Source organism: Microlunatus sp. M237, from assembly GCF_056896895.1.
The window spans coordinates 856,702-970,672 of record NZ_JBXHBL010000003.1; the positions used below are offsets into that span (position 1 = coordinate 856,702).

The 113,971-nt window shown below is 69.9% G+C and carries 102 protein-coding genes, 2 tRNA genes and 1 pseudogene (2 of these 105 running past the window's edge); 29 read left to right on the top strand and 76 right to left on the bottom strand.

What is annotated here, in order from left to right; genetic code table 11:
* The 5 genes from AC1XX3_RS15020 to miaA all read right to left on the bottom strand — a co-directional run.
* Positions 1–397, bottom strand: partial view of an ATP-dependent DNA helicase gene (locus tag AC1XX3_RS15020; RefSeq protein ID WP_483322118.1) — the 5' portion only. The gene continues 1,559 nt to the left of window position 1, outside the view; the window shows 397 of its 1,956 coding nt (coding positions 1–397); it begins with the start codon at positions 395–397; its stop codon lies off the left edge, out of view.
* Between the two features lie 243 nt (positions 398–640).
* A complete protein-coding gene (hflX, locus tag AC1XX3_RS15025) occupies positions 641–2,149 on the bottom strand; it encodes a GTPase HflX (protein ID WP_483321942.1) in 1,509 nt (502 codons plus the stop codon).
* A 58-nt stretch (positions 2,150–2,207) separates the two neighbouring features.
* Positions 2,208–2,975 carry an SDR family oxidoreductase gene (locus AC1XX3_RS15030; protein ID WP_483321943.1) on the bottom strand — a complete coding sequence of 256 codons (768 nt, stop codon included), beginning with the start codon at positions 2,973–2,975 and terminating at the stop codon, positions 2,208–2,210.
* Entirely contained in the window at positions 2,975–3,847 is an 873-nt protein-coding gene (gene dapF, locus AC1XX3_RS15035) for a diaminopimelate epimerase (protein ID WP_483321944.1), read from the bottom strand. Before dapF ends, AC1XX3_RS15030 begins: the two co-directional genes overlap by 1 nt.
* 170 nt (positions 3,848–4,017) lie before the next feature.
* Positions 4,018–4,929: a tRNA (adenosine(37)-N6)-dimethylallyltransferase MiaA gene (miaA, locus tag AC1XX3_RS15040; protein WP_483322119.1), complete on the bottom strand. Its 912-nt coding sequence runs from the start codon at positions 4,927–4,929 to the stop codon at positions 4,018–4,020.
* Positions 4,930–5,087: 158 nt separating this feature from the next.
* On the opposite strand from miaA, the gene AC1XX3_RS15045 reads away from it, so the two are divergent.
* Positions 5,088–5,348 carry an antitoxin gene (locus AC1XX3_RS15045; protein ID WP_483321945.1) on the top strand — a complete coding sequence of 87 codons (261 nt, stop codon included), beginning with the start codon at positions 5,088–5,090 and terminating at the stop codon, positions 5,346–5,348.
* Between the two features lie 90 nt (positions 5,349–5,438).
* Here AC1XX3_RS15045 and AC1XX3_RS15050 read toward each other — a convergent pair whose 3' ends face one another.
* On the bottom strand, positions 5,439–5,963 hold the full coding sequence (locus tag AC1XX3_RS15050; RefSeq protein ID WP_483321946.1) for a ferritin: 525 nt from the start codon (positions 5,961–5,963) through the stop codon (positions 5,439–5,441).
* A gap of 154 nt (positions 5,964–6,117) precedes the next feature.
* Here AC1XX3_RS15050 and AC1XX3_RS15055 point away from each other — a divergent pair, with 154 nt between their 5' ends.
* A complete protein-coding gene (locus AC1XX3_RS15055; protein ID WP_483321947.1) occupies positions 6,118–6,288 on the top strand; it encodes a hypothetical protein in 171 nt (56 codons plus the stop codon).
* 27 nt (positions 6,289–6,315) lie between these two features.
* On the opposite strand, the gene miaB is transcribed toward AC1XX3_RS15055, so the two are convergent.
* Positions 6,316–7,812 (bottom strand): tRNA (N6-isopentenyl adenosine(37)-C2)-methylthiotransferase MiaB, encoded by a 1,497-nt coding sequence (gene miaB / locus AC1XX3_RS15060; RefSeq protein WP_483321948.1) that lies wholly within the window; start codon positions 7,810–7,812, stop codon positions 6,316–6,318.
* Between the two features lie 71 nt (positions 7,813–7,883).
* Between miaB and AC1XX3_RS15065 the strand changes: the two genes are divergently transcribed.
* The 5 genes from AC1XX3_RS15065 (at position 7,884) to AC1XX3_RS15085 (ending at position 12,405) form a co-directional block, all read left to right on the top strand.
* Complete coding sequence (locus AC1XX3_RS15065) at positions 7,884–8,786, top strand: aldose 1-epimerase family protein (protein WP_483321949.1); 903 nt, start codon at positions 7,884–7,886, stop codon at positions 8,784–8,786.
* Positions 8,787–8,925: 139 nt separating this feature from the next.
* The gene (locus AC1XX3_RS15070; RefSeq protein ID WP_483321950.1) at positions 8,926–9,777 is read left to right on the top strand and encodes an amino acid ABC transporter ATP-binding protein; all 852 of its coding nucleotides are present in this window, start codon (positions 8,926–8,928) and stop codon (positions 9,775–9,777) included.
* 117 nt (positions 9,778–9,894) lie between these two features.
* Entirely contained in the window at positions 9,895–10,731 is an 837-nt protein-coding gene (locus tag AC1XX3_RS15075; protein WP_483321951.1) for a glutamate ABC transporter substrate-binding protein, read from the top strand.
* Positions 10,732–10,795: 64 nt separating this feature from the next.
* Positions 10,796–11,485: an amino acid ABC transporter permease gene (locus AC1XX3_RS15080; RefSeq protein WP_483321952.1), complete on the top strand. Its 690-nt coding sequence runs from the start codon at positions 10,796–10,798 to the stop codon at positions 11,483–11,485.
* Positions 11,482–12,405 (top strand): amino acid ABC transporter permease, encoded by a 924-nt coding sequence (locus AC1XX3_RS15085; RefSeq protein WP_483321953.1) that lies wholly within the window; start codon positions 11,482–11,484, stop codon positions 12,403–12,405. Before AC1XX3_RS15080 ends, AC1XX3_RS15085 begins: the two co-directional genes overlap by 4 nt.
* Before the next feature lie 59 nt (positions 12,406–12,464).
* Here AC1XX3_RS15085 and AC1XX3_RS15090 read toward each other — a convergent pair whose 3' ends face one another.
* The 5 genes from AC1XX3_RS15090 to AC1XX3_RS15110 form a co-directional block, all read right to left on the bottom strand.
* Entirely contained in the window at positions 12,465–13,661 is a 1,197-nt protein-coding gene (locus AC1XX3_RS15090; protein WP_483321954.1) for a cysteine desulfurase-like protein, read from the bottom strand.
* Positions 13,662–13,790: 129 nt separating this feature from the next.
* On the bottom strand, positions 13,791–15,440 hold the full coding sequence (gene rny, locus AC1XX3_RS15095) for a ribonuclease Y (RefSeq protein ID WP_483321955.1): 1,650 nt from the start codon (positions 15,438–15,440) through the stop codon (positions 13,791–13,793).
* Between the two features lie 282 nt (positions 15,441–15,722).
* The gene (locus tag AC1XX3_RS15100) at positions 15,723–16,511 is read right to left on the bottom strand and encodes a regulatory protein RecX (protein ID WP_483321956.1); all 789 of its coding nucleotides are present in this window, start codon (positions 16,509–16,511) and stop codon (positions 15,723–15,725) included.
* Between the two features lie 62 nt (positions 16,512–16,573).
* Complete coding sequence (recA, locus tag AC1XX3_RS15105) at positions 16,574–17,620, bottom strand: recombinase RecA (protein WP_483321957.1); 1,047 nt, start codon at positions 17,618–17,620, stop codon at positions 16,574–16,576.
* A gap of 236 nt (positions 17,621–17,856) precedes the next feature.
* Positions 17,857–18,051: a DUF3046 domain-containing protein gene (locus tag AC1XX3_RS15110; protein WP_483321958.1), complete on the bottom strand. Its 195-nt coding sequence runs from the start codon at positions 18,049–18,051 to the stop codon at positions 17,857–17,859.
* Between the two features lie 235 nt (positions 18,052–18,286).
* Here AC1XX3_RS15110 and AC1XX3_RS15115 point away from each other — a divergent pair, with 235 nt between their 5' ends.
* Positions 18,287–22,891 (top strand): ATP-dependent helicase, encoded by a 4,605-nt coding sequence (locus tag AC1XX3_RS15115; protein ID WP_483321959.1) that lies wholly within the window; start codon positions 18,287–18,289, stop codon positions 22,889–22,891.
* 91 nt (positions 22,892–22,982) lie between these two features.
* Here AC1XX3_RS15115 and AC1XX3_RS15120 read toward each other — a convergent pair whose 3' ends face one another.
* From AC1XX3_RS15120 to AC1XX3_RS15150, 7 genes are all read right to left on the bottom strand, one after another.
* Positions 22,983–23,273 (bottom strand): helix-turn-helix domain-containing protein, encoded by a 291-nt coding sequence (locus AC1XX3_RS15120; RefSeq protein ID WP_483322120.1) that lies wholly within the window; start codon positions 23,271–23,273, stop codon positions 22,983–22,985.
* A 91-nt stretch (positions 23,274–23,364) separates the two neighbouring features.
* Positions 23,365–23,895: a CinA family protein gene (locus AC1XX3_RS15125; RefSeq protein ID WP_483321960.1), complete on the bottom strand. Its 531-nt coding sequence runs from the start codon at positions 23,893–23,895 to the stop codon at positions 23,365–23,367.
* Positions 23,892–24,494 carry a CDP-diacylglycerol--glycerol-3-phosphate 3-phosphatidyltransferase gene (gene pgsA / locus AC1XX3_RS15130; RefSeq protein ID WP_483321961.1) on the bottom strand — a complete coding sequence of 201 codons (603 nt, stop codon included), beginning with the start codon at positions 24,492–24,494 and terminating at the stop codon, positions 23,892–23,894. The genes AC1XX3_RS15125 and pgsA overlap by 4 nt, the downstream gene beginning before the upstream one ends.
* The gene (gene rimO, locus AC1XX3_RS15135; RefSeq protein WP_483321962.1) at positions 24,487–25,989 is read right to left on the bottom strand and encodes a 30S ribosomal protein S12 methylthiotransferase RimO; all 1,503 of its coding nucleotides are present in this window, start codon (positions 25,987–25,989) and stop codon (positions 24,487–24,489) included. Before rimO ends, pgsA begins: the two co-directional genes overlap by 8 nt.
* 72 nt (positions 25,990–26,061) lie before the next feature.
* Positions 26,062–28,758, bottom strand: coding sequence for a DNA translocase FtsK (locus AC1XX3_RS15140; RefSeq protein WP_483321963.1), 2,697 nt, complete (start codon positions 28,756–28,758; stop codon positions 26,062–26,064).
* A 105-nt stretch (positions 28,759–28,863) separates the two neighbouring features.
* Positions 28,864–29,715, bottom strand: coding sequence for a bifunctional hydroxymethylpyrimidine kinase/phosphomethylpyrimidine kinase (gene thiD, locus AC1XX3_RS15145; protein WP_483321964.1), 852 nt, complete (start codon positions 29,713–29,715; stop codon positions 28,864–28,866).
* Positions 29,712–30,686 (bottom strand): thiamine-phosphate kinase, encoded by a 975-nt coding sequence (locus AC1XX3_RS15150; RefSeq protein WP_483321965.1) that lies wholly within the window; start codon positions 30,684–30,686, stop codon positions 29,712–29,714. The genes thiD and AC1XX3_RS15150 overlap by 4 nt, the downstream gene beginning before the upstream one ends.
* A gap of 163 nt (positions 30,687–30,849) precedes the next feature.
* On the opposite strand from AC1XX3_RS15150, the gene AC1XX3_RS15155 reads away from it, so the two are divergent.
* A complete protein-coding gene (locus AC1XX3_RS15155) occupies positions 30,850–31,086 on the top strand; it encodes an Lrp/AsnC ligand binding domain-containing protein (RefSeq protein WP_483321966.1) in 237 nt (78 codons plus the stop codon).
* A 44-nt stretch (positions 31,087–31,130) separates the two neighbouring features.
* The gene (locus tag AC1XX3_RS15160; protein WP_483321967.1) at positions 31,131–31,544 is read left to right on the top strand and encodes a DUF3515 domain-containing protein; all 414 of its coding nucleotides are present in this window, start codon (positions 31,131–31,133) and stop codon (positions 31,542–31,544) included.
* A gap of 13 nt (positions 31,545–31,557) precedes the next feature.
* Here AC1XX3_RS15160 and AC1XX3_RS15165 read toward each other — a convergent pair whose 3' ends face one another.
* A complete protein-coding gene (locus tag AC1XX3_RS15165; protein ID WP_483321968.1) occupies positions 31,558–32,676 on the bottom strand; it encodes a D-alanine--D-alanine ligase family protein in 1,119 nt (372 codons plus the stop codon).
* 165 nt (positions 32,677–32,841) lie between these two features.
* Between AC1XX3_RS15165 and AC1XX3_RS15170 the strand changes: the two genes are divergently transcribed.
* The gene (locus AC1XX3_RS15170) at positions 32,842–34,032 is read left to right on the top strand and encodes a trans-sulfuration enzyme family protein (protein ID WP_483321969.1); all 1,191 of its coding nucleotides are present in this window, start codon (positions 32,842–32,844) and stop codon (positions 34,030–34,032) included.
* A 3-nt stretch (positions 34,033–34,035) separates the two neighbouring features.
* On the opposite strand, the gene AC1XX3_RS15175 is transcribed toward AC1XX3_RS15170, so the two are convergent.
* Both AC1XX3_RS15175 and AC1XX3_RS15180 read right to left on the bottom strand, forming a co-directional pair.
* A complete protein-coding gene (locus tag AC1XX3_RS15175) occupies positions 34,036–35,031 on the bottom strand; it encodes an NAD(P)H-dependent glycerol-3-phosphate dehydrogenase (protein WP_483321970.1) in 996 nt (331 codons plus the stop codon).
* Positions 35,028–35,789 carry a lysophospholipid acyltransferase family protein gene (locus AC1XX3_RS15180; RefSeq protein WP_483321971.1) on the bottom strand — a complete coding sequence of 254 codons (762 nt, stop codon included), beginning with the start codon at positions 35,787–35,789 and terminating at the stop codon, positions 35,028–35,030. Before AC1XX3_RS15180 ends, AC1XX3_RS15175 begins: the two co-directional genes overlap by 4 nt.
* Positions 35,790–35,881: 92 nt before the next feature.
* Between AC1XX3_RS15180 and cofC the strand changes: the two genes are divergently transcribed.
* Positions 35,882–36,730: a 2-phospho-L-lactate guanylyltransferase gene (gene cofC / locus AC1XX3_RS15185; RefSeq protein WP_483321972.1), complete on the top strand. Its 849-nt coding sequence runs from the start codon at positions 35,882–35,884 to the stop codon at positions 36,728–36,730.
* 685 nt (positions 36,731–37,415) lie between these two features.
* Here the strand turns inward: cofC and AC1XX3_RS15190 are convergent.
* The 3 genes and pseudogenes from AC1XX3_RS15190 to leuC form a co-directional block, all read right to left on the bottom strand.
* Positions 37,416–37,667 (bottom strand): annotated as a pseudogene (locus tag AC1XX3_RS15190) (HU family DNA-binding protein); the annotation flags it as partial.
* Positions 37,668–37,821: 154 nt separating this feature from the next.
* Positions 37,822–38,433 (bottom strand): 3-isopropylmalate dehydratase small subunit, encoded by a 612-nt coding sequence (gene leuD / locus AC1XX3_RS15195; protein WP_483321973.1) that lies wholly within the window; start codon positions 38,431–38,433, stop codon positions 37,822–37,824.
* 15 nt (positions 38,434–38,448) lie between these two features.
* The gene (gene leuC, locus AC1XX3_RS15200) at positions 38,449–39,846 is read right to left on the bottom strand and encodes a 3-isopropylmalate dehydratase large subunit (RefSeq protein ID WP_483321974.1); all 1,398 of its coding nucleotides are present in this window, start codon (positions 39,844–39,846) and stop codon (positions 38,449–38,451) included.
* A gap of 120 nt (positions 39,847–39,966) precedes the next feature.
* On the opposite strand from leuC, the gene AC1XX3_RS15205 reads away from it, so the two are divergent.
* Both AC1XX3_RS15205 and AC1XX3_RS15210 read left to right on the top strand, forming a co-directional pair.
* Positions 39,967–40,689: an IclR family transcriptional regulator gene (locus AC1XX3_RS15205; RefSeq protein ID WP_483321975.1), complete on the top strand. Its 723-nt coding sequence runs from the start codon at positions 39,967–39,969 to the stop codon at positions 40,687–40,689.
* Between the two features lie 282 nt (positions 40,690–40,971).
* Positions 40,972–42,600 (top strand): DHA2 family efflux MFS transporter permease subunit, encoded by a 1,629-nt coding sequence (locus AC1XX3_RS15210; protein ID WP_483321976.1) that lies wholly within the window; start codon positions 40,972–40,974, stop codon positions 42,598–42,600.
* 70 nt (positions 42,601–42,670) lie between these two features.
* Here the strand turns inward: AC1XX3_RS15210 and AC1XX3_RS15215 are convergent, their stop codons facing one another.
* Positions 42,671–43,030 (bottom strand): hypothetical protein, encoded by a 360-nt coding sequence (locus tag AC1XX3_RS15215; RefSeq protein ID WP_483321977.1) that lies wholly within the window; start codon positions 43,028–43,030, stop codon positions 42,671–42,673.
* Between the two features lie 216 nt (positions 43,031–43,246).
* On the opposite strand from AC1XX3_RS15215, the gene AC1XX3_RS15220 reads away from it, so the two are divergent.
* Genes AC1XX3_RS15220 through kdpC form a run of 4 tightly spaced genes read left to right on the top strand, consistent with a single transcriptional unit; the run spans position 43,247 to position 47,644 of the window.
* Positions 43,247–43,336 (top strand): potassium-transporting ATPase subunit F, encoded by a 90-nt coding sequence (locus tag AC1XX3_RS15220; RefSeq protein ID WP_483321978.1) that lies wholly within the window; start codon positions 43,247–43,249, stop codon positions 43,334–43,336.
* Positions 43,336–45,006 (top strand): potassium-transporting ATPase subunit KdpA, encoded by a 1,671-nt coding sequence (kdpA, locus tag AC1XX3_RS15225; RefSeq protein WP_483321979.1) that lies wholly within the window; start codon positions 43,336–43,338, stop codon positions 45,004–45,006. The genes AC1XX3_RS15220 and kdpA overlap by 1 nt, the downstream gene beginning before the upstream one ends.
* Entirely contained in the window at positions 45,003–47,072 is a 2,070-nt protein-coding gene (gene kdpB, locus AC1XX3_RS15230) for a potassium-transporting ATPase subunit KdpB (RefSeq protein WP_483321980.1), read from the top strand. Before kdpA ends, kdpB begins: the two co-directional genes overlap by 4 nt.
* Positions 47,073–47,077: 5 nt before the next feature.
* Positions 47,078–47,644, top strand: a complete 567-nt coding sequence (kdpC, locus tag AC1XX3_RS15235; protein WP_483321981.1) for a potassium-transporting ATPase subunit KdpC — start codon at positions 47,078–47,080, stop codon at positions 47,642–47,644.
* Positions 47,645–47,870: 226 nt separating this feature from the next.
* Here the strand turns inward: kdpC and AC1XX3_RS15240 are convergent, their stop codons facing one another.
* Entirely contained in the window at positions 47,871–48,890 is a 1,020-nt protein-coding gene (locus tag AC1XX3_RS15240) for an SDR family NAD(P)-dependent oxidoreductase (RefSeq protein ID WP_483321982.1), read from the bottom strand.
* Between the two features lie 347 nt (positions 48,891–49,237).
* Here AC1XX3_RS15240 and AC1XX3_RS15245 point away from each other — a divergent pair, with 347 nt between their 5' ends.
* Together AC1XX3_RS15245 and AC1XX3_RS15250 are read left to right on the top strand one after the other, a co-directional pair.
* Entirely contained in the window at positions 49,238–49,987 is a 750-nt protein-coding gene (locus AC1XX3_RS15245) for a DUF4118 domain-containing protein (protein WP_483321983.1), read from the top strand.
* Positions 49,988–50,056: 69 nt separating this feature from the next.
* Positions 50,057–52,063, top strand: a complete 2,007-nt coding sequence (locus tag AC1XX3_RS15250; protein WP_483321984.1) for a potassium transporter Kup — start codon at positions 50,057–50,059, stop codon at positions 52,061–52,063.
* Between the two features lie 211 nt (positions 52,064–52,274).
* Here AC1XX3_RS15250 and AC1XX3_RS15255 read toward each other — a convergent pair.
* The 5 genes from AC1XX3_RS15255 to AC1XX3_RS15275 all read right to left on the bottom strand — a co-directional run bounded on the left by AC1XX3_RS15255 (position 52,275) and on the right by AC1XX3_RS15275 (position 56,104).
* A tRNA-Glu gene (locus tag AC1XX3_RS15255) sits at positions 52,275–52,347 on the bottom strand.
* A gap of 79 nt (positions 52,348–52,426) precedes the next feature.
* Positions 52,427–52,498 (bottom strand) — tRNA-Gln (locus tag AC1XX3_RS15260).
* Between the two features lie 130 nt (positions 52,499–52,628).
* Entirely contained in the window at positions 52,629–53,630 is a 1,002-nt protein-coding gene (locus tag AC1XX3_RS15265) for a CPBP family intramembrane glutamic endopeptidase (protein WP_483321985.1), read from the bottom strand.
* Positions 53,631–53,771: 141 nt separating this feature from the next.
* Positions 53,772–55,277, bottom strand: coding sequence for a glutamate--tRNA ligase (gene gltX, locus AC1XX3_RS15270; protein WP_483321986.1), 1,506 nt, complete (start codon positions 55,275–55,277; stop codon positions 53,772–53,774).
* Positions 55,274–56,104, bottom strand: coding sequence for a fumarylacetoacetate hydrolase family protein (locus tag AC1XX3_RS15275; protein ID WP_483321987.1), 831 nt, complete (start codon positions 56,102–56,104; stop codon positions 55,274–55,276). The genes gltX and AC1XX3_RS15275 overlap by 4 nt, the downstream gene beginning before the upstream one ends.
* 79 nt (positions 56,105–56,183) lie before the next feature.
* On the opposite strand from AC1XX3_RS15275, the gene AC1XX3_RS15280 reads away from it, so the two are divergent.
* Complete coding sequence (locus tag AC1XX3_RS15280; protein ID WP_483321988.1) at positions 56,184–57,542, top strand: thymidine phosphorylase; 1,359 nt, start codon at positions 56,184–56,186, stop codon at positions 57,540–57,542.
* 7 nt (positions 57,543–57,549) lie between these two features.
* On the opposite strand, the gene cimA is transcribed toward AC1XX3_RS15280, so the two are convergent.
* Together cimA and AC1XX3_RS15290 are read right to left on the bottom strand one after the other, a co-directional pair.
* Positions 57,550–59,187, bottom strand: a complete 1,638-nt coding sequence (gene cimA / locus AC1XX3_RS15285; RefSeq protein ID WP_483321989.1) for a citramalate synthase — start codon at positions 59,185–59,187, stop codon at positions 57,550–57,552.
* 255 nt (positions 59,188–59,442) lie between these two features.
* Positions 59,443–60,528 carry a branched-chain amino acid aminotransferase gene (locus AC1XX3_RS15290; RefSeq protein ID WP_483321990.1) on the bottom strand — a complete coding sequence of 362 codons (1,086 nt, stop codon included), beginning with the start codon at positions 60,526–60,528 and terminating at the stop codon, positions 59,443–59,445.
* Positions 60,529–60,600: 72 nt separating this feature from the next.
* Between AC1XX3_RS15290 and AC1XX3_RS15295 the strand changes: the two genes are divergently transcribed.
* A complete protein-coding gene (locus AC1XX3_RS15295) occupies positions 60,601–61,713 on the top strand; it encodes a 3-isopropylmalate dehydrogenase (RefSeq protein ID WP_483321991.1) in 1,113 nt (370 codons plus the stop codon).
* 13 nt (positions 61,714–61,726) lie between these two features.
* On the opposite strand, the gene AC1XX3_RS15300 is transcribed toward AC1XX3_RS15295, so the two are convergent.
* On the bottom strand, positions 61,727–61,909 hold the full coding sequence (locus AC1XX3_RS15300) for a hypothetical protein (RefSeq protein ID WP_483321992.1): 183 nt from the start codon (positions 61,907–61,909) through the stop codon (positions 61,727–61,729).
* A 131-nt stretch (positions 61,910–62,040) separates the two neighbouring features.
* Here AC1XX3_RS15300 and AC1XX3_RS15305 point away from each other — a divergent pair, with 131 nt between their 5' ends.
* Positions 62,041–62,604: an O-methyltransferase gene (locus tag AC1XX3_RS15305; RefSeq protein ID WP_483321993.1), complete on the top strand. Its 564-nt coding sequence runs from the start codon at positions 62,041–62,043 to the stop codon at positions 62,602–62,604.
* Positions 62,605–62,695: 91 nt separating this feature from the next.
* The gene (locus AC1XX3_RS15310; RefSeq protein WP_483321994.1) at positions 62,696–63,229 is read left to right on the top strand and encodes a hypothetical protein; all 534 of its coding nucleotides are present in this window, start codon (positions 62,696–62,698) and stop codon (positions 63,227–63,229) included.
* 104 nt (positions 63,230–63,333) lie between these two features.
* Here the strand turns inward: AC1XX3_RS15310 and ilvC are convergent, their stop codons facing one another.
* The 3 genes from ilvC to AC1XX3_RS15325 form a co-directional block, all read right to left on the bottom strand.
* The gene (gene ilvC, locus AC1XX3_RS15315) at positions 63,334–64,353 is read right to left on the bottom strand and encodes a ketol-acid reductoisomerase (protein WP_483322121.1); all 1,020 of its coding nucleotides are present in this window, start codon (positions 64,351–64,353) and stop codon (positions 63,334–63,336) included.
* Between the two features lie 80 nt (positions 64,354–64,433).
* A complete protein-coding gene (gene ilvN, locus AC1XX3_RS15320) occupies positions 64,434–64,964 on the bottom strand; it encodes an acetolactate synthase small subunit (protein WP_483321995.1) in 531 nt (176 codons plus the stop codon).
* Positions 64,961–66,718 (bottom strand): acetolactate synthase large subunit, encoded by a 1,758-nt coding sequence (locus AC1XX3_RS15325; protein ID WP_483321996.1) that lies wholly within the window; start codon positions 66,716–66,718, stop codon positions 64,961–64,963. The genes ilvN and AC1XX3_RS15325 overlap by 4 nt, the downstream gene beginning before the upstream one ends.
* A gap of 1,508 nt (positions 66,719–68,226) precedes the next feature.
* Between AC1XX3_RS15325 and AC1XX3_RS15330 the strand changes: the two genes are divergently transcribed.
* On the top strand, positions 68,227–68,556 hold the full coding sequence (locus tag AC1XX3_RS15330) for a hypothetical protein (protein ID WP_483321997.1): 330 nt from the start codon (positions 68,227–68,229) through the stop codon (positions 68,554–68,556).
* Between the two features lie 363 nt (positions 68,557–68,919).
* Here the strand turns inward: AC1XX3_RS15330 and AC1XX3_RS15335 are convergent, their stop codons facing one another.
* From AC1XX3_RS15335 to hisF, 8 genes are all read right to left on the bottom strand, one after another.
* Positions 68,920–70,188 (bottom strand): adenylosuccinate synthetase, encoded by a 1,269-nt coding sequence (locus tag AC1XX3_RS15335; RefSeq protein ID WP_483321998.1) that lies wholly within the window; start codon positions 70,186–70,188, stop codon positions 68,920–68,922.
* On the bottom strand, positions 70,185–71,156 hold the full coding sequence (locus AC1XX3_RS15340; protein WP_483321999.1) for a hypothetical protein: 972 nt from the start codon (positions 71,154–71,156) through the stop codon (positions 70,185–70,187). Before AC1XX3_RS15340 ends, AC1XX3_RS15335 begins: the two co-directional genes overlap by 4 nt.
* A 69-nt stretch (positions 71,157–71,225) precedes the next feature.
* Positions 71,226–72,278, bottom strand: a complete 1,053-nt coding sequence (locus AC1XX3_RS15345) for a hypothetical protein (RefSeq protein ID WP_483322000.1) — start codon at positions 72,276–72,278, stop codon at positions 71,226–71,228.
* 459 nt (positions 72,279–72,737) lie between these two features.
* On the bottom strand, positions 72,738–74,492 hold the full coding sequence (gene ilvD / locus AC1XX3_RS15350; protein WP_483322001.1) for a dihydroxy-acid dehydratase: 1,755 nt from the start codon (positions 74,490–74,492) through the stop codon (positions 72,738–72,740).
* Positions 74,493–74,502: 10 nt separating this feature from the next.
* Positions 74,503–75,741, bottom strand: a complete 1,239-nt coding sequence (locus tag AC1XX3_RS15355; RefSeq protein ID WP_483322002.1) for a glycosyltransferase 87 family protein — start codon at positions 75,739–75,741, stop codon at positions 74,503–74,505.
* On the bottom strand, positions 75,738–76,190 hold the full coding sequence (locus AC1XX3_RS15360; protein WP_483322003.1) for an HIT family protein: 453 nt from the start codon (positions 76,188–76,190) through the stop codon (positions 75,738–75,740). The genes AC1XX3_RS15355 and AC1XX3_RS15360 overlap by 4 nt, the downstream gene beginning before the upstream one ends.
* A complete protein-coding gene (locus tag AC1XX3_RS15365) occupies positions 76,187–77,128 on the bottom strand; it encodes a 2-hydroxyacid dehydrogenase (RefSeq protein ID WP_483322004.1) in 942 nt (313 codons plus the stop codon). Before AC1XX3_RS15365 ends, AC1XX3_RS15360 begins: the two co-directional genes overlap by 4 nt.
* A 108-nt stretch (positions 77,129–77,236) precedes the next feature.
* Positions 77,237–78,064 carry an imidazole glycerol phosphate synthase subunit HisF gene (hisF, locus tag AC1XX3_RS15370; protein ID WP_483322005.1) on the bottom strand — a complete coding sequence of 276 codons (828 nt, stop codon included), beginning with the start codon at positions 78,062–78,064 and terminating at the stop codon, positions 77,237–77,239.
* A gap of 44 nt (positions 78,065–78,108) precedes the next feature.
* Here hisF and AC1XX3_RS15375 point away from each other — a divergent pair, with 44 nt between their 5' ends.
* A complete protein-coding gene (locus AC1XX3_RS15375) occupies positions 78,109–79,611 on the top strand; it encodes a TldD/PmbA family protein (RefSeq protein ID WP_483322006.1) in 1,503 nt (500 codons plus the stop codon).
* Complete coding sequence (locus tag AC1XX3_RS15380; RefSeq protein WP_483322007.1) at positions 79,608–81,038, top strand: metallopeptidase TldD-related protein; 1,431 nt, start codon at positions 79,608–79,610, stop codon at positions 81,036–81,038. Before AC1XX3_RS15375 ends, AC1XX3_RS15380 begins: the two co-directional genes overlap by 4 nt.
* Positions 81,039–81,072: 34 nt before the next feature.
* On the opposite strand, the gene AC1XX3_RS15385 is transcribed toward AC1XX3_RS15380, so the two are convergent.
* The 7 genes from AC1XX3_RS15385 to AC1XX3_RS15415 form a co-directional block, all read right to left on the bottom strand.
* Complete coding sequence (locus AC1XX3_RS15385) at positions 81,073–83,976, bottom strand: DEAD/DEAH box helicase (protein WP_483322122.1); 2,904 nt, start codon at positions 83,974–83,976, stop codon at positions 81,073–81,075.
* 139 nt (positions 83,977–84,115) lie between these two features.
* Positions 84,116–85,003, bottom strand: coding sequence for a diacylglycerol/lipid kinase family protein (locus tag AC1XX3_RS15390; protein ID WP_483322008.1), 888 nt, complete (start codon positions 85,001–85,003; stop codon positions 84,116–84,118).
* Positions 85,004–85,033: 30 nt separating this feature from the next.
* On the bottom strand, positions 85,034–86,002 hold the full coding sequence (gene tatC, locus AC1XX3_RS15395) for a twin-arginine translocase subunit TatC (protein ID WP_483322009.1): 969 nt from the start codon (positions 86,000–86,002) through the stop codon (positions 85,034–85,036).
* Between the two features lie 16 nt (positions 86,003–86,018).
* Positions 86,019–86,336 (bottom strand): twin-arginine translocase TatA/TatE family subunit, encoded by a 318-nt coding sequence (tatA, locus tag AC1XX3_RS15400; protein ID WP_483322010.1) that lies wholly within the window; start codon positions 86,334–86,336, stop codon positions 86,019–86,021.
* A gap of 55 nt (positions 86,337–86,391) precedes the next feature.
* Positions 86,392–86,619, bottom strand: coding sequence for a hypothetical protein (locus tag AC1XX3_RS15405; RefSeq protein WP_483322011.1), 228 nt, complete (start codon positions 86,617–86,619; stop codon positions 86,392–86,394).
* Positions 86,620–86,624: 5 nt separating this feature from the next.
* Positions 86,625–87,695, bottom strand: coding sequence for a helix-turn-helix transcriptional regulator (locus tag AC1XX3_RS15410; RefSeq protein ID WP_483322012.1), 1,071 nt, complete (start codon positions 87,693–87,695; stop codon positions 86,625–86,627).
* Positions 87,692–88,678 carry a helix-turn-helix transcriptional regulator gene (locus AC1XX3_RS15415; protein ID WP_483322013.1) on the bottom strand — a complete coding sequence of 329 codons (987 nt, stop codon included), beginning with the start codon at positions 88,676–88,678 and terminating at the stop codon, positions 87,692–87,694. Before AC1XX3_RS15415 ends, AC1XX3_RS15410 begins: the two co-directional genes overlap by 4 nt.
* 91 nt (positions 88,679–88,769) lie before the next feature.
* On the opposite strand from AC1XX3_RS15415, the gene gluQRS reads away from it, so the two are divergent.
* Positions 88,770–89,678, top strand: coding sequence for a tRNA glutamyl-Q(34) synthetase GluQRS (gene gluQRS, locus AC1XX3_RS15420; protein WP_483322014.1), 909 nt, complete (start codon positions 88,770–88,772; stop codon positions 89,676–89,678).
* 9 nt (positions 89,679–89,687) lie between these two features.
* Positions 89,688–90,818 (top strand): DUF3866 family protein, encoded by a 1,131-nt coding sequence (locus tag AC1XX3_RS15425; protein WP_483322015.1) that lies wholly within the window; start codon positions 89,688–89,690, stop codon positions 90,816–90,818.
* A gap of 55 nt (positions 90,819–90,873) precedes the next feature.
* Here AC1XX3_RS15425 and AC1XX3_RS15430 read toward each other — a convergent pair whose 3' ends face one another.
* The 23 genes from AC1XX3_RS15430 to AC1XX3_RS15540 form a co-directional block, all read right to left on the bottom strand.
* Positions 90,874–91,887, bottom strand: coding sequence for an FKBP-type peptidyl-prolyl cis-trans isomerase (locus tag AC1XX3_RS15430; protein WP_483322016.1), 1,014 nt, complete (start codon positions 91,885–91,887; stop codon positions 90,874–90,876).
* Between the two features lie 48 nt (positions 91,888–91,935).
* Entirely contained in the window at positions 91,936–93,312 is a 1,377-nt protein-coding gene (pafA, locus tag AC1XX3_RS15435) for a Pup--protein ligase (protein ID WP_483322017.1), read from the bottom strand.
* Positions 93,313–93,355: 43 nt separating this feature from the next.
* Positions 93,356–94,108: a pseudouridine synthase gene (locus tag AC1XX3_RS15440; protein ID WP_483322018.1), complete on the bottom strand. Its 753-nt coding sequence runs from the start codon at positions 94,106–94,108 to the stop codon at positions 93,356–93,358.
* Entirely contained in the window at positions 94,105–94,911 is an 807-nt protein-coding gene (scpB, locus tag AC1XX3_RS15445) for an SMC-Scp complex subunit ScpB (RefSeq protein WP_483322019.1), read from the bottom strand. Before scpB ends, AC1XX3_RS15440 begins: the two co-directional genes overlap by 4 nt.
* Positions 94,904–95,833: a segregation and condensation protein A gene (locus tag AC1XX3_RS15450; protein WP_483322123.1), complete on the bottom strand. Its 930-nt coding sequence runs from the start codon at positions 95,831–95,833 to the stop codon at positions 94,904–94,906. The genes scpB and AC1XX3_RS15450 overlap by 8 nt, the downstream gene beginning before the upstream one ends.
* A gap of 38 nt (positions 95,834–95,871) precedes the next feature.
* Positions 95,872–96,294: a hypothetical protein gene (locus AC1XX3_RS15455; protein WP_483322020.1), complete on the bottom strand. Its 423-nt coding sequence runs from the start codon at positions 96,292–96,294 to the stop codon at positions 95,872–95,874.
* Positions 96,279–97,163, bottom strand: coding sequence for a ParA family protein (locus tag AC1XX3_RS15460; RefSeq protein ID WP_483322124.1), 885 nt, complete (start codon positions 97,161–97,163; stop codon positions 96,279–96,281). Before AC1XX3_RS15460 ends, AC1XX3_RS15455 begins: the two co-directional genes overlap by 16 nt.
* 176 nt (positions 97,164–97,339) lie before the next feature.
* The gene (locus AC1XX3_RS15465) at positions 97,340–98,308 is read right to left on the bottom strand and encodes a tyrosine recombinase (protein ID WP_483322125.1); all 969 of its coding nucleotides are present in this window, start codon (positions 98,306–98,308) and stop codon (positions 97,340–97,342) included.
* Entirely contained in the window at positions 98,305–99,420 is a 1,116-nt protein-coding gene (gene ald, locus AC1XX3_RS15470) for an alanine dehydrogenase (protein WP_483322021.1), read from the bottom strand. The genes AC1XX3_RS15465 and ald overlap by 4 nt, the downstream gene beginning before the upstream one ends.
* 96 nt (positions 99,421–99,516) lie before the next feature.
* Positions 99,517–100,185 carry an NUDIX domain-containing protein gene (locus AC1XX3_RS15475; protein WP_483322022.1) on the bottom strand — a complete coding sequence of 223 codons (669 nt, stop codon included), beginning with the start codon at positions 100,183–100,185 and terminating at the stop codon, positions 99,517–99,519.
* Entirely contained in the window at positions 100,182–101,852 is a 1,671-nt protein-coding gene (locus AC1XX3_RS15480; RefSeq protein WP_483322023.1) for a CTP synthase, read from the bottom strand. Before AC1XX3_RS15480 ends, AC1XX3_RS15475 begins: the two co-directional genes overlap by 4 nt.
* Positions 101,853–101,886: 34 nt before the next feature.
* On the bottom strand, positions 101,887–102,999 hold the full coding sequence (locus AC1XX3_RS15485; RefSeq protein WP_483322024.1) for a glycosyltransferase family 4 protein: 1,113 nt from the start codon (positions 102,997–102,999) through the stop codon (positions 101,887–101,889).
* The gene (murJ, locus tag AC1XX3_RS15490) at positions 102,996–104,624 is read right to left on the bottom strand and encodes a murein biosynthesis integral membrane protein MurJ (protein WP_483322025.1); all 1,629 of its coding nucleotides are present in this window, start codon (positions 104,622–104,624) and stop codon (positions 102,996–102,998) included. The genes AC1XX3_RS15485 and murJ overlap by 4 nt, the downstream gene beginning before the upstream one ends.
* Complete coding sequence (locus tag AC1XX3_RS15495; protein WP_483322026.1) at positions 104,621–105,508, bottom strand: hypothetical protein; 888 nt, start codon at positions 105,506–105,508, stop codon at positions 104,621–104,623. The genes murJ and AC1XX3_RS15495 overlap by 4 nt, the downstream gene beginning before the upstream one ends.
* On the bottom strand, positions 105,509–106,435 hold the full coding sequence (locus tag AC1XX3_RS15500; RefSeq protein ID WP_483322027.1) for a copper transporter: 927 nt from the start codon (positions 106,433–106,435) through the stop codon (positions 105,509–105,511).
* Positions 106,432–107,610 carry a putative cytokinetic ring protein SteA gene (gene steA / locus AC1XX3_RS15505; protein WP_483322028.1) on the bottom strand — a complete coding sequence of 393 codons (1,179 nt, stop codon included), beginning with the start codon at positions 107,608–107,610 and terminating at the stop codon, positions 106,432–106,434. The genes AC1XX3_RS15500 and steA overlap by 4 nt, the downstream gene beginning before the upstream one ends.
* Positions 107,611–107,736: 126 nt before the next feature.
* The gene (gene recN / locus AC1XX3_RS15510; RefSeq protein ID WP_483322029.1) at positions 107,737–109,491 is read right to left on the bottom strand and encodes a DNA repair protein RecN; all 1,755 of its coding nucleotides are present in this window, start codon (positions 109,489–109,491) and stop codon (positions 107,737–107,739) included.
* The gene (locus AC1XX3_RS15515) at positions 109,488–110,447 is read right to left on the bottom strand and encodes an NAD kinase (RefSeq protein ID WP_483322030.1); all 960 of its coding nucleotides are present in this window, start codon (positions 110,445–110,447) and stop codon (positions 109,488–109,490) included. Before AC1XX3_RS15515 ends, recN begins: the two co-directional genes overlap by 4 nt.
* Positions 110,448–110,539: 92 nt before the next feature.
* The gene (locus AC1XX3_RS15520) at positions 110,540–111,319 is read right to left on the bottom strand and encodes a TlyA family RNA methyltransferase (protein ID WP_483322031.1); all 780 of its coding nucleotides are present in this window, start codon (positions 111,317–111,319) and stop codon (positions 110,540–110,542) included.
* Positions 111,320–111,378: 59 nt separating this feature from the next.
* A complete protein-coding gene (locus AC1XX3_RS15525) occupies positions 111,379–111,555 on the bottom strand; it encodes a hypothetical protein (RefSeq protein ID WP_483322032.1) in 177 nt (58 codons plus the stop codon).
* Positions 111,548–112,090 carry a phasin family protein gene (locus tag AC1XX3_RS15530; RefSeq protein WP_483322033.1) on the bottom strand — a complete coding sequence of 181 codons (543 nt, stop codon included), beginning with the start codon at positions 112,088–112,090 and terminating at the stop codon, positions 111,548–111,550. The genes AC1XX3_RS15525 and AC1XX3_RS15530 overlap by 8 nt, the downstream gene beginning before the upstream one ends.
* Positions 112,091–112,137: 47 nt before the next feature.
* Positions 112,138–113,169, bottom strand: coding sequence for an HAD-IIA family hydrolase (locus AC1XX3_RS15535; RefSeq protein ID WP_483322034.1), 1,032 nt, complete (start codon positions 113,167–113,169; stop codon positions 112,138–112,140).
* On the bottom strand, positions 113,166–113,971 hold the final stretch of the coding sequence (locus tag AC1XX3_RS15540; RefSeq protein WP_483322035.1) for a hypothetical protein. Its footprint extends 1,675 nt past the window's final position; only the last 806 of its 2,481 coding nucleotides appear in the window; the start codon falls outside the window, past its right edge — the gene reads right to left on this strand; the stop codon is at positions 113,166–113,168. Before AC1XX3_RS15540 ends, AC1XX3_RS15535 begins: the two co-directional genes overlap by 4 nt.

The following is a 113,971-nucleotide window of genomic DNA, read 5'->3' on the forward strand; positions in this document are numbered from 1 at the left end:
CGAGCACCTCGGCCCCGATGCTCGACTCGGCACTGGTCGGCGCGACCCGGATCGTGTCGGCGAGGTCGCTGGCCGAGATCAGCGTGGCCTGGTCCTCGGCAACGCCGTCGCGGACCCGCAGCAGGCAGGCGTAGTTCGTCCGCCCTTTCAGCACAGCGTGGCTGGGTCGCTTGCCGGTGACCTTCTGGACGGCGTCCAGGGCGGCCGGGATGTCATTGTTGGCCAGCTGGGACTGCAGCGCCAAGGTGGCGGTCGCGATCACGATCCGCTCCGCCGGCTTCCTGGTCAGCCGGACCAGCGCAGGTGCCAGATAACCCAGGGACTTGCCGGTGCCCGTGCCGGCCTGCACGAGCAGATGCTGTCCCGAGTCCAGCGAGCTCGCGATCGCCTCGGCCATCGCGATCTGGCCCGGGCGCTCGCTGCCACCGATCTCGGCGACCGCGGCCGCGAGCACGTCGGCCGGCTTGGCGCGGCTCTTCGCCGTCTGCGTGGACGAGTGAGGCGTCGCGTCGGGGGCAGACTCCTGCGCGTCAGCCACGATTGCTCGCACGGCGCTGACCACCCGTTCGATTGCCACCGCAGAACCCTAACCGGCGCCGCCGACACTTTCCGCCGGCGCGCGGCCCGAGGACCCGCCGGATCACTCCTCGGCGGCGGACAGCTCGTACTGGGCCAACTCGCCGGCCAGGTCCGGATGGACACGTGCGACGACGACCGTTCCGTCTCCGGTGTGCTCGGTGGTGATGAGCTCGCCGGCGTGATGGATGCGGTCGATCAGGTCACCGCGCTCGTACGGGACCAGGGCCCGGATCTCCACCTCCGGCCGAGGCAGCCGACCCTCCACCTGGGCCCGCAGCGCCTCGATACCCTCCCCCGTCCTGGCCGATACGACCTGGGCGTCGGGATACTGCGTCCGTAGCGTCTGCAGCATGGCTGGGTCGGCGGCGTCGGACTTGTTGATCACGATCAGCTCGGGCAGCTTGCCCGCGCCGATGTCGGCCAGCACACCACGGACAGCGGTGATCTGGCCGGTGGGATCGGCATCGGAACCGTCCACCACATGCACCAGCAGGTCCGCCTGGGCGGACTCCTCCAAGGTCGAGGCGAACGCCTCCACCAGGTCATGCGGCAGGTGCCGGACGAACCCGACCGTGTCGGTCAGGGTGAAGACGCGGCCGTCGGTCGTCTGCGACCGACGGGTGGTCGGGTCGAGGGTGGCGAACAACGCATCCTCCACCAGCACGCCGGCGCCGGTGAGCCGGTTGAGCAGCGAGGACTTGCCCGCGTTGGTGTAGCCCACAATGGCCACTGACGGGATCTGGTGGCGGCGCCGCTCGGCCCGCTTGTTCTCGCGCGTCCCGTCCATCTCCCGCAACGAGGCACGGAGCTTGGCGATCCGGCTGTTGATCCGGCGACGATCGGTCTCGAGCTTGGTCTCGCCCGGTCCACGGCCACCGATGCCGGCACCGCCGGCCGCCCGACCGCCGGCCTGGCGGGACAGGTTGCCACCCCAGCCGCGCAGGCGCTGCTTCAGGTATTGCAGCTGCGCCAGCTCGACCTGGGCCTTGCCCTCGGCGCTCTTGGCGTGCTGGGCGAAGATGTCGAGGATCAGGGCGGTCCGGTCGATCACCTTGACCTTGATCCGGTCCTCGAGGTTGCGCAGCTGTGCGGGTGCCAGCTCGCCGTCACAGATGACGGTGTCCGCGCCAGTCGCCACCACCACCTCGCGCAGCTCGTCGACCTTTCCCCGACCGATGTACGTGGCAGGGTCGGGCCGCTGGCGTCGCTGGATGAGACCCTCCAGCACCTGTGAGCCCGCCGTCTCCGCCAGCAGCTTGAGCTCCACCATGGCGTTCTCGGCGTCGACCTCGGTGCCGGTGGTCCATACGCTGACCAGGACGACCCGCTCCAGCAGCAGCTGGCGGTACTCGACCTCGGTGATGTCCTGCAGCTCGGTCGACATCCCTGCGACACGTCGCAGGGAGATGCGGTCGAGCAGGTCCTGCTGGTCGCCGTCGTAGCCGTCGTCGGCGACCCGGGGATCCGCGCTGAGATGGTCAGGAGTCTCGACGTCCTCCACAATCAGCTCGTCGTCGAGGGGGGAGGCGGCATCGCGCTCGTTGTGAATCTCGCGTTGGGGCAAAGTCATCGTGGACCAATATTCCCATGCCCGGCCAAACCTCGCGAGACCTTTCCCAACCTTCGCCTCAGAACACCGAGTAGCCGCCGTCCATCACCATCACCTCGCCGGTCATGAACGCCGACGCCGAGGAGGCGAGGAACACCACGCTGGGACCGAGCTCTTCGGGCAGCCCGAACCGCTGCATCGGCGCGTCCTGCACCCAGTAGCGCTGGAACTCGGGTCGATCCACCGGCGTCATGTCGGTCTTGATGTAGCCCGGGGCCAAGGCATTGACGCGGACACCGTGCGGCGCCCACTCGGCGGCCAGCGACCGGGTCAGGTGGTGCACCGCGGCCTTGGACGCGTTGTACGCCGGCTGCCACTGCGGCCGGTTCACGATGTTGCCCGACATCGACCCGATGTTGACGATGGACCCGCTGCCCTGGGCCACCATCTGGCGGCCGAAGGCCTGGGCGCAGTTCCACACCCCGTTGACATTGACGTCCATCACCGCGCGCCACTCGGCGGGCGTCACCTCCAGGGCCGGCTTGTGGATGCAGGCACCCGCGTTGTTGACCAGTACGTCGACCCGCCCCTGTTCGGCCACCACTTGGGCCACGGCGGCGTCCACCTCAGCCGGCACCGTCACATCGGCCGTCACCACCGAGGTCCGTACGCCCAGCGTGGCGAGCTCCTCGGCGGCAATCTGGCCGGCGCTGCGATCGCGGACCAGCAGCACCACGTCGCTGCCCGCCTCGGCCAGCGCCGATGTCAGCGCCCGCCCGATACCGCGGTTGGCCCCGGTCACCACCGACACCCGGCCGGTCAGCGAGAACGCATCGAGCACACCCATCAGAACTCCTCCGGCAACTGGACATGACCATGGGCGACCACGACCGCGGGCCCGGTCAGGAAAACCTCGGTGGGATCGGACAGGTCCACCTCGACGCTGCCGCCGGGTACATCAACGCGCCAGACGTCGCCGTCCACGAGGTGGCTGTCCCCCGTGTCGGTGTCCCCGGTGTCCCCGTGCCGGGCGGCATGGGCGGCAGCGGCTGCTGCCGCAACGGTGCCGGTGCCGCAGGAACACGTCTCGCCGACCCCCCGCTCGTGCACCCGCATGGCGATGTGCCGCGGTCCGAGCACCCGGACGAACTCCAGGTTGACCCCGTCGGGGAACCGCCCGGCCGGGGACCAGGTCGGTGGCCGGTGCAGGTCCAGCGTCGTCAGGTCGTCGACCAGACTGACCGCATGCGGGTTGCCGACGTCCGCCGGCAGGGCGGTGAGCACCGCGCCGTCCGCGGTCGTCACCGTGATCGCGCTGGCGTCCACCGTCACCGGGCCCATCGCCACCCGGATCCGACCGTCGAGGAGCACGGTGGCTTCACGCAACCCTGCGCGGGTAGCGATCTGGACGACCGGGCCGGTGGCCAAACCTTCCTCCAGCAGATACCGGACGAACACCCGGACCCCGTTGCCGCACATCTGGGCGATCGAGCCGTCGGCGTTGCGGTAGTCCATGAACCACAGCTCGGGGTCGCCGTCCCACTCCGGGATGTGACGCGCCTTCACCACGCGCAGCAGACCGTCACCGCCGATCCCGGCGTGCCGATCACAGAGGAAGCGGACCTCAGCCTCCTCCAGCCGCAGCATCGACTCGCGGTCCAGGACCAGAACGAAGTCGTTGCGGGTCCCGTGACCCTTGGCGAATGACCAGCGACGCATGACCCCAGTCTCCCATGGTCGCCGCTGCGATCCGTTCGCCATGGTCGCCGCTGCGATCCGTTCGCCATGGTCGCCGCTGCGATCGGTTGCCATGGTCGGCGCAGCCAGCCTCGTGCGCCACAGCGTCGCCGCTGCCGCCTTCACGTCACCGCGTCGGCCGCTGCCGCGGTCTACGTCGCGCTCGTCCGGGTCAGGACGTACGCCTGCTCGACCAGATCGGGGGCCAACGCCGGCAGCCACCGGATCCGCGGGTCGCGCCGGAACCAGGAATCCTGCCGTCGGGCGAACTTGCGGGTGCCGATCACCGTCTGCTCGCGCGCCTGCTCCTCGGTGATCTCCCCGTCCAGGAACTGCAACACCTGCCGATAGCCGAGCCCGCGTGACGCGGTGACGCCCTCCCGCAGCCCTGCACCCACCAGGGCACGTACCTCCTCGACCAGGCCCTGCTGCCACATCCCGGCCACGCGCTGCTCGATCCGGGCGTCCAGCCGGGGACGGTCCAGGTCCAGCCCGAGCTGCACCACGTCGGGCAGCAGATAGGTGTGAGCGGGCAGGACAGCGGTGTACGGCCGACCGGTGAGCTCGATCACCTCCAGGGCGCGGACCGTGCGACGACCGTTCGCAGGCTCCATCGCAGCGGCCGCCGCTGGATCCACGGCAGCCAGCCGCCGGTGCAGCTCCGCGGGGCCCACCCGGTCCAGCTCCGCCTCCAGCCGGGCACGTACGGCCGGGTCGGTCGCCGGGAACTCGAAGTCGTCGACGATGGCGCGGACATACAGCGCGGACCCGCCGACGACGATGGGCACCACCCCGCGGGCCCGGCAGTCCGCGACGGCTTCGCGGGCGAGCCGCTGGAACTGCGCCACGGTCGCGGTCTCGGTCACGTCGAGGATGTCCACCAGGTGGTGTCGCACCGCCCGCCGCTCCTCAGCCGTCGGCTTCGCGGTGCCGATGTCCATCCCGCGATAGACCAGCATCGAGTCGGCGTTGACGATCTCGGCGTCACGACCGGCAGACCGGAACCGCTTCGCGAGGGCGATCGCCAGACCGGATTTGCCGGCCGCCGTAGGTCCCACCAACACGATCGTCACGGGTTCAGTCTGGCGTACGCCGGGCGACGCGCCCCGCGGCGATGGCCCAACGCGGGCCGACTGCACGAGAACCAGGTACAACTGGAACCGCACCGCACGGCGGTGCCCACGGCGGCCAGACCGCGGCCGCTCCGACAGACAGGACACGCATGGGAATCTTCGACAAGGCCAAGGACCTGCTCAACCAGCACCACGACAAGGTCGACGCCGGCCTGGACAAGGCCGCCAACCTGGTGAACGAGAAGACGGGCGGCAAGCACAGCGACAAGGTGTCCAAGGGGGTCGACTCGGCCAAGAACCGACTCGATGACCTCAACCAGCCCGCATCCGGCAGCACCACCCCGCCGGCGTCACCTCAGCCCGGCACGGATGGCGTCACGCCCCCGCCGGCGTCGGACCAGCGGGCCTGAACCCCGACCCGGCCGGCCGCCGGATGCGCAGCGTCTGACGGCTGGCCCGGACCGGGCTCACCCGCGGCAGAGGTTCGAGCTCGCTGTGGCTCAGCCGCCGGCGATGGCGGGCGCACTCGGATCGGCCGCGCCACGACTCTGCTCACGCGCGACGTAGTCCTCGATGGCCTCGATGTTGTCGCGCGAGCGACGCACGACGTTGACCAGGTCGGTCATCGTCGCGACCTCCTCCACCTGCTCCTTGACGAACCACTGCATGAACTGGTCGGAGGCGAAGTCGTTCTCCTCCCGGGCGATCCTGGTCAGCTCGTTGATCTGGATGGTGACGCGCTTCTCCTGCTCCAGGGCCAGCGTCACCGGGGCGACCAGGTCGGCGAACTGGGTGACAGGTGCGGGGGCGCCGGGGATGGTCACCGGAGCGTCCTGGTCGACCAGGTACTGCACCATCATCATCGCGTGATCGCGCTCCTCGGTCGCTTGGTCGTAGAAGAACTGGGCCAACCGCGGCATGGTCAGGGCGTCGTAGTAGACCGCACAGGCGATGTACTGCTGGTGGGCGCCGAACTCGTTGGCCACCTGGTCGTTGAGCTGTTCTACGAACCGTTCTGCGGGCATGGGATCTCCTGTTGGCCGGGCGGGGTCGTGCTCGTGACGCACATCGGGGTTCGCCCATCGTGCCATGTCACGCGGCGCCCGGGAGGACCCGCTCGCGCAGGCGCAGAGTGTGGACAGGGTTGCCTCACCTAACCCCCGCGGCTAGCCTGACCCGGTGCCTGCCAGCCCGAAGAAGAAGTGCTGCATCAGCAAGCCCCGGTGCAAGCGGTGCCCGATCCGCCTGCTCAGCGAGGGCAAGCTGGATCCGGACGACGCGCGCAAGATCTTCGCGAAAGAGCGGAACCGCAAGGCACTGAAGAAGGCGAAGCTGCCGAAGGCCGCCTGAGCCGCCTTCCGTCCGGCGCCGAGGCGGTCAGCTCGCGGCGCAGCCGGAGACCGGCGCCAACGGGGCGGGGATGCCGAGCGTCGGCATCCCGAGGCCGACGGCACCGCTGGTGGCGGGCTGTCGCTCCCGGAGCGCCCAGGCGTCGCCGCCGCGGGTACGCCGCAGGTTGGTGATGCCGTGGTCGGCCACCAGGTGGTGCGGCGCGGCATAGCTGACCACCGCGTCGGCCAGATCACCGGGGCGCGGTCGCAGCGCCTCATCCTCGGGGACGGCGACGTGCACCAGCCGGTTGTCGCGGGCCCGCCCCGACATCCTGGCGGTGGCCGAGTCCTTGCGACCCTCGCCATCGGCGAACATGACCTCGACCGGCTGCCCCACCTGGCGCAGGTTCTCCTGCCAGGCGATGTCATTGACGAGCGCGACCAGCCGTTCGTAGCGCTCCTGCACCACAGCCTTGGGGATCTGGCCCTCCATCGTGGCGGCCGGGGTCCCTGGACGAATCGAGTACTGGAAGGTGAACGCGGCAGAGAAACGTGCCGCGGCGACCACGTCCAAGGTGGCCTGGAAGTCGGCCTCCGTCTCGCCCGGGAACCCGACGATGATGTCGGTGGTGATCGCCGCCGATGGCATCGCGGCCCGCACGTCGTCGATGATGCGCAGGAACCGCTCGCTGCGGTACGACCGGCGCATCGCGCGCAGCACCGTGTCCGAGCCCGACTGCAACGGCATGTGCAGCTGCGGCATGACGTTCGGGGTCTCGGCCATCGCCGCGATCACGTCGTGGGTGAAGTCCTTGGGGTGCGGCGAGGTGAACCGGACCCGCTCCAGCCCTTCGATCTGGCCGCAGGCGCGGAGCAGCTTGGCGAAAGCCTGCCGGTCGCCGAACTCGACGCCGTAGGCGTTCACGTTCTGCCCGAGCAGGGTGACCTCCTGGACACCCTCGGCCACCAGAGCCTCCACCTCGGCGAGCACGTCACCGGGGCGACGGTCGGTCTCCTTCCCGCGCAACGCCGGCACGATGCAGAAGGTGCAGGTGTTGTTGCAGCCCACACTGACCGACACCCAGGCGGAGTACGCGCTGTCGCGCCGGGTCGGCAACGTGGAGGGGAACCGCTCGAGCGCCTCGGCGATCTCGACCTGCGCCTCGGACTCGATCCGGGCCCGCTCGAGCAGCACCGGCAGCGAGCCGATGTTGTGGGTGCCGAAGACCACGTCCACCCAGGGGGCGCGTCTCACGATCTCGCTCTTGTCCTTCTGGGCGAGGCAGCCGCCCACAGCGATCTGCATGCCGGGTCGCGCGGTCTTCGTCGGCAGCAGATGCCCCAGGCTGCCGTACAGCTTGTTGTCGGCGTTCTCGCGGACCGCGCAGGTGTTGAACACCACCACGTCGGCGCCGTCGTCGGCCTCGGCGCGGGCGTACCCGGCGTCCTCCAACAGACCGGCGAGCCGCTCGGAGTCGTGGACGTTCATCTGGCACCCGTGGGTGCGGATCTGGTACGTGCGAGGCGGCGCGCTGATGGACATGATGGGACAAGGGTAATGCGTTCGCCCCCCGCGGCCGATCTGTTGCGCGCGGGGGCAGTAAAGTCCCAGGCGTGACCAACCCGACAGGCGAACAGTACGAGATCAGCTTCGGCTCCCATCACGCTGTGGTGACCGAGGTGGGCGCGACGTTGCGCAGCTACACCGTGGACGGGCGCGACGTGGTCGTCGGTTTCGAGGCCGACGCCGTCATCCGCCGGGGTCGTGGCCAACAGCTGCTGCCCTGGCCGAACCGGATCCGTGACGGCAAGTACGTCTTCGGCGGCGAGGAGCAGGAGCTCGCGCTGACCGAGCCGGACAAGCACAACGCCATCCATGGTCTGGTCCGCCACGTCGTCTGGGACCGGGTGGAGCACACCGACGAGGCCATCACCCAGAAGGTGCGGGTCTATCCGCAGATCGGCTGGCCCGGCATTCTCGAGGCGACGGTGCGACACAGCCTCAGCGACGAAGGACTGCAGGTGCAGGTCACTGCGCGCAACATCGGCACCGTGGACGTGCCGTTCGGCTATGCAGCGCACCCGTATCTCGGGGTCGGCGAGGAGCTGGTGGACGAGATCGAGGTGCAGCTGCCGGCGGCGGCCTACCTGGAGGTGGATGAACGGCTGCTGCCGATCGAGCTCAAGGACGTCACCGGCACCAAGTACGACCTGAGGTCGGGCGACCCACTGGGCGAGACGACGCTGGACACCGCCTTCACCCGGCTGACGGTCGAGGAGGACGGGCGGTGGCGGGTTCGGCTGTCCCGCGGCGATCGGTACGCGGAGATGTGGGCGGAGGAGAAGTTCGGCTGGCTGCAGGTCTACACCGGTGACGAGCTCCGCGACATTGCTCTCGCGGTCGAGCCGATGACCTGCGGACCGGACGCGTTCAACGAAGGCATCACCCATGACGACATGATCGTGTTGGCCCCGGGGCAGAGCTTCGAAGGCGCATGGGGAATCACCGGTCACTGATGCCCTGCCCGCGACATCTGGCCCCGCCCCCAGCACGACCGTCGGGTGATCCCGACGTTACGCCTGCAGACGTGCGGTGTAACCGAATTACAACATGGAGTTCCCACGTTCACGCAGCACCTTCCCCTAGGGTCGACACATGACGGAATCCGCTGACGTGCGCGACAACACACAGGTGCCGCAGCCGTCGAGCCCGCCCGATCAGCACACTCCCGACCCGCTCACCGGGCCGTCGGTGGCGCCGGAGGCCATCGGTGAGCCGCTGGTGGTGCTGAAGGACGTCGACAAGTATTTCGGCGACCTGCACGTGCTGCAGAAGGTGAACCTGTCGGTCGGCAAGGGCGAGGTGGTGGTCGTTCTCGGCCCCTCCGGCTCAGGCAAGTCGACACTGTGCCGGGCGATCAACAGACTGGAGACCATCCAGTCCGGAACCATCACCATCGACGGCAAGCTGCTGCCCGAGGAGGGCAAGGAGCTGGCCAAGCTGCGCGCCGACGTCGGCATGGTCTTCCAGTCGTTCAACCTCTTCGCCCACAAGACCGTGCTGGAGAACGTCACCCTGGGGCCGGTCAAGGTACGCAAGCGGTCGCCGGCCGAGGCCCGCAAGCGTGCGATGGAGCTGCTCACCCGGGTCGGCGTCGAATCGCAGGCGGAGAAGTACCCGGCGCAGCTCTCTGGTGGCCAGCAGCAGCGGGTGGCGATCGCGCGCGCGTTGGCGATGGATCCCAAGGTGATCTTGTTCGACGAGCCCACGTCTGCGCTCGACCCGGAGATGGTCAACGAGGTGCTCGACGTGATGGTCGGCCTCGCCCGCCAAGGGATGACCATGATCGTCGTGACTCATGAGATGGGATTCGCCCGCAAGGCGGCGAACCGGGTGGTGTTCATGTCCGACGGACAGATCGTCGAGGAGGGGAAGCCCGACGTGTTCTTCACGGCCCCGCGTTCCGACCGGGCAAAAGACTTCCTGGGCAAGATCTTGTCGCACTAGCTCAGGGGACACGGTCATTCCGTGTCACACGAAGGCGTCCCGCCACCACGGTGAGACGCTCAACACCGTATGGCCCCAGTTGTGGGCACGTACATCTGCCCCACGATGGAGGAATGCATGAAGATCACCACGAAAGTCCTCACCTTTGCCGCCTGTGCCGGCCTGGCCCTGACCGCGGCGGCCTGCGGAAGTGACGGCGAAGCCGGCGGCGACCCGGGCACGGGTGGCCCGATCACCATCGGCATCAAGTACGACCAGCCGGGTCTGGGTCTGCAGGAGGGCTCGGAGTACACCGGTTTCGACGTCGAGGTGGCCAAGTATGTGGCCAAGGACCTCGGCTACACCGACGTCAAGTTCATGGAGTCCCCGTCGGCCCAGCGCGAGACGCTGCTGCAGAGCGGACAGGTGAAGATGATCTTCGCCACCTACTCGATCACCGACGACCGGAAGAAGAAGATCTCCTTCGCCGGGCCATACTTCATCGCTGGTCAGGATCTGCTGGTCAAGTCTGACAACAACGACATCACCGGCCCCGAGACGATGAACGGCAAGAAGCTCTGCTCCGTCGCCGGTTCCACCTCAGCCAAGAAGATCAAGGACAACTACGCCTCCACGGTGCAGTTGCAGGAGTACGACACCTACTCCAAGTGCGTCGAGGCCCTGAACTCCGGCTCCATCGACGCCGTCACCACCGATAACGTCATTCTGGCCGGCTTCGCCGCACAGTCGCAGTACCAGGGCAAGCTCAAGGTGGTCGGCAAGCCGTTCTCCGAGGAGCGCTACGGCATCGGCATCAAGATGGGTGACACCGAGCTCTGCGGCAAGATCAATGCCGCGGTCGAGAAGATGGTCTCGGACGGCTCATGGCAGAAGGCGCTGGACGAAACGGTCGGCAAGTCCGGCTTCAAGCCCGACACCAGCACCAACCCCCCGAAGGCTGACGCCTGCTCCTGAGTCCAGGTGGCCGGGTGGTCCTCAGCGACCGCCCGGCCACGGTCTCTGATCGAAAGGAGGGTCCGTGGAAGCCCTGCGCACGTTGCTGAGTGAGTACAACGTCTTCGCCGCCTTCTGGATGACCATCAAGCTGACGTTCTTCTCCGCGATCGGCTCGCTGGTGATCGGCACTCTCGTCGCCGTCATGCGGGTGTCCCCCGTCGCCGTCTTCCAGGGCTTCGGCGCGGCGTACGTCACCCTCATTCGCAACACCCCGCTGACGCTGATCGTCTTCTTCTGCGCGTTCGGCATCTCCAACACCCTCGGCATCACGTTGGCGCCGGCGGACTCGCCGACCTTCATCGTCGACAACAACTTCCGCTTCGGGCTGGTCGCCTTGTCGGTCTATCACGCCTCGTTCGTGGCCGAGGCGCTCCGCAGCGGCATCAACACCGTCCCGCAGGGCCAGGCTGAGGCCGCCCGCGCCATCGGACTGTCCTTCGTCCCCACCCTGAGCTCCATCGTCTTGCCACAGGCGTTCCGTGGTTCGATCGCTCCGTTGGGTAACACCCTGATCGCCCTGACCAAGAACACCACGGTGCTCGCGACCATCGGCGTGGCCGAGGCCGGTCTGACCATGAAGAACATGCTCGAGTTCAACAGCTCGCTGCTGTACGGAATCTTCGCCATCATGGCTCTCGGCTTCGTCATCCTCACCCTGCCGATGGGCCTAGTGGTCACCGCGGCGTCACGAAAGCTGTCGGTGCAACGATGAGCGCCCAGTCGGTCCTCTTCGACGCACCCGGCCCTCGGGCCATCCGCCGCTATCGCGTCTTCGCCGTGATCGGGGCCATCTGCATCGCCGCCCTGCTGTACGCGATCATTCGCGGGCTGGCCGACCCCGCGAACGACCAGCTGACGGCCGCGAAGTGGAGCCCGTTCCTGACCAGCCAGGCCTGGGTCTCCTATCTGCTGCCGGGCCTGTGGGCCACGATCAAGGCAGCCGGGCTGGCCGTGGTGCTGTCCGCCGTCCTCGGCGTCCTGCTCGGCATGGGTCGGCTGTCCACGCTGGGGCCGTTGCGCGTCGTCTGCGGGATCTTCGTCGAGTTCTTCCGCTCGGTGCCGGTGCTGATGATGATGCTGTTCTTCTATTACGTCGGCATCTACGCCCTCCAGATCAGCGGCCCCGGGCTGTCGCTGTTCGGCGTGGTCGCCGGCCTGACGTTCTACAACTCGAGCGTCATCGCCGAGCTGATCCGCTCCGGGGTGTACTCCCTGCCCAGCGGTCAGCGAGAGGCCGGACTGGCGATCGGCATGTCGGCGAACCAGACCCTGATCTCCATCCTGCTGCCGCAAGCCATCACGGCCATGCTCCCGTCACTGGTCAGCCAGCTGGTGGTCATCCTCAAAGACACCGCACTGGGCTACATCATCAGCTATCCGGAGCTGATCCGCGCCGGACAGAACTTCGCCAGCGGCAAGGGCAACCTGATCCCGACCTTGATCGTGACCGCAGCCATCTTCATCCTCATCAACTACGCGCTGACCCGGGTGGCCCGGCTGCTCGAGCGGCGGCTGCAGATCAGCGGCCGGGGCGGAAAGACGCCGCCGGCGGACCTGCTGATGAACGCGGGTGCGGCGGGGTCGTCGGCCGCGCTGGCCGAGCCTGGGACCGGGACTCATCCCGCGCGGTGAGCCGCCAGCTCGCGCAGTGGCACCGACGCTCGGCCGGCTCGCCCAGCTCGCGTAGTGGCTCAGCTGCTCGCCAGCTCGCGTAGTGCGGCGAGCAGCCGAGCCACGTCGTCACCGCTGCTGTAGGGGGCCAGCCCGACGCGGACCGCGCCCCGGTCACCAAGACCCAGCTGCCGCGACGCTTCAATGGCATAGAAGTGACCGGCAGGTGCACTGATGGCTCGCGAGCCGAGGTGGTCCGCCACCTCGACGGGGCGATGCCCGGGCAGGTCGAACAAGACGGTCGAGGTCCGCCGGTCCGCGCGGCTGTAGACGACGGCCCTCAGCTCGGCCAGTCCGGCCTCGAGCTCGTCGCGCAGCCCCGTCTCATGGCTCTCAAAGCTCACCCGCGCCGTCTCGAGGCGTTGGCGGCGGGTGGCTCCCTGACCGAAGCCCGCCAGATAGTCGACTGCGGCGCGGGTGCCGGCCAGCATCTCGTAGGGCAATGTGCCCAGCTCGAACCGTTCCGGCACGGCATCCGAGGACGGCAGCAGCTTGTCCGGATGCAAGGTCTCCAGCAGGTCGGGTGCGGCGGCCAGGATGCCGTGGTGCGGACCGAGGAACTTGTACGCCGAGCAGGTGAAGAAGTCGGCACCGAGCGTACGTACGTCCACCGACGCGTGCGCTGTGTAGTGCACCCCGTCAACGCAGAGCAGGGCCCCGGCGCCGTGCACCAGCGCTGCGATCGCGGCCAGGTCCGGCATGGTGCCGATCAGGTTGCTGGCGGCGGTCACCGCCACCAGCCGGGTCCGCTCACAGAGCAGCTCGCCGATTGCCTCGGGGGCCAGCTCACCGGTCGCAGGGTCGAAGTCGGCCCACCGGACCGTCGCACCGGCCCGCTCGGCGGCGATGACCCACGGTCGGATATTGGCGTCATGGTCGAGCCGCGTGACGATCACCTCGTCGCCAGGGCCCCACCCGGCTGCAAGGGTCCGGGCCAGGTCGAAGGTCAGCTGGGTCGCGCTGCGGCCGAAGATCACGCCCCTGCGCTCGGCACCCAACAGGTCGGCCATGGCCAGCCGCGCCTCGCCCACGATCTGGTCCGCGTTGCGTTCGGCGGGTGTCCGGGAGCCGCGATTCGACAGCGGCGCGCGCAGGGCAGCCGCCATCGCCGCGAACACCGGCTCCGGAGTCTGGGTTCCGCCGGGGGCGTCGAAGTGGGCAGTGCCGGAGGCGAGTGAGGGGAAGTCCGCGCGCATGCGCTCGACGTCGAAGGTCATGACCGTCCTGGTGGTCTGTGCTGCGAGGCAGGCGGGCAGAGGGAACTCCGGGAGTCTAGACCGACCCCTCTGCACCGCGGGCGTCGGACCTTGCGGCAGGGTCCCGCGCCGCGGACAACTCGGAGCGGCTCAGCGGGCGGTCTCGGTGGCGCGGGACTCCCGAACCACGGTGATGCGGATCTGGCCCGGGTAGGTCAGCTCCTCCTCGATCTGCTTGGCGATGTCGCGGGCCAGCACCTGCGCCTCGATGTCGTCCACCACGTCGGGAGCGACCATGACCCGGATCTCGCGCCCGGCCTGCATGGCGAACACCTTGTCCACGCCGTCACGGGCGCCGGCGATCTCCTCCAGTCGCTCCAGCCGCTGAACGTAGGACTCGAGGCTCTCGCGGCGCGCCCCGGGACGGCTGCCGCTGATGGCGTCGGCGGCCTGGGTCAGCACGGCCTCGACGGTCTTGACCTCCACCTCGTTGTGGTGAGCCTCGATGGCGTGCACGATGTCGGGGTGCTCGCCGTACTTGCGCGCCAGGTCGGCCCCGATCAGCGCGTGCGAACCCTCCACTTCGTGGGTGAGCGCCTTGCCGATGTCATGCAGGAACGCGGCCCGCTTGCACTGAGCCACGTCCAGACCCAGCTCCGCGGCCATCAGGCCAGCGATGTGGGCGCACTCGATGAGGTGCTTCAGCACGTTCTGACCGTACGAAGTGCGATAGCGCAGGGTGCCGAGAATGGGGATCAGCGAGGGATGCAGGTCGGAGATACCGACCTCGGCCATCGCGTCTTCGGCCGCCCGCAGGCACTGCTCGGAGATCTGCGCCTTGCTGCGCTCGTGGACCTCCTCGATCCGGGCCGGGTGGATGCGACCGTCCTTGACGAGCTCGGTCAGGGTCATCCGCGCCGTCTCCCGCCGCACAGGGTCGAAGCAGGAGAGCAGCACCGACTCCGGGGTGTCGTCGATCATGACGTTCACCCCCGTGACCTGCTCGAACGAGCGGATGTTGCGGCCCTCTCGGCCGATGATGCGTCCCTTCATGTCATCGCCGGGCAGATGCACCGCGGAGACCACCGACTCCGACGTCTGCTCCGAAGCGACCCGTTGGATGGCACCGACGACGATGTTTCGGGCCTTGACCTCCGCCTCGCGGACGGCCTGGCGCTCGATGTCGCGGGCGACCAGCACCGCCTGGCGCTTGGCCTCGTTCTCGACCATGGCGACCAGCTCGGCCTTCGCCTGGTCCGCGGTGAGGCCAGCCACCCGTTCCAGGGCCTGACGTTGCTCCGCTTCGCTGTCCGCCAGGGCCCGCCGCTTCAGCTTCAGCTCGGCCTTGGCCTCGTCCAGCTGTTGAGCTCGTTCGTCCAGGCTGCGCGACTCGGCATCGAGGCGTTCCTCACGGTCGGCCAGCCGCTGCTCCCTGCGCTCCAGCTCGACCCGCTGCTCACGCATCTCCGCTCGCCGGGACCGGACTTCGTCCTCGGCCGCAGCCCTGGTCTCGCGGGCCAGACGCACCATCTCGTCAGCCTTCGACCGCACCGTCTGGTCGTAGTCCTCCGCTTGCGAGCGCAGCTCACGGTGATACTCGTCGGCCTCGGTGCGACGCATCTCTATCTCGTCCAGCACCGCCGGGTCGAGGACCTGTGTGGCGACCGGAAGCTCTTGGGCGGAAGCGGCGGGAAGAGCCCGTCCGGTCCGTCGGGTCACAACGATGATCCCCACCACGACGGCGGCAGTCAGCAGGAGCAGGCTCAACAGGACCAGGATGCCAATCATGCCGTTGGTCATCTCGCGCTCCGTTCTCACGCTCACGCGTGTGTCGGGAGGGTGTGCAGCACCTACGTCGATATGGAAAACCCGAGCCGCACCGACGCCCTGGGGGTCGGCCGCTGGGCACGCCAGACGAGCCTCTCATCAAAGTCGAACAAGTGTGATCATGGTCAAACCGCGAGTGCGGGGGCACCGCGGAGTCAGTTCATATCGGTTAAGCGTGCTTCAACCCTCGTATTGGCAGAGTATGTGCGCCACTGCCCGTGGTCAAGCACTGGCACCCTCGGGGGAACCGGTTCCTCAGTCGGTCGGTGAGGAGTCCAAAACCTCCGCCAGGACCCTGCTCATGACGCTTGATCCGAACCCCCGCCGTCCGAGGGCGCCGGCCAACCGGCGGTACTGGACCTCGCGCGCCAGGCCGGTCATCGACCGGTGTTTCTTGCGCGCCAACCGGATGGCGGCGTCATATTCGTCGTCTGCGTCGACCGACTCGAGCGCGGTGTCGATCTCGTCGCGCGCCACACCCTTGCTGGTCAGCTCACGCCGCAACGCGCTCTTTGACAGGTGTCGCCGGGCTTGGCGTGAGGCGACCCAGCCCCGTGCGAACTCGGCGTCGTTCACCAGCCCGACGTCTTCCATCCGATCCAGCACCGACTCACTCACCTCGTCGGGGACGTCCTTGGCCTTCAGGGCCTTGTGCAGCTCCTGCCGGGTCCGCGCCGACGCGCTCAGCTTGCGAAGCACGATGGTGCGGGCAGTATCGACTGCCTCGGCGCGTGCGCCAGGGTCGAGTGGACCGGTATCGAGTGAACCGGTGTCGAGTGAACCGGGGCCGGGTGAACCAGGGTCCCCTGAACCAGGGCCGGGTGGACCAGTGTCGGCCTCGTCGGCGTCAGCCTCGTGGGGCGTGGCGGCGGTGGCCCGACCGCGACGAGTTGTCCGCTCAGACCGCGGTGGCTTGGTGCTGGGACCGAGCGAGGACACCGACTCCAGCGGGGCCGGTGTCACCCCACGCTCGGCGAGCCATGACTGCGCCTGGCGTACGGCGTCGGCCGCATCCCTGGCGGCCTGGGTCCTATCGGAGCTCATCTGCCCTTCCTGACGATCGACCAGTCGGGTCGGACGGCGTCGGCCGCCCGACCTGAGATGGTCTAGAAGGCGACCTCGCCGGTGACCGGGTCAACTCCAGCGGGCACGTCGACCTGCGGGCCGATCCCCATCTTCTCTTTGATCTTCTTCTCCAGCTCGTCGGCCAGGTCGGGGTTGTTGAGCAGGTAGTTGCGAGCATTCTCCTTGCCCTGGCCCAGCTGGTCGGCGTCGTAGGTGAACCAGGCGCCTGCCTTGCGAACGATGCCGGACTCGACACCCATGTCGATCAGGCTGCCCTCACGGCTGATGCCCTTGCCGTACAGGATGTCGAACTCGGCCTGCTTGAAGGGCGGCGCCACCTTGTTCTTGACCACCTTGACCCGGGTGCGGTTGCCGACCATGTCCTGGCCGTCCTTGAGGGTCTCGATCCGTCGCACGTCCAGACGCACTGACGAGTAGAACTTGAGCGCCTTGCCACCGGTGGTGGTCTCCGGCGACCCGAACATGACGCCGATCTTCTCGCGCAGCTGGTTGATGAAGATGCAGGTGGTGCCCGCACCGCTCAGCGCGCCGGTCATCTTCCGCAGCGCCTGACTCATCAGTCGGGCCTGCAGACCGACGTGGCTGTCACCCATCTCGCCCTCGATCTCGGCCCGTGGGGTCAGGGCGGCGACCGAGTCGATGACGATGAGGTCCAAGGCGCCCGACCGGACCAGCATGTCGGCGATCTCCAGGGCCTGCTCACCGTTGTCGGGCTGGCTGACCAGCAGGGCGTCGGTGTCGACGCCGAGACGCTGGGCATAGTCCGGGTCGAGCGCGTGCTCGGCGTCGATGAAGGCACAGATGCCGCCGGCCGCCTGGGCGTTGGCGATGGCGTGCAACGCCACTGTCGTCTTACCGCTGGACTCCGGGCCGTAGATCTCCACCACGCGGCCGCGGGGCAGGCCACCGATGCCGAGGGCGATATCCAGTGCGATGGATCCGGTCGGAATGACCTCGATCGGCGCACGCGTCTCTTCACCGAGCCGCATCACCGACCCCTTGCCATGCTGCTTCTCGATCTGTGCAAGTGCGGTGTCGAGCGCCTTGCTGCGGTCTGCGACGGCCATCGTGAATCCTTCCCTTCGCCCGTGTCAGGCGTTTGTGTGACTTCGTGTCGGTGACTCTAGAGACGGCCACTGACAGTCGTTCGGCGAGCCGATGGGCTGTGGATGACGTCCAGCCGTCCTCGACCCAGTGCACAACTTACCGAACACCTGTTCGAACCGGAACCGACACGCCGATGCCCGACCGGGAATCACCGAGGTCAGTGGTGGACCCGCGGCGCAGAACTCGACAGCCGCGGTCAGCGGTCCCGCGCGGGCAGCTCGAGAGCCGCCCAGACCGCCCGCCAGATCTTCTTGCACGGCTCCCCATCGGCCAGCGCCTGCATCACCGTGCGGTCCCCCAGCTCGACCAGGCTGTACTCGGCCGCCCAGACCCGGCAGTACACGTCACCCAGATGGGTTTGCATCCGCAGCCACAGCTCGGTCTCCTTCATCGCGGCCCGCCATGAAGTCTCGTTCCGAGTCGGCACGGGCCCGACGAGGGCAGCGGGAGCGGGACGCGGAGCAGAAGCACGCCGACAGCCTAGAGGGCTGAGGCGAGCGGGTCACCTCACCGGCGGGTGCCGCGATCGGCTCCAGACCCACGGTGACCGACGTCGACCCGGACGTCGATCCCGGCATCTGACGACAGGAACCGGAACTGTCGGTGGCCACAGGCAAGATAGAGGTATGGCAGCGTCCCCGCTCGATGCGTTCGCTCCCGCCACGGCGACGTGGTTCCGGGAGGTGTTCGCCGAACCCACCCGGGCCCAGACGGGCGCCTGGGAGGCCATCTCCGCGGGGCAGAACGCGCTGGTCATCGCTCCCACCGGCTCGGGCAAGACCCTGGCGGCCTTCCTCTGGGCCCTCGACGGGTTGACCCGCCGGCCGACACCGCCGACCAAGCAACGCTGCCGAGTTCTCTACGTCTCGCCGCTCAAGGCGCTCGCGGTGGATGTCGAGCGCAACCTCCGGGCGCCGCTCGCCGGGATCGGCCAGACCGCCTTGCGACTCGGCCAACCGGCTCCCGATGTCGCCGTGGGCGTCCGCTCCGGTGACACCCCGGCCGCCGACCGGCGCCGCCTCACCAGCAAGCCGCCGGACATCTTGATCACCACCCCAGAGTCGCTGTTCTTGATGCTGACCTCCGCAGCGCGCGACGTGCTGCGGCAGGTGGAGACAGTGATCGTCGATGAGGTGCACGCACTGGCCGGCAGCAAGCGCGGCGCCCATCTCGCGCTCTCGCTGGAGCGGCTGGACGCGTTGGTGGCCGAGTCCGACCGACCCCGGCCGATCCAGCGGATCGGGCTGTCCGCGACGGTACGCCCAGCCGAGCGGGTGGCTCGGTTCCTCGGCGGGATGCACCCCGTCACGGTCGTCGCGCCGCCGGCGGACAAGGCCTGGGACCTCTCCGTGGTCGTGCCGGTGGAGGACATGAGCAACCTCGGTGGCGCGGCTCGCCCGGACGCCTCGCTCGAGGACGAGGCGCCGACCCAGCGGCCCTCGATCTGGCCGCATGTCGAGAGCCAGATCCTCGACCTCATCGAGGCGCACCGCTCCACCATCGTCTTCGCCAACTCGCGTCGCCTGGCCGAGCGGTTGACGGCCCACCTCAACGAGTTGCACGCGGAGCGACTCGGTGAGGCAACGCCGGGCGACATCGCCCCACCGGCGCAGATCATGGCCCAGTCGGACACCTCGGCCGGCCGGGACGGCAGCACCACACCGGTGATCGCGCGCGCCCACCACGGCTCGGTCAGCAAGGAGCAGCGCGCCCACATCGAGGCCGACTTGAAGTCCGGACTGCTGCCCTGCGTGGTGGCGACCTCCTCACTCGAGCTGGGTATCGACATGGGAGCGGTCGACATCGTTGTCCAGGTCGAGGCGCCCCCGTCGGTGGCCAGCGGCCTGCAGCGGGTAGGCCGCGCGGGGCACCAGGTCGGTGCGGTGTCGCGGGGGGTCTTCTTCCCCAACCACCGCGGTGATCTGATCGAGTCAGCGGTCGTCGTCGAACGGATGCGGGCCGGCGCGATCGAGGAGGTCGCCGAGCTGCGCAACCCGCTGGACGTGCTCGCCCAGCAGATCGTCGCCATCGTCGTCGGTGGCGAGATGAAGGTCGACGAGCTGTTCGCTCTGGTCCGCCGGGCCAGCAGCTATCAGGACCTGCCGCACAGTGCCTTCGAAGCCGTGCTCGACATGCTCAGCGGTCGCTACCCCTCAGAGGACTTCGCCGAGCTGCGCCCGCGCTTGGTGTGGCAGCGCGACACCGGCGTGCTGACCGCCCGTCCCGGTGCGCAGCGGCTGGCCGTGACCTCGGGCGGCACCATCCCCGACCGCGGGCTGTTCGGAGTCTTCCTGGTCGGGGAGGGCTCCGCGTCCGGCAAGCACAATCCCGGTCGCCGGGTCGGCGAGCTCGACGAGGAGATGGTCTACGAATCCCGCGTCGGCGACGTCTTCACCCTCGGCACCACCAGCTGGCGGGTGGAGCAGATCACGCACGACCAGGTCCTGGTGTCCCCCGCCCCCGGCGTGCCGGGTCGGCTGCCCTTCTGGAAGGGCGACTCCCCCGGCCGCCCCGCCGAGCTGGGTCGTGCCTTCGGCCAGTTCGTCCGGGAGGTGGCAGCACTGGAGCCGGCCGCGGCGCGGGAGCGGCTGGCCCGTTCGGGGCTCGATGCCTGGGCCGCGGACAACCTCGTCAGCTATCTCGCTGAGCAGCAGCAAGCCACCGGTGCCCTGCCCACGGATCGCTCGATCGTCTTCGAGCGGTTCCGAGACGAGCTGGGCGACTGGCGGGTGTGCGTGCACTCCCCCCTGGGCTCGGGCATCCTCGCCCCGTGGGCGCTGGCGGTCGAGCACACCGCTCGCGAGCGGTACGGGATGGAGGTGCAGGCGACGGCCACCAACGACGGCATGGTGCTGCGGATCCCCGACACCGAGACCGATCCGCCCAGCGCCGACCTGATCATGGTCGACCCTGAGCTGCTCGAGTCGATCGTCACCGAGGAGGTCGGCTCATCGGCCCTGTTCGCCTCGCGTTTCCGGGAGTGCGCCGCACGGGCGCTGTTGCTGCCGCGGCGCGACCCGAAGGCACGCTCACCGCTGTGGCAGCAGCGGATGCGATCCGCCCAGCTGCTCAGCGTCGCCGCGCAGTACCAGGAGTTCCCCATCGTGTTGGAGACGATGCGCGAGTGTCTGACCGATGTGTTCGATCTCGACGGCCTGCTGGACGTCCAGCGGCAGCTGGCCGCGCGTACCCTCCGGCTGGTCGAGGTTCAGACCACCGAGCCGTCACCGTTCGCCAAGTCACTGTTGTTCGGCTACGTCGGTGCCTTCGTCTACGAGGGTGACGTGCCGCTGGCGGAGAAGAAGGCGGCCGCGCTGTCGCTGGACGCCACCCTGCTGGCCGAGCTGCTCGGCAAGGACGGGCTGAAGCAGCTGCTGGATTCCGAGGTTATCGCCGCCACCGAGGCCGACCTGCAGGGTCTGAGTGAGGAACGACGAGCGACCAGCATCGAGCAGCTCTTCGACCTCATCCGCACCGCCGGCCCGTTCACCCTGGACGAGCTCCGGCAGCGCAGCGGACCGGACCTGGACGTCACCGACGCGGTCGAGCAGCTGGCCCTGGCCCGGCGGGTGGTGCGGGTGCGGATCGCCGGCGCCGCGATGGTCGCCGTCACCGAGGACGTTCCGCGGCTACGGGACGGGCTCGGGATCCCGGTGCCGCCCGGCGTGGCGGCATCCTTCGGCGAGACCGCCGATCACCCCATCGCGGACCTGGTGCTGCGGTGGGCCCGCACCCACGGCCCGTTCGCCGCCTCCGTGGTGGCCAGACGCTACGGGCTGGGATTGTCCGTGGTGGCGGCGGCCTGCGAGGCGTTGCGGGGTCCGGGCACCTTGGTCTCGGGATCCTTCGTCGACCTCGACGATGTACCGGACCGGCAGCAGTACTGCTCGGCCACCGTGCTCGCATTGATCAAGCGACGGACGCTGGCGCGCTTGCGCAAGGGCGTCGAGCCCGTGGATCAGGTCGCCTTCGCCCGCTTCCTCGCCGGGTGGCAGGGTGTCAGCAGCCCGAGCCGCGGCGTCGACGCCGTCCTGTCGGCGATCGAGCAGCTCGCGGGCTATCCGATGCCGGCGAGTGCTGTCGAGTCGGTGGTGCTGCCGGCCCGCGTCGCTGACTATCGGCCGGCGATGCTGGACGAGCTGACCACCACCGGCGAGGTCTACTGGGTCGGTGACGGTGCGGTCGGTGAGTCCGACGGGTGGGTCCGGTTCTATCTGGCCGGCATGGAGCCGGTCGCCCCGCGGAGCGAGCCGGAGAGCCGTACCGCGGTCGCACTGCTCGAGTCGTTCGCGCCCGGCGGCGCCTACTTCTTCGACGGGCTGCTGCGCGCCGGCGCCGATGGCGCCGATCCCGACGCGGGCGAGCGTTCGTCCTACGTCAATGCGCTGTGGGAGCTGGTGTGGGCAGGACTGATCACCGGAGACACCTTCGCACCGGTCCGCGCCCTGACCACCGGCGGGACCCTGAAGCGGCCTCGACAGCCATCCTCCCGGGTGCACCGCGGCCGACTGACGGGCAGGCCCGGTCGCCCGCGCCTGCCAGTTCGTACCCTGTCGCCGACCACGGCCGGTCGCTGGTCCTTGGTGGAACGGTCTCCGCAGGACGCCCGCACCATCTTGACCAACGAGATCTTCGCCCAGCTGGACCGCTATGGCGTGGTGACCCGCGGCAGCGTGATGACCGAGGACTCCCCGGGCGGTTTCGGCACGGCCTACCGTGCGCTGAGCAGCCTGGAGGAATCCGGCCAGTGCCGACGCGGCTACTTCATCGAAGGGCTCGGTGCGGCGCAGTTCGCCCTGCCCGGCGCTGTCGACCGGCTGCGAGCCGAGCTCGAGGAGTCCGAGGCCAAGCGGGCAGTCATCCTGGCCGCCTGCGACCCCGCCAACCCGTACGGCGCAGCCCTGCCCTGGCCGGAGCGGGAGGGCCACCGCCCGGGTCGCAAGGCGGGCGCACTGGTAGCCCTGGTGAACGGCCACCTCGTCTTCTACATCGAGCGTGGCGGCAAGACCCTGTTGTCGTTCAGCGAGGACGAAGAGCTGCTGCTGCCGGCGGCGGCGGCGCTGGCGCGGGCCGTCTCCGCGGGGCTGCTGGGCAAGATGACGGTGGAGCGGGCTGACGGGGGTCATGTCTTCACCTCCGGGCCGGTCAGCGCGGCGTTACAGGAGGCCGGCTTCGCGATGACGCCGCAAGGTCTGCGGCTGCGTCCGCGGCCGGGACGGACGCCGGTCTGACCTCATCCGCCGAACGGTCACTCCATGGCATCGCGACTGACCGCGAGGGCAGAGCGAGCGTCGGTCGATGCCGCCGTACGAGAGACCAGTGTCAGGCAGCTGCCTGAGCGACGGGACGGATGGTCGGCAGTGCAGCGATGGTCTCGTAGGTCGCCATCTTCTCGCTGACTGTGTTGAGCACGATGGACAGCGGCAGGTCCAAGGCCGAACAGATCGACGCCAGCAGCTCTGAGGACGCTTCCTTCTGACCGCGCTCCACCTCCGAGAGGTATCCCAGGCTCACCCGCGCGGACTTCGACACCTCGCGCAAGGTCTTGCCCTGGCCGACTCGCTCCTCGCGTAGCGACTCGCCAATCAGCTCGCGAACCAGCACTGGCTTCAACGCTTGCTCCTGTCGCATACCAAGACTCTACCCACCCACACCCACACTGCTTCGATGCACCGACCACATCACGGATGCTGGTGGTAACGCCTCAGGCCGCGCCACTCATTCCGAGGGCGTCGCGCAGCGCGTGCAAAGCCCCGTCGGCGGTCTGCCGGCGGATCGCCGCACGGTCGCCGGTCAGGTTCAGTTCGACCACCTGCACCCGGTCGGTGCGCAGCTGTGCAATGCCGACGAAGACCTGACCGACCGGATGGCCGTCCTGCTCGGTGGGCCCAGCCACCCCGGTGACCGACAGCCCCCAGTCGGCGACGCAGCGGCGAGCGGCTCCGGAGGCCATCTCCGCCGCGGTGGTCGCAGCCACCGGCCCGTCGCGATCCAGCGTGGCCTGCCCGACGCCGGCCAGCAGGGCTTTCAGCTCGGTCGCGTAGGTGATCAGTCCGCCGCGGTACGCCGCCGACGCCCCGGGGACCTCCGTCAGCAGCTGCCCGATCAGTCCTCCGGTGAGCGACTCCGCCGTGGCCAGCGTCTGGCGCCGGAGCCGCAGCAGTTCGAGCACCTCCGCCGCAACAGGATCGATGCCCACCGCCACGTCGACGGGCCCCGGTGGCCGCTCGGTCACGGCCGGGGTGGGAGATCGGCGGTCGCTCGGCGCCGCAGCGCGACAGCCTCACGGATGTAGTCCAAACCGGTCACGATGGTGACCACGAACGCCACGGCCATCAGCACCCAGGACGGCCAGGACGCCCATTGCGGCAGCGGCAGCAAGAACGCGATCACCGCGACGGCCTGCAGCACGGTCTTGAGCTTGCCGCCCCGACCGGCCGCCATCACGCCGTAGCGCAACATCACGAACCGCAGAATGGTGATCCCCCACTCCCGGACCAGGATCGCGGCAGTGACCCACCACCACAGCTCGCCGATGATGGACAACCCGATGAACGCCATCCCGGTCAGGGCCTTGTCGGCGATCGGGTCGGCCAGCTTGCCGAACTTCGTCACGATGTCGTGCCGCCGCGCCAGATGGCCGTCGAGCAGGTCGGTCAGGATCGCGACGGTGAACACCGCAGCGGTCAGCACCCGCCAACCGCTCTCGTCCGGGTGCGCCAGCAGCATCCAGGCGAACACCGGCACCAGAACGATCCGGACCGCGGTCAGTGCGTTCGGGATGTTCCAGGGCGTCGTCTCCGGCGGCGGTCCAACCGGTGTCGGCTCAGCCACGTGAGCCGTCCGAACCGCCCACCGCCGACAGCAGCTGGTTGCATGGCTCTGCGACCAGGTCCACGCCCTCAGCGTCGACGACGACGGCATCGACATACATGCCGATCCGGTACGCAGCGGGATGCCCGGTCAGCCGGGTACAGCCGTCCACCTCGGGACCCTGGTGGGCCGACCGGCCGATCACCTCGTCCGCATCGATCTCCTCGACCAGGACCCGCACCGTCTCGCCGATCCGCTCCTCCGCTCGCTGCGTCACGAGCTCGTCGGCCAGATCGGCCACTCGGGCCCGCCGCTCCTCGACCACATCCGGGTCGATCTGGTCGGGCAGCCCGGCGGCCTCGGTGCCGTCCTCGTCGGAGTAGCCGAACACTCCGATGGCGTCCAGACCTGCTTCGGACAAGAAGTCGCACAAGATGTCGACGTCGGCCTCGGTCTCGCCGGGGAAGCCGCAGATCACATTGCTGCGAATGCCGGCGGTGGGCGCGAGCTCGCGGATCGAGGCGATCAGGTTGAGGAACGACTGAGGGTCGCCGAAACGGCGCATTCGACGCAGGACCGGACCGGAGGCATGCTGGAACGACAGGTCGAAGTAAGGCACCACCTTGTCGATGCCGGCGATCGCCTGCACCAGACCGGGACGCATCTCGGCCGGCTGCAGGTATGACACCCGCACCCATTCCAGGCCGTCGACCGCAGCCAGCTGCTCCAGCAGCTTCTCCAGCAGCCGGATGTCACCCAGGTCCTTGCCGTAGGAGGAGGAGTTCTCGCTGACCAGGAAGACCTCGGACACACCCTGTGACGCGAGCCAGGAGGCTTCGGCGAGGACATCGGCCGGCGGGCGGGAGACGTACGCCCCGCGGAACGACGGGATGGCGCAGAAGGCGCACCGCCGGTCGCAGCCGGAGGCGAGCTTCAACGGCGCCACCGGACCGCCGTCGAGGCGGGTGCGGAAGGTCCGCGGACCACTGGCCGGCGCCAGCCCGGCAGGCAGGGCGGACGGGGTTGGCGCATGCCCGGTCGCGTGCCCGGGCACCGCGGTGGTGCCCACGGCCCCAGCGCGGGCGATCGGCGACAGCGGCAACAGCTTGCGCCGGTCGCGGGGTACGTGCGGGACGTGGGCCTCGCCCGCCAGGATGGCCTGCAGCCGGCTCGCCACGTCGGCGTAGTCGTCGAAGCTGAGAACAGCGTCGGCCTCAGGCAGCGAGTCGGCGAGCTGGTCACCGTATCGCTCGGCCAGACAGCCGACAGCGACCACGGCCTGCGGACGACCGTTGGTCTTGAGGTCGGCGGCGGCCAGCAAGGTGTCGACCGAGTCCTTCTTCGCCGCCTCGACGAAACCACAGGTGTTGACCATCACCGCGTCGGCGTCCTCGGCGTCGGCCACCAATCGGAAGCCACCCGCCTCCAGCCGTCCGGCGAGCTCCTCGGAATCGACCTCGTTGCGGGCGCAGCCAAGGGTCACGAGGTGGACAGAGGTCAGTTCAGCAGCAGTCATATCCCGTTCAGTATCCGCGATCGGGCGCCGGATTGCCCACTCGGCGCGTCCGGCACCCGATCCACGATCGGCTCAGCCGGCGCGCAGGTTCTCCATCACGGCCTCGAGCTCGTCGGCCTTGACCAGCACCTCGCGCGGCTTGGAGCCCTCTGACGGGCCCACCACCCCGCGGGTCTCGAGGATGTCCATCAACCGGCCGGCCTTGGCGAACCCGACCCGCAGCTTGCGCTGCAACATCGACGTGGAGCCGAGCTGCAGGGTGACGACCAGCTCGACGGCCTGCAGGACGAGGTCGAGGTCGTCCCCGATGTCCTCGGCCACCTTCGCCGCGCCCTCGGTCGGGGCGGTGAGGTCCTCGCGGTAGACCGGCTTCAGCTGTTCGGTGACATGGGCGACGATGTCGCGGACCTCCGCGTCGGTCACCCACGCACCCTGGATCCGGATCGGCTTGCTCGAGCCCATCGGCAGGAACAGACCGTCACCTTGGCCGACCAGCTTCTCCGCCCCCGGCTGGTCGAGGATGACGCGGGAGTCGGTCATCGACGAGGTCGCGAAAGCGAGCCGGCTGGGGACGTTGGCCTTGATCAGGCCGGTCACCACGTCAGTGCTCGGGCGTTGGGTGGCCAGCACCAGGTGGATGCCGGCGGCCCGGGCCAACTGGGTGATCCGGACGATGGAGTCCTCCACGTCGCGGGGCGCGACCATCATCAGGTCAGCCAGCTCGTCGATGATGACCAGCAGGTACGGGTACGGCGTCATCACCCGCTCCGACCCCTCCAGCGGCTTGACCGAGCCGGCCCGGACCGCCTTGTTGAAGTCGTCGACGTGGCGGAAGTTGAAGGCCGCCAGGTCGTCGTAGCGCATGTCCATCTCGCGAACGACCCAGGCCAGCGCCTCGGCGGCCTTCTTGGGTGAGGTGATGATCGGGGTCACCAGGTGCGGGATGCCCTCGTACGCGGTCAGCTCCACCCGCTTGGGGTCCACCAACAGCATCCGGACCTCGTCCGGGGTGGCCCGCATCATGATCGAGGTGATCATCGAGTTCACGAAGACGGACTTGCCGGAGCCGGTGGCGCCTGCGACCAGCAGGTGCGGCATCTTGGCCAGGTTGGCCACCACGAAGCCGCCCTCGACATCCTTGCCCAGCCCGACCGTCATCGGATGGTGGTCATTGCGGGCGCGCCCGGAGCGGAGCACGTCGCCGAGCGAGACGACCTCCTTGTCGGTGTTGGGGATCTCGATGCCGATCGCCGACTTGCCGGGAATGGGCGACAGGATCCGCACCTCGTTGCTGGCCACGGCGTAGGAGATGTTCTTGGTCAGCGCGGTGACCTTCTCCACCTTGACCGCAGGACCGAGCTCGACCTCATAGCGCGTCACCGTCGGCCCACGGGTGTAGCCGACCACCTTGGCGTCGATCTCGAACTGGCTCAGCACTTCGGTCAGCCGGTGCACCACGGCGTCGGACGCCTCGGTGCGCGCCTTGTGGACGCTGCCCTGCTTGAGCGTGTGCGCGTCCGGCAGCAGATACTGCACGTCGCCGGACAGCTCCAGCTGCTCGACCCGCTGCGGGATCGGCGTGTGCAGCGGTGCCTCCAGCGGCTCGTTCTCGCCGTGCACGGTGACGCCCGGCGGGAGGCCGGCGGTGACCGGCTTGCCGGCGCCGGCGCTCCGGGCCGAAGACACCCCGCCGTCGTCGAACGCCGACGAGATGTCGCCGCCGTCGAAGGCGACGTCGTCGTCCTGCGTCGGTGCCTGGTCGTCGACGACGTCGGCCGGGTCGTCCTCGCCACGCCCGAGCCTGCGCCGACTCTTCCGCGGTTTGTCAGTGACCAGCGGAGTGTCGTAGGCCTCGTCGACACCGTAGGTGAGCTCGTCGTGCACGACCTCGCCCTCGATGATCATCGGCCGCCGGTCGAAGTGTGCGGTGGCCTCGCGGAGCCGCTCGGGGATCTGGTGGAGCGGAATGCCGATGACCACCACGAGCCCGAACAGCATCAACAAGATCAGCAGCGGGACGGCGACATAGACCGTCAAGAGGTCGGCCAGCAGGCTGGACGAGACGTAGCCGAGCACCCCACCGGCCTCACGCAGCAGGTCCGTGCGATCGGTCCGGGGCAGCCCGTGGGCGATGTTGATGAGCCCGAGCAGCCCCAGGGTGAGCGAGGTCCAGCCGACGGCCTGCCGACCACCGGGCCCGTTGCGGTCCGGGTGGCGCAGGGTCCGCCAGGCCATCAGCCCGAGGAACAGGGGTGCACCGTAGGCGAGGGTGCCGATGACGCTGGTGACACCGACGTGGATGACGTGCCCGACCGGGTCCGGCAGCCCCCACCAGAACTCGCCGGCCAGCACGATGGTGAGGCCGGCCAGGAACAGGCCGACCCCGTCGCGCCGCAGGTCGGGATCGAGGTCACGGGCGGTGCCACCGACCCGGCGGGCCGCGCCACCGACACCGTGGGCGAGGCCGAGCCACACGGCGCCGAGCCCGCGGGCGAGCTGGGATCCGATGGACGGCCCCTGCTTGACCGGGGGCTTGCGTGGCGCCGGCCGCGATCCGCGCGCCACCGGCTTGCTCCCTCCGCGCGTGGCGGGCTTGCTGCCTCCGCGCGCCGCCGGGCGCGTGCTGGCCGGCTTGCTGGCCGGCCGCGCCTGGGCAGCACGGGACTGGGTGGGGGTCTTCTTGCTTCCGGACGACCGCGGACTCGAACCGGCTCGCGATGAGCCGGAACTATCTCGGATCCGCGGTGGGGAAGACGCGCGGGTCGCCATGCACGTGAGGCTACGCGATGCGATCGCGCTCGGGGGCGGTCACACGCCGACCGAGCCGGACCAACCTCGCCCACGCGGGGTGCCGACTCAGCCGGGAACGCCGGCTCAGCCCGGCAGGCCGGCCCGCAGCTGCCACAGGTGGTCGGTCGGACCGATGCCGGAGCCCAGCGCGAAACCGCCCCGGATCGCCCCGGTGACGTACGTCTTGGCTGCAGCCATGGCCGCTACCACGTCGTCGCCCAGGGCCAGTCGGCTGGCCAGGGCCGAGGCCAGGGTGCAGCCGGTGCCGTGGGTGTGGGCGTTGTCGGCCCGGGGTGCGGCGAACTCGTGCACGGCCGTGCCGTCGGTGAGCAGGTCCACCGGATCGCCCAGCGCGTGGCCACCCTTGACCAGGACCCAGGTGGACCCGAACCCGAGCAACCGTTCCGCCAGCCGCCGCGGGTCCGACGCGGACGACAGGCCGGTCAGCAGCGCCGCCTCCTCGAGGTTCGGGGTGGCCAGGAAGGCTCTGGGCAGCAGCTGGAAGCGGACCGCGTCCAAGGCATCCGGGTCGAGCAGCGGGTCGCCGTGCTTGCTGGCACACACCGGGTCGACCACCACGGCGACCCCCTCGGACAGCCCGGCGAGCAGCTCGGCGACCACCGTGACGACCTCGGCGGTGCCGAGCATGCCCGTCTTCACCGCCTGGACGCCGATGTCGTCGACGACGCTGCGGAACTGGGCCCGGACCGCGTCAGCCGGGACGGGCCAGATCCCCTGGACGCCGAGGGAGTTCTGTGCGGTCAGGGCGGTCAGCACGCTCATCCCGTGGACGCCGAACGCGAGCATCGTCTTCAGGTCTGCCTGGATCCCCGCTCCCCCACCGGAGTCGGAGCCGGCCACGGTGAGCACCCGGGCCGTCGGCAACGGCGCTGCGCCGGCGGTGCCGTTTCCGACGGCACCCGGGCCGCTGGTCACCGCTGCGCCACGCGGAAGTGGTCGAAACCGGCACTCGACTCCCAGGTGGACCCGTCGACGAGCACGCCGACCGGCCGGTCGGCAGTCGGCTGATGGACGGCACCGACCACCTGCCACCCGGCGGGGACGTCGGCGGCGGAGTCGAATGTGGCGACCAGCGCGTGGTCCTCGCCTCCGGTCAGGATCAGGGTCAGCGGGTCCGAGCCGGTGGCCGCCGCCACCGCCTGCAGCGGGGCGGGGATGTCGAAGGTCTCGGTGGCGAGGTCGATGACCACCGACGACGCGGTGGCGATGTGACCGAGGTCGGCCAGCAGCCCGTCAGAGACGTCGATCATGGCCGTGGCTCCGGCCCGGGCGGCGACGGCGCCGGCGCCGTAGGGCACCTGCGGGACGCGCTGGGCCTCCACCACGACCCGCGGCGACCGGAAGCCACGGCCGAGGACGACCATCCCCGCCGCCGCCCAGCCGGTACGGCCCATCAGCGCCACCACCTGCCCGGCCCGGGCACCGGAGCGCAGCACCGGCGCCTGACCGTCGAGCACGCCCAACACCGTCACAGCGATGGTGACATCGCGGGCGCGGGTGACGTCGCCGCCGGCCAGCGCGACGCCCGTGGCCGCGCACTCCTCCCTGAGCCCCGCCGCGAACTCCAGCGCCCACGCCGTCGGGGTCTCACCCGGCGCGGAGAAGCCCACCAGCATCGTCTGCGCGGTGGCACCCATCGCCTCGATATCGGCGACGTTGACGGCCACCGCCTTGCGGCCGACGTCGCGGGCCGAGGACCAGTCACGGCGGAAGTGCACGCCCTCGACCAAGACGTCGGTCGAGGCGACCACCGGGCCCTTCAGCGCCAGCACGGCGGCATCGTCGCCGGGGCCCACGGTGACTGCCAGATGATCACCGAGGCCCTCGGTGATGGCCTGGATGAGCGAGAACTCTCCCAGGTCGGCCAGTGTCTGGTCGGCGGTCATGGTGCGCACCTGGACCTTCCCGAGTCCCGATCTGCCGAAACAGCCAGGGACCCTGTAGCGTGACGGACACCGCGAGCGTACGCGGTGGGCGCCGTCGGCGCGGATCGCGTCCGCCGGCGGGCGGGGATGGTTTCGATGCACCGGAAAGATGGAGGAACTCTCGATGGTCGTTCAGGCTTACATCCTGGTTCAGACGAACGTCGGCAAAGCAGCCGAGGTCGCTGCCGCGATCGGCGCCATCCAGGGTGTCACGCTGGCCGAGGATGTCACCGGTCCGTACGACGTCATCGTCCGGGCTGAGGCCTCCAGCGTCGATGAACTCGGCCAACTCGTCGTGGCACGGGTGCAGACCGTGGCCGGCATCACCCGCACCGTGACCTGCCCGGTCGTCCACATCTGAACCGCTTGTCTCTCCTCCGGCCGGCCGCCGCGCTCCTGAGTGCGGTGGTCTTGTCGTCTTGCGCGCGGACCGTGGTGATGACCGAGCCGAGCCCGGACCCCGCCGCCGCGACCGTCTGCACGGCGCTGATGGCCGCTCTGCCGGAACGGGTGCTGGACCAGCCGCGCCGCAGCGTCGAGCCCGGTCGGTTCGCTGCGGCGTGGGGCGATCCGACCATCACCTTGCGATGCGGGGTGGCCAAGCCACCGGCCCTGACCGACTCGAGCTCATGCTTCGAGGTGAACGGGGTGGGCTGGTTCGCCGAGGAGGCGTCCGGCGGCTATCTGTTCACCACCATCGATCGCGAGGTCTTCGTCGAGGTGGGGGTCCCGCAGGAGTACGCCCCCGAGGCCGGTGCCCTGGTGGACGTGGCGCAGGCCATCACCGACCACGACCCCCAGAGCCAGCCCTGCGTCTAGCCCAGCGGCTGGCTCAGCGCAGGCCCACCGAACGGGCCAGCGCCAGCCGGAGCAACCGGTCCACCAGCTCCGGATAGCTGATTCCGCTGGCGGCCCACATCCGCGGGAACATCGAGTGCTCGGTGAAGCCCGGCATGGTGTTGATCTCGTTCACCACCACCTTCTTCTCCCGGGTGAGGAAGCAGTCCACCCGGGCCAGACCCTCGCAGCCGATCACCTCAAAGGTGCGTACAGCCAGCTCGCGGACCGATTCGGCGACGTCATCGGGCACGCTGGCCGGCACATCGAGGTCGACCTGCTCCTCCGGCAGATACTTGGCCTCGAAGTCGTAGAAGCCCGAGGCGCTGTGGACCCGGATCTCGGCCACTTCGCTGGCCACCGGACGACCTCCGTCCGGGTCGGCCAGTACGCCGCACTCCAGCTCGCGGGCATCGACGAAGCCCTGTTCGACGATGACCTTCGGATCGAAGCCCTGGGCGAAAGCGATAGCGGCCTCGAGCCCGGCCGGGTCGTCGACCTTGGTGATGCCGAGGCTGGAGCCGCCCCGAGCCGGCTTGACGTACAGCGGGTAGGTCAGGGCGGCGACGCTCTCCAGGCAGGCCGCCTTGTCCCGGGCCCATTCCGCCGCGGGCACCGCGACGAACGGTCCCACCGGCAGGCCCGAGGCCGCCAGCACCAGCTTCATGAAGTGCTTGTCCATGCCGACCGCGCTGGCCAGCACTCCGGCGCCGACGTAGCGGGTGCCCATCATCTCGAACAGGCCCTGAATGGTGCCGTCCTCGCCGAACGGCCCGTGCAGCAGGGAGAACGCCACGTCGACGGGTCCGAGCGCGGACAGGGCTGACTGATCCCTGGTCGCCAGCTCGCTGCCGCTCGGCCCACGAAGCAGCATGGCGTCGGCAGCGTCTTCACCGAGCTCGGGCAGCCGTCCGTCACTGACCCGGAGCCGGGACATCGTGTCCGGGTCGACCAGCACCCAACGTCCGCTGCGGGTGATGCCGATTCCCACGACGTCGTAGCGCTGGGGGTCGATCGCGCCCAGCACACCGGCGGCCGTCAGGCACGAGACCGCGTGCTCGCTGCTCGTGCCGCCGAAGATCACCGCGACCCTCGGCCGGGACACCTCACTCATCAAGCCCGCATCTCCTCATCACCTCTGCTGCTCATACGCCGCGGGGCGCACTTGTCGAGCCACGACCTTATACGGGCTCACGCGGGCAGCCCCGGACGACGCGCAGGAGGCAGCCGGGCCCAGGTCGGGGTGTGGCATCTCGGCCGACACGAGAGACTAGCGGCCATGACGTCACAGCCCAGCGACCGCAGCACAGCTTCCGAGGCCATCGGCGCGCGCGATGACCAGCCGGCCCCCCATCCGGAGACGGTGGCCGTGGCCTCGGGCCGCCCGGTCCGGACGGTGGACGCTCCGCTGAGTCATCCGCCGACCTTCGCGGCCACCTACGTCGGCACCCCGACCCCCGGCTCGGGCGACCTCGGCTACGGCCGCTACGGCAACCCGACCTGGGCCGCGCTGGAGGAGACCGTCGGCGCGCTGGAGGGCGGCCGGGCGCTGGCGTACGCGTCGGGGATGGCTGCGGTCCATGCCGTGCTGGAGCTGCTGCGTCCTCACGCCACGGTGGTGATGCCCCGCGACTGCTACCTCGGGGTGGCCAGCGCGATCGACGAGCGGGCAGCGCGCTACGACTGGACCGTACGCCGGGTGGATGTGACCGACACCGCAGCGGTGCTGGCCGCGGCCGACGGCGCTGACCTGCTGTGGATGGAGTCCCCCACCAACCCCACCATCGAGGTCGCCGACCTGCCGGCCATCGGGGCCGGGCTCGCGCCGGGCACGGTGTTCGTGGTGGACAACACCTTCGCGACCCCGCTGCTGCAGCAGCCGCTCCGCAGCGGAGCCCACGTCGTGCTCCACTCGGCCACCAAGTTCCTCTCCGGACACTCCGACGCCTTGATGGGAGCCCTTGTCGTCGCCGAGGACGACGTCGAGCGCTACGCCGCCTTGGAGACGACGCGCAAGCTGCACGGGGCCGTCCCCGGCACCATGGAGGCGTTCCTGGTCCTGCGCGGCATCCGGACCATGGCCGTCCGGCTCGCCCAGGCCCAGGCGAACGCCGCCGTCCTGGCCGAGCGGCTGGCCGCCCACCCGGCGGTCACCCGGGTCCGCTATCCCGGGTTGCCCGACGACCCGGGCCACGCTCTGGCGCGGCGCACGATGAAGGGGTTCGGCTCGCTGCTGTCGATCGAGCTGGCCGACGCGGCCGCGGCGGACGCACTGGTGGCCTCGACCACGATCTGGGTGTTCGCCACCAGCCTCGGTGGGGTCGAGTCGCTGTTCGAGCGCCGCCGCCGGTGGGCGGGCGAGCTGCGTACCGTGCCGGAGGGCCTGGTGCGGATGTCGGTCGGCATCGAGCACGTGGAGGACCTGTGGGCGGACCTGCTGCCCGGTCTGGACGCCTTGGTCACGAGCTGAGTCTCAGTACCGTTCGGGTTTGGCCGAACGCGACATCAGGGCCCGAAGCATGTCGGTCGGCGACAGCTCGCCGGCGATCACCTGCGCCACGTGCTCGACGATCGGCATCTCGACCCCGTGGGCGGCGGCCAGTGCCTGGATCGAGGCACAGGAGGAGACGCCCTCGGCCACCTGCCTGGTCGATGCCTTGATCTCGGCCACCGACCTGCCCTTGCCGAGCTCCTCGCCGAACGTACGGTTGCGCGACAGCGGCGACATACAGGTGGCCACCAGGTCACCGAGTCCGGCCAGACCCGAGAAGGTGTACGGGTCGGCGCCGAGCGCCACCCCGAGCCGGGTGATCTCAGCCAGCCCGCGGGTGATCACCGAGGCCGTCGCGTTGTCGCCCAACCGGATCCCGATGGCCATGCCGACAGCCAGGGCGATGACGTTCTTGGTCGCGCCGCCGAGCTCGCAGCCGATGACGTCCGGGTTGGTGTACGGCCGGAAGGTCGGGGTGTGGCAGGCCGCCTGCACCGCATCCGCGGTGGCGTTGAGGACACTCGCCACGACGCTGGCCGACGGCCGGCGCTCGGCGATCTCGCGCGCCAGGTTGGGCCCGGAGACGACGGCGATCCGCCCGGGGTCGATCGAGCCGGCCTGGGCCACCACCTCACTCATTCGCAGACCGGTGCCCAGCTCGATTCCCTTGGCCAGGCTGACCACCACGGCGGATGTCGGCACGGACCAGGTGGCGAGATTGGTCCGCAGGCTCTGCGACGGCACAGCAAGCACCACGAAGTCGGCGTCATGCAGCGCCTCCTCGGGGTCGGTCACCGCACGAAGGCTGGCCGGCAGCTCGATGCCCGGGAAGTAGTCGACGTTGCGGTGCACGGTGTTGATGCCCTCCGCCAGCTCCGGCCGCCGGGCCCAGATGGTGACGTCGTTGCCGGCTTCGCACAACGGCACCGCGAACGCCGTGCCCCAGGAGCCGGCACCCATCACCGCCACCCTGGTCATGCCACCTCCCCCGACGACCGCGGGCCCGGGGCGATCGGGCGCGCCGGTGGCTGCTCGCCGCGCAGATCGGCAAGCAGGGCGGTGATCGCGGCCATGATCCGGTCGGTGGCCTCCTGCAGCACCGCCGCCGACACCGGCTGGTCGCGCAGGTCGTCGAGGTCGACCGGGTCCCCCGCCTTGAGCCGCAACGTCTTGCGTGGGAAGAAACGGGGGAAGCTCGGCTTCTTGCCATTCATGATCTCGTGCGATCCCCACTGCCCCACCGGCACCACCGGGCAGCCGGTGGCCAACGCGATCCGGGCCGCCCCGGTCTTGCCCCGCATCGGCCACAGATCCGGGTCGAGCGTGATCGTTCCCTCGGGATAGATGGTGACCGACTTGCCCTGCTGCACGGCCTCGATCGCCTGGGCGAGCGCCTTCTGGGCGTCACGCGAGTTGCGCTCCACCGGGATCTGTCCGCAGGCCGTGACGATGCGACCGATGACGGGCACCCGGAAGACCGAGGCCTTGCCCAGGAAGCGTGGCCAGCGGCCGGCGTAGGCGATGAACTGGCCGAAGGCGACCGGGTCCAGATACGAGATGTGATTGACCGCGAAGACGACGCCGCCGGTTCGTGGCATCTTCTCGATATCGCGCCAGTCACGCAAGGTCAGCCGCTTGAGGATCGCGTTGAGCAGCCAGACGACCCGGATGAGCGTCTTCTCGGCCGGTTCGCTGTTGACCTCGCGGAGGGGCCGCAAGGCTGGGGAGGAGGACATCGTCGCCTGTCTGTTGATGATCATCGCGCCCACCGCCGTGCAGGACGCCCAGGAGTGGATTCACCCTAGCCCTCGTGACAGCATCAGGCGTCATGGACACTCAGCCCGGACCGCACTGCCAGGGGTCCACCCCCCGCACCGGTGCGGTCGTCGCGGTGAAGGCGCTGACGGTGGCCAAGTCACGGCTGGCTCCGCTGCCGGACCCGGTCCGCCGTCGCCTCGCCTGGACCATGTCCGTGGACACGCTGCACTCGCTCAGCGCAGGAGTGGACCGAGTCGTCGTCGTGAGCGACCAACCGGCACTGTCCACCGGCCTGGGCGCGTACGGACTCGGGGTGCAGGTGGTGCCGGAGAACGGCGCCCGCGGACTGAATCCGGCCCTGCGGTACGGCGCCGAGCTGCTGCAGGCAGCCGGCTGCGATCGTGTGGTGGCCTGTGTGGGCGATCTACCGGCATTGACGGTGCGCACGCTGCGGCGGGTGCTCGCGGCCGCCGATGGCCGGTCACGGTCCTTCGTGGCCGATGCGTCCGGAGTGGGGACGACGATGTTGATCACCGACGGTCAGCCGCTGGATCCGCGGTTCCAGGGACGGTCGGCGGCGGCCCACCGCCAGTCGGGTGCGGTGGCGCTCGGCGACGAGCAGCACGCGCTGGCGGACGCCCGCCGTGATGTCGACAACGAGGTGGACCTGCTGGACGCGTACGCGATGGGCATCGGTGCAGCGACGGCGAGCCTGTTCGACCCGAGCACCGCCAGACTCGGCCGCTATGCCACGATCACCTGCGCCACCACCGGTGACGGTGCACAAGCGGTGACCCTGACGGGTCATCGCCTCGACTTGTCCGGTGCGGTGCTCGACCCGATGCTGCGGCAGCTGCACGTCGGCCAGCGGCTGCACGCCATGATCGGGAATGACCGGGTGCTGTCGGTATGGCTATGACCTTCGCCTGCGCTGGCTCCGGGTCCCCCGTCCAGCCGTGATCAGAGCGCAGGCCCGGCACCGTGGGGTGCCGGGCCTGCACTCGTCGATCCTCAGGCGATGATCACCGCTTGGCGGTGGCCTTCTTGGCCGGTGCCTTCTTGGCGGCGGTCTTGGCCGGTGCGACCTTCTTGGTCGCGGACCTGGTGGCGCTGGACTTCGTGGCGCTCGTCTTGGCGGGAGCCGACTTGGTCGCGCTCGCCTTGGCGGGAGCCGTCTTCGTCGCGCTGGCCTTGGCGGGGGCCGTCTTCGTCGCGCTCGTCTTGGTGGCGCTCGTCTTGGCGGGAGCCGACTTGGTAGCGGCGCTCTTGGCTGGTGCCTTCTTGGCCGCGGTCTTGGCCGGAGCTGCCTTGGTGGCGGTGCTCCTCGCCGTGGTGGCCTTCTTGGCGGCTGTCGTCGCCGGAGCTGCCTTGGTGGCCGTCGACCGGGTCGCCGTTGTCTTCGCAGGGGTCGCCTTGGCGGCGGTCTTGGTGGCAGCGCCGGTCGCCGGAGTCTTCTTGGCCGCGGTCTTGGCCGGAGCCGCCTTGGTGGCGGTCGTCTTCACGGGCGTCCGGGTCGCTGCGGTCTTCGTCGCGGCAGCCTTCGCCGCGGCCGCCTTCTTGGTTGCCTTCGGCACCTTCTTCTCGCCGGAGACAAAGGCCTTCAGGTCGGTACCGGCGCGGAAGCGCGGCACCGCGGTGGCCTTGGCGCGCTTGCGCTCGCCGGTGCGGGGGTTGCGGACCATGCGCGCAGAACGGTGGACCTTCTCGAACACCCCGAAACCGGTGATCGAGACCTTCTCACCCGATGCTGTTTGGTGGGTGATGGTCTCCACGACTGCGTTGAGAGCCTTGGCTGCTTCGGATTTGCTGCCCTCATAGTGCGCGGACAGCGCCTCGATCAATTGCGCCTTGTTCACGGCATCCCTTCTACGTTCACGATCCGGGCCCGGTCGGGCCTGCGACAGCCGTACCCTACGACTGCGAGCACAACGCTAGGGAACTGGGGGCGGACAAACAATCACCAACCGCCCAATTCCGGCGTCGAATACGTGAAAACGGTGAAATTCTCAGTCAGGAGAGGCTTTCGACCCTTGCCGGCAGCGTCTTCGGCTTGAAATCAGGCCGCGCAGCCTCGAATGCGTCGATGGCGTCCACCTGACGTAGCGTCAGGCCAATGTCGTCAAGTCCCTCCAGCAGACGCCAGCGGGTGTAGTCGTCAATCTCGAAGCCAGTCTCAAATCCGTCGGCCGTGATGGTTCGTTCCGCGAGGTCGACAGTCAGTGGTGCCGAGGGGTTCTCCTCGACGAAGTTCCACAGCTCCTCGACGATCTTCTGGTCCACCACAGCGATGAGCAGACCAGCCTTGCCCGAGTTGCCACGGAAGATGTCGCCGAACCGGGAGCCGATGACTACCTTGAAACCGTAGTTCTGCAAGGCCCACACGGCGTGCTCGCGGGATGAACCGGTGCCGAAGTCGGGACCGGGGATCAAGATCGTCGCACCGGCGTACGCAGGGCGGTTGAGCACGAAGTTCGGGTCGTTGCGCCAAGCGGCGAATAGCCCGTCCTCGAATCCGGTCTTGGTGACCCGCTTCAGATACACCGCCGGGATGATCTGGTCGGTGTCGACATTGCTACGGCGCAGCGGGACGGCGGTGCCGGTGTGGCTGGTGAACTTGTCCATGATGCTTTGTTCTCCTTACAGATCGGCCGGGGCGCTGAGCTTGCCGACGACGGCGGTCGCCGCCGCGACGGGTGGCGACACGAGGTGGGTACGACCGCCCTTGCCCTGCCGGCCTTCGAAGTTGCGGTTCGAGGTGGAGGCGGCACGTTCGCCGGGCGCCAGCTGGTCGGGGTTCATGCCCAGACACATCGAGCAGCCGGCAGCCCGCCACTCCGCGCCTGCTGCGGTGAACACGGTGTCGAGGCCCTCAGCCTCAGCCTGCAGCCGTACCCGGGCCGATCCCGGGACGACCAGCATGCGTACGTTCTGAGCCACCTGGCGGCCCTTGATCACGTCTGCGGCGGCGCGCAGGTCCTCGATCCGGCCGTTGGTGCACGATCCCAGGAACACCGTGTCCACGGCGATGTCGCGCATCGGCTGATGGGCCGACAGCCCCATGTACTCCAGCGCCTTCTGCGCGGCGGTACGGTCCGACTCGGCGATGAACTCCTCCGGGTCCGGCACCCGGCCACCGAGGGAGACGCCCTGTCCCGGGTTGGTGCCCCAGGTCACGAACGGGGTCAGCTGGGTCGCATCAAGATCAACTTCGGCGTCGAAGGTGGCGTCCGGATCGGACTTCAGGGTGCGCCAGTAGTCGACGGCGGCTTCCCAGTCCTCGCCCTGCGGCGCATGCGGACGGCCCTGGACGTAGGCGAACGTGGTCTCGTCCGGCGCGATCATGCCGGCCTTGGCACCCCATTCGATGCTCATGTTGCAGATGGTCATCCGGCCTTCCATCGAGAGGGCCTCGATGGTCGAACCGCGATACTCCACCACGTATCCCTGGCCACCACCGGTGCCGACCTTGGTGATCAACGCCAGCACCACGTCCTTGGCGGTCACCCCCGGGGGCAGCTCGCCGTTGATGTTGACCGCCATCGTCTTGGGCTTCGCCTGTGGCAGCGTCTGGGTGGCCAGCACGTGCTCGACCTCCGACGTACCGATGCCGAAGGCCAGGGCACCGAAGGCGCCATGGGTGGAGGTGTGGGAGTCACCGCAGACCACCGTCATGCCTGGCTGGGTCAGCCCGAGCTGCGGGCCGATGATGTGCACCACGCCCTGGTCCACGTCACCGAGGCTGTGGATGCGGACCCCGAACTCGCGTGCGTTGTTGCGCAGCGTGTCGACCTGCGTACGCGAGACCGGGTCCGCGATCGGCTGGTCGATGTTGAGCGTCGGTGTGTTGTGGTCCTCGGTGGCCACCGTGAGGTCGGGCCGACGCACGGGGCGTCCGGCCTGCCGCAGCCCGTCGAACGCCTGAGGGCTTGTCACCTCGTGCACGAGGTGCAGATCGATGTAGAGCAAGTCCGGCTCACCAGCCGCGGAATAGACGACGTGGTCGTCCCAGACCTTCTCACTCAGTGTCTTGCCCATGGCCAACTTCCATTCCGTACGCGGGACCCGAATCGGTGCGATCCCTGGTGACTTGGGGGTCGAAGCCGAGGTACGTCGTCCGGACTTGCATTCCAACATCCGAGACGGCAGTATCAAGGCATGGACAACTCTAGCGGTGTTGGCGTTCTGGACAAAGCCGCGCTCGTGCTGGGCGCTTTGGAGACCGGTCCCACGACCCTCGCTGGCCTGGTGGCAGCCACCGGTCTGGCCCGTCCGACCGCGCATCGGCTGGCGGTTGCCCTCGAGCACCACCGCCTGGTCAGCCGCGACCTGCAGGGCCGGTTCATCCTCGGTCCGCGGCTCGGCGAGCTCGCCTCCGCTGCCGGCGAGGACCGGTTGCTGGCCACCGCGGGACCGGTGCTGGCCCGGTTGCGCGACATCACCGGGGAGTCCGCCCAGATGTTTCGCCGCCAAGGCGACTACCGCATCTGCGTGGCCACCGCGGAGCGCATGTCGGGTCTGCGCGACAGCGTGCCGGTCGGCACCCAGCTCACCATGACAGCCGGCTCCGCCGCCCAGATTCTGCTCGCCTGGGAGGAGCCCGACCGGATGCAGCGCGGTCTGCGCGGCTCCCGTTACTCCGCCGTGGCCCTGGCCGCCGTACGCCGACGCGGCTGGGCGCACTCGGTCGGCGAGCGCGAGCCCGGGGTCGCGTCGGTGTCGGCGCCGGTCCGGTCCCCCTCCGGCAAGGTGATCGCCGCGGTCAGTGTCTCCGGACCGATCGAGCGGTTGTCCCGCCAGCCAGGGCGCCTGCACGCCCCCGCCGTGATCGCGGCCGCCGAGCGGCTCAGCGAGGTGCTGCGCCGTACCGGTGCCGAGTAGGAGTGAGCGCGCCGTCGTCGTCCTCGAGGGCTGAGGTGGGACGACATCGTCGAGAGTCGCCCGGAGGCCGCCGGGGATCAAGGCGCTCGGCGCGCAACTGTGCGGCGCCTCCGACCAGCGGAGAGCGTTGGTCGGCGAACACGTCGTTGGCGTCCTAGCGGGCGCGGCGTCACCCTGGCCGGCTCCGCGAGTTGGGGTTCGCGACGACGGATGGGCCGCCGCTGCCGACCTGCGCGACGAGTCTAGAGTGACTCTGTTGTGCCACGCGGCCGAAGGAGATCCATGAGCGACAACACCTCCCCCAGCACCCCGCAGACCGATCGCTACGCGCGGTATCGCTGGTGGGGGCTGCTCGCCATCAGCCTCGGCGTTGCCATCATCATCATGGACTCGACGATCGTTTCGGTGGCCATTCCGGCGATCGTCGACGACCTGGCCATCTCCAGCACCCAGATCCAGTGGGTGCAGGAGATCTACACGCTTCTCTTCGCCGCGCTGCTGTTGACCTGGGGCCGCCTCGCGGACCGGGTGGGAAGACGCCGGATCATGCTGATCGGTGTCGTCGTGTTCGTCGCCGCGAGTGTTCTGTGCGCCGTGGCCGACAGCGGTGGGGCGCTCATCCTCGGTCGCGCCCTTCAAGGGCTCGGCGGATCCATGATCCTGCCGACGACACTGGCGTTGCTCAACGCCAACTTCCACGGCCGCGACCGCGGCATCGCGTTCGCGGTCTGGGGATCCACCATCGGCGGAATGGCGGCCGTCGGTCCGCTGGTCGGCGGCTGGCTGATCGAGAACGCCAGCTGGCGCTGGGCTTTCGGCATCAACGTGCCCGTCGGCATGCTCGTGGTGGCCGGGCTCCTGCTGTTCGTCGCGGAGTCCGCCGAAGCCGTTGCCGGTGCTGTGCAGCGCCTCGACCTGGGTGGCGCGCTGCTGTCCATCCTCGGATTCGGTGCCCTCGTGTTCGGGCTGATCGAGGGACGCAACTACGGCTGGTGGGCGGCCACGGACGAAGCACCCGTCGACCTCGGCGGCATCTCGCCGGTGCCGCTCGCCTTTCTTGTCGCGTTGATCACGCTGACCGCCTTCGTGCTCCTGGAGCGTGCCCGCAGCCAAGCGGGCAAGGGTGTCATCCTCGATCTGTCGCTCTTTCGCATCTCCTCGTTCGCGAATGGCAACGTCACCGCCCTCATCGTCAGCTTCGGTGAGTTCGGGCTCATCTTGTCCCTGCCGCTCTGGTTCCAAAATGTTCTTGGCTACACCGCTTTCCAGGCGGGACTTGCCCTCGTTCCGCTAGCGGTCGGCTCCTTCGTCGCGAGCGGCGCCGTGGCCGGTCTCGGTCGAAAGCTCACACCGGTGGCGATTGTGCGTACCGGTCTCGGTCTCGAGATCGTGGCGATCGCGACTCTTGCCCTGCTCATCCGACCGGACAGCACGGCGTGGCTCACATCGCCCGTTCTCTTCGTCTACGGCATGGGTGTCGGCCTGGCCACCGCCCAGCTGACCAGCGTTGTGCTGGCCGATGTGCCCGTCGCTCGCAGCGGTCAAGGGTCGGCTACGCAGAGCACCGCTCGACAGACGGGCTCCGCGCTGGGCATCGCCGTTCTCGGTACGGCGTTCTTCACCACGCTCACGGCAGGCACCGAGAGTCGCTTGTCGGACGCGATCGCCGGCAACCCCGCGGTGCAGACACTTGTGGACTCCGTGACCGCGAGCTCGGGGGGAAGTATCGCGTCTCTGGCTGCCGATCCGCGGACCGCGTTCGTCGCCGACGCGGCTCGAGCCGCGATGACGGATGGAGCCTCCCTGGCGGGCTGGATCGCCGCGGCCGCGCTCGTCGTCGGCCTCATCTCCAGCCTTCGGATCCGGACGAGCACCCAGACACCGGAGTCAGACACCGCTGACGTCGCCTAATCGATTCCAGCGATCGATTCCAGCGACCGGTCCCTGCGGGACCCGCGTCGCGGTACGGCGATCTCGAGCCTCAGGTGAGCAGGGTGACCTGGAAGCGGTCAGAGTCATGACCCACGAGTTGGCCGGTCCCGGGCAGCTCGAGGTGGCCGTCGTCGTGATCATCACACCCGCGCAGAGCCCGCCCACTGGGCAGCCGATCCAGTGACTCGACCGACCCGTCGGTATGCAGGATGGCGATGTCGGCCACGCGCCCACGAAGCGCCACAGCGTCTGGTGCGGTCATGAGGTCGTGGTGGGCCTCGACGTAGCGCGTGGACGACGGGTCTGGTCCGGGAAGCTCCAGGCAGCTGACCTCCACCGTCGAGTCGCGTTCATACGCCGGGCCGCAACACTCATGTTCCCAGCCGCCGACCTCGACCACTATCCGCACCTGTCGATGCTAGCGGGCAGCGGCTTGGCCTGGCTCGGTGTAGCGATGTACGCGCCCAGCGTCGACGGGTGGTGCGCCAGGTGGTCAAGGGCGCGGGTCGTCTCGACCGCGCGCTGGCGCCGGGCTGAGGGGCGAGCCCGACAAGAGTTCGTCAAGAGCCGTCAACAGGTTGTTAAGACCGCCGGTTCGGCCGTTGGCGGGCGGTGTGATGGGCGCATGAGTCTGTTGTCCATCGCCCTGCTGTTGGGGGTCACCGCCCTCATCGTGTATCTGCTGGCCACCCTGATCTTCCCGGAGAAATTCTGATGCCTCCGTTGTCCGACACCGCCGCTGGTCTCGCCAGCATCGGTCTTCTCGTCTTGTTGCTGGCTCTGGTCTACGCACCCCTGGGTGACTACATCGCCAAAGTCTTGACCCCGGTGCGGCACAACCGCGTCGAGCGGTTGGTCTATCGGCTGGTCGGGGTCAACCCCGACGGGCAGCAGAACGCCCGCAGCTACGCGGTCGCCGTGCTCGCCTTCGCGGGCGTCTCGATCGTCGTCCTCGTCGCGATCCTGATGGGGCAGGCCGCTCTCCCGTTCGACCGCGACCTCCCAGGCATGGGGTTCGCCATGGCGCTCAACACCGCCGTCTCCTTCGTCACCAACACCAACTGGCAGTCCTACGCCGGCGAGTCCACCCTGGGCTACACCGCGCAGATGGCCGGTCTGGCGGTGCAGAACTTCACCTCCGCCGCCGTCGGCATCGCGGTCGCCGCCGCGCTGATCCGCGGCTTCGTGGCCTCCCGCACCGGTGAGCTCGGCAACTTCTGGGTCGACCTGACCCGGGTCGTGCTGCGGCTGCTGCTGCCGCTGGCCGTTATCGGTGCCCTTGTACTGCTGGCGGGCGGGGTCATCCAGAACTTCGCGCCCGACCTGGCCATCACCACGGTGACCGGCGGAACCCAGACCCTGCCCGGCGGACCGGTGGCCAGCCAGGAAGCCATCAAGCTCCTCGGCACCAACGGCGGCGGGTTCTTCAACGCCAACTCCGCGCACCCGTTCGAGAACCCCAGCCCGCTGACCAACCTGTTCCAGATCTTCTTGATCATGGTCATTCCGATCGCGCTGACGCGCACCCTCGGCACCATGCTGGGCAACCGGCGCCAGGGCTACGCAGTACTCGGCGCGATGACCGTCCTGTGGGGTGGCGCCCTCGCGCTGACCACCTGGGCGGAGGTCGGTGGGTACGGCCTCGCCGCCCGGTCGGCCGGCTCGGCGATGGAAGGCAAGGAGACCCAGTTCGGCACCTGGGCCAGTGCCCTGTTCGCCACCTCCACCACGGGCACCTCCACCGGTGCGGTGAACACGATGCACGACTCGATGAGCCCGGCCGGTGGCGGCGTGGTGCTGGTCAACATGCTGCTCGGCGAGGTCTCCCCCGGCGGCACCGGGTCAGGGCTCTACGGGATGTTGATGGCGGCCATCCTCGCCACCTTCGTCGCCGGCCTGATGGTGGGCCGCACGCCAGAGCTGCTGGGCAAGAAGATCGGTGCCCGGGAGATGACCTTCGTGTCCCTGTACGTCTTGACCTCGCCGGCCCTGGTGCTGCTCGGTCTCGGGGTGGCGATGGCCCTGCCGAGCACTCCGGACGCGATGAATAACAGCGGCGCCCACGGGCTGTCGGAGGTCTTCTACGCCTACGCCTCCGCCGCGAACAACAACGGCAGCGCGTTCGCGGGCATCACCGTCACCTCCGACTTCTTCCAGTACACCCTCGCCGCCGCCATGCTCGTCGGTCGGCTACTGCCGATCGTGCTCGTGCTGGGGCTCGCCGGGTCCCTCGCCAAGGCCGCGCCCGTCCCCGTCACCCCCGGCACCCTGCCGACTACCAGCCCGCTGTTCGTCACCCTGCTCGTCGGCGTTGTCCTCCTCGTCACGGGCCTCACCTTCTTCCCCGGGCTCGCGCTCGGGCCTATCGCCGAGGCACTCTCATGACCCTCTCCCCCCTCACCGAACCCGAAACCACCACGGCGCCCGAACCCGAGCGGCGCCGCCGACCCGACGCGGTCCCGCTCCGCGCCCAACTCGCCGCCGCACTGCCCGAAGCCTTCCGCAAGCTCGACCCGCGGCATCTGTGGACCAGCCCTGTCATGCTGATCGTCTGGATCGGCTCCGTCGTCACGACGATCGCTGCGGTCTTCCAGCCAAGCGTCTTCACCATCGCGATCGCCATCTGGCTGTGGCTGACCGTCCTGTTCGCCAACCTGGCCGAGGCGGTCGCGGAACGCCGCGGCCGCGCCCAGGCCGCCTCGCTCCGTGCTACCCGCACCGACACGCTCGCCCGCCGCCTGGGCGGCGACGGCGTCGAGGAACAGGTGCCCAGCACCCAGCTGGCTGTTGGCGACCGCGTCCGGGTCAGTGCCGGGCAGGTGATCCCCGGCGACGGCGACGTCGTCGAAGGCGTGGCCAGCGTCGACGAGTCCGCCATCACCGGGGAGTCCGCGCCGGTCATCCGTGAGGCCGGCGGTGACCGCTCCGCGGTCACCGGTGGCACCACCGTGCTCAGTGACGAGATCGTCGTTAAGATCACCGCCGCCGCCGGGGAGTCCTTCCTGGACCGGATGATCGGGCTCGTGGAGGGCGCCCAGCGCCGGAAGACCCCCAACGAGATCGCGCTCTCCATCCTGCTTTCCAGCCTGACGCTGATCTTCCTGCTCGCCGTCGCCACCATCCAGCCGCTGGCCGCCTACTCCGGCGAACGCCAGTCCGTCGTCGTCCTCGTTGCCCTGCTGGTCTGCCTGATCCCCACCACGATCGGCGCGCTGCTCAGCGCCATCGGCATCGCGGGCATGGATCGACTCGTCCAGGCCAACGTGCTCGCGATGTCCGGCCGGGCCGTGGAGGCGGCCGGCGACGTCAGCACTCTCCTGCTCGACAAGACCGGCACCATCACCTACGGCAACCGCCAAGCCGCGGAGTTCCTGACCCTCGACAACGTCGACCCGGCACACCTGCGCGACGCCGCCCGCTGGGCCAGCCTCGCCGACCAGACCCCCGAAGGCCGGTCGGTGGTGCAACTCGCCCTCGCCCAGGGCTCCGACGACAACGACCTGCCCAACGGGGCCGACTACATCGACTTCACCGCCCAAACCCGGATGTCCGGCATCGACGTCAACGGGCGCCAGATCCGCAAGGGTGCCGCTTCCGCGGTCTCCGCCTGGATCGGCGCCACACCGAACACCCTCGACGCGGTCGTGAACAAGGTGTCCGCCTCCGGCGGCACCCCGCTGGTGGTCGCCGAGCGGACCGGCAGCGGCGGCGGACGCGTGCTCGGGGTCATCCACCTCAAGGACGTCGTCAAGCCCGGCATCCGCGAGCGGTTCGCCGAACTCCGCTCCATGGGCATCAAGTGCGTCATGATCACCGGCGACAACCCGCGCACCGCTGCCGCCATCGCCGAGGAGGCCGGCGTCGACGACTACCTCGCCGAGGCCACCCCCGAGGACAAGATGGAGTTGATCAAGAAGGAGCAGGCGGGCGGCCGGATGGTCGCTATGACCGGCGACGGCACCAACGACGCCCCGGCTCTCGCCGCCGCCGACGTCGGAGTCGCCATGAACTCCGGCACCGCTGCCGCCAAGGAGGCCGGCAACATGGTCGACCTCGACTCCGACCCGACCAAGCTGATCAAGGTCGTCGCCATCGGCAAGCAGCTCCTGATCACCCGAGGCGCGCTGACCACCTTCTCGATCGCCAACGACATCGCCAAGTACTTCGCGATCATTCCCGCCATGTTCGTCGCCGTGTACCCGGGCCTGCAGACCCTCAACATCATGCGTCTGTCCTCACCGTCCTCGGCCATCCTGTCCGCGGTGATCTTCAACGCACTGGTGATCGTCGCGCTGATACCGCTGGCGCTCCGGGGCGTCGCGTATCGACCCGGTCCCGCGGCCGCTGTGCTGCGCCGCAACCTGCTGCTCTACGGAGTGGGCGGCATCATCGTCCCCTTCCTCGGCATCAAGATCATCGACCTCCTCGTCTCCCTCCTCCCAGGACTCTGAACACCATGACTCTTCGACAGATCTTCACGTCACTCCGCCTGCTGCTGGTTCTCACCGTCGTGGCCGGCGTCGCCTACCCGGTCGCGGTGTGGGGGGTGGGCCAGGTCGCCTTCCGCGATCAGTCCCGCGGTTCTCTCTTCGCCACTGACGGGACCGTCCGCGGCTCCACCCTGATCGGCCAGCAGGTGGAGGGCGACGGCTGGTTCCAGCCCCGGCCGTCCGCCGCCGACTACGACGCCCTGGCCAGCGCCGGCTCCAACGCCGGGCCGTCTGACGCCGACCTCCTCGCCGCCATCGAGGAGCGCCGGACCGAGGTGGCCGACCGGGAGGGGGTCGACGGGGCCGCAGTCCCGCCCGACGCTCTCACCGCGTCCGGTTCCGGACTGGACGCCTTCATCTCACCGGAGTACGCCGCTCTGCAGGCGGCCCGGGTCGCCCGCCAGCGCGGCCTGGCTCCCGATGAGGTGCAGGCGCTCGTCGCGGCGGCGACGTCGGGCCGGACCCTAGGTTTCCTCGGCCAGCCGCGCGTCAATGTCGTCAAGCTCAACGCCGCCCTCGCAGCGCGTGGCTGAATGACGACCAGACCGGAGGCGGCCCGATTTGCCGCGCAGGACTGCTGCGCGTCTACTCGGCGCCGCCCCCGGCGGCGGGAAGACCTTCGCGATGCTCGACGGACTCGCGCACACGAACGACCGTTACCGCAGCACCCACGGGAACGACTCCACCTGGGGCCCTGCTCCGGCCCGGGGTCGGGGAGGTCGTGATCGCCGAATCCGGCGACCTCCGGTGTGTCCACTCCTACTGGACCGACCAGCCCCCGTCGGAGGGCAGCACGGCGCCGTTGATGTTCACCGCGTCGTCGCTGAGCAGGAACGTGATCGACGCCGCCAGCTTCTCGGCGGTCGCGAGCGCGGGAATCAGCTTCTGGAACGGGGCCAACCTCGCTCTGCCGGACTCCGACGGGTTCGCCGACATCGGGATGCCGGTGGCGACACCGCCGGGGGCGACAGCGTTGATCCGCAGACCCTGGGCGCCGTACATGAAGGCGGCGCTGCGAGTCAGCCCGATCACGCCGTGCTTGGACACCGTGTAGGCGTTGCCAGAGGCGTTGCCGCGCAGTCCGGCCTCGGAGGTGACGTTGACGATGGCGCCGGACCCGCGTGCGAGCATGGCGGGAATGACAGCGCGGGACAGCTTGAAGACACCCGTCAGGTTGATCGCCATCACCCGGTCCCACATCGCGTCCGTCGTCTCGTGCAGCGGAGAGAAGTCGTCGTTGATCCCGGCGACGTTGGCGAGCCCTTCGATGCGCTCACCCGCTGCGAGGACGATCGCGTCGATGTCGCTCTGCTGGGTGATGTCGCCCACCACGGTGACGATCTCCGCTTCGGGTAACGACGTCACCAGCTCCTCCAGCCGGTGCGCGTTGACGTCCACGGCGACCACCCGGCCACCCTCCGCCGCGATCCGCGCCGCAGTGGCTCGGCCGATGCCGGAGGCGGCGCCCGTGACGATCACCGTTCGGCCTGTGAACCTGCCGGGTGTGACCTTCTCGACCCAGTCGGAGCTCTCGCTCGTCACGGTCGGAGCGACGCCGCCGTTGGCCTGCAGGACCAGGTCGTCGACGACGGACTGCGGCAGCTGGCCCTGGCTCATGACAACGAGCTGCTGCAGCGGCAAGCCGCTGACGGGGCCCAGCGCGTCAGTGCCCACCCCGGCCTGCTGCAGGAAGCCGCGGATCAACGGGCCTCCCACCGGGTCAGCGAGCCACGTGCCGATCGTGCTGCTCGCGGTCAGAGGGACGGTGGCGTCAGCCATCAATGGGTTCCTTTCCAGTCCTGGCGTGCCCGTCGGCATGCCTGTTCAGTCCAGAAATTCTAGTCGGTCGAGGATTGAGCTCAGAACAAGGCCGGACTGACAGCTGCCCACCTTGGCCACCGCCGCATCCAGACCTACTCCCCACCATCGGGGGGTGTCGCGGCACGGCCCGAGCTCGTGCCGGGTCGAAGCGGGACTGGCGCGCAGAGGCGTCAATTGATCGTTAAGATCGCAGGTTCGGCGGCTGCGGGGCGACAGGATGTCCCTGTGGATGTGAACGCGCACTGCTCTCTCGCGCCGCGGCGGCGCGGCCTGCTGATCCTCTCACCCGAGCGCAGGGCCCTCCCGTGACGACGACCGAGCGGTGGTCCGAGCGGCACGCGACGGAGATCTGGGCGGCAGCCGCCTTCGTCCCCCCTGCGATAGCCGGACTGCTGAGCCTGGGCCGGCCAACCATCCAGGACAGCCACGCCGCCTTGGTGCTGGTGCTCGTGGTGGCGGTCATCGGGGCGTCGGGTCTGCGGGCGGCAGGAATCGGAGCCGCTCTGACCGCCGCGTTGGGTTATGACTACTCCTGGACCGAGCCCTACGGCAGCCTGGCCATTCACGACGTCAGCGACGTGATCACCGTTGCGCTGCTGTTGCTCGTGGCGGCGGGGAGCGGCAGCGTAAGCGGTTGGGTCGCCCAGCAACAGGCCACAGCACTCCAGCAGCGGAGCTACGTGGCCGCCGTGCAGACGGCTGCCGCAGCGTCATCAGCCGACGGCCGCCCGGGCAGCAGTCCGGCGGCGGTGTGCGAGGCCATGGCCGCCGTCCTCGGGGCGGACCGATGCCGCCTCGTCCACGATCCAGCACCGGGATCGCCGCAGTTGCACGCCGACGGGACCATCGCCCAGGGCGACCGGGTTCTCGACGTCGAACGGTGGGGACTGCCCAGCGATGACGTCATCGTCGTACCCGTCGGGGTGGGCAACGACGCTGGGATCTACTTCGAGATCTCCGCAGCGACACAGATCGCGCGACCCTCGCTGGAACAGCGCCAGGTCGCAGCCCTCATCGCGCGGCTGGCGGGGACCGGGCTCCCCACCCTGCGCTGACCTTCTTTCCCCAGCACCCGTACCGGACGCGCGGCAGGGTCACGCCTCCACGCGAGAAAAGGACGACCCATGGCAGGTTCCAACCGACCGTCTCCGACTGAGATGGCACCCTCACCGCAGCTGAGCGACAAGGCAGATACTCGGGCCGAGGCAGGTGACGTGGCCGGCTCCAAGACCAGTCGCTCGTTGCGTCTGGGACGTGCTGCTGCCACGGTCGGCGCGCTCGGTGTGGTCTTCGGCGACATCGGCACCAGCCCGCTGTACACGATCCAGACGGTGTTCAACCCCGCCGACCCCCACCAGATCGAGGCCACCGCGGCGCACGTGTTCGGCATCGTCTCCCTCATCTTCTGGGCAGTCACCCTGATCGTCACTGTGAAGTACGTCTTCCTCGTTCTGCGGGCGGACAACGACGGGGAGGGCGGAATCCTCGCGCTGATCACGCTGATCCAGCGCCGCGGTGTCCTCAGCGGACACCGCACCACGATGGCTCTGGCCGGACTGGGCGTGTTCGGGGCCGCCCTGTTCCTCGGCGACAGCGTGATCACCCCGGCCATCTCGGTGCTCTCTGCGGTTGAGGGCCTGAGAGTGGTGGAACCGGCTCTCGAGGTCGCCATCATCCCGGTCACCGCCGTCATCATCGTGGCGCTGTTCGCCTCCCAGCGGCTCGGTACCACCAAGGTGGGCCGGCTGTTCGGGCCCGTGATGGTCGTCTACTTCTTGTCCATCGGCATCTTCGGCGCGCTCGGGGTGGCCAACCACCCCTCGGTCCTGGCCGCGCTCTCCCCGACCTACGCCGTGGGCTTCCTGGTCAGCGACTTTCCGACCGCCTTCTTCGCGCTCGCGGCGGTGGTACTGGCGGTGACCGGCGCCGAGGCGCTGTACGCCGACCTCGGCCACTTCGGCCGGCCACCCATCACTCGAGCCTGGCTGGCCCTGGTGTTCCCCGCCTGCATCCTCAGCTACCTCGGCCAAGGCGCACTGATCCTGAACGATGGAGCCTCCATCGCCAGCCCGTTCTTCCTCCTGGTGCCGAGCTGGGCCCGCCTCCCGATGGTCCTGCTGGCCACCGCAGCAACGGTCATCGCCTCCCAGGCAGTGATCACCGGCGCCTTCTCCATCGCCCACCAGGCGGTGCAGCTCGGCTACCTGCCCCGGCTGCGTTCCACCCACACCTCTGCGCAGACCTTCGGCCACATCTACATCCCCTGGATCAACTGGGCACTGATGGTGGGAGTCCTTACCCTCGTCTTCGCCTTCCAGACCTCGGCGGCACTCGCCTATGCCTTCGGGATGGCCGTGACCGGCACCCTCACGATCACCACCGTGCTGTTCTTCTACATCGCCCGCCGCCACTGGCGGCAGCCGCTGTGGCTCGTAGCCGTGGGGACGGTGGTCCTGCTGGGTATCGAGGGACTGTTCCTGGCTGCCAACCTCACGAAGCTCACCAGTGGAGCCTGGCTGCCCCTGCTGATCGGGATCACCGTGTTCACCGTCATGACCACCTGGCAGCGAGGCCGAGCGCTGGTCACCCGAGAGCGCGAGGAGAAGGAAGGCTCACTCGCTGCCTTCGTCGCCGAGCTGCAGCAAGCACCGGCGCCGCTGAGGCGGACGGCCGGCACCGCCGTCTTCCTCAGCCGCGGCAAGAACACCACCCCGCTGGCGCTGCGCGCCAACGTCGACCACAACCGCGTACTGCACGAACACGTGGTGATCCTGACCATCGAGACCCTTCCCGTGCCGTACGTGGCCACCGAGAACCGACTCGACGTCGACGGCCTCGGCTTCGCCGACGACGGCATCACCCACGTCACCGCCCGCATCGGCTATCTGGACGCGCCCGACGTCCCCCAGGTCCTCGAGCTCGCCCTCGACAGGCTCGAGCGTCCCTTCAGCATGTCCGAGGTGACCTACTACCTGTCCACCATCGAGATCATTCGCGGAGGAAGCGGCGACCTGGCCCCCTGGCGCAAGAAGCTCTTCATCGCTACCTCACACCTCACCGCCGACGCCGCGGAATACTTCGCGTTGCCGCGGGACCGCACCGTGATCATCGGCTCCCGCATCAGCATCTAGCGGTGACGTCCAGGGAGGGTGTCGATCTGCTGAGAGGCTGTTCCACCGACGGCGCAGTGGATCAGGCGTGGTCGTCGAACGGCAGCCGGCCCAGTAGGGATGGCTGCCGTGAGCGTCTGAGGTGTGGTGGATGTTCCCAGAGCCGCGGCCCTGGATAGCCGGCCGTTCGACGTCGACCTCATCCGCTCCAAGTGGAGCGGGGATTTCACAGTAGCCCCGACGGGATTCGAACCCGCGCTACCGCCTTGAGAGGGCGGCGTGCTAGGCCGCTACACAACGGGGCCCTAGCTGCTCGGTCATTGCTGACCGGCCGGAAAAGATTACCAACTCACCTTGCATTCCAGCGAATCGAGAATCTCTTCGCTGGGGTACTAGGACTCGAACCTAGACTAACTGAACCAGAATCAGCCGGGCTGCCAATTACCCCATACCCCACTGCCGACATCGCTGCCGACCGTGTCGTGCTCCGTCCGGGGCACGAGGAAGAACAATACTGTAACCCGCCCGGATCGCCCAAACCGGGCCCCGTATCCAGGCGGTCACCCTCGGTCCCGGACAGGGCGCCTCAGCGCCGCGCGACTGCAGTCAGGTCCACGGTCGTCTGCAGCTTCATCCGACGGGCCAGCAACCACGCCAGCAGGGCGAAGAGGGCGAAGCCCCCGACGTCGAACACGGCGTCCAACCAGCCGATGCTCTGTACGGCCTTCACCGTGGCGATCGAGGTGGTCAGGCCGGCCAGCACGTAGGCGCAGATGTTATTGATCACGTGCGCCGCGATGCCCGCCTCCAGCCCGCCGGTCCGCAACACCAGGACCGCAGCGAGCAGGCCGAAGGCGAGGCGGTCCACGAACAGCGGCAGGTTCTGGGTGCCGTGGAACAACGCGAAGATCACCGACGAGGCGACCACCCCGAACCAGGGCGAGGCGAACAGGCTGCCGATCGCCTGCATCAGATAGCCGCGGAAGAAGTACTCCTCCGCCGCCGCCTGCAGCGGCGACGTCACCAGAATGACCACCAGGAAGCCCCAGAAGCCCGGCTGCGTCTGGAACGTCACCGGTGGGCCCGCCAGGCTGGACAAGAACACCACGCCGTTCAGGGACACCGCAGCGACCAGCAGAGCCCCCAGCAGGTAGCGCCAGCGCAGCCGTGGCCGGACCGAGCTCAGCCAGCTCGGACTGACTCGGTGCACCAGAACCATCAGCAGGAAGCAGATCGGGATCAACGAGGCGATCCCCAGGTTCGCCGCGACCATGCCGCTCGGCCGCTCGAAGGCGAACGCCGACCGGGCGTACTCCGCATACGACAGGCCGCTGTCGGTCACCGACCAGGTCAGCGCCACCACCGCCTGGCTGATCACTCCGGTCAGCAGCAGGAACAGCGAGACCCCGAACAGCACCCCGACCAACGAGCGCGCCGTGGAGAACGTGGGCCCGCGCAGGATCTGCGGGTACGCAGCGCCGTCCGGCGGGGACACCAGTCCCAGCTCGCGGGCCCAGCGACCAGCGGCGACCGGCGGGACGGGCACCGGAGCCGGTCGGGCCGGCTTCGGCGTACTCGACCCGGACACGGTGGGCCGGCTCGGTGGGCGCCGAGCGGGATGGCCGGGCCGGGAGCCGCCCGGGCGCGACCCGCCGCCGCGTCCGGGGCGCCGATCAGCCACGGCGGGCGGTCCAGCTGGACAGCCTCAGCACCAGACGACCCGGCCGGCTCATGCCTCGAGACCGGCCCGGGCAGCGGCGATCCGGCGCAGCGCCGACTCGCGCCCCAGCAGCTCGATGGACTCGAACAACGGCGGCGAGATCCGCCGTCCGGTGATGGCCGCCCGCACCGGTCCGAAGGCCAGCTTCGGCTTGAGACCGAGGCCATCGACCAGTGCGGCCCGCAGCGCCGCCTCGATGGCGGTGTGGTCGAAGACCTCCAGCTCGGCCAAGGCGGTCTCGGCCGCCGCCAAGGTGGGCTCGGCGGCCGCCGTCAACCCCGCCGCCGGGTCGATCTCCACGTCGTCGTCGGCGATGAAGAGGAAGCCGAGCATGGGCACCACCTCCGACAGGGTGTTCATCCGCTCCTGCACCAGCGGCGTGGCCGCCTCCAGCAGCGTCCGCTGCTCAGCGGTCGGCGGGTCGGCGACCAGCCCGGCCCCGACCAGGAAGGGCACCAGGTGCTCGACCAGCTCGGCGACCGGCAGCAGCCGGAGATGGGCTGCGTTGATGGCCTCGCACTTCTTGGGGTCGAACCGCGCCGGGTTGGCATTCACCCGCCGAACGTCGAAAGCCGCCACCATCTCGGCCATGCTGAACACGTCGCGGTCGTCGGCGATCGCCCAGCCGAGCAGGGCCAGATAGTTCAGCAGCCCTTCGGGCAGATATCCCTTCTCCCGGTATTCGGCCAGACCTGAGCCGGCGTCGCGCTTGGACAGCCGACGGTTGCCCTCGCCCAGCACCGTGGGCAGATGCCCGAAGATCGGCGTCCGCCCACTGCCGATCCCCAGCTTGGCCAGCGCCTCGTAGAGCACGATCTGGCGCGGCGTCGACGGCAGCAGGTCCTCGCCGCGCAGGACGTGGGTGATACCCATCAAGGAGTCGTCCACCGGGTTCACCAGCGGATACAGCGGCTCGCCGTTGCCGCGCACGATGACGTAGTCCGGCACATGCTCGGCGCCGAACGACACGGGGCCACGCACCAGGTCCTCGAACGTGATGTCGGCGTCGGGGACGCGCATCCGGACCACCGACGGGACCGAGTTGGCCTCCAGCTCAGCGATCCGCTCGGCGCTCAGGTTCCGGCAGAAGCCGTCATAGCCGGACGGGGAGTTCTTGGGCCGGGCCGCCTCGCGTGCCTCCAGCTCCTCCCGGGTGCAGAAGCAGCGGTACGCCAGCGAGGCCTCCAGCAGCCGCGCCACCACGTCGCGATAGATCTCGCCGCGCTCCGACTGCACGTACGGCCCGTATGGCCCGCCCCGCTCCGGTCCCTCGTCCCAGTCCAGACCCAGCCAGGTCATCGACTCCAGTAGGCCCGTGTAGGACTCCTGCAGGTTCCGGGCCGCGTCGGTGTCCTCGATCCGGAGCACGAACGTGCCGCCGAAGTGTCGGGCGAAGGCCCAGTTGAACAACGCGCTGCGGACATTGCCGACGTGCAGGTTGCCGGTCGGCGACGGGGGGAACCGGACCCGGACCTGCTCGGGGGCGAGACCGCCCAGGACATCGATCTCGCTCATCGCTCTCCCTCGTCGTGCTCCGCGGCCGGGGCGGTCCCGGCCACCGGGTTGGTCAGGGTGCCGATGCCCTCGATCTCGATGCTGACCTCCTGGCCCGGCAGCATCTCGCCCACCCCGGCCGGCGTACCGGTCAGGATGACGTCACCCGGCAGCAGGGTGGTGAAGGAGGAGATGTAGGCCACCAGCTCGGGGATGGAGAACACCATCTGGCTGGTGGAGCCGTTCTGCCGCTCCTCGCCGTCCAGCGTGGTACGGATCTTCAGGTCCGCCACCTCCTCCAGCCGCTGGTGGGTGGTGATCCACGGACCCAGTGGGCAGAAGGTGTCAGAGCCCTTGGCCCGGGCCCACTGGCCGTCGCTCTTCTGCAGGTCGCGGGCCGTGACGTCATTGGCGATGGTGTAGCCGAAGATGACGTCTTGGACGCGGTCCAGCGGGACCTCCTTGCAGATCCTGCCGATGACCACCGCCAGCTCGCCCTCGAAGCTCACCTGGCGGCTCGCCGCCGGATAGACGATGGACTCCCCCGGGCCGATGACGGAGGTGTTGGGCTTGAAGAAGGTGAGCGGGGAGCTGGGGACCTCGTTGCCGAGCTCGGCGGCGTGGGCGGCGAAGTTCCGCCCCACGGCGACGATCTTGCTTCTCGGGATGACCGGGGCGAGCAGCCGGACCCCGTCCAGCTCCTTACGCTCGCCGGTCAGCTGGACCGGCATGGCGATCGGGTCACCGGTGAGGACCGAGACGGTGTCGGGGTGGTCTCCCCCGTCCTCGGCCAACTCGACGATGCCGAACTGGGGATCCCCGCCGGCGGAAAATCGGGCAATACGCATCGGGTCAGACTATCGACTGGGCCCGGGCCCGTCTTCTCGGCGCCATGCTCGTCGGTAACGCTGGGGCATACTTCCAGCCATGACCGCCGATCCCCCGGCTCGCTCCGAGCCTCTCGATGACGCTGCCCGCCCCGAGCCATTCGATGACGCTGCTCGCCCCGAGCCTTTCGACGCCGTCGAGATCATCCGCACCAAGCGCGACGGCCGTCGCCTCGGCGACGACCAGGTCGACTGGGTCATCGACGCGTACACCCGCGGCGCCATCGCGGAGGAGCAGATGGCTGCCCTGAGCATGGCCATCGTGTTCCGTGGGCTGGACCGCGCAGAGCTGCTGCGGTGGACCAACGCGATGATCGCCTCCGGCGAGCGTCTCGACTTCTCCTCCCTGAGCCGTCCGACGGCCGACAAGCATTCCACCGGCGGCGTCGGCGACAAGATCACCCTGCCGCTGGCACCGCTGGTGGCCGCCTGTGGCGTCGCCGTACCGCAGCTGTCCGGGCGGGGCCTGGGTCACACCGGCGGCACCTTGGACAAGCTGGAGTCGATCCCCGGCTGGCGGGCGGCCCTGAGCAACGACGAGATGATGCGCCAGCTCGAGGACGTCGGCGCGGTGATCTGCGCCGCCGGTTCCGGCCTGGCCCCGGCCGACAAGAAGCTCTACGCCCTGCGGGACGTGACCGGGACGGTCGAGGCCATACCGCTGATCGCGTCCTCGATCATGAGCAAGAAGATCGCCGAGGGCACCGAGGCACTGGTGCTGGACGTGAAGGTCGGCAGTGGGGCGTTCATGAAGGATCTCGCCTCGGCCACCGAGCTGGCCCGCACCATGGTCGAGCTGGGCACCGGCGCCGGGGTACGGACCGTCGCGCTGCTGACCGATATGGCCACCCCGCTCGGCCTCACCGCCGGCAACGCGCTCGAGGTGGCGGAGTCGGTGGAGGTGCTCGCCGGTGGCGGGCCGGCCGACGTGGTCGAGCTCACCGTCGCGCTCGCCCGGGAGATGCTCGCCGCCGTCGGCCGCGACGACGTCGACCCGGCTGACGTGCTCGCGTCCGGTCAGGCGATGGACACCTGGCGGCGGATGATCCGGGCCCAGGGCGGCGACCCCGAGGCGCCGCTGCCGCAGGCGCGGCACACCGAGGTCATCACCGCCGACCGCAGCGGTGTGCTGAGCTCGCTGGACGCGATGGCCGTCGGCCTCGCGGCCTGGCGGCTCGGCGCCGGCCGGGCACGCCGACAGGATGCGGTCCAGGCGGGTGCCGGGGTCAGCTGGCACGCCAGACCCGGCGACCGGGTGAGCCAGGGTCAGCCGCTGCTCACCCTGCACACCGATACCCCGGATCGCTTCGAGCGGGCCCGGCAGGCACTCGCGGGGGGCTGGCAGATCGCCGACAGGGACGCAGCGCCGCGACCCGTGATCCTGGACCGGATCGCCTGAACCGCTCTCAGGCGCCGGCGGAGACCTCAGCCTTGGCCACGGCGAAGGCGCCGTCGGCCTGGCCGGCGTGAATCAGACCATAGAGGTAGGCCTCGCTGAGCGCCTCCCAGGAGGCTTCGACGATGTTCTGCCCGACGCCCACCGTCGTCCAGGTCCGGCGCCCGTCGGTGGTCTGGATCAGCACCCGGACCGTTGCGTCGGTGCCGTGGCCCTGCTCGAGGATCCGTACCCGGTAGTCGATCAGCTCGAACCGGTCAACGACCGGATACGCCGGGGTCAGCGCGTTACGGACCGCGTGGTCCAAGGCGTTCACCGGACCGTTGCCCTCGCCCACCACGCGCTGGGTCTCCCCCTTCGCCGTCAGCCGTACCGTCGCCTCGGTGTCGGTCTGCTGGTCCTCGGTGCCCTGGGTGAACACCCGCCAGGAGTGGGCCCTGAAGAACTCGGGCATCTGGCCCAGCTCGCGGCGCAGCAGCAGCTCGAAGCTGGCATCGGCCGACTCGTAGGTGTAGCCACCGGCCTCGGCCACCTTCACCAGGTCGGTGATCCGGGCAGCCAGGTCACGGTCGGAGAGGTCGAACCCGAGCTCCTCGCCCTTCATCTGGATGTTGGCCCGGCCGGCCATGTCCGACACCAGCATCCGCATGTCGTTGCCCACCTCGATCGGGTCGATGTGCTGATAGAGGTTGGGGTCGACCTTGATGGCACTGGCGTGAAGACCGGCCTTGTGCGCGAACGAGGACAGCCCGACGTACGGCTGCCGCGCGCTGGAGGCGACGTTGGTGACCTCAGCGATGGCGTGCGACAGCCGGGTGGCCTCTCGCAGGGCACCGGGCGGCAGCAACGGCCAGCCGTATTTGAGCTCGAGGTTGGCGATCACCGACACGAGGTCGGCGTTGCCGGTGCGTTCGCCGTAGCCGTTGATGGTGCCCTGGACATGCATGGCGCCGGCGTCCACGGCGGCGAGCGTGTTGGCCACCGCACAGCCGGTGTCGTTGTGGCAGTGGATGCCCAGCTGAGCGCCCGTCTGCGCCGTCGCGGCCACGATCTCGCCGATCCACGGTGGCAGCATGCCGCCGTTGGTGTCGCACAGCACCACCACCTCTGCCCCGGCCCCGGCCGCGGCCTGCACCACCTCGAGGGCATAGCCGGGGTTCTCCCGGTAGCCGTCGAAGAAGTGCTCGCAGTCCACGAAAACCCGTTGGCCTTCAGAGCGGAGATGGGTCACGGTGTCGGTGATCATGTCGAGGTTCTCCTGCAGGGTCGTCCGCAGGGCCTGTTCGACGTGCCGGTCGTGGCTCTTGGCCACCAGACAGGCGACCGGGGCGCCGGAGTCGCGCAGGGCTGCGGTGAGCGGATCGTCCGCCGCCCGCATCCCGACCCGCCGGGTGAAGCCGAAGGCGACCAGGGTCGCGTGCTGCAGGACCAGCTGTCCGTTGGCCATGGCCGCGAAGAAGGCGGTGTCGTTCGGGTTGGCGCCGGGCCAGCCCCCCTCGATGAAGCCCACGCCGAGCTCGTCCAACAGAGCAGCGATGGCGAGCTTGTCGGGCACCGACAGCCGCAGCCCTTCCTGCTGCGCGCCGTCGCGCAGCGTGGTGTCGAACACGTGGAACTCGGGCGGTAGCGGCAACATCGGCCCTGACATGGCTTCCTCGAATCTTCGATAACGGTGTCTTAGCGCTGAGCCCCCCGTCGCCGGACGGGAGAAGAAAAAAACCTCCCGTCACAGAACAGGAGGTTTAGCGCGCGACGCTGGGCGTTCGCGCGCTAGGCAATGATAACAACGAGGGACTGCATGCCCACAGTGTCGTGCCTGGGCGTCGCCGGCGCCTCGATCGTCCCAGCTGCTGAGACAGCTGGGCGTGGGAGTGACCTGCCGCCGGGAACCGCCGCCGTCGGCTCAGACCATCTGGCGCAGCCAGCCGTGCTGGTCCTCGCGGCGGCCGTACTGGATGTCGAGCAGTGAGGTGCGCAACGCGGCGGTGGTCTCGCCGATCTCGCCACTGCCCACAGTCCAGGTCCCCTCCGAGCTCTTCAGTGACGCGATCGGGGTGATCACCGCTGCGGTCCCGCAGGCGAAGATCTCGCTGACCCGACCGGACGCCACGTCGTCGAGCAGCTCGTCGATGCCGATCCGCCGCTCCACCGGGGTGAGCCCGTGTTCGGCTGCCAGGGTGAGGATCGAGTCGCGGGTGACGCCCTCCAAGATGCTGCCGCTCAGCTCGGGGGTGATCAGCTCGTGATCGGTGGTGATCAAGTAGACGTTCATGCCGCCGAGCTCCTCGACCCAGGCGTGCTCTCGGCCATCGGCGAACATCACCTGGTCGCAGCCATGCTCGGCTGCCTCCTGCTGGGCCAGCAGCCCTCCGGCGTAGTTGCCACCGAACTTCGCCGCGCCGGTGCCACCGGTGGAGGCGCGGGTGTAGGTGGTGGTGATCCAGATGTTGACCGGCTTGAGCCCGGTCGCGAAGTAGGGCCCGGCTGGGCTCGCGATGCAGCAGTACGTCACCCGCTTGGCCGGCCGGACACCGAGGAACGCCTCGGAGGCGAACATGAACGGCCGCAAATACAGGCTCTGCTCCCCGCTGTCGGGCACCCAGGCGCGGTCGACGTCCACCAGCGCCTCGATGCTGCCGAGGAAGTCCTCGGTCGACAGCTGCGGCAGCGCCAGCCGTGCCGCCGAGCGCTGGAACCGCTCGGCGTTCTTCTCCGGCCGGAAGGCCCAGACCGTACCGTCGGCATGCCGGTATGCCTTGAGGCCTTCGAAGATCTCCTGCGCGTAGTGCAGCACTGCGGTGGCCGGGTCCAGCGAGAACGGCCCATAGGGCAACACGGCCGAGTCGTGCCAGCCGTCCGTCGAAGTCCACGTCGCGACCACCATGTGGTCGGTGAAGTTCATCCCGAAACCGGGGTCGGCGAGGATCGCGGACCGCTCGGCATCGCTGCGGGGATGGGGATTCGGGCGTACGTCGAACTGGAGGCTCATGGCTGAACGCTAGTACATCGGCACCATGAGACATCGCCAGCCACCTGCTGCTGGCTGGATAGCATGCGGGGCATGAGCGACGTATCCAGTCCCCGTCCAGACGTCCCCGGCCAGAGCGGCACCGCAGCCGCGCTGACCACACGTCACCTCGCCGTGATCGGCGGCGACGGCATCGGCCCCGAGGTGGTCGCCGAAGGGCTGAAGGTGCTCGAGGCGGTCGCCGGGGCGGGTACGTTCTCGACCACCAGCTATGACCTGGGCGCCACCCGCTGGCAACGTACCGGCGAGGTGCTGCCGGACTCGGTGATGGCCGAGCTGGCCCAGGCCGACGCGATCCTGCTCGGCGCGGTCGGCGCGGCTCCGGGCGCCACGGACGTACCGAGCGGGCTGCTGGAGCGCGGTCTGCTGCTCAAGCTGCGGTTCGCCTTCGACCACTACGTCAACCTGCGGCCCAGCCGGCTCTTCCCCGGCGTGCCGACCCCGCTCGCCCCGCATGTCACGGCCGGCAAGGAGGTCGACTTCGTGGTGGTCCGCGAGGGTACGGAGGGCCTGTACTGCGGCAACGGTGGCGTGGTCCGGGTCGGGACGCCGGCGGAGATCGCCACCGAGGTGAGTGTCAACACCGCGTACGGGGTCGAGCGGGTCGTCCGCGATGCCTTCGCCCGCGCCGCCCGGCGGCGCAATCACATCACCTTGGTGCACAAGCACAATGTGCTGGTCAACGCCGGCGGGCTGTGGCGACGGATCTTCGAGGAGGTCGCGGCCGAATACCCGGGTGTGACGACCGACTATCTGCACGTCGACGCGGCCACGATCTTCCTGGCCGTGGATCCGGCCCGGTTCGACGTCATCGTGACCGACAACCTGTTCGGCGACATCCTGACCGACCTGGCCGCGGCGGTCACCGGCGGCATCGGGCTTGCTGCCAGCGGCAACATCAACCCGGACGGCACCTTCCCGTCGATGTTCGAGCCGGTGCACGGGTCGGCCCCCGACATCGCCGGCCAGGGCGTGGCCGACCCGACGGCGACCATTCTCTCGGTCGGGTTGCTGCTGGACCACCTGGGGCTCAGCGACGAGGCGGCCAGGGTGGAGAAGGCGGTCATCGCCGACATCGCCGGTCGTGCCGGGGCTGATCGCCGCAGCACCACCGAGATCGGCGACGCGATCGCCGCCGCCGTCTGAGCTGACCGCGGCGTCAGTCGGGCGTGCTGGCCGCGGTCACGTCAGCCACCCGCCGGGCCAGCACCGGCGGCTGGACGGAATGCTCCTTGCGGGCCCGGCGCCGGGGACGGTCGGAGGATGGGGCCGCACGCTCGAGCCGACGTCCGCGGTCGGTCTGCGCGGCATCGGTCCAGGAGTCGGGGTACATCTCGTACATGGTCGGTCCTCGGCTAGGTCGTCTGGGCCCGATACTAGGACGTCCGACTATCTCGGTCTCGGTCGACCGCTCGGTGGTCTCAGTGGTCAAGACGTCGCCCGCACCGTCTCGACGGCAATCACACTGGTTGCATGAGCGCACCTCCCGAACTGCCCAAGATCGTCGTCCGGGCGCTGCGGATGTCGCTGGAGCGTGGCTATGTCCAGGCGTCGCGGAGTGAGACCGGGCGGCTGCTGGCCACGCTCGCTGCCACCCGGAGCGGAACGATCGCGGAGTGCGGCACGGGGTGCGGGGTCGGCGCCGCGTGGTTGCGCCATGGCGCCCCCAAGCAGACCAGGGTGATCACGGCCGAGCTCGACCCCGAGCTGGCCCACGGGGTGATGGACATGTTCGCCGACGACGACATCGACGTCATCCACGCCGACTGGAGCACCCTGGCTGACCACGCGCCCTTCTCGCTGATCTTCATCGACGCCGCCGGCGCCAAGTCGACCGACCACGAGGAGATCGTGGGGCTGCTGGACTCCGGCGGCATGATCGTGCTGGACGACTTCACCCCGTGCGCCAGTTGGCCGCCGCTGGACCGTGGCCGCGTCGACACGCTGCGGCAGACGTGGCTGTCCGACGACCGCTTCCACAGCGTCGATGTGATGGTCGCCGAGGACACGTCGGTCGTCATCGCCGTCAAGCACTAGCCGTCGCTCAGGCGCCGCCGCGGCGGGGACCGTACCGCCTCAGCCCGGTGCCGAGGTGGCGAAGTGTCTGGTCGTCGGGCATCCTGTCGGTGTGTCAGCCGCCCCGCCGAAGTCCGTCCGCGTCATCGCAGGGACGATGATGATGGCTGCCTTCGTCCTGATCGCCTTCGCGATCATCACCCGCTTCGCGGGCGGCTGGGGGGTGCCGTTCTTCTCCTTCACCACCGACCGCGGCTCCTCCTGCACCAACAACCTGACAGGTTTCACCTGCTCGCCGGTCACGCTGGCCGACATCGAGTTCTACGGTGATGTCGACCTGCCGGACGACACAGTGGTCGTCACCAGCAACTACCGCTCGACCCACGACTTCGCCTTGGATGCTCGGGTGGAGATCCCGAAGGCCTCGGCGGCGGCCGGCGCACAGTCGCTGCAGGAGGCCTTCGGTCGCTGCCAGCCGAACCATCCCTCCCCGCTCGACCCGACCGGGCTGGCCGGTCTCTGCGTGCTCGCCAACGACAACGCCGTCACCCAGCAGGGCGATGTCGGCAGCCAGCTGTATGTCGTCGCCACCGGTGTCCGCAAGGACGGCGTCCGGGTCGCTGTGCTGTCCATCAAGTCCCGCTGACCGTCGCTCCACCGCGACGAGCCACCGCACCGCCGCCCCGGACGGCCGAAGGCCCCGCGGATCGCGCGGGGCCTTCAGGACGTACGGGTGCAGCGGGCTGCGGATCAGCGAGCGGCGTGGCCCTCGACGTAGTCGTCATCGTGGCTCTTGACCCACGACATCAGGCCGCGCAGCTTGCGGCCGGTGTCCTCGATCGGGTGCGTCTCAGCCGCCTCGCGGAAGGCCTTGAACTCCGGCGCACCGGCATCCTGGTCGTCGATGAACCGCTTGGCGAACGCGCCGTTCTGGATGTCGGTGAGGACGGCCTTCATGTTCTCCTTGACGCGCGCGTCGATCACCCGCGGGCCGGAGACGTAGTCGCCGTACTCGGCGGTGTCGGAGATGCTCCACCGCTGCTTGGCGATGCCGCCCTCATACATCAGGTCGACGATCAGCTTGAGCTCGTGCAGGCACTCGAAGTACGCCACCTCGGGCTGGTAGCCCGCCTCGGTCAGCGTCTCGAAGCCCGCCTGGATGAGCGCGCTGGCGCCACCACAGAGGACGGCCTGCTCACCGAACAGGTCGGTCTCGGTCTCCTCGGTGAAGGTGGTCTTGATGCCGCCGGCTCGCAGACCACCGATGGCCTTCGCGTAGGCCAGTCCCAGGTCCCAGGCCTTGCCGGACGCGTCCTGCTCGACCGCGACGAGCACCGGGACACCGCGACCCTCGGCATACTCGCGGCGCACCAGGTGACCCGGACCCTTCGGTGCGACCATCACCACGTCGACGCCCTCGGGCGGGGTGATGTAGCCGTAGCGGATGTTGAAGCCGTGGCTGAAGAAGATGGCGTCACCGGGGACGAGGTTGGGCTCGACCGCCTCGGCGTACACCTTCCGCTGGACGGGGTCCGGGGTCAAGATCATGATCAGATCCGCTTCCTCGCACGCCTCGTAGGGGGTGAGGACGCGAAGGCCCTGGGCCTCGGCTTTCGCACGGCTCTTGCTGCCTTCGGGCAGACCGACCCGGACGTCGACACCGGAGTCACGCAGGGACAGCGCGTGGGCGTGACCCTGGCTGCCGAAGCCGAGGATGGCGACGTTGCGGCCCTGGATCAGGGACAGGTCGGCATCGGTGTCATAGAACATTTCTGCGGGCACTTTGGTTGATCTCCTTGTGATCTTGTTATGCGTTGAACTGGAAGGAATGGGAGGACGGCTACGCCGGCTCAGATGGCCCGGACGACTTTCTGCCGGTCCGGTCGGGCGCGGTCGCTGATCGAGCGGGATCCCCGGCCGACAGCCACCAGGCCTGACTGCACCAGCTCCCGGATGCCGAACGGCTCCAGCAGCTTGAGCAGAGCGTCCAGCTTCTCAGGGCTGCCGGTGGCCTCGATGGTGATCGCGTCGTTGGTGACGTCGACGGCCTTGGCTCCGAAGAGCTGCAGGATGTCAAGCACCTGGCCCCGGATCTCGGGCTCGGCGCGGACCTTGACCAAGATCAGCTCGCGACGGACGGCGCTCGGGTCGAGCTCGACGATCTTGAGGACCTCGATCAGCTTGTTGAGCTGCTTGGTGAGCTGCTCCAGGACCAGGTCGTCGACGGTGATGACGACAGTGATCCGTGACATGTGGGGATACTCGGTCGGCCCGACGGCCAGCGACTCGATGTTGAAGCCGCGGCGGGAGAACAACGCCGACACTCGGGCCAGCACGCCCGGCTTGTTCTCGACCAGGACACTCAGGGTGTGGGTGTTCACAACATCTCCTCTTCCCAGTCGGGAGCCAGGTCGCGGGCGTAGCTGATGGCGTCGTTGCTGGCGCCGGCGGCGACCATCGGCCACACCATCGCGTCCTTGTGGACCACGAACTCGACCACCACCGGGACGTCGTTGATCGACAGCGCCTTCTCGATCACCGAGTCGACGTCGCTGGGATCCTCGGCCCGCAGGCCGACGCAGCCCATGGCCTCGGCCAGCTTCGGGAAGTCGGGGATCCGGTTGGTCTTCAGGTCGGTGTTGGAGTAGCGGCCCTGATAGAACAGGGTCTGCCACTGACGCACCATGCCCAGGCTCTGGTTGTTGATCACGGCGATCTTGACCGGGATGCCCTCCAGCGCACAGGTGACCAGCTCCTGGTTGGTCATCTGGAAGCAGCCGTCCCCGTCGATGCCCCACACGGTCGCGTCCGGGCGGCCCACCTTGGCCCCCATCGCGGCAGGCACGCAGTAGCCCATCGTCCCGAGGCCGCCGGAGTTCAGCCAACGGCCGGGCAGCTCGAACGGCAGGTAGTGCGCCGACCACATCTGGTGCTGGCCCACGCCGGCGGCATAGTAGGCATCCGGACCGGTCAGGTCGCCGATCCGCTTGATCACGTGCTGCGGCGACAGCAGGCTCTCGTCCTCGGGGAAGTCGAAGCCGGTCGGGTAGCGGCGCTTCATGTCCTGCAGGTAGCGCACCCAGTCGGTGATCTCCGGCATCCGGCCGGAAGCCCGCAGCAGGGCAGTCAGCTCGCCGATGACCTCCTTGCAGTCACCCACGATCGGCACGTCGGCCAGTCGGTTCTTGGAGATCTCGGCGGGATCGATGTCGGCGTGGATGACCTTGGCGCCGGGCGCGAAGCTGGACAGCTGTCCGGTCACCCGGTCGTCGAACCGCGCGCCGAGGGTGATCAGCAGGTCGCTGCGCTGCAGCGCACCCACCGCGGGCACCGTGCCGTGCATACCGGGCATGCCCATGTTCTGCGGGTGGCTGGCGGGAAAGACGCCGAGCGCCATCAGGGTGGTCACCACCGGGATGCCGGTCAGCTCGGCCAGCTCCTTGAGCTCCTTGGCCGCGCCGGCCTTGACCACGCCGCCACCCACGTAGAGGACCGGGCGGCTGGCCTCGCTGATCAGCTTGGCCGCCTCGCGCACCTGCTTCCCGTGCGGCTTGGTCACCGGTCGATAGCCGGGCAGGTCCAGCTGGGTCGGCCAGGTGAACCCCGACGTCGCCTGCAGCGCGTCCTTGGTGATGTCGACCAGCACCGGGCCGGGGCGTCCGGTGCCGGCGATGTGGAACGCCGACGCGATCGCGTCGGGGATGTCCTCGGCCCGGGTGACCAGGAAGTTGTGCTTGGTGATGGGCATCGTGATGCCCCGGATGTCGGCCTCCTGGAAGGCGTCGGTGCCGATGGACGGGCCCGCGACCTGACCGGTGATGGCGACGATCGGGACCGAGTCCATGTATGCGTCGGCGATCGGCGTGACGAGGTTGGTCGCACCGGGGCCGGAGGTGGCCATGCAGACGCCGACCTTGCCGGTGACCATCGCGTAGCCCTCGGCCGCGTGGCCCGCGCCCTGCTCGTGACGTACCAGGATGTGGCGTACGTAGGCCGAGTCGTAGAGGGGGTCGTACGCCGGGAGGATGGCACCTCCAGGGATTCCGAACACCGTGTCCGCGCCAACCTGCTCGAGCGACTTCACCAGCGATTGCGCTCCGGTGAACTGCTCGGCGGCGACGGAGTTGTCAGCCATCGGGGTCTCCTTGCCCATATCTGTGATCTGTGGCGGATGCCGTGCGGCGCCCGCAGCATGGTCGTACCAAGAAAAAACCCCCGCCGCCGGATGGCAGACGAGGGAGCGCGTCGGTGGTTGAGTGAGGACTCAGCCGACACGCTGTCGAACTACGAGAATGCTGAAGACAGTAAGCACACGATCACGATCACCCATCCTCTCGCGGGTGTCAATCGGGGACCGGGCGCGTCTTGCCATCTGGAAGGAAGGTCGGACGTCCTAACAGTCCAGCGGCGGCGCGAATCTGTACAGCCAGGCCGCGGCCGCCATCATCGCCGGCTGAGCAGACACCGGCCGGGCGTGCTCGGCAGCCCGTGGAGGGCGGCATCATCGGCTCTGCTGAAGTCGAGCGGCCAGCTCCACAGCCCGGGCACTGGGCGAAACGCGACGTCTCCCCCGACCGGTGAGATGCTCGCGGTGTCAGCGGCGAGCAGCTGCGGGTCCAGGACGAGTGGGGCCAGGTCTGCAGCGAATCGCCGATCTGCGGCACCAGTGACGACCTGGGTCGGCTGGGCGGTGGGTCGTCAGGAGGCGACGGCGGGCCTGGGGCTGGTGGGGTGCGGCGGGCTGGGTCTTTCCCCCGGCGTCGGCGGTGTGCCCAACGTCAGTCCGAGACGTCTTCCAGGGTCGTGCTCGGGGCGGGCCTGAACAACCACCTCAGGTCCTTCTTGAACCGTCCACCGGTGTTGCTGGCTCACCTCAGACCGTGTGGGTGTAGCCCCGGATCGGCTGTCATCCATGGTCACATTTCGGCGATTTCGGTGTCCGGAGGAGGTCCTGGTCGGATCCTCACTGTGACGCTCAGCGGCGGAGCTTGGACAGGCGAGACCCCAACGCCGACGGCCGACGGGATGCGGATACGGGTCGTCAAACGGACACTTGCGCTCCCATCACCGCAATGGACCGTCCGTCTGCGGTGTCGAGGACTTGGTGTTGACGTCACGAAGAGCCGGAAGTTCTTGTGATTCGTCGCCGACACTGCCGTTACGGGAAAGGCGGACGCGCCAGTGGGCTGGCTCGACATGGCACCCGGGCGAATGCCCGAGCTGGGGCTACTTAGCATCAAAGGTGGGACAACGCCTCAGCCGGTTCACTATCAATGGAGAGATACCGTGAGTCAGACCCTCAACCTCGAGTCCGTCGCATCCGGACTGAGCCATGTTGGCGCTTCCCGTGAAGCTCCTGCGTCTAGCCTGGTCCACGAGCTGCCTGCTGATCATCAACTACTGCTCAGCCTTGGCAACGGCGGAACATGCTTTCACGGTGTCTTTCGGCTGCTGGGCTTCGAGCGGGGCCGACACCTAGACCTCGACTCTTGGAACGCCCCGAGTACGTGGCGAGACACGTGGGATGACCGACTCGATCCGTATGTCATATTCGGGGGGACGGCGTGGGGAGATCAATACGCCTACCGCCGCGGAGACGATGGGCAGCTAGAGCCTGAGGTGTATGAACTTGACTCGATTGCCATGAGGCCGTACGAGCTCGCTTCGACGTTCGGGGACTTCGTTCGCGACGAGTGGCTGCGTAACGCCAAGCAGCCCTACGACAGTATGGTCCTCGCGGGGGTTCGACGCTTCGGCTCGATAGAACCCGATCAGCTATGGGTCATCTCCCCACCCCCCGGACTGGGGGCGCCCGAAGATATCGAAAATGCTCTCGTCATGCCCGCCATCTCGGCGATGGCGATTGCCGGTGACATCGCGACTGGCATATCCGGCAAGACCCAAGATCCGGTCAGCCTCACCCCCTGGGTAGACGACGTGGGCCGCGGACGTGTTCGGCTGAATTTCAGCTGATGGTGCCCCTGCGTTACGACCACCTCGACGACTCCGCTGACTCTTTGAACAATACCGGCCCTACAGATATCCGGATGAGCTCGACATGGAAGACGCGATGATCATTGGAGAGGTCAACAACGTAACCGGCAGTCCGATAACAAACAGTTGACAGATTCTGCTGCGTGGGCAAAGTTGCACAGACTCGAATTCAAGCTGCATGTCCGTGCTGGCCCCAACAAGACAAGTTGTCTGGCCGTCTTCAGAAAGAGGTCAACGAAGGCCGCATTACCCTCGGTGCGGACTGTACTGACTTGCACCCGAATTTCCACTGACCCGCACACATAAGCCTGAGCGGCGACGAAGCGCCTGGCGGAAGCGACCTCAGCCCGTCACGCTCAGAACCCGCTTGTCCGCCCAGCATGGGCCGGACCCGGCAACGCTGACAGGTGTCTGAAGCGCTCCTGCGACCGCACCCACCCAGTCGCGCGGTGCAGGGCCGTAAACGGGCCGGCACCGCCCGAGCAGGTCGGTCAGGCGCTGCTGGTATTCCAGGTCACGAAAAGGCCCCGGGGCCAGCCGGGCCAGTGGTTCACCGGCCGCGTCGTAGCTGTCAGCCAGACGGAGGTCACCGCGGCGCTCGGCCACGTCCAGATGGGTCAGGGCGAGGGAGTCGACGCCGCCGGCGACCTCGAGGGCGTAGCGGTGAGCGACGGCGTCGAAGTGACCGGCACGGAAACCGCCCTGCCAGCGGCCGGTGCCGTTGTGAGCATCGGGCAGCTGCGCGCTCAGTCGGCCGCTCTCGGTGACGAAGGGGCCGTTGCCGTGGCGGGTGGTGTAGGTCCGCAGCACCCCGAGCCGGTTCAGCTGCCGCGCCCGGCCGGCCTCAGCCATCAGCGTCTCCGCGTTGTCGAACGTTGTCGTCGACCAGGTGGTGTGCGGGTGGAAGCCGCGCCACTCGTCAAGGAGGACCCCTTGCGCACCTTCGAAGATGACGTCGCCTGCGTCGAGCAGCCGGTCAAGATAGCTGGCGTTGACCAGTCTGACCTGGTCGGCGAACCGGCGATAGGCGCCAACCACCGCTTCGACCGGTGGCAGATCCGCGTCGGTCAGGCTCAGATGTTCAGCCAGGACCGTGCCGCGAAGCCGGGTCAGCTTCGTCGTCATCGTCGCTGGGTCCTCGGCGTCGCCGACGTGCGGGGCATCCAGCGGATGCTTGAGCGAATACGCCATCGTCTCCCCGATCCCGATGCCGCAGGACCCGTGCCGGGCATCGCCGCGGGCCCGCTCACGGGCCTGGTTCGCGGCCCGGTGGTACGGGGTGGTGAGCAGCGCCTGGCGGTCCACGCTGACCAGCGACAACGGGTCCGCAACGCCGAGGTGGGCCAGGTGCTCAGCTTCGGCGGCCAGGGCGAACGGCTCCACCAGCATGAACCGTGACAGGTGGGTGCGCACGCCGGGGGTGAAGGTGCCGGAGCCGAACTGGGCGAACGTGTGGTGGCGCCCGTCGGGGCGGACCACGTTATGCGCCGCCTGCGCTCCGCCGTTGAAGCGGACCACCGCGTGGACCGGCTGTGTCGCGCACAGCCAGTCCACCACGGTGCCCTTCCCGGCGTCTCCGTAGCCCAAGTCGACGACGCCGGTGTGGGTCACAGCCGTCCGACCTCGTCATCGGCACCGACCACCAGGTCACCCGGGGCGCTGCTGTGGGCCAGCGCGCCGCGGCCGGCGCCGACGGTGGCGAGCGCCTTGGAGACGGTCGCGGTCGCGTTCGACCCGATCTCGCGAAGGTCATCGAGACCTTCATCAAGGTCGATGGCGTCCTCACCGAGACCGATGGTGAGCGCGATCGTCTCGCAGACGGCGTCCAAGTCGTCGAGCTGGATGACGTTCTGGCCGAGCAGCCCACGCCAGAAGTCGAGGATGCGTGGGTCGCGGGCGTAGCTGGAGCCGGCCGGAAGGATGTAGTAGACGTCGTACTTGGTCTGCAGCTCGGCCACGATGGCCTCAGTGGTGACCGTCTCCCCCAGCTCGTCCCCGATCACCGTCGACACCTCCCGGGCGCTCACCTTCGGGTAGGCCAGCTCGTCGCCGATGATGAACAGGTAGCCGCGCTTGCCGCGCCGCTCAAGGCAGTCCAGGGCGGTGTGGCGGGCCATGAAGTACATGGCGAGCTCGTAGGACTCTCGCATCTGACCGCCGCCGCCGCCCTCGAGGACGATGTTGCTCAGGTGCTCATCCATCCGGTTGTCCGACTCGAACTGGCCGATCTGCAATGGAGCCCGGTCACAGGTGGCGTCACCGATGGCTCCGAACAGGATCTGCGGGTGCTCGACGTAGCCCTTGCGCAGCAGCAGCCCGAACAGGTCTGGCAGCTTGGCCTGCAGGGCCCGCGGGACCGTTCCCATCGAGCCGGTCACATCGAACAGCACCGAGATGGCCAGGCTCGTCGGGTGCTCGTCGGAGTCGCGGCTCTCGCGGACCTCGACTCCCATCGGGTCAAGGGTCGGGTGGGTGTGGCGCGCTCCGCTGTCGGAGTAGCTGAAGGCGCTCGTGCCGGTGGCCGCCCGGTGGGTGGCTGCGGCGGTGTAGACGTCAGTGGACCAGCGTCCGCTTCCCATGGTCGTTCTCCTTCGTTGAGGTGGTGCGTGAGGGGTGGTGTGGGGCCGGAAGGCCCCGAGGTGGTGCAGCTAGGGAGTGGGCATGGTGAAGACCCGGAAGGTGCGCGGCCCGTAGGACCGTTCGAGGAGCTCATCAAGCTCGGCGAGCAGCCGCCAGGCATCCTGCGGTCGGGCCCGCTGGGAGGTGAGGGTGCAGCCAGTGGCGAACGCCTTCAGGGGTGCCGGCAGCCGCGGACCGATGAGTCCCGTCATGGTCTTCGTGGCCAGGTAGATGTCCGTGGCCGCTGTGGCCGGGGACTTTGCGAGCACCTCCGGCGGGTACGCCGACCGGTGGCGGGAAACGATGGCGGGGACTGTCTGCCCGCCCTCGGTGGTGGCATAGCACCAGTCGATGAGCACCAGGCCGTGCTCGGCCGGGGAGATGAGGATGTGCTCGGGCAGGACGGCGCCATGGATGACGCCGGCCCGGTGGGCGTAGCCGAGGGCCACCAGCAGCCGACGCCACATCCAAGCGGCGTCGCGCGGGTCGACGCCGCCCGGGTAGGCGTGCGCCACGTCGGCGAGTGTGACGAAGCCGTCGAGCTGTTCGATGACGTTGAACCGTCGGTCGGTGCCGGAGACGGTGTCGCGGTGGCGGAACGTCTCCACCAGGGCGGGCGCGTAGGCCCGATACCGCTCGTCGCCGTCACGGAGCAGCTGGGTGAGCGCTTTCGCCTCGGCCTGCAGCAGGTCGTTGTTGGTGGCGCTGCGCGGCATCTTGACCAGGAGGGTTGCCGCTGTGCCGGCGCTGCGGGCGGTGTAGAGGTTGGCGATGTCGCCGCGGTGGGCGATGTCGCCGAGGGTGTAGCTGCGCTTGCGGGTGGTGACGGTGATGGCTGCGGCGGCCGGGGACCTCAGGTCTGCCCAGAGGTCACTGAGCCGGGTGAAGGCGCGGGTGGCGTCGGGGTCGGCGCACACGTCGGGGTGCAGCTGGCTGGCCAGCCGCCGGTAGGTCCGATGCGCTCTCGCCCAGCCCTCGGTGTCCGCGCGGGCCGGACGCGCGCCGAAGAGGTCAGCTGCGACCGACGCCGACAGGACCTGCTCCAACGCGGTCTCGGTAGCCGCATCCGCTTTCGTAGTCATAGTGACCATAGTGTCATAGTGTCATAGTGACACCTTCATCGCATTGGGGGTTCGCAGTGATCCTGCTCACTGCACCGCGCAGCCTCCGCACCTCAGTAGCTGCGGAGGCTCCAGTGGCGGTGCGCCGGCGTGCAAAAGAAGCAGGACCCCGGCGCAGTGAAGCGCAGGGGTCCTGGTGGATGTTCATACTGCTGGGAAGCGGCGGTCCTTCAACGAAGGAGCGCAGGCTGCATCAGCAGGAACGTCCATCGGGAATACCAACCCGTCACCGTGTGTGGTGAAGGGGAGCCGCAGCGGGCAGCCTTACTAGGGCGAGGTGAAATCATTTTTCTGCGACACAAGGTGTCCCTCTCCACTCTCGCGGCACCGCCGCAGACCACAAGCGCCTCGGCAACGCGACCCGCGCACCCGAGTGGCTCGGGTGCGCGGTCGGCCGGTGCGGCATGGCCGGCGGGACGCTCAGCTGCAGATGGCGCCGGTGTTGGCCGACTTCACCAGCTTGGCGTACTTGGCGAGCACACCGCGGCGGGCCGGGCGCGGGGTGGGCGTCCACGACGCGCGCCGTGCGGCCAGCTCGGCGTCGTCGACGGCCAGGTCCAGCCGACCGTTGGCCACGTCGAGGGTGATCACGTCGCCGTCCTGCACCAGCGCGATCGGACCGCCGTCGGTGGCTTCGGGCGCGATGTGGCCGACGCACAGGCCCGTCGTCCCACCGGAGAAGCGGCCGTCGGTGATGAGCATGACGTCCTTGCCCAGTCCGGCGCCCTTGATCGCGCCGGTGATGGCCAGCATCTCCCGCATCCCGGGTCCGCCCTTGGGTCCCTCGTAGCGGATCACCACGACGTCGCCGGCAGCGATGGTGCCGTCCTCGAGCGCGTCCATGGCGGCCCGCTCACCGTCGAACACCCGGGCGGTGCCCGAGATGACGTCCTTGTCGAACCCGGCGCTCTTCACCACGGCCCCCTCGGGGGCGAGCGAGCCGTGCAGGATGGTGATGCCCCCGGTCGGGTGCATCGGCTTGTCCATCGCCCGGATGATGGTGCCGTCGATGTCGGGCGGGGCGATGTCGGCCAGGTTCTCCGCCATCGTCTTGCCGGTGACGGTCATGCAGTCGCCGTGCAGCAGGCCGGCGTCGAGCAATGCCTTCATCACCACCGGGACGCCACCCACCCGGTCCACGTCGTTCATCACATAGCGGCCGAACGGCTTCAGGTCGCCCAGGTGGGGGACCTTCTTGCCCACCCGGACGAAGTCGTCCAGGGTGAGGTCGACCTCGGCCTCGTTCGCGATGGCCAGCAGGTGGAGCACGGCGTTGGTGGAGCCGCCGAAGGCCATCGTGACGGCGATGGCGTTCTCGAACGCCTCCTTGGTCAGGATCTGGCGGGCCGTGATGCCCCGGCGCAGCAGGTTGACCACGGCCGCACCGCTCTGCCGGGCGTAGATGTCGCGGCGGCGCGCGACCGCGGGCGGGGCGGCGGAGCCGGGCAGGGACATCCCGAGGGCCTCGGCGGCGCTGGCCATCGTGTTGGCGGTGTACATGCCGCCGCAGGCGCCTTCGCCGGGACAGATGGCCTTCTCGATCTCGGTCACCTCGTCGCGGGTGATCAGGCCCTTCAGGCAGGCCCCGACCGCCTCGAAGGCGTCGATGATGGTGACGTCTTTGTCCCCCACCCGGCCGGGCATGATGGAGCCGGCGTAGAGGAACACCGAGGACAGGTCGAGCCGGGCCGCGGCCATCAGCATGCCGGGCAGCGACTTGTCGCAGCCGGCCAGCAGCACCGAGCCGTCCAGCCGCTCGGCCGACATCACCGTCTCCACGGAGTCGGCGATGATCTCCCGGCTGACCAGTGAGTAGTGCATGCCCTCGTGGCCCATCGAGATGCCGTCGGAGACCGAGATGGTGCCGAACTCCAGCGGGTAGCCGCCGGCTGCGTGCACCCCGTCCTTGACCGCCTTCGCCAGCCGGTCGAGTGACAGGTTGCAGGGGGTGATCTCATTCCAGCTGGACGCCACCCCGACCTGCGGCTTGACCCAGTCGTCATCGCCCATGCCCACCGCGCGCAGCATGCCGCGGGAGGCGGTCGCCTCGAGGCCGTCGGTGACGACCCGGGAGCGAGGCTTGATGTCGACGCCGGGTTTGACGCCGCGGTCCGAGGAGCTGGTGGACGGCGCTGAGGGCGCGACGGGATCTGTGGTGGTGGTCTCCGGGGTCATGCGCGCCAATCTACGCCGCCACCCGCTCCGGCTCCGCACCCGCTCTGGATCGCGAGACCATCCGGACCGCGAGACCGAGAACGAGCACGACGCCGAGCACCGGGCCGAGGTTGGCCACCAGTTGCTGGACAGCGTCGAAGTCACGTTCGCGGCCGCCGCCGTACGGGAGCGCGGCCAGGGGCAGACAGGCGCAGACCCAGATCACCCAGGCACCGCCGAGGACCCGGACCCAGCGCGGCAACCGGGGGCTGAGCACCGCCAGCCCCATCGGCAGGATCCAGACGTAGTGGTGGGTCCACGACAGGGGTGAGGCCAGACAGGTCGCCAGCCCGACCAACGCCACCGCGAACACCCGCTCGCCGGCCTTCCACCACTGCGTGGCGACCAGCACGGCGATCAGCGCCACGATCAGGCCGACCGCCAGGCCGACCACGGTCAGCGCACGCGAGGAGTCCCCGAGCCGGTAGAACACCCCGAGCAGCGACTGGTTGCCGGCATACAACGGAGACGCGGTGCGGGTGTTCCCGCCGGACAGCCCGAACCAGAAGGTCAGCGTCTCGCGCCACAGCAGGACCGCGCCGAGCAGGGTAAAGGCGCCGAAGGACACCATTGCGGTCACCGCGGGGCGCCAGCGCCCCAACCCGAGCAGGAACAGCACGAACAGCGCCGGGGTCAGCTTGATCGCCGCGGCCAGCCCGATCAGCGAGCCCTGCGGGATGCGACGCCGTCCCCCGCCGGCCGCGGGCAGCAGGTCGGCGACCACCAGTGCCATCAGCAGCGTGTTGACCTGGCCGTAGCCCAGGGTGGTCCGAATCGGCTCGACCGCGAGCACCACAGCGACCCCGAGCAGCGCGGTCTTCCAGCCACGGGGAACACCGCAGCGACGCAGCACCGTCTGCTGGGCGCCGACCAGCGCTGCCGTCCAGATCACCTGCCACATCGCGTACGGCCCGAAGGCCAACGGGACCATCAGCACCGCCGCCACCGGCGGGTAGATGAAGTACAGGTTCCAGAACGGCGTGGTGGTGGCGAAGATGTCCTTGCCGGCCAACATGTCCTTGACCGCGTAGACGTACACCTCCAGGTCGATGGTGGAGGGTTTCCAGGGCCAGAACTGACCGTAGGCGATGACGAACGGCAACAGCACCAGGGCCACGACGAAGGCCGGCAGGAACTCCCCCAGCCCACGGACCACCCGCGCCAGCGTGTCGCCCGAGGTGGGCCGGTCCGTGACGACGGCGGCGCTCATCGGCTCCCCGTGATCAGGGCGTGGACCGCGTCCAGGTCGTCGGGCTGCCCGTCGCGTGGGGTGTCCAGCAGGGCGCGCAGCCCGGGCTCGGCGGCGTAGCGCGGGACCAGGTGCAGATGCAGGTGGAACACCTCCTGGCCGGCTACGGCGCCGGCGGACGAGATCAGGTTCACCCCGTCCGCGCCGAGGGTGTCCACCAGCAGCCGGGCGCAGGCCTCGACCGCCGGGGCGATCAGGTCCAGGCCAGGGCTGGGGTCCAGCAGGTTCGTCACGTGCCGGCGCGGGATCACCAGCGTGTGTCCCCGCTGCCATGGCGACACGTCCAAGAAGGCGTACGCGTGCTCGTCGGCGTACACCTGCCGCGACCCGATCTCACCGGCCACGATCCGGCAGAAGAGGCAGTCCGGATCGGCGGTCAGCGACTCGGGGGCGGTGGCTTCGGGGTTCATGGCTGTGTCTCCCAGTCGATGACGTTGTCCAGGTCCTCGCCCGCGGCGTAGCGGGCGAGCTGTCGGGCGATCAGCCGATCGGCGCGCGGGAAGAACGCCGACGATGCGCCGCCGACATGCGGCGAGATCAGTACGCCCGGACTATGCCAGAGCGGATGGTCCACCGGCAGCGGCTCCGGGTCGGTGACGTCCAGCGCGGCGCGGATCCGACCGGTCGCCGTGGCCGCGACCAGGGCGTCGGTGTCCACCAGCCGACCCCGGCCCACATTGACGAGGAGCGCATCGTCAGGCAGTCGCGCGAGCGCCGCCGCGTCGATCAGGTGCTCGGTCTCGGGCGTCAGCGGCGCGATCAGGAAGACCACGTCCGCCTCTGGCAGCAGCTCGGCCAGCGCCGAGACCGGGTGCACCGGCGTGTCGCCGGTGCGGGCCCGGCGGGCGACCCGGGTGATCGAGGCGACCTCGAAGCCGGCCAGCCGTCGTTCGATTGCCTCGCCGATCCGGCCGTAGCCCACGATCAGGACCCGCTGGTCGGCCAGGGAGCGGCCCAGTGCGGGCTGCCAGCGTCCGTCCGCCTGCTGTCGGGCGAAGTCGTCCAGGTGCCGGCCGCTGGCCAGCGCCAGGCCGATCGCCAGCTCGGCGGTGCTGGCGTCATGCACCCCGGCCGCGTTGCACAGCGTCACGCCGGCGGGGACGTAGGGCAGGAAGTTCTCGTAGCCCGCGGTGAGGGTCTGCACCACCTTCAGCGAGGTCATCTCCGCGGAGCGCTGGAGCACCTCGGCGCCCTTCATGTAGGGCAGCACGTACAGCTCGACCTCGCCGATCGAGTCCGGCATCGGTTCGCCGTCGGCGGTGTAGAAGTCGGCCTCCACCCCGGCCGGCAGACCACCGAGGCGCTGCTCGGCGGTGTGGCGGTCGGCGTACGGCAGCCAGACCCGCATGGTGTGCTCCTTCTCCTGTGGTGCGGCGCTGGGCGCCGATCTCGTGCTCCGGCGCGGGGCCGGATCTGGGGGTCCTGCGGGGGTGCGGCGTGGATGGTGGTCGAAGGCTCAGGCGCTCGCCGGCACCGCCACCGGCGTCCCGCCCGGAGCCGGTCCACCGGCCGATTCGGGTGCCGGCCGCACCGGGTAACCGGCCTCGGCGAGCGCCCGCTTGACGTCGGCGACCCGCAACGTACCAAAGTGGAAGACGCTGGCGGCCAGCACCGCGTCGGCGCCGGCGTCCACGGCCGGCGGGAAGTCCTCCGCCCGGCCGGCGCCGCCGGAGGCGATCAGGGGGACGTCGACCACCTGGCGGACGGCGTGGATCATCTCCAGGTCGAAGCCCGCAGTGGTGCCGTCGGCGTCCATCGAGTTGAGCAGGATCTCCCCCACCCCGAGCTCCACGCCGCGGCGGGCCCAGGCGACCGCGTCCAGGCCGGAGCTCTTGCGGCCGCCGTGGGTGGTCACCTCGAAGCCCGACGGCTGGTCCGGCGCACGCCGGGCATCCACCGACAGCACCAGCACCTGGTTGCCGAAACGGCGGGTGATCTCGGCGATGACCTCGGGACGGGATATCGCTCCGGTGTTGATGGCCACCTTGTCGGCGCCGGCACGCAGCAGCACGTCGACGTCTGCGACGCTGCTCACGCCGCCGCCGACGGTGAGCGGGATGAAGACGGTCTCGGCCGTACGCCGGACCACGTCGAGGGTGGTCTCGCGCCCCTCGACCGAGGCGGAGATGTCGAGGAAGGTCAGCTCGTCGGCGCCCTCGGCGTCATAGACATGACCGAGCTCCACCGGATCGCCGGCGTCGCGCAGGTCGACGAAGTTGACACCCTTCACCACTCGCCCGCCGTGCACGTCCAGGCACGGGATGACGCGCACCGCAACAGTCATGCCGTCCACCTTAATGTGCCGGACACCTTCGTTACGCTGCCTGCATGACCACCCTGGACGACAGCTTCACCTCACTTCCGCTGCGGGCGCTGGCGGACGCGGCGCTGCAACGGGCCCGTGACCTCGGCGCCGCCCACGCCGACGTCCGGGTCGAGCGGATCCGGCAGTCCTATCGCGCCTTCCGCGACGCCACGCTGCAGACCAGCACCGACTCGACGGTGCTGGGCCTGTCGGTCCGGGTGGTCCACGACGGCACCTGGGGCTTCGCGGCCGGCATCACGCTGACCGCTGACGCGGCCGTCGAGCTGGCCGAGCGCGCAGTGGCCACGGCTCGCGTCTCCCGTCCGCTGGTCACTCGGCCGGTCGAGCTGGCGGCTGAGCCGGTGTTCGCCGACCGGACCTGGGTCTCGGCCTATGACATCGACCCGTTCACGGTGCCCGAGTCCGACCAGCAGGCTCGGCTGACCGAGCTGTCCCAGCGGCTGCTGGGAAGTCAGGGAGTCCAGCACGCCGACGCCAGCCTGGCGTACGTGCTGGAGAACAAGTTCTACGCCGACGCCGCCGGCACCACGACCACCCAGCAGCGGGTCCGGATCCATCCCGAGCTGACCGCGATCCGGGTGGACGAGCGGGGCTATTCCTCGATGCGCACCCTGGCGCCGCCGGCCGGTCGGGGCTGGGAGTACCTCACCGGCACCGGCTGGGACTTCGACGCCGAGATCGCCGAGCTGCCCGAGCACCTCGCCGCCCACGCCGCCGCTCCGTCGGTGACCGCCGGCTCCTACGACCTGGTGATCGACCCGAGCAACCTGTTCCTCACCATCCACGAGTCGATCGGTCACGCCACCGAGCTCGACCGCGCCCTGGGCTACGAGGCGGCGTACGCGGGCACGTCGTTCGCCACCGTCGACCAGCTCGGCACCCTGCACTACGGCAGCCCGGTGATGAACGTGACCGGCGACCGCGAGGTCGAGCACGGCCTGGCCAGCATCGGCTTCGACGACGAGGGCGTGGCGAGCCAGTCCTTCCCGATCATCACCGACGGCACCCTGGTCGGCTATCAGCTCAACCGGGAGATGGCCGCGGCTCAGGGCCTGGGCCGGTCCAACGGCTGCGCCTATGCCGACGCTCCGGGTCACATCCCGATGCAGCGGATGCCGAACGTCTCGCTCCAGCCGGCGCCCGGGGGTCCCAGCACCGAGGAGCTGATCAGCGGCGTCGACCGCGGCATCTACGTCGTCGGGGACAAGTCCTGGTCGATCGACATGCAGCGCTACAACTTCCAGTTCACCGGTCAGCGGTTCTTCACCATCGACAAGGGCCGAATCACCGGCCAGGTGCGTGACCTGGCGTACCAGGCCACCACCACCGACTTCTGGCGCTCGATGGAGGCCGTCGGCGGGGAGCAGACGTACGTCCTCGGCGGTGCGTTCAACTGCGGCAAGGGCCAGCCCGGTCAGGCCGCCCCGGTGTCGCACGGCTGCCCCTCAGCGCTGTTCCGCGGCGTCAACGTTCTCAACACCGCCACCGAAGGAGGCCAGGCATGAGCCAGTCAGCCACCCCGACCGCTGCCCTGCGCGGGAGCGACCTCGTCGAGCAGGCGTTGGCCGCCGCGACCCTGCCCGGGGTGGTGATCGTGCAGGAGCGCTTCGAGGCGAACCTCCGCTGGGCGTCCAACACACTGACCACCAACGGACAGATGCAGAACCGGACGATGACGGTCATCGCCACGGCTGAGGTGAGGGGCGGGACCGCCGTGGGGACCGTCACCTCCGAGCTCGGCGCAGCGGAGGCGATCGCCGGCCTGGTCGCCCGCGCGGAGGAGCTGGCCCGCAGCGGCCCACCGGCCGAGGACGCCGCCGACCTGGTCGGGTCCGCCGACGGCGCGCCGGCCGCCGGCGATGCGGTCGCGAACGACTGGACGACACCGGCGCAGAGCACCGGCATCGAGGTGTTCGGCACGGTCGCGCCCGCCCTGGGCGCCGCCTTCGACGCGGCCAGGGCCGACGGGCACCTGCTCTTCGGCTTCGCCGAACAGGTCGTCACCACCGCCTTCGTCGGGACCAGCGCCGGGCTGCGGCGCCGCGGGGTCCAGCCGAGCGGCCGGCTGGAGCTCAACGCGAAGAGCACCGACTTCGCCGCCTCCGCCTGGGTCGGTCAGGCCACGGCGGACTTCACCGACGTGGACGTGACCGCCCTGCATGCCGAGGTGCTGACCCGGCTGGGGTGGTCAGCCACCCGGGTGGACCTGCCCGCCGGCCGCTACGAGACGTTGCTGCCGCCCTCGGCCGTCGCGGACCTGATGATCTACGCCTACTGGACGATGGACGCCCGTGACGCCGAGGAGGGTCGGACCGTCTTCTCGGCCCCCGGTGGTGCGACGAAGATCGGCCAGACGCTGAGCCCGCTGCCGCTCACGCTGCGCTCCGACCCGGGCGAGCCCGGCGTGGAATGCGTCGACTTCGTGGTGGCCGAGGCGTCGGCCGGTGCGGCGTCGGTGTTCGACAACGGGCTGCCGCTGGAGCCCACCGACTGGCTGCGCGACGGCCGGCTGGTCAACCTGATGCGCCACCGCGCCCGAGCCGCCCAGACCGGCGCGACTCCGGTGCCCGCGATCGACAACCTGATCCTCGACGGAGGCGGCCACGCCACCTTGGAGGAGATGATCGCCGGGACCGAGCGCGGCCTGCTGCTGACCTGCCTGTGGTACATCCGTGAGGTCGATCCGGAGACGTTGCTGCTCACCGGGCTGACCCGGGACGGCGTCTATCTGGTCGAGAAAGGGGCGGTGGTGGGCGCGGTGAACAACTTCCGGTTCAACGAGTCCCCGGTCGATCTGCTGGGCCGGATCACCGAGGTGGGCCGGACACAGAAGACCCTTTGCCGGGAGTGGAACGACTGGTTCACCCGGACCGTGATGCCGCCCGTCCGAGTGCCCGACTTCCATATGTCGACGGTGAGCCAGGCTTCCTGACCCGGCCGCACCGGGTCGGCGCGGCCGGCTCCGGCTAGTCCTCGGCCGCTTCCTCACCCGGGGTGGCGGCGGCCGTCGCCGGCGCGCTGATCACCGGTACGCCCGCCCGCTGCGCAACATCGGTCGGGCTCTCTCCCGTCGTGGGGTCGGCGTCGGGGACGAAGGCCACCACACCGCGGCGCATCGCGTCGACGGCGCGTCGGGCGGTCCGCCGGAGGTCGCCCGGGCCGGCGGCGTCGGCCACCTGCTCGGCGAAGTCGAGCACCTGGCGTACCCACCGGACGAAGTCACCCGCGGTCAGCCCACTCTCGCCCAGTACCGCGGACAAGGGCTGTCCCGCGGCCCAGCCGAACGCGGCCTGGCTGAAGCCGATATCGGGCTCGGGTCCACGATCCAGCCGGGCGTCCCGCTCCACCAGCGACACCGACCGCCAGATCCGGCGGACCGCGGTCATCGCGGCCTCCGTGGTCGCGTCCGGCATCCGCGGCCGGCGTGCCCCGTCGTCGCTCCGTCGCGACTCGTAGACCAGCGAGGCCAGCACCGCCGCCAGCTGCGGGGAGCTCAGCCCGTCGAACACCCCGTCGCGGATGCACTCGGCCGCGACCAGGTCCAGCTCGGCGTAGATCCGCGACAGCATCCGCCCGGCGTCGGTGACCTCGTTGCCGTGATCTCCACCGAGATAGCCCATCCCCTCCAGCACGAGGCAGATCTTGTCGAAGTGGGTGGCAATGGTGTTCGTCCGCGACGAGACGCGCGCCTGGGTGCGGGCGTTCTCCCGCTCCAACCGGATCGCCCGCTCCGCCCAACGGGCGTGCGTCTCCCGGTCCGGGCAGGTGTGGCAGGGGTGGCGCGCCAGCTCGTCTCGCAGCGCGGCGATCCGCTCGGCCGCGTCTGGGTCGACGGCACCGGCCCGGTGGCGCTGGGGGTCGAGGTCGACGGTGGCCAGCTTGGACCGGAACGCGGCGGCGAGGTTGCGCCGCGACGCCGGCTCCTTGGTGCTGAAGTGCTTCGGGATCTTCATCCGACCCACCGCGGTCACCGGCACCGGGAAGTCCACCATGCTGAGCCGGCGGACCTGGCGGTCCTCGGTCATCACTGTCGGCCGGGGGCCCTCCCGGTCGCTGCGGGCGCCGGGGTCGATCACGACCACCCAGCCCTGCGACTTGCCGCTCGGCACCCGGATGATGTCGCCCGGCTTGAGGATCAGCAGTGACTGCAGCGCCTCGGCCCGACGGTCGGCTTTGCGGTCCCGGGCGACCTGGGCCTCGGCCTCGGCGATCTGCTCCCGCAGCCGGGCGTACTCGGCGAAGTCGCCGCGGTCGCACTCGGCGGAGCGCAGGTAGCCCTGGATGGCCTCGGTGTTCTTGGCCAGGGTCCGAGCCCAGCCGACGACCGACTTGTCGGACTGGAACTGGGCGAACGACTGCTCCAGCAGGGTTCGGGCACGGTCGCGGCCGACGCTGCGGACCAGGTTGACGGCCATGTTGTAGGTCGGCGCGAACGACGACCTCAGGGGGTACGTCCGTCGCGAGGCCAGACCGGCCACGGCCCTCGGATCCAGACCGGGCTGCCAGAGAACCACGGCATGGCCCTCGACGTCGATCCCCCGGCGCCCGGCTCGACCGGTCAGCTGGGTGTACTCGCCCGGGGTGATGTCGGCGTGGGTCTCACCGTTGTACTTGACCAGCTTCTCCAGCACCACGCTGCGAGCCGGCATGTTGATTCCCAGGGCCAGCGTCTCGGTGGCGAACACCACCTTGATCAGCCCTCGGACGAAGGCCTCCTCCACACACTCCTTGAAGGCGGGGAGCATCCCGGCGTGATGGGCGGCCACGCCGCGGACCAATGCCTCGACGAAGGTGTCGTAGCCCAGCGCGCGACGGTCGGCGTCGCTCAGCCCGGCCACGTGCCGGGCCGCGATGGCCCCGATCTCTTGCCGCTCGGCGGCGTTGGTGAGCCGGATGCCCGAGCTGAGCAGCTGCCGGACGGCGGCGTCACAGCCGACCCGGGAGAAGATGAAGACAATGGCGGGCAGGAGTGCGTCACGATCCAGCGCCTCGACCACGTCGTAGCGGCTCGGCACCACCAGCGACCGGGGTCGGTGGCCGCCACGCTCGGTCACCGCGCGGCTGGCGGCGCCGCCATAGGAGCCACTGCCGTAGCCGACGCTCCGCTTGCCCTTGCCGTTGCGCCCCCGCGGGCGGCGGGAGTCGTCGCGGACGTGCTTGGACTCCTCCCGGGCGATCCGCACCAGCGCCGGGTTGACCTCGGCCTTGCTGCTGCTGGGCGCCTCCTGGGCGGTGGGCGCCACGTCGGCGAACAGGTCGTACAGGTTCTTGCCCACCAGAACGTGCTGGAACAACGGCACCGGACGCCGCTCGGACACCACCACCGCCATCTCGCCACGGACCTCGGACAGCCAGTCGCCGAACTCCTCGGCATTGCTGACGGTGGCCGACAGCGCCACCACCTGCACCGACTCCGCCAGGCCGATGATGACCTCCTCCCAGACCGCGCCGCGGAACCGGTCGGCCAGGTAGTGCACCTCATCCATCACCACGAAGCCGAGGTTGTCCAGGGTGCGGGAGCCGGCGTAGATCATGTTGCGCAGCACCTCGGTGGTCATCACCACCACCGGCGCCTCGGAGTTGATCGAGGAGTCGCCGGTGAGCAGCCCGACTGAGTCCGCGCCATAGCGGCGGACCAGGTCGGCGTACTTCTGGTTGGACAGCGCCTTGATCGGGGTGGTGTAGAAGCACTTGCGGCCCTGCTGCATGGCCAGAAACACCGCGAACTCGCCGACGATGGTCTTGCCGGCGCCGGTGGGGGCGGCGACCAGCACCCCTGACCCGGCCTCGACGTGGGCACAGGCCTCGCGCTGGTAGTCGTCGAAGGCGAACCCGTACGCGTCGGCGAACGCGCTCAGCTGGGGGCTCATCCGGGTGCTACGGAACCTCGCGTACGCCTGCGCGGGGCTCAGCTGGTCATCGGCTGGCGAATCGGGCTCGGGCTCGGGGACGTCTCGGGGGTCGGTTGCAGGTTCGGACATGATGCCCGCCAAGTTACCCGCAGGACCCTCACCGACGCTGAGGCGGTACGTACACCCTCACCCCGGCGGGTGCGACGGTGGCGGTGAGCGGGGCGGCGCCGATCATCTCACCGTCACCGAAGCCGACCAGCCCGACGCCTTCCAGCGTGACCTCGCGAGCCTGCAGCTGTTCGACCGCGGGGTCTCGGACGAATCGGCCGGAGTACATCTGCGGCAGCAGCCGGACCAGCTTGAGCCGGCTCACCGGATGGACGATGGTGAGGTCGAGGAGCCCGTCGGAGGCGTCGGCGTCGGGGCAGATGCGCATCCCGCCGCCATAGAAGTTGGTGTTGCCGATGGCCACCAGCATCGCTCGCAGATCGCGACGCACACCGTCGATGGTGAGGACGTAGTGCAACGGCGAGAACACCCGTAGCTCCGACATCGTGGCCACCGGGTAGCGCAGCGATCCGCGGGGCCAGGACAGCTCGTTCGCCCGCCGGTTCACCAAGGCGTCGAAGCCGGTGGCCAGGACCGTCCCGACGTAGCGGCCGGCCACCGCCATCAGGTCCAGCTCCGCGGACTGGCCTTCGGCGATGACTCCGGCCGCCGCCACGGCGTCATCCGGAACGAGCCCGATGCCGCGGCAGAGGTCGTTGCCGGTCCCGGCCGGCACCACCCCGAGGATGGTGTCGGTGCCGGCGCAGGCGTTGACACCCAGGTGCATGATCCCGTCGCCGCCCATCACCACCAGCGAGTCGGCGCCGGCCGCCACCGCGCCGTGGGTCAACGCGCGGGCATCGGCGTAGTCACGGGTCAGCATGATGGTGGGATCGACGCCGCCGTCCCGCAGCCGGTCGACGACCCGGGGCAGCAGCTCGAGCGCCCGGCCCTTGCCGGAGGACGGGTTGACCACCAGCGTCGTCGACCGGGTCATGGCAGCCTCGTCCTCAGCTGTCCTGCCCCGTCACCGGTCATTCCGGCTGCCGTCTGAACGGGCGTCGTCATCCCCGTCGACGAGATCCCCGTCCGTCGTGATCTCCCCATCGCTCAGGTCCCGCAGCGCCTTGTCCTCGGTCACCGGGTCGGGAATCACCAGCTCACCGTCGGAGGCGACCAAGCGCTTCGCCTTGCGGGCGTCCAGGACGTGCGCGATCACCTCGGCGGCGAGGAACAGCACGGTCATCGGCAGGGCGAGGGCGAGCATCGAGAAGGGGTCGGTGGACGGCGTCGCGATGGCTCCGAAGACGAAGGTGCCGAAGACGACGTAGACCCGGTACCGAGCCAGGTGCTTGGCCTTGATCACGCCGAGGATGTTGAGCATCAACACGACCAGCGGAATCAAGAAGGCGATGCCGAAGACGACCATCACCCGGAGCAGGAAGTTCAAGAACACCGAGATGTCCTGCAGGTTGGTGATGCCTTCCTGGGTGAAGCCGAGCAGCACCGAGATGCCCTTCGGCATCACGAGGTAGCCCACCGCAACGCCGGCGAAGAAGAGCGGGCTGGCGACGCCGATGAAGATCAGCGCCCACTTCTTCTCCTTGGCCAGCAGGCCCGGGACGATGAACGACCACAGCTGCCACAGCCAGATGGGGGCGGTGAGCAGGGCACCGCCGACGGCGGAGATCTTGAGCGCCAGGGTGAACGGCGAGGTGAGGCCGGAGTTGACGATCTCGGTCACGGCTTCGGGCTTACGCCGTTTGAGGTCGGCGATCGCCTCGTCATAGGGATGGCGCAGGATGGCGAACAGCTCGTCCTGGAAGAACGCGCAGACAATCATCCCGACGATGAGCGCGAGGCCGGCCACGACGAGGCGATACCGCAGCTCACTCAGATGCTCGAACAGCGTCATCGAGCCGTCGGCGGGCGGCTTCGGCGGTTTCAGCCAGTCGAGGCTGAAGCGGACGGGCCGCCCGAGGATGGTCAGTGCCACGGGAGGACGGTGCTACTCAGACGTCTTTGCGTACGTCACTGGTCGACGGGTCGACCGTGCGTCCGCGAGCCGGGTCGGCAACATGACCCGTGGTGGGCTGCTGCGGCCAGGCGGCGTCGGTCGGGTGCGTGGTGACCTGCGGGGTGCCGTCGGTGCGGGCTGCCTCCTCCTCGCTCTTGGTGAGACCCTTGGTCTCCTCCTTGAACTCCTTGAGGGCGCGGCCGGTGCTCTTGCCGAGACCTGCGAGTCGCGAGCCGCCGAACAGCAGCAATACCACAGCGAGGATGATGAGCAGCTCGGGAACACCGAGTCCAAACATTGCCAGCGCGGTCATGATTTCCTCTTCTCCCACGTGACGATCGCCACGTGCGTTGTCATCCTACGTCGCTTCAGACGAGATCGAAGGAGCCGTCGACAGTAGCGCCGCGGCGAGCTGGTCCGGGGGTCTGCGGCGGTCCGATCTCGGCCAGCAGGTCCATCATCTGCTCAGCCCGCTCGGCGACCACCTTCACCTCGCTGGCCACGTCGGCGGCCTTGTGGGCAAGCCAGATGCCATAGCTGATGACCACGGCCAGCCCGACCAGGGCGATGGCGCCGAACACGATGACCCAGAACACGCGCGTCACCCTACCGGGTGCCCGCTGCCCTCGGGCACTGCCGCGGGCGCTGGCGCGCCGGGCAACCCCGCGGGCGCTGGCGCGCTGGGCAACCCCGCGGGCGCCGGCGCACCGAACAGCACGGCGTACTGGTCCAGCGCTTCCTGTGCGGCCTCGACGGCGGCGTCGCCTGCTCCCGGCGGTGCGACCACGGTGCCGGCACCACCGAGGCGGAGCAGCAGGCTGCGCAGCCAGGCCGGGTCGGTGACCCGCAACGACACGGTGAGGCTGGCGTCGGGGTGAGTGGTGACAGCCTCGGTCGGGTAGTACTCCGCGACCCAGGCCGCCGACGGGGCCAGGTCCACGGTGACCAGCGGGGCGTCCTTGAGGGCGTCGAACCAACCGCTGGAGAGGTCCTTGAGGACCACGTCGTGCGCCGCGACGGGCTGGTCGGTCACCTCGACCGCGGCGATCCGGTCCAGTCGGAACGTACGCAGTCCCCCGGCCGAGTAGCACCAGGCGTCCAGGTAGCCGTAGCCGTCCAGCACGAACACCCGTAGCGGGTCGACCATCCGTCGGGTGGTCTCGGCCCGGGAGGCGACGTCGTAGGTCAGGTCGAGCCGTCGGTGGTCGTGCAGCCCTTCGTGGATCCGGGCCTGGATCTCGTCCTGCCCCGCCGTCACGGTGACCGAGGCACGCTCACTCGGGGTCGAGCCGCCCGCCGCCGCCTCCAGCTTCACCAGGGCACGGTCGATGGCGGCCCGCTCGCCGGGCCCGGCCACCTCCCGCAGGGTGCGCAACCCGAGCACCAGGGCCAGCGCCTCGTCGGCAGCCAACCGCAGCGGCCGGGTCAGATAGTCGGCGTTGCTGAGGTGGATGACGCCCTCGCCGTCGACCGCGTCCATGTCGATGTCGATCAGGTCGCCGGGGGTCAGCCCGGGCATGCCGCACATCCAGAGCACGTTGAGGTCGTCCCGCAGGGTCTTGACGCTGATCCCGAACGCTGCGGCCACGTCACTCATCGCCGCACCGTCGTGTTCACGCAGATACGGCACCAGGCTCAGCAGGCGGCGGATCTGGGCCTGCGAGGTCATCATGCGAGCCGCTCCGCACCGGCGCCAACCCGCTCCGCACCCGCAACAACACCGGCGAGGAGCCGGATCACCCGCGCCCGCAGGTCGGCCGGCTCCACCACCACGACATCGGCGCCGTAGCGGGCGACCTCCTCCGCCAGCGTCCATCCGTCGCCGTAACCGATGGTGACCACCTCGAACCCGGGCGGCACGCTCTGCTCGGTGGCCGCCTCCCGGCCCCGCCGCCGCAGGCTGGGCGCCTTGCCGGAACGGATGGCCACCGTCGCCTCGGCGGTCGGCTCGCTCGGACCGAGCGAGCGGGCCAGCGAGCGCAGGTCGAGGTCATCGGGCACCACGTACGCCCCCGGCCGCGACACCCGGCGCGGCAGGTCGGTGATCCGGGACAGCTTGAACATTCGGGTGGCGTTCCGGTCCACGTCGTGCCCGATCACATACCAGCGACCCTTGAACGACGTGATCCCCCACGGCTCCAGCGTGCGTACCGCCTTCTCGCGGTAGGTGAAGGACATCCGGGTCCGGTCCAGCACCGCGTTCCACAGCGGCTCGAAGGCCGGTTCGGTGGCCGACACCGACGGCTCCAGCGAGGCCAGCTGGGAGGCGTCCGGCTCCACCCCGGCCGCCCGCAGCTTGGCCAGCGCGCTCATCGTGGACTCCGCCATGCTGGCGTGCTGCCACACCCGGGCGGCGACGCCGACCACGGACGCCTCCTCCGCGTCCAGGTCGATGGCGGGCAGCTCGAACTCCGAGGAGAGGATGCGATAGCCGGGCTCGTCGTCGAACAGCGGGTCGAAGCTGCCGACCTCGATCGGGACCCCGAGGGCCCGCAGCTCGTCCTTGTCCCGCTCGAAGGTGCGCTCGAAGGCGGCATCGCTGAGATCGTGGTAACCCTCCACCGCCTCCCGGATCCGACTCTTGGGCAGGAACCGGCCCGACACCAGCAGGCAGATGGTCAGGTTGAGGATGCGCTCCGTCTTCCGAGGTGCCATGCGTGTGATCCCCTGACCAACCTGGTGCGATGCCGCGGTGGGCGGCCGCGTCGAACCAGCACGCTACCAGCCCGACCCCTAGGATCAAGGCGTGAACGGGGCGGGTCGTTACGCGCCGAGCCCCACCGGCTCGCTGCACCTGGGCAACCTCCGGACCGCCCTGCTGGCGTGGCTGTTCGCCCGCTCCACCGGCCGGGCGCTGCACTGGCGGGTGGAGGACCTGGACGCCGGCCGGGTCCGCCCCGGCGTGGCCGAGCAGCAGTGGGCCGACGTGGCCGCCCTCGGCCTCGATCTCGAACCCCCTGGGCTGGTGCAGTCCAGCCGCCAGGCGGCGTACGCGGCGGCGCTGGAACGGCTGGCGGCGTGGACGTACCCCTGCTTCTGCAGCCGGCGCGACATCGCCGAGGCCGCGTCCGCACCGCACGGGCAGCAGCGTCGCTATCCGGGGACCTGCCGCGAGCTGACCGCGGCACAGCGCGCCGAGCGTGCCCGGACCCGGCGCCCCGCGCTGCGGATCCGCGCCGACGGCGCGCGGCAGACGGTCACCGACCTGCTGCACGGCACGGTGACCGCGCCGGTGGACGACGTGGTGGTACGGCGCAACGACGGTGTCGCCGCCTACACATTGGCCGTGGTGGTCGACGACGCCGCCCAGCGGGTCGACCAGGTGGTCCGGGGCGATGACCTGCTGCCGGCTGCGGTGGACCAGGCCTGGCTGGCCGGTCGGCTCGGACTACCGGTGCCGACGTACGCGCACGTACCGCTGGTGCTCAACCCGGGCGGTGTCCGGCTGGCGAAGCGGGACGGACCGGTCACCATGGCCGACCTGGCCTCGGTCGGCGTGGCCGCACCGGCGGTGCTGAGTCTGTTGGCCACTTCGCTGCGGCTGGCCGGTCCCGGGGAGCGGGTCGACCCGGCCCTGCTGCTCGACCGCTTCGACCCGGCCACCGTGCCGCGGCAGCCGTGGCGGCTCGATCCCCACACCATCGCCGCCCGCTAGGGTCGGCGCATGGTCATCTGGGACAGCGGCACCGTGGTCGAGCTCCGTGCCGGCTGGTCCGGCGCGGTGGAGGTGGTGAGCACCCGGCAGAACGGCGCCGACTGTCGGGCACTGGCCTACACCGACCTGATGCCCGCACCCCGCCTGGGTGACCGGGTGCTGCTCAATGTCGCCGCCCTCGATCGGGGCCTGGGCACCGGCGGGTACGCCCTGGTGGTGGCCGTCCTCGACGCCGACGGCCGCCCGACCGGTCAGCCGCCGGCGCCACGGGGGCATCTGGTGAAGTCGCGCTATCTGCCGCTGCAGGCGATGGTGGCCGGCGCCGATGAACAGGGGTCGCCGTGGCACGACGCGCTGGCCGATGCCGACGACCTGGCCGGGCTGCCGGTGGTGGTCGCCGACCTGCACTCAGCCTTGCCGGCGATCGTGGCCGCTATCCAGCACGACCGTCCGGGCACCCGAATCGTCTATCTGATGAGCGACCACGCAGCCCTGCCGCTGGCCTTCTCCCGCACCGTGGCCCAGCTGCGCGACGCTGAGCTGCTGACCGGCACCGTCACCGCCGGCCAGGCGTTCGGCGGTGACCTGGAGGCGGTGAACGTGCACTCGGGGTTGCTGGCGGCGAGGCTGGCGCTGGCCGCCGAGGTGGTGGTGCTGACCCAAGGGCCCGGCAACCTCGGCACCGGCACCCGCTGGGGCTTCTCCGGTGTGGCCTGCGGCGAGGCGGTCAACGCAGCCGCCATCCTCGGCGGGCGTCCGGTGGGCTCGTTGCGGATCTCCACCGCAGACCCACGGCCCCGTCATCGGGGAGTGTCACACCACAGCCTGACCGCCTACGGCCGAGTGGCGCACGCAGCGGCCGACATCGCGGTCCCCCGGCTGGCCGAGGCGACCGCGCTGCGCGGGATCGCGGGCCTGGCCGAGGCGGCGCGGCTGGCCGATGCGGTCGAGGAGGCGGCGACGACGCTGAGCCGGCACCGGCTGGTTCCGGTCGGGCTCACCGGGCTGGACGACGCGCTCCGCGCCAGTCCGGTCCGGCTCTCGAGCATGGGCCGGGGCCTGGACGCCGACCCGGCCTACTTCCTGGCCGCAGCCGCCGCCGGCCGGCACGCCGCCCAGCTGGTGGACGCCGCCGGGTGAGCGGTGCCGCCGGCGCGCTGGTGCTGTGCTGCGGACCGCGTCGGCCGGGTGGGCGCTACTGCCCGGCCTGGGTGAACAAGATGTCGACGACCATGACGAGGGTGTCGGTCTTCTCCACCTTCGGCGTGGCGTTGCCCTGGGGATAGCCGTCCGCCGGTGGGATGACCAGCAGCACCCGGCTGCCGACGGTCTGACCGACCAGGCCCTTCTGCATCCCGGGCAACAGCCCGGACAGGGCATAGCTCGCCGGCTGCGAGCTGTACGACTCCTCCAAGACCTTGCCGTCGGACCAGCGGGCCCAGGTGTAGTTGAAGGTGATGGTGTCGGTCTCGCCGACCTTCTTCCCCTTGCCGGCGATCAGCGGCTGGGACTGCAAGGTGGTGGGCGCGGCGGTCTTGGGCACGCTGATCTGCGGTACGCCCTTGGCCTCGGTGACGGTGGGCAGGCCGTCCTTGGGCTTGACCTCCGACCCTGCCGGACCGGCCAGCTGCACTCCGACCACGTCGACCACGAACAGGAGCGTGTCGCCGACCTCGATGCCGGCCTCCGGGCTGCCGCCGGAGGCGTCGTAGCCGTCGGCGCCGGGCATCGCGATGACGACCCGGCTGCCCTGCTTCTGACCGACCAGACCCTTCTTGAAGCCCGGCACCACCTGGTCCAGGTTGAAGGCGATCGACTGCCCGCGGCTGAATGAGTCGTCGAACTTCTTGCCGGTCCGAGCGTTGACGCCGTAGTAGTTCACCTCGACGGTCTGGCCGTCCTTGACCACGGCGCCGTCGGACTTGCTCAGCACCCGGGTCCGGGTCTTGTCGATGGCCCAAGGGGTCTTCACCGTGACCTTCGGCTCCTTGCCGTAGTCCCCGCTCACCTTCACCGCGGTCAGATCCTTGGCGGCGGGCACCTTCGGGGCCGCGGACGGCGTCGCGCTGGCGGATGCGCTGGCGGCACCGGATGGGCTGGCGGCGGGGGTGGGCGCAGTGGAGTCTGCATCGTCACCGCAGGCACCGAGCGACAGCAGCGCTGCGCTGAGGCCGACGGCGATCACGGTCTTGGCTGAGAAGGAGTGCACCGGAGCACCCTACCCGGCCTCCCTGTACGGACCCTGTGACGACGGGCGTCAGGCCGGCGCCCGCCGCATGCTCGCGATGAGGCGGTCGACCCGCTCGTCGGCAGCGACGAACGGATCCTTGCACAGCACCGTGCGCTGGGCCTGGTCGTTGAGCTTGAGGTGCACCCAGTCGACCGTGTAGTCGCTCCGGGCGTCCTGGGCCGCCCGGATGAAGTCGCCGCGGAGCTTGGCCCGGGTCGTCTGCGGCGGCACTGACTTGGCCCGGAACACCTCGGGGTCGGTGGTCACCCGCGCCGCGGCGCCACGTCGCTCCAGCAGCGAGAACAGCCCTCGGTCGCGGCGGATGTCGTGGTACGCGAGATCGAGCTGGGCGATCCGGGCGTCGCCGAACGACAGCGCATGCTTGGCCGAGTAGCGATCCAGCAGGGTGTACTTGATCGCCCAGTCGATCTCGGTGTCGATCAGCTCCAGCTTGTCCTCAGCCACGGCGCGCAGGGTGCGCTCCCACAGGTCCAGCACCCGGTCGACGGTCGGGGTCCGCAGGCCTTGGCGGCGGGTGTACTCCGCCACCTTCTCGTAGTACTCGGTCTGCAGCTCCAGGGCCGACACCCGGCGACCGTTGGCCAGCGCCACCTTGACCTGTCCGGTGCGGTCGCGGGACATGTCGCGGATGGCCCGGATCGGGTTCTCCAGGGTGAAGTCGCGCATCGACACGCCGGCCTCGATCAGCCGTAGCACCAGCTCGGCGCTGCCGACCTTGAGCAAGGTGGTGGTCTCGCTCATGTTGGAGTCGCCGACGATGACGTGCAGCCGGCGGTAGCGCTCGGGGTCGGCGTGCGGCTCGTCGCGGGTGTTGATGATCGGCCGACTGCGGGTGGTGGCCGAGGACACGCTCTCCCAGATGTGCTCGGCCCGCTGGCTGATGGAGTATTCCGCGCCCCGGGGGGTGTGCAGCACCTTGCCGGCACCACAGATGAGCTGGCGCGAGACCAGGAACGGCACCAGCACGTCGGTGATCTTGGCGAAGTCGCCGATCCGGGAGATCAGGTAGTTCTCGTGGCAGCCGTAGGAGTTGCCGTGGCTGTCGGTGTTGTTCTTGAACAGATAGATGTCGCCGCTGATGCCCTCACTGGCCAGCCGGGTCTCCGCGTCGACGATCAGGTCCTCCAGGATCCGCTCGCCGGCCCGGTCGTGGTTGATCAGCTGGACCAGGTCGTCGCACTCGGCGGTGGCGTACTCGGGGTGCGAGCCCACGTCCAGATAGATCCGTGAGCCGTTACGGAGGAACACGTTGCTGCTGCGGCCCCAGGTGACGACCCGACGGAACAGGTAGCGGGCCACCTCGTCCGGGGTCAGCCGCCGCGTGCCCCCGGAGGTGCATGCCACGCCGTACTCAGTCTCGAGGCCGAAGATCCGACGATCCACCGTGCTCCTCTCGTCCTGCTCCGGCCCCGCGATGGGCCCGGAGTCACTCCGACCGGCTGATCAGGTCGAGCAGCTCGCCGAGCTCCTCGGAGGTGAGGTCGCGCAACGTGCCTACTTTGAGGTTACCCAGGCGGACCGGGCCGATACCGATCCTCGACAGCCGCCGCACCGGGTGACCAACCGCTTCCATCGTACGGCGGACGATCCGGTTGCGGCCCTCGTGCAAGGTGATGCGGACCATGCTGCGTTCGCCGCTGACCGAGACCAGCTTGACCGACGACGGCACCACCGGTCCGTCCTCCAAGGTGATGCCGGCCTTGAGCCGGCGGATGGTGGCCGGGTTGACCACCCCCGACACCTCAGCCAGATAGGTCTTGGGGACCTCGAACGACGGGTGCGCGAGCTTGTGCCCGAAGTCCCCGTCGTTGGTCAGGATGAGCAGGCCCTCGGTGTCGGTGTCGAGCCGGCCGACGTGGAAGAGCCGCTCCTTGCGCTGCAGCAGATATTCGGCCAGGGTCGGGCGCCCCTCGGGGTCGTCCATGGTCGAGACCACACCGCGCGGCTTGTTGAAGACCACGTAGACGTGGCGGCGCGGCGGCGGGATCCGGGAGCCGTCCACCCGGACGACATCGCGCTCGGGATCGACCCGCAGCCCCTGCTCGGTGACGATGGCGCCGTTCACCTCCACCCGGCCCTCGTGGATCAGGTTCTCGCTGGCACGCCGGGAGGCGATGCCCGCCGCCGCGAGCACCTTCTGCAACCGGATGCCCGTCTCGTTCTCCTCGGTACTGCTCATTGTGGATCCTCGTTCTCTGGTGCGCTCGCGCGCATCTGCGGTTCGGTCGTGCTGGGGTTGTCGGTGGTGCTGGGGTCGCCGGGCTCGCTGGCATCTTCGGGCTCGCTGGAGCCGTCGGGTGCGCCAGGCGCTCCTCCATCATCGTCGCTCGGCTGCTCGGAGTCCGCATCGTCGGTGGGCAGGGCCGGCGCGGCCTCGGCGATCACCGCGAGCTGGCTGAGCTCGGCCTCCAGCTCGTCCACCTCGGGCAGGTGCGGCGCGAGCTCCGGCAGCTCGTCCAGCGAGCTCAGCCCCATCCGCTCCAGGAAATAGCTGGTGGTCCGGAAGACGATCGCGCCGGACTCGCCGTCGGTGCCGGCTTCCTCCAGCAGGCCGCGGGCCAGCAGGGTACGGATGACGCCGTCCACACTGACCCCGCGGATCGCGGCGATCCGGCTCCGTGAGATGGGCTGCTGGTACGCCACCACGGCCAGGGTCTCCAGCGCCGCCTGCGACAGCCGGGACTGCTGTCCCTCCAGGACGTAGGCGCTGATCACGTCCGCATGCTCCTCGCGGGTGTAGTAGCGCCAGCCCTCGCCCACATGCCGCAGCTCGAACCCCCGACCGGTCTCGTCATAGAACGCGACCAGCTCGGCCAGGCACGCAGACACGTCCTCGACCGGTACGTCGAGTGCCTGGGCCAGGCTGACCTCGCTGATCGGGTCCTCGGCGAGCAGCAGCAAGGCCTCGACCGCACCGGAGATGTCCTTGGCCGTCGCCGCGGTGTCCAGGCTTGGCAGCGGCTGGGCGGCGTCCTCAGTCATCGAGGGCCTGCCCCGCCGGAGGCTGATCCGGCTCGCTGTGGCCCGCCGGACTCTGCTCCGGCTCATTTCGGCCCGCCGGACTCTGGTCCGCTGCGGTCGGGGTCTGGTCGAACTCGTCGGAGATGGTGACCTCCTGGTCGTCGGAGCCGGTCCAGCGGATGAGCAGCCGGCCGAGCGGGGTGTCCTGCTCGAAGGTGACAGCACCTTCGCGGAACAGCTCGAGCAGGGCGAGGAAGCGGCACACCGTGGTCACCTTGTCCGGTGAGTCACCGGACAGCTCGGCGAATGTCAGCGAGCCACGGCGGCGCAGCTTGTCCACCACGACCACGGCCTGGTCGCGGACGTTGACCGCAGGTGCGTGCAGGTGGGCCAGCGAGACTACGTCGGCGACCTTGGGCGCCAGCGCCTTGGCAGCCAGCGCCGCGAACCGTTGCGGGGTGAGGGTGATCCGCACTTCCGGCAGCAGCGCTGCGTAGCGCGGCTCCAGGCCCACCTGCCGCGGATGGCGGCGCGCCTGCGCCTCCAGCCGAGTGCCGAGGTAGGCCGCGACAGCCTTGAACGCGCGGTACTGCAGCAGCCGGGCGAACAGTAGGTCGCGGGCGTCCAGCAGCGCGAGGTCCTCTGGGTCCTCCACCTCGCCGGACGGGATCAGCCGGGCTGCCTTCAGGTCCAGCAGGGTCGCCGCCACCAGCACGAACTGGCTGGTCTGGTCCAGGTCCCAGGCGGCCCCGGCGGCCTTGATGTGGGCGATGAACTCGTCGGTGACCTTGGACAGCGCCACCTCCGTGATGTCCATCTTGTGCCGGGAGATGAGCTGCAGCAGCAGGTCGAAGGGACCCTCGAAGTTGACCAGATGGACATTGAACGGCACTGTCGGCTCCCGCTCGGCGCCGGCCACCGGGCGGCTCGAGCCGGCGCCCATCAGCGGCGAGACGGTGCCGACCTCAGCGGAGGACACGGTCACGGTGTGGTCGCCGAGGAGGGTGGCGACAGCCGCCGCACCAGCTCGGAGTCCGCACCGCGTTCGGCCAGGTCAGCCAGCGCCACCGCGATGGCTTCGCGGACGATGCGGCCACGGTCGACCGCCATGGCGTGCTCGGCCCGCAGCGTCAGCCTGGCCTGCTCCAGCGCCAGCAGCTCATCGCTGCTGACGTACACGGTGATCTTCTCGTCGTGCCGGACCCGACCGGACCCGGTCGCCGGAGCACCGCGCCGGCCACGACTCGGCCCCTCGGACTGGTCGACCGACTGCGGACCGGCGTCCGGCTCCGTATGGACGGGGACCGGCTCTGCGGTCGGTCCGGGGTTGCGGACGAGATCGTCGGCGGCGTGGGTGGACCGGAACAGCTCCGATGCACCCGGCAGGCTCACCCGACGCGGCACCGGGCCAGCACCTCACGCGCGAGCGAACGGTACGCCTCGGCTCCCGGGGAGGAGCTGGCGTAGGTGGTGATCGGCTCGCCGGCCACGGTGGTCTCCGGGAACTTGACGGTCCGCCGGATGACGGTGTGGAAGACGGTCTCGCCGAAGGCCTGGACGACGCGCTCGAGCACCTCCCGGCTGTGCAGGGTCCGCGGGTCGTACATGGTGCCGAGGATTCCCATGATCTCGAGCTGGGGGTTGAGCCGCTCCTGCACCTTGGCGATGGTGTCGGTCAGCAGGGCGATACCGCGCAGCGCGAAGAACTCGCACTCCAGCGGCATGATCACCCGGTCGGCGGCGGTCAGGGCGTTGATGGTGAGCAGTCCCAGGGACGGCGCGCAGTCGATCAGGATGACGTCGTAGCGGGACCGCACCTTCTCCAGCACCCGCAGCAGGGTCTGTTCGCGCGCCACCTCCGAGACCAGCTGCACCTCGGCCGCCGAGAGGTCGATGTTGCTGGGCAACAGGTCGAGGCCCTCGACGCTGGTCTCGGTGATCACGTCGTCGACGGAGACGTCGCGGGCCAGCAACAGGTTGTAGATGCTCACCTCGAGGGTGTGCGGGTTGACGCCCAGCCCGACCGACAGCGACCCCTGCGGGTCGAAGTCGACCAGCAGCACCCGACGCCCGGTCTCCACCAGCGCGGCGCCCAGGTTGATGGTGCTGGTCGTCTTGCCGACGCCACCCTTCTGGTTGCACATCGCCACGATCATCGCGGGGCCGTGCTCGGTGACCGGCGCCGGCGGCGGCAGGTCGGGCCACGGTCGTCCGGTCGGCCCGATCTCCGGGTTCGGCTGGACGGCGGCGGCCGGGTGCGGCTTGCGGACCATCGGCTGCTCGGCCGGGCCCAGCAGGCTGTCCTGGTGCGAGTCGCGGCCAGCGTCCGCCTCTATCCCGGTGCCCGGCATCGGACCCGCGTCCCCCGCCGCCGCATCGATCGGCTCGTGCGCCTTCTCCACGCGTACTCCTCCTTCGGTCACCATCTCGGTGGTCGTCACGCCGCAGCCTAGTACGCGCGTGGGTGGGACGTCAGATACACCTCGCGCAGGTGGTCCACGGTGACCAGGGTGTAGATCTGCGTCGTCGTCACCGACGCGTGACCCAACAGCTCCTGCACCACGCGCACGTCGGCGCCGCCGTCGAGCAGATGGGTGGCGAACGAGTGCCGCAGTGTGTGCGGGGACACCTCGACGGCGATCCCGGCCCGCTCGGCGGTGGTCTGCAGGATCTCCCAGGCGCTCTGCCGCGACAGCCGACTGCCCCGGGTGTTGAGGAACAGCGCCGGGGTCCCCCGCCCGCGTTCGGCCAACACCGGTCGGCCCCGCACCAGATACGCCTCGACCGCGCGACGCGCGTAGGAGCCGAGCGGGACGATCCGCTCCTTGTTGCCCTTGCCCAGCAGCCGCAGCGCCGCCGGGGTGTCGTCGCCGACGGGCTCACCCACGAGTCGCGCGACGTCGTCGACGTCCAGGACGGTCAGCTCCGAGATCCGGGCACCGGTGCCGTACAGCAGCTCCAGCAGGGCCAGGTCACGCAGCCCGGTCGGGGTCTCGGCGTCCGGTACCGCCAGCAGCGCCTGGACCTGGTCCAGGGCCAGCGCCTTGGGCAGCCGACGCGGTGGCTGCGGCGGCTGCACCCCGGCGGCCGGGTCGGCGACGGCGAGCTGCTCCTCGACCGCGAACCGGTGCAGGCTGCGGACGGCGACCACGGCCCGGGCCACGCTGGCACTGGCCAGCGGACGGCGGAGCCACCGGCCAGGCTCGGCCGGGTCCGGTACGCCCTCGCGCAGGGCGACGGCGTACTCCACCACCAGGGCAGGGGTGACGGCGTCGATGTCGGTCACGTCATGGTCGGCGAGGAATGCGACGTAGCGCTGCAGGTCACGCCGGTACGCCGATGCCGTGTGCCGCGACACCCCCCGCTCCACGCTCAGGTGGTCCAGATAGGTCGTCACGACGCCGGCCAGCGCGGTCAGGCCAGCACCTCGAGCAGGGTGCGGTGCGGCAGACCGTGTGCCGTGGCGACCGGCTCCGAGGTCAGCTCGCCGGCGTGGGTGTTCAGCCCGAGTGCGAGCGCGGGATCGGCGCGCAGCGCGTCCCGCCAGCCGAGCTCGGCCAGACTCATCGCATACGGCAGCGTCACGTTGGTGAGCGCGTAGGTCGAGGTGTGTGGCACCGCGCCCGGCATGTTGGCCACGCAGTAGAAGACCGAGTCGTGCACGGCGTAGGTCGGGGCGTCGTGGGTGGTCGGCCGCGAGTCCTCGAAGCAGCCGCCCTGGTCGATCGAGATGTCGACCAGCACACTGCCCGACCGCATCCGCGAGACCAGCTCGTTGCTGACCAGGGTCGGCGCCTTGGCCCCGGGCACCAGCACCGCACCGATCACCAGATCGGCGTCGAGCACCGCCCGCTCCAGCTCGAAGACATTCGAGGCGATGGTCTGCAGGTGACCACGATAGATCTGGTCGGCCTGCCGCAGCTTCTCCAGGTTCTTGTCCAACAGCAGCACCTGGGCCTGCATGCCGAGCGCGATGGAGGCCGCGTTCATGCCCGACACCCCGGCTCCGATCACCACGACCTTGGCCGGGTGCACGCCGGGCACCCCGCCCATCAGCGTGCCGCGACCGCCGCCCTGCCGCATCAGGTGGTACGCCCCCACCTGCGGCGCCAGCCGGCCGGCGACCTCCGACATCGGCGCCAGCAGCGGCAGCGAGCCGTCCGCGGCCTGCACGGTCTCGTACGCCACTCCGGTGACGCCGGCCCGCAGCAGCGCGTCGGTGCAGTCACGGCTGGCAGCAAGGTGCAGGTAGGTGAACAGGACCTGGCCGGCGCGCATCCGCGGATACTCCTCGGCGATCGGCTCCTTCACCTTGAGCACCAGCTCGGCCTCAGCCCAGACGGCGTCCGCGTCAGCCACGATCCGTGCGCCCGCGGCCAGGTACTCGTCGTCCCGGATGGCGGAACCGAGCCCGGCCCCGCTCTGCACCAGGACCGTGTGGCCGTGCCGGCTCAGCTCGTGCACGCCGGACGGGGTGATCGCGACCCGGTACTCGTGGTTCTTGACCTCGGTCGGAACTCCTACCAGCATCCGTACTCCTTCGCCGCTTCCGATTCGTCATGCCGAGGCCGGCCCCGACGCGGTGCCCGACGGCCGTGAGGCCATGGCGAGAGCATAGACCTGCGCTCAGCCGGCCTGGCCGGTCAGCCGGCGCTCCGCCTCCCGGGCGGGCCACGGCGCGTCGGCCGGGCGCAGCGCGTCCAGTCCCCCGCGGTGCAGTGCGGTCCAGGTGGCCAGCACGCCGCTGATCAGCAGCGGGTTGTGCAGCCGGCCGGCCAGCACCGCGTCGACCACATCCGCCAGCGGCGCCCACACCACGTCCATGTCGGCCTCCTCGCCGGCCAGCACGAACCCGTCGGGGGCGGCCACGGGGCGCAGACCGCGGGCCAGGAAGATCCGCAATGACTCCGAGGCCATCCCCGGCGAGCTGAAGACGTCGACCAGCACCCGCCAGTCATCGGCGGCCAGGCCCACCTCCTCGGCCAGCTCGCGCTGCGCGCCGAGGACGTACGCCTCCCCCTCGACGTCCAGCAACCCGGCGGGCGGTTCGACCAGCTTGTGCCGCACCGGATGCCGATACTGCCGGACCAGGGCGAGGCGCTGATCGTCGTCCAAGGCGATCACCCCGACAGCACCGGGATGCCGCAGATACTGGCGGGTGACCTGCTGCTGGTCGGGGCCGAGCAGCCGGTCCGCCACATAGGTGGTGATCGCGCCGGCGGCGAGGTCCTCCGACACCAGCACCGGCCAGCCCATCGCGGTGTCGACCAGCTCGTCGGGTGTGAGAACCTTCATCGCTTGGTGCCCACGTCGACCGGCAACCGGGTGGACAGCTTGCGGTCCAGCGCGGCCTCGACCAGCCCGGCGAACAGCGGGTGCGGCTTGGTCGGACGCGACTTCAGCTCGGGGTGCGCCTGGGTGGCCACGAAATAGGGGTGCACGTCGTCCGGCAGCTCGACGAACTCGACCAGGGTGGAGTCCGGGGACGTGCCGCTGATCACCAGCCCGGCCTCCTCCAGCTGGGCCCGGTAGCCGTTGTTCACCTCGTAGCGGTGCCGGTGGCGTTCGGTCACGGTGGTGGAGCCGTACCGCTTGGCCACCACGGAACCGGGCACCAGCTCGGCCGGATAGGACCCGAGCCGCATGGATCCGCCGAGGTCGCCGCCGTCGAGGATGGCCACCTGCTCGGCCATGGTCGCGATCACCGGGTGGGCCGCGTTCGGCGTGAACTCCGAGGAGTCGGCACCCTCGAGCCCGGCCAGGTCGCGGGCGACCTCGATCACCATGCACTGCAGCCCCAGGCAGAGCCCCAGGATCGGCACCGCATTCTCGCGGGCGTAGCGGACGGCACCGACCTTGCCCTCCACGCCGCGGATGCCGAATCCACCCGGGATGCAGATGCCGTCGACGTCGTGCAGGTTGCGGGCGGCGCCTTCTGCGGTCTCGCAGTCGTCCGAGGGCACCCAGCGCACCAGCACCTTGGCGTGGTTGGCGAACCCACCGGCGCGCAGCGCCTCGACCACCGATAGATAGGCGTCGGGCAGCTCGACGTACTTGCCGACCAGGGCGATGGTCACCTCCTCCTTCGGGTTGTGCACCCGTTCCAGCAGGTCGTTCCAGACCGTCCAGTCGACGTCGCGGAACCGCAGGTCGAGCCGGCGCACCACGTACGCGTCCAGGCCCTCCTCGTGCAGCATCTTCGGCAGGTCGTAGATGCTGGGCACGTCGGTGTTCTCGATCACAGCCTCGGTGTCGACGTCACACATCAGCGAGATCTTGCGCTTGACGTTGTCGGGGATGGGCCGGTCGGAGCGGCAGACGATGGCGTCCGGCTGGATGCCGACCTGGCGAAGCGCGGCGACCGAGTGCTGGGTCGGCTTGGTCTTCAGCTCGCCGCTCGGACCGATGTAGGGCAGCAGTGACACGTGCAGGAAGAAGACGTTCTCCCGGCCGACGTCGTGGCGCACCTGGCGGGCCGCCTCGAGGAAGGGCAGCGACTCGATGTCGCCGACCGTGCCGCCGATCTCGTGGATCACCACGTCGATGTCGTCGCCGCCCATGGCGAGCATCTCGTCCTTGATCTCGTTGGTGATGTGCGGGATGACCTGCACCGTGTCACCGAGATAGTCGCCGCGCCGTTCCTTGGCGATCACCGAGGAATAGACCTTGCCGGTGGTGACGTTGGCCTCGGCCGACAGGTTCACGTCGAGGAAGCGCTCATAGTGGCCGACGTCGAGGTCCGTCTCCGCCCCGTCCTCGGTCACGAAGACCTCGCCGTGCTGGAACGGGTTCATGGTGCCGGGATCCACATTGAGATAGGGATCCAGCTTCTGCATGGTCACGTGGAGACCACGAGCCACCAGGAGACTGCCGAGACTCGAGGCCGTCAACCCCTTGCCGAGTGAAGAGGCGACGCCGCCCGTGACGAACAGATGCTTGGTGATTTTCTCGCGAGTACCCACGGGCTCTCAGCCTATAGCGGATCGACCCGATCCCCTACCCGGACGCGCGGTCGACGGTGGCGCGCGCTGCCAGATATGCCTGCTCGACGTCCGCGGCGACCTCATCCTCGTCCGGCCAGCCGGCGGCCTGACGCCGCCCGGCCGCGGCCAGGGCCTCCCGGGAGACGGGGTCGTCGGCCAGTCGCGCCACGGCCGCGGCGGCTGCGTCGACGTCCCCGAGCGGCACCAGCAGCGCGGCATCACCGACCAGCTCCTCGATCCCGCCGACCCGGGTGCTGACCAGCGGAACGCCGGCCAGCAGGGCTTCTTGGGCCACCAGGGCGCGCGCTTCCCAGGTCGAGGTCAGCAGCGCCACGTCCGCCGCGGCGAGCAGCGCAGCCATGTCGTCGCGGCGGCCGACGAGGTCGACCGGCAGGGCGTCGGCGGCGATCCGGGCCGCCAGCGTCTCGTGCAGCGGCCCGTCGCCGACCACGACGAACCGGAGGTCATGCCGGTGCCGCAGCGCCGCCGCCACCTCGAGCACCAGGTCGAGGTTCTTCTGCGGCGCGAGCCGACTGACGGTCAGGACCAGCACCTGGTCCTCAGCCACGCCGAGGCTGCGGCGCGTCGCGGCCACGTCCGCACCTGACGGGGCGAGCTCGGGGGCGGCGACCGGCCCCAGCCGGGCCGTCCGGGCCCCGAGCGAGCGGGCCACGGCGACCAGGTCGCTGCTGGCCCCGAGGGTCACCGCAGCCCGCCGGGCGAGATAGCGCTGACCGCGGAGCGCCAGCCAGGAGGCGACGGACGGGCGGAGACCGACCTTGCCGGGCGTGGCAGCTTTCTCCGCCGGGGGCGGCAGGATCGCGTTGTGCCAGCTGACGACCACCGGCGGCCCGCCGCCGGCGCAGACGAGGACCGCGAGCAACCCGGCCTTGTAGCCGTGGGCGTGCACGACGTCGGCCCGCCGCGCGCTGAGCAGCCGACGAAGCGGTCGGACCCGGATACCGGGGTCGGCGAAGTCCGGACCGTCGAACCGCTGGGCCCGACGGGTCAGCTCCGGACAGAGGATGTCGACCGTGTGCCCGCGAGCCACCAGCCGGGGCACCAGGCTGGCCACGTGCCGTCCGATGCCGCCGGTGCTGGCTGTCAGCAGCTGCACGACTCTCACGACGGGGTCCTCTCTGCGTCGGGGCTGACCATCCCCCGGCGCAGCGCCCAGATCTCCGCCAGCAGCCGGCGGTCTCCCACTGCCACGACCAGCACGTACACCGCGGTCACCGCCAGCCCGCAGACCACCGCGCCGAGCAGCGCAGCGGTCAGCGTGGCTTCGGCCAGCAGCGACGAGCCCCACCCCACCAGGCCACCGGCGACCAGGGCGGCACCCACACTGACCAGCAACGGCCGCCGCAACGCACGGCTCAGGGTGCCCGAGCGGCCGGCCAGCACCGAGCGGCCGAGCAGTGCCCAGCCGGTGACAGCGCCCACCACCATGCCGAGCGACATCGCGGCGGCCACCGCGACCACCACCCGGTCAGCGGGCAGCAGCAGGCTGGCCGCCACCCCGGCGAGGACGGTCCCCCAAGCCACCACGGTGGCGATGCCACTGTCGCGGGCCAGATGGGCGGCGAGCAGGGCGCGACTGGCCAACCCCAGCAGGGCGAACCCGAGGACGGCGGGGGCGAAGGCGGTGATCGGGTCGGACAGCGCCGCCGTACGCCCCGAGCCCGGCCCGAGCACGAACACCCGCGCCACCGGAACGGCAGTGCCGGCCAGCAGCGCGGACCCGAGCCCGGCCAGCACCACGACCAGAGGTCCGACGCTGCGGAGCACCCCGGCCAGGTGGTCGGGTCCCCGCTCCGCGGCCGCGCTGAGCCGAGGGAAGGCCAGCTGCAGCAGCGGGGCCACCAGGACCGCGTACGGCAGCAGGTAGATGGCGTTGGCCCAGGTGATCCGGGTCAGGGCTCCGGGGTCGTCGGTGGACCGGGCGGCCCAGATGGTCAGCAGCTGGCTGGCCTGCTGGACGATCAGGCCGGCGACGCCGGCCGCGGCGATCTGGAGCAACACCGGGCTGTCACCGGCGGCGAACCGCAGCCGCGGCCGCAGGGAGAGTCCGAGCCGGGCCAGTGGCACCAGCGTGCACAGCGCCAGCACGGCCACACCGGCGGTGGTCCCCCAGCCGAGGACGGCCACCGCCCGGCCGGGCACTGCGGCCGGGTCGTCGACGGCGCCGGCCGGGACCAGAGCCGCAAAGCTGAGGTAGGCGGTGATGACGACGACGCTGGACAGCAGCGGCGCTGTGGCCGCGGCCAGGAACCGGTGGTGGGCCTGCAGCACGCCGGCGCTCACCACCGCCAACCCGTAGAACCAGATCTGCGGCGCGAACATGACGAGCAACGCGGCCAGGGTGTCGGCGCCGCCCCGACAGCTCGGGGCGGCGAACACGTCGCCGTAGCGGCCGGCTCCCAGCAGGACCAGCGCCACCACCGGGGTGAGGACCAGGAGCGTCCAGGTGATCAGGGCCGAGCTGGTGCGGGTGGCGGCAGCGGTGCGGCCGCCGCCGACGTGGCGGGCCACCACCGGGATCACCACACCCGCCAGCACACCGCCGGCCACCACCTCGAACAGGATGTTGGGCAGCTGGTTGGCCGCGTTGTAGACGTCGCCGAGGCAGCTGTCACCGACGGTCTTGGAGAACACGACGGAGCGACCGAACCCGACGATCCGGGCCGCCAGGGTGAGTCCGGCTACGCCCAGGGCCACCGACCCGAGCCGGCCACCGGGGCCCAGGCTCATCGAGACATCCGCGGTGCGGACCGGCCCCAGCTGTCGACGCTCCGCAGCACCGGCGAACCATCGATCACGGCGGAGAAGCTGACCCGCTCGCTGGCCAGGTTGAGGGCGACCACCCCGGACAGGCCCAGCAGCCGAGCCCAGCGCGGCCAGCCACCGGCCGCAGCCACCGCCACCCCCGCTCCCAAGGCATTGGCGCCGCAGTCGCCGAGCATGGCGCGGCCGGCCAGGTCGGCCGGCAGCGAGCCCATCGCGGCACCCACGACGGCCGCCGAGCCCGAGCCCACCAACGGCAGCCCGAGCAGCGTGACCACCTTGGCGGCCCGGCCAGGTCGCAGGTCGCAGAGGTTGACCAGGTTCGCGGTACCGGCGACCAGTGCGGTGTCGACCCCGAGGTCCAGCAACCGGCCGGCCGCCGTCCCCGAGGTGCGGCCCCGGTCGAGCACCAGAGCGGCGGCGGCGGCGCTGGCGCCCACGCCGGCGATCTTGACCAGACCACTGGTCACCTCACCCGAACGCAGCGCCCGCAGGTGTCCGCGAAACCCCTTGGCCGCGCTGGAGCCGCACAGGTCGTCGTAGGCCCCGACCAGTCCGGACCCGGCGACGGCGAGCGCGGTGGCGGCGGCGCGGTGGTCGAACGGTCCAGCCAGCAGACCACCGAGGGCAGCTCCGACCGCCACCGGACCCTCGAGCAGGGTCACCGGTGCGCCGGCATGGTTGGTGCGCTGCCAGCGGGACCGCCAGCTCGCTCGGGTGTCCGCGGCCGCCGCAGGGACCGCCCGGCAGGGAGCGACGAACCGCTGCCCGAGGACCGCCAGCGCCGCCGAGGTCAGCGCCGCCGCCACCGGGGCCGGCACCCGCCGCCGGGGCGATTCGGACCGGCGCATCTAGCGCACCGGCAGGGTCGGCGCGGGCGAGTCCGCCTTGGTCAGCGCACCGTAGTTGCCCTGCCGGCCGAGCAGCTGCTCCTGGCCGGCGAGCACCACGGTGGTCACCCCACTCGGCAGATCAGCCACGTCGACGGTGCTGAGCTCCTCCACCGCGGTGGCGTCGTTGCGGGCCGCCATCACGTCGGTGCCCTCCAGACCAGTGCTGTTGGGGCCGGCCAGCACGACGCCGGTGGCGTAGCCGTTCAGTGCCAGCTGCGCCTGCACATGCGCGGCGGTCAGCTCGGGCGCCGGGCGCGTCTCGGCGGCCACGGCGGTGACGATGATGACCAGCTGCGCCTGGGCCGTCGAGTCATAGTCGACCGCCACCATGCCGGTACCGGCCAGGGCGTCGTAGAGGCCGTCGATCTCGCTGTCGCGGTCCGTCAGCATCTGGTCGGCGATGACCCGGCCGAGGGCCTTGCCGAAGACCGCCGGGGCGGTGGTGGAGTCGGTCAGCTCGAGCCGGGCCCGGTAGGGCTCGAGTGCCTCGATCAGCTCGGTGTCACGGCTGCCGTCGAACGCGGAGTCGTCGATCTTGGCCGTGCTGGTCACCGTGCCACCGGAGTCGCGGACCGCCTTGGTGATGGCGGCGGTGACGGGCGCCGGCGCGTCCGGCATGGTGACGATGGCGACCCGCCGCTCGGCCAGTGCCCCGGCGGTGATCAGCGTGCCGGCGCGTTCGGACCAGGCGTCACGGTAGTCGTCCAAGGCGTTGACCGAGTCCAGCTGGCTGCGCAGGTCCTGCACCTGCTTGCGGTCCTGCTCGGCCTGGGCCAGGATCCCCTCGTTGACGGGATCAGCGAACGTCACGCCGAGCACGATCCCCATCGACAGGGCCAGGAAGACCGCCATCAAGGAGACGATGTGGTAACGGAAGTTGATCAAGAGAATAGTTCCTTTATCCAGTAGAACAAGTCGCCCACCCGGGCGGCGATCAGGCTCCCGACCGCACCGCCGAGATCGGTGAACGCCATCGCCGTGGTCAGCGCCAGCAGCCCGGAGAGCACCAGCATCACCAGGTGCCAGCTCTTGATCTGGCTCCGATAGATCCGCGAGACTCCCTTGGCATCGACCAGCTTGGGCCCGACGCGCAGCCGGGTCAGGAAGGTCGACGCCATGCCGGAGCGTCCCTTGTCCAAGAACTCCACCAGGGAGGCATGAGTTCCCACGGCGACGAGCAACCGTGCGCCCTTCGAGTCGGCCAGCAGCATCGCGGCGTCCTCGCTGGTCCCCAGCGCCGGGAACACGACGGCTGTCAGGCCGAGTGCCTCGACCCGTTCGATCCCGGGTGCACGCCCGTCCCGGTAGGCGTGCACCACCAGCTCGGCGCCGCACTTCAGCGTGGCGTCGGAGCAGGAGTCCATGTCGCCGATGATCATGTCCGGCTTGTAGCCTGCCTCGATCAGAGCGTCTGCGCCACCGTCGACACCCATCAGCAGTGGCTTGTACTCGGAGATGTAGGGCCGCAGGGCATCCAGGTCGGAGCGGTAGTCGTAGCCGCGGACGACGATGAGCACGTGTCGGCCCTCGATCACCGTACGCACGTCGGGGACACCGACTCCCTCAAGCAGCAGCTCCTTCTCCTGCCGCAGGTATTCCATCGTGTTGTCGGCGAAGGCCTCGATCTGGTCCGACAGCCCCGCCCGGGCATCCTCCAGATGCTGCTCCAGCAGGTCGGTGGTCATCAAGGTGCCCTGCACCACCAGCGCACCCTCGTTGTCCAGCAGCCGCCCGCCGTCGACGGTCACCCGGTCGCCCTCGTGCAGCTCCTCGAACGCCCGCTCACCGACGTCGTCGATCAAGGCGATGCCGGCGTCCAACAAGATGCTGGGTCCCAGGTTGGGATAGCGTCCGGACACCGACGGCACCGCGTTGACCACCGCGCTGACCCCGGTCAGCACCAGGGCCTCGGCGCTGACCCGGTCCAGGTCGGAGTGATGGATGAGGGCGATCTCCCCCGGCCGCAGCCGCTTGGTGAGGTTCTTGGTACGGCGATCCAGGCGCAGCACACCACCGATCTCGGTGCTGGCGCGCCGGCGGCGCAGGGTGGGGAGTCTCATTTCGGGACCAATCCTCGCACGCAGCGCGCAGCCGGCACTCCGACCGACCTGCCGTGCCGCAGCACCGAACAGCCGGTTCGGCCTCCAGCGGGCGCACCGTCGTGCCCGGGAGTGGCCGAGCGAAGCTCAGCCGGCGCGCCGCGAGCCGCCCGACGGCGTCCGACGCGCGCGGACCGGTCGCCCCGGCGCGGTCACCGGGCGACGAGACGCCGCGGCCATCTCGACCAGCTCCCCGGCGTGCGCCAAGGCGGTATCGGTGGTGTCGAGGCCCGCCATCATCCGGGCCAGCTCGGCCGCCCGCTGGTCGTCGGCGACCGCGACCACCCCGGAGGTGGTGACCTGGCCGTCGTCGGACTTCACCACCACGTAGTGCTTGTCGGCGAAGGCGGCGACCTGGGCCAGGTGGGTGACCACCACCACCTGGGCGTGCTTGGCCAAGGTGGCGAGCCGGCGACCGATCTCCACCGCCACCTTGCCACCGACGCCGGCATCGACCTCGTCGAAGACGAAGGTCTGACCCTCCTGGCCGCGGGCGAGGATGACCTCCAGCGCCAGCCGTACCCGCGACAGCTCGCCACCCGAGGCCACCTTGGCCAGGCTGCGAGGCTCACTGCCGGGGTTGGCGCTGAACAGCAGGTCGACCTGGTCGGCACCGTGCGGACCGAGCTCCACCGGTGACAGCTCGAAGACCAGCCGGGCATGCGGCATGGCCAGGGCGGACAGCTCGTCCAGCACCTCCGCGGCGAACCCGTCAGCCGCCGCGCGGCGCATCGCGGTGATCCGCCCGGCGCCCGCGGTCAGCTCGGTATCCAGCACAGCGAGCCGCTCAGTCAGCTCCGCGATGGTGTCGTCGCCCGACTCGAGACTGCTGAGCCGAGCGGCCGAGACCTGTGCCCAGGCCAGCACCTCGTCGCAGGTCTCGCCGTACTTGCGGGTCAGACCGGCCAGCGCCGACCGCCGCTGGGCGATCCACTCCAGCCGGCCCGGTTCGACGTCGAGATCATCGAGATAGCGCGCCAGGTCGCCGGCGAGATCGGTGAGCAGATAGTTCGCCTCCGTCACCCGGCGGCGCAGCTCCTCCGCACCGGGATCGGCCCCGGCCACCTGCTCGACGGCCTTGCGGGCCACCGCAATAGAGGTGAGCGCGCCGCCCGGTTCGTCGTCGTCGCCGGCCATCGCCACCATGGCCCGTTGCGCGGACAGCCGCAGGTCGTCCACCGACTGCAGCTTGGTCGCCTCTGCGGCCAGCGCGACGTCCTCCCCCGGCTCGGGCGCGACCGTGGCGATCTCCTCCAGCCCGAAGGTCAGCAGGTCGATCTCCCGGGCCCGGGCCTGCGCGTCCGAGCGCAGCTGTGCCAGCTCGGCGCCCACCCGGCGCCGCTCGGCATACCCCTTCCGATACTGCTCCAGCTCGGTCAGCAAACTCGCACCGGCGTAGCTGTCGAGGATCTCGCGCTGGCGCTCGGGCCGGCCCAGGCGGAGCTGCTCGGACTGGCCGTGGATGGTGATCAGGTCGGCGGCGACGTCGGCGCACACCGTCGCCGGCACCTGCGCACCCCCGAGGTACGCCCGCGAACGGCCGGCCGCGGTCAGGTGGCGGGCGATCAGCAGCTCGTCGTCGTCGAGCTCCGCGCCGACCTCGCTCACCCGGGCCACCAGCGCCGGGTCGCGCAGCGAGAAGCGACCCTCGACCTTGGCCCGCTCGGCACCCGTACGCACCGCCCGTGGGTCGGCCCGGCCGCCGAGCAGCAGACCCATCCCGGTGACGATCATGGTCTTGCCGGCTCCGGTCTCGCCGGTCACCACAGTCAGCCCGGGGTCCAGCTCGAGGGTGGTCTCGTTGATCACCCCGAGGTCGCGGATCCGCAGCTCGGTGATCATGCCAGCCGTTCGCGGTGGAGATGCTCGGCCGCGCCGCGCCAGCCTTCGACCCGCAGCCCGAACTTGTTCACCAGCCGGTCGGTGAACGGCGAGCTGGTGAGCCGCGCCAACCGGACCTTGTGCGCGCCGAGTGCCACCTCGATCTCCATGCCGGCCCGGAGCTCGGTCGAACGGCGGCCGTCGCACCACACCATCCCGTGGGTCTGCGAGTCATCGATCAGCTCCACCACCACGGTCGATGCCGGGCCGAGCACCAGCGGACGGGCGAACAGGGCATGGGCACTCAGCGGGACGACCAGCAGGGCCTCCACGTCGGGCCAGATGACGGGGCCGCCGGCCGAGAAGGCGTACGCGGTGGAGCCGGTCGGGGTGGCGACGAGGACACCGTCGCAGGCCCAGCGGGACAAGGGTCGGCCGTCGACCTCCACCACGACCTCAAGCATCCGCTCGCGGGCCGCCTTCTCGATCGACACCTCGTTGATGGCGAACGACGACCAGATGACCTCGGCGCCGTCACGCAGGGTGACGTCGATGGTGAACCGCTCCTCCACCGCGTAGGACCGGCAGACGACGTGCTCGACGATGCTGTCGATCTCTGACGACTCGGCCTCGGCCAGGAAGCCCACATGCCCCAGGTTGACCCCCAGCAGCGGGACATCGGTGCCCAGCACCCACTCGGCGCTGCGCAGGATCGTGCCGTCGCCGCCGAGCACCACCACCAGCTCGCAGTCGGCCACCGTCAGGCCACCGTTGCCGGGGGCGACCAGGTCGACCACCCGCCCGACCAGGCTGTCCGCCATGTCGGCGCTGTCCTCGGGCGGGAGCACCGACACGATGCCGGCCGCATCCAGGCCGGCCACCAGCCGGGCCGCGGCGACGACCGCCTGAGGACGGCCGGTGTGGGTGAGCACGGCCACCCGACGAACGTCATCGGCGCTTGCGGTCTGGTCGGTCACGTGCGACAGCATAGGCGGCGGTCCTGACCAGGACCGCGAAGCGGGGGGTGCGAGTGTGGACGACGGCGACGGGCCTGTGAACCGGCCTTCGCTCAGGCCACGAGCGACGTACCGATCTGGACGACCCGGTCCAGGTCGAGGTCCGCGGCGGCCGGGCCACGGGTGAGGTGGGCGAAGTACTCGACATTGCCGGTGGGACCGGGCAGCCGGCTCGGCAGCACCGACTGCGGGTGCCAGCCCGTGGTCTGCGCCGCCGAGACCACCCCCTCGATGGCTTGGCGGTGCAGGTCTGCAGAGCGGACGACGCCGTTCTTGCCCAGCTGCTCGCGCCCGACCTCGAACTGGGGCTTGATCATCGCCAGCAGCCACCCGTCGGGCCGCAGCACCGAGGTCAGGGGCTCCACCAGCAGCACCAGCGAGATGAAGGAGACGTCGGCGACGACCACGTCCACCGGCACGCCGTCCAGGTGCTCCAGCCGGAGGTCACGCAGGTTGGTCCGCTCCCGCACGACCACCCGCGCGTCGTCGCGGATCGTCGGGGCGAGCTGGCCGTGGCCCACATCGACGGCATACACCGGGTCACAGCCCCGCTCCAGCAGGACCTGGCTGAACCCACCCGTCGAGGCACCGGCGTCCAGAGCCCGGCCGGCCGTCGACAGGCCCAGCTCGTCCAGGGCACCGAGCAGCTTGTGCGCCGCCCGGGACACGTAATGGTCGGCCTCCACCGACAACAGGTGGTGGTCCTCCACCTGAGCCGCGCACCGCCCGACCACCCGGCCGTCGACCTGGACCAACCCGGCGTTGACCAGCGACTGGGCGTGGCTACGGGACCGGGCCAGGCCGCGGTCGACCAGTGCACGGTCCAAGCGCAACGTTCTTCCCCCATCCGAGCGAGTGATCAGGTGTGGCCCGGGGGCCGGGTCGTGATCTGTCAGGGGCGTGCGTCGGGGTGCAGTGCCTGGTGCAGCACCTCGTGCACCCGGGTCAGCCGGTCGTGGTGCTCGGTCACGTCGACCGTGTCGAGGTCGGCCAGCGTCGCGGTGGCGCGGTCGATCTCCACCGATCCGGTGACCGGGGACGGCGTCGGTTCGGTGGCTGGCTCACTCACCGGGCGTACCGGTGGTGCTCTTCTTCGCCGCGGCCCGTTTGGCCGGCGTCTTCTTGGCGGTCGCTGTCTTCTTCGTAGCTGCCGCCGGGGTCTTCTTGGCTGCGGCCGGGGTCTTGCCGGCCGGCGACTTCTTCGCCGCGGTGGTCTTGGCGCCGGCGGCCTTGCGGGCGGGCCTCGGGGCCGCGGACGCCTCCGGTCCGCTCTCGGCGGCCGCAGCGATCCGGGCCACCGTGGCGCGCAGGGTGGCGACCTCGTCGCGCAGGGCCTCCAGATCGTCGGCGCGGGCGAAGCCCCACCGCGTCGCCGCCTTGTCGATCTCCGCGCTGACGGTGTGCTCCAGCAGCTCGCGGTTGGCACGGCTGGCCGCGAGGATCTCCTCAGCCAGCTTGCCCACCCGCTCCGATGCGTCGGCGGCGACGTCGTCCAGCCCGGCCTGCGCCAGCAGCAGCTTGGCCGCGTTCGTGGCCTTCGCCCGGGTCATCTTGGACAGGCCGCTGACCACGTCCACATAGTTCTGGACTACCTCTGCTACCACGGGGATCGCCTTTCGAGTAGGTGGATCTGCTGCGGACGGCCCCAACGTTAGTCGGTGCCCAGCCCACAGCGGGCGAGGGCCGCCAGAGCCGGGACCAGGTCCAGCGCCTCGCCGGCGTCCGCCGCGGCCCAGGCCAGCTGGCACAGCGCCCACAGCGCGTCCAGACCCTCGGTGCTGTCGGCCGGGTCGGTGGTCAGTGACAGTGCCCCGTCGGCGACTTCGGCCGTCATCGCCTGGCAGCTGGCCCAGCCGTCGGCGACCTTCACCTCACGCCGAGGCTGCAGCAGCGCGCGTAGGTCGGCCCCGATCTGGGTCGGCCGGGAAGCGGCGTCGGCGACGAGCAGGTCGCGAGGCCCGTGGGCCCCGCTGAGCACGAACAGGCTGTCCAGGCCGGCCGCCACGGCGCCGGCGATGTCGGTGTCGGTGCGGTCGCCGACGAAGATCGCCCGTCGGGTGCCAAGCCGCTCCAAGGTGGCGTCCATCAGCGGGCGGTACGGCTTCCCGGCCACGACCGGGTCGACGTCCACGGCGCTCCGGACAGCGGCCACCGCAGCGCCGTTGCCCGGAACGATGCCCCGGTCGGTCGGGCGGGTCGAGTCGGTGTTGGTGGCCACCCAGTACGCTCCGCGCTGGACCGCGATCGCTGCCTCGTTCAGCTGCTGCCAGCGCAGCTCGGGGTCCCACCCCTGGATGATCGCCACCGGCTCGTCGTCGAGCGACGGCACCGGCACCAGACCCGCCTCTTCCAGAGCCGTACGAACGCCGATCCCCCCGACCAGCAGCACCTTGGCGCCGACGCCGAAGCGGTCGACCAGCAGCCGGGCACCTGCCTGGGCCGACGTCACCACGTCGTCCGCGGTGCAGGTGATACCGAGCTCGACCAGATGCTCAGCGACAGCCGACGGCGGCCGCGCGGCGTTGTTGGTGACGAAGCCGAGCCGGACGCCGCGGTCGCGCAGCCCACTGATCCCTGCGACGGCGCCGGCCACAGCCACCGGGCCGAGGTAGACGACGCCGTCGAGGTCGAACAGCGCCGCCTCATAGTCATCGATCAGCAGGCGCTGACCCTGAGTGGTCACGAACGGTCAGCTTCCGGATCGGACGGCGAGTCCTGATGCGGCTGATCGTGCGACTCGGCAGCGACCACCGCCTGCCAGTCCTGGTCCGACGCGTCGGATCCGGTGTCCGCGTCGGGCTCGCTCACAGCCTGATCATCCCCGGCCTGCTCTGCGCCGGCCTGCTCTGCCCCGGCCTGGTCGTCGCTGGCCTGGTCATCGCTGGGTGAGTCGTCGCTGGGTGAGTCGTCGCTGGGTGAGTCGTCGTCGTGGTCTGCTGCGAGCGAGGTCGCGTCCTCATCCTCGGGCTCGTCGCGGCCGTAGGCCTCTTCGTCCGCGTCCTCCGGCTCGTCCGCCTCTTCGGGCTCGTCGCGGCCGTAGGCCTCGCTGCCCTCTTCGTCCTCGTCCTCGGTCTCGTCGAAGTCGATCAACAACCCGTCCAGCTCGTCCACTCGGGCGCGAGCGTCGGTCTCCTCGTCGTCATCGAGCTTGGCCGCGGCCACGAACCAACCCCGCGCCTGCTCCTCCTTGCCCTGCTGGAGAAGCGCATCGGCATACGCGTAGCGCAGCCGGGCGCCGGACAGCCGCGCCTCGGTGCCCTTCCCGGTGTGCTTCTCGATCGCTGCGTGCAACACCCGCAGCGCCTCGGCCTCCTGGCCAAGATCACGGCGGGCACCTGCCTCGACCATGATCATCTCCACCTGCTGGCTCGGGTCGAGCTCGTAGCGGTGCGACTCCTTGGCCAGCTTCAGAGCTGACTGGGGGCGGCCCAGGGCGCGCTCACAGTCGGCCATCACCGGCAGATAGTCGTGGGTACCGGTCATCC

Bases quoted from the DNA above. Each gene is read 5' to 3' on its own strand.
- hflX (WP_483321942.1), bottom strand. From the start codon at position 2,149: ATGACTTTGCCCCAACGCGAGATTCACAACGAGCGCGATGCCGCCTCC.
- AC1XX3_RS15030 (WP_483321943.1), bottom strand. From the start codon at position 2,975: ATGGGTGTGCTCGATGCGTTCTCGCTGACCGGCCGGGTGTCGGTGGTG.
- dapF (WP_483321944.1), bottom strand. From the start codon at position 3,847: ATGCGTCGCTGGTCATTCGCCAAGGGTCACGGGACCCGCAACGACTTC.
- AC1XX3_RS15045 (WP_483321945.1), top strand. From the start codon at position 5,088: ATGGGAATCTTCGACAAGGCCAAGGACCTGCTCAACCAGCACCACGAC.
- AC1XX3_RS15050 (WP_483321946.1), bottom strand. From the start codon at position 5,963: ATGCCCGCAGAACGGTTCGTAGAACAGCTCAACGACCAGGTGGCCAAC.
- miaB (WP_483321948.1), bottom strand. From the start codon at position 7,812: ATGTCCATCAGCGCGCCGCCTCGCACGTACCAGATCCGCACCCACGGG.
- AC1XX3_RS15070 (WP_483321950.1), top strand. From the start codon at position 8,926: ATGACGGAATCCGCTGACGTGCGCGACAACACACAGGTGCCGCAGCCG.
- AC1XX3_RS15075 (WP_483321951.1), top strand. From the start codon at position 9,895: ATGAAGATCACCACGAAAGTCCTCACCTTTGCCGCCTGTGCCGGCCTG.
- AC1XX3_RS15085 (WP_483321953.1), top strand. From the start codon at position 11,482: ATGAGCGCCCAGTCGGTCCTCTTCGACGCACCCGGCCCTCGGGCCATC.
- AC1XX3_RS15090 (WP_483321954.1), bottom strand. From the start codon at position 13,661: ATGACCTTCGACGTCGAGCGCATGCGCGCGGACTTCCCCTCACTCGCC.
- rny (WP_483321955.1), bottom strand. From the start codon at position 15,440: ATGACCAACGGCATGATTGGCATCCTGGTCCTGTTGAGCCTGCTCCTG.
- AC1XX3_RS15100 (WP_483321956.1), bottom strand. From the start codon at position 16,511: ATGAGCTCCGATAGGACCCAGGCCGCCAGGGATGCGGCCGACGCCGTA.
- recA (WP_483321957.1), bottom strand. From the start codon at position 17,620: ATGGCCGTCGCAGACCGCAGCAAGGCGCTCGACACCGCACTTGCACAG.
- AC1XX3_RS15110 (WP_483321958.1), bottom strand. From the start codon at position 18,051: ATGAAGGAGACCGAGCTGTGGCTGCGGATGCAAACCCATCTGGGTGAC.
- AC1XX3_RS15115 (WP_483321959.1), top strand. From the start codon at position 18,287: ATGGCAGCGTCCCCGCTCGATGCGTTCGCTCCCGCCACGGCGACGTGG.
- rimO (WP_483321962.1), bottom strand. From the start codon at position 25,989: ATGACTGCTGCTGAACTGACCTCTGTCCACCTCGTGACCCTTGGCTGC.
- AC1XX3_RS15140 (WP_483321963.1), bottom strand. From the start codon at position 28,758: ATGGCGACCCGCGCGTCTTCCCCACCGCGGATCCGAGATAGTTCCGGC.
- AC1XX3_RS15150 (WP_483321965.1), bottom strand. From the start codon at position 30,686: ATGACCGCCGACCAGACACTGGCCGACCTGGGAGAGTTCTCGCTCATC.
- AC1XX3_RS15155 (WP_483321966.1), top strand. From the start codon at position 30,850: ATGGTCGTTCAGGCTTACATCCTGGTTCAGACGAACGTCGGCAAAGCA.
- AC1XX3_RS15165 (WP_483321968.1), bottom strand. From the start codon at position 32,676: ATGAGTGAGGTGTCCCGGCCGAGGGTCGCGGTGATCTTCGGCGGCACG.
- AC1XX3_RS15170 (WP_483321969.1), top strand. From the start codon at position 32,842: ATGACGTCACAGCCCAGCGACCGCAGCACAGCTTCCGAGGCCATCGGC.
- AC1XX3_RS15175 (WP_483321970.1), bottom strand. From the start codon at position 35,031: ATGACCAGGGTGGCGGTGATGGGTGCCGGCTCCTGGGGCACGGCGTTC.
- AC1XX3_RS15180 (WP_483321971.1), bottom strand. From the start codon at position 35,789: ATGTCCTCCTCCCCAGCCTTGCGGCCCCTCCGCGAGGTCAACAGCGAA.
- cofC (WP_483321972.1), top strand. From the start codon at position 35,882: ATGGACACTCAGCCCGGACCGCACTGCCAGGGGTCCACCCCCCGCACC.
- leuD (WP_483321973.1), bottom strand. From the start codon at position 38,433: ATGGACAAGTTCACCAGCCACACCGGCACCGCCGTCCCGCTGCGCCGT.
- leuC (WP_483321974.1), bottom strand. From the start codon at position 39,846: ATGGGCAAGACACTGAGTGAGAAGGTCTGGGACGACCACGTCGTCTAT.
- AC1XX3_RS15205 (WP_483321975.1), top strand. From the start codon at position 39,967: ATGGACAACTCTAGCGGTGTTGGCGTTCTGGACAAAGCCGCGCTCGTG.
- AC1XX3_RS15210 (WP_483321976.1), top strand. From the start codon at position 40,972: ATGAGCGACAACACCTCCCCCAGCACCCCGCAGACCGATCGCTACGCG.
- AC1XX3_RS15220 (WP_483321978.1), top strand. From the start codon at position 43,247: ATGAGTCTGTTGTCCATCGCCCTGCTGTTGGGGGTCACCGCCCTCATC.
- kdpA (WP_483321979.1), top strand. From the start codon at position 43,336: ATGCCTCCGTTGTCCGACACCGCCGCTGGTCTCGCCAGCATCGGTCTT.
- kdpB (WP_483321980.1), top strand. From the start codon at position 45,003: ATGACCCTCTCCCCCCTCACCGAACCCGAAACCACCACGGCGCCCGAA.
- kdpC (WP_483321981.1), top strand. From the start codon at position 47,078: ATGACTCTTCGACAGATCTTCACGTCACTCCGCCTGCTGCTGGTTCTC.
- AC1XX3_RS15240 (WP_483321982.1), bottom strand. From the start codon at position 48,890: ATGGCTGACGCCACCGTCCCTCTGACCGCGAGCAGCACGATCGGCACG.
- AC1XX3_RS15250 (WP_483321984.1), top strand. From the start codon at position 50,057: ATGGCAGGTTCCAACCGACCGTCTCCGACTGAGATGGCACCCTCACCG.
- gltX (WP_483321986.1), bottom strand. From the start codon at position 55,277: ATGAGCGAGATCGATGTCCTGGGCGGTCTCGCCCCCGAGCAGGTCCGG.
- AC1XX3_RS15275 (WP_483321987.1), bottom strand. From the start codon at position 56,104: ATGCGTATTGCCCGATTTTCCGCCGGCGGGGATCCCCAGTTCGGCATC.
- AC1XX3_RS15280 (WP_483321988.1), top strand. From the start codon at position 56,184: ATGACCGCCGATCCCCCGGCTCGCTCCGAGCCTCTCGATGACGCTGCC.
- cimA (WP_483321989.1), bottom strand. From the start codon at position 59,187: ATGTCAGGGCCGATGTTGCCGCTACCGCCCGAGTTCCACGTGTTCGAC.
- AC1XX3_RS15290 (WP_483321990.1), bottom strand. From the start codon at position 60,528: ATGAGCCTCCAGTTCGACGTACGCCCGAATCCCCATCCCCGCAGCGAT.
- AC1XX3_RS15295 (WP_483321991.1), top strand. From the start codon at position 60,601: ATGAGCGACGTATCCAGTCCCCGTCCAGACGTCCCCGGCCAGAGCGGC.
- AC1XX3_RS15300 (WP_483321992.1), bottom strand. From the start codon at position 61,909: ATGTACGAGATGTACCCCGACTCCTGGACCGATGCCGCGCAGACCGAC.
- AC1XX3_RS15305 (WP_483321993.1), top strand. From the start codon at position 62,041: ATGAGCGCACCTCCCGAACTGCCCAAGATCGTCGTCCGGGCGCTGCGG.
- ilvC (WP_483322121.1), bottom strand. From the start codon at position 64,353: ATGTTCTATGACACCGATGCCGACCTGTCCCTGATCCAGGGCCGCAAC.
- AC1XX3_RS15325 (WP_483321996.1), bottom strand. From the start codon at position 66,718: ATGGCTGACAACTCCGTCGCCGCCGAGCAGTTCACCGGAGCGCAATCG.
- AC1XX3_RS15330 (WP_483321997.1), top strand. From the start codon at position 68,227: ATGAGGCCGTACGAGCTCGCTTCGACGTTCGGGGACTTCGTTCGCGAC.
- AC1XX3_RS15340 (WP_483321999.1), bottom strand. From the start codon at position 71,156: ATGGGAAGCGGACGCTGGTCCACTGACGTCTACACCGCCGCAGCCACC.
- AC1XX3_RS15345 (WP_483322000.1), bottom strand. From the start codon at position 72,278: ATGACTACGAAAGCGGATGCGGCTACCGAGACCGCGTTGGAGCAGGTC.
- ilvD (WP_483322001.1), bottom strand. From the start codon at position 74,492: ATGACCCCGGAGACCACCACCACAGATCCCGTCGCGCCCTCAGCGCCG.
- AC1XX3_RS15355 (WP_483322002.1), bottom strand. From the start codon at position 75,741: ATGAGCGCCGCCGTCGTCACGGACCGGCCCACCTCGGGCGACACGCTG.
- AC1XX3_RS15360 (WP_483322003.1), bottom strand. From the start codon at position 76,190: ATGAACCCCGAAGCCACCGCCCCCGAGTCGCTGACCGCCGATCCGGAC.
- AC1XX3_RS15365 (WP_483322004.1), bottom strand. From the start codon at position 77,128: ATGCGGGTCTGGCTGCCGTACGCCGACCGCCACACCGCCGAGCAGCGC.
- hisF (WP_483322005.1), bottom strand. From the start codon at position 78,064: ATGACTGTTGCGGTGCGCGTCATCCCGTGCCTGGACGTGCACGGCGGG.
- AC1XX3_RS15375 (WP_483322006.1), top strand. From the start codon at position 78,109: ATGACCACCCTGGACGACAGCTTCACCTCACTTCCGCTGCGGGCGCTG.
- AC1XX3_RS15380 (WP_483322007.1), top strand. From the start codon at position 79,608: ATGAGCCAGTCAGCCACCCCGACCGCTGCCCTGCGCGGGAGCGACCTC.
- AC1XX3_RS15385 (WP_483322122.1), bottom strand. From the start codon at position 83,976: ATGAGCCCCCAGCTGAGCGCGTTCGCCGACGCGTACGGGTTCGCCTTC.
- AC1XX3_RS15390 (WP_483322008.1), bottom strand. From the start codon at position 85,003: ATGACCCGGTCGACGACGCTGGTGGTCAACCCGTCCTCCGGCAAGGGC.
- tatA (WP_483322010.1), bottom strand. From the start codon at position 86,336: ATGACCGCGCTGGCAATGTTTGGACTCGGTGTTCCCGAGCTGCTCATC.
- AC1XX3_RS15410 (WP_483322012.1), bottom strand. From the start codon at position 87,695: ATGATGACCTCGCAGGCCCAGATCCGCCGCCTGCTGAGCCTGGTGCCG.
- AC1XX3_RS15415 (WP_483322013.1), bottom strand. From the start codon at position 88,678: ATGGCACCTCGGAAGACGGAGCGCATCCTCAACCTGACCATCTGCCTG.
- AC1XX3_RS15425 (WP_483322015.1), top strand. From the start codon at position 89,688: ATGGTCATCTGGGACAGCGGCACCGTGGTCGAGCTCCGTGCCGGCTGG.
- AC1XX3_RS15440 (WP_483322018.1), bottom strand. From the start codon at position 94,108: ATGAGCAGTACCGAGGAGAACGAGACGGGCATCCGGTTGCAGAAGGTG.
- scpB (WP_483322019.1), bottom strand. From the start codon at position 94,911: ATGACTGAGGACGCCGCCCAGCCGCTGCCAAGCCTGGACACCGCGGCG.
- AC1XX3_RS15450 (WP_483322123.1), bottom strand. From the start codon at position 95,833: ATGGGCGCCGGCTCGAGCCGCCCGGTGGCCGGCGCCGAGCGGGAGCCG.
- AC1XX3_RS15460 (WP_483322124.1), bottom strand. From the start codon at position 97,163: ATGGTCCGCAAGCCGCACCCGGCCGCCGCCGTCCAGCCGAACCCGGAG.
- ald (WP_483322021.1), bottom strand. From the start codon at position 99,420: ATGCTGGTAGGAGTTCCGACCGAGGTCAAGAACCACGAGTACCGGGTC.
- AC1XX3_RS15475 (WP_483322022.1), bottom strand. From the start codon at position 100,185: ATGAAGGTTCTCACACCCGACGAGCTGGTCGACACCGCGATGGGCTGG.
- murJ (WP_483322025.1), bottom strand. From the start codon at position 104,624: ATGAGCCTGGGCCCCGGTGGCCGGCTCGGGTCGGTGGCCCTGGGCGTA.
- AC1XX3_RS15495 (WP_483322026.1), bottom strand. From the start codon at position 105,508: ATGCGCCGGTCCGAATCGCCCCGGCGGCGGGTGCCGGCCCCGGTGGCG.
- steA (WP_483322028.1), bottom strand. From the start codon at position 107,610: ATGAGACTCCCCACCCTGCGCCGCCGGCGCGCCAGCACCGAGATCGGT.
- recN (WP_483322029.1), bottom strand. From the start codon at position 109,491: ATGATCACCGAGCTGCGGATCCGCGACCTCGGGGTGATCAACGAGACC.